This window comes from Paenibacillus sp. SRL342 (assembly GCF_984798905.1).
Genome location: NZ_OZ481790.1, coordinates 1,326,444 through 1,441,786, shown reverse-complemented (window position 1 = coordinate 1,441,786; position 115,343 = coordinate 1,326,444). Strand labels below are relative to the sequence as shown.

Genomic DNA, 115,343 nt, shown 5'->3' with positions numbered 1-115,343 from the left:
CGCGGTTTGTTTGTCCACTTCTTTACCTGCAAGCAAAGTGGAGACATCCAATTGTTCCGGTTCATTGATATTCGCGGAGACTACAACAGCCAGATCATTACCACGTACGCCGCCGTGTTGGGCTGTCACAGTTAGCTTGTCCAAGGTTGCCTTGGCTCTGGTCCCTGCATTGGTTCGATACAGAAGCAAGGTCTGCGCCCGTTTCAATGCCTCGCGGATCAGCAACAATTGCGGCGCTGTCCAGTCATAGCCCAACTTGGCTTGTACATCTTCACCTGCTTGTACCGTCAGGATTGTGCCAGCTTGTCCCCATGACAATGGAAGTGCCAAAGCCACCGTTCCCCGTTCCCCTACCGTACCCGGCAATGAGCCCTCCGATGCAAAATTCATATATACGCCGGGGCGTACCTTGTTTTGTGTCGTCCATGTTCCTCCAGCCATTATTGTGCCTCCCCATTCATAAATTGTTGGATGTGTTGCTGTGCTTCTTGTAAGGTGTATGTTTCTTGTTCCAGCAGAACTGCTGCCAAAATATCTTTCTCCATCCGGCTAAGTTGTCGGGATTCAGCGAACTGTGCTTTGCTGTATTTCTGGTTGTTTTTCTGTTGAGCTTCCGGTTTTTTAGGGTCCGGTTCTTTTTTCGTAAACATTGCCAATGCGCCTCCTATTCCTTTCATACTGATCCCCTCATTTGTTTAGTTATTCTCTCGTAGCTTTAAGTGCGGTAGGTCGCTGTTCCAGTTTTTGCATGGTAGCGGCGGACTCCGACACTTTAGTGGTTCGCATGGTATAGTACACCAGCATTCGCGGAGTATCGTTCTCCGTCTCCCAACGTAGCTCTGTTGCGCGATAAGGTGTGCCCTCCACGTCGATGGTTTCCAATGCTTCAAACAGCTGGTCCGGTAGGGTAGCCGGGATATTGTCTGCTTCTAGCCAGCAAATTTCAAAGACGTGAGATTGCACAAAGCGATCGCTGCGTTCCCGGGTGAGTTGAGCGGAAAGCAGGCGGTAGGATATGCCAGGGGTGGAACCAGTGCCCGTCTGGGGAAGGATCGGGATGTTCGGGAAGTGCTGAGTTAGTGTTGTAGAGATAGAGTCGGTTAAGTGGTTTATGCTCATGGTTCACCTCCTTGGGGGTTGAATATTTTTACAAAAGGTATCGTTTCTATATGACACCGGACTGGCATCCGATTTTTCGTGTCCTATATATGAAGCCGCTGAGCTACCTGCTGCCAAAATACATTTACCTACTTGTCTCCAAATCAACTCCCCCTGAATTCAATATGAAAGCCCCTGACGGCTCTAGAGCATAAAAATAGCGCACCACTTAGGTACGCTCATTAAATCCCTTCAGTTTGTTCTAAAATGTAATCCTCGACTGCTTGCCGATAATCAGCATTGGTGATGTCATCCAACAAGTACAGCTGACCCGTTTTTGGATAAAGTCCTTTGTCCAAGATTTTTTCCGTTGCATTCCTTACAGCCACTTGGTTAACCATTACAAAATCGCTCCTGTATTTTCATTAGCCATGAGCAAAATTTGGTCTTCCAATTCTTTTATGTTCTCTTCCACTGTCAGTTCGGTATGAATCCTTTCCAGCACTGGCAGTTTTGTTTAAGGATCAATTTTCACAATTCTAAAAATGTTAAGGCGTCTCATCATATTCCAGATCAATGTGTTCCAATTTCGTAATCTCGTTTCGTGTCGAACCGTCACCTTGCCAAATTGAAGCTACAATTTCACCGTATTGATCATATATATAATTCTCATTCCTGTTTGCATTGTATTTTCACTTCCTTTCCTGAATATATTTATTCGGGTTTTAACAGACAACAGTATAAGCTTTCCCGGCTCACAACGTCACACCCTTTCCCCCTGCTATCTCTCTACCGTTCCACTCGCTTGTGCTTTCCTTTTAAGATCAAGAAAGCGTGACTTTCCCTACGGGCGCTAAAGAAGAATAAAGAGTAACACGGCTTACATTAAACGAGTTTCCGCCTGTATGATACACCCACACTTCTATGGAATCCCCGGCGTTTACCGTCACCTCAAAGGTTTGACCTCCTGAACCTATCGGAACATCAAAACTAACCCCTTGATAAACCCCATTTACAAAAATAGCGATCTTACAACCAGTTATCGAAGTGCTTGCGCTTGTATTGGTTGTTATCCTGTACTTCCCCTTGTATCCTACTTGAATAGCTTTAATCTTTGTATAACTGTTTGAAGGCGAATTCCTCGCAGTGCCGTCTTCAGCTACGATGTTCAACGTCCCATTTAACGTTGATTCGAGTTCAAGCGAAGGACCACCCAACCCGTGATTGCTCAGTGAGAAATTATCAAGTGTCGGCATTATGTCACCACCTGAGTAACGGCGTGGACAACAACCACACTTGAGCTATCAGCAAAACCTTCTACCCATTCACCAGAAGTGAGTATGATGTCAGCAAACGGTATTAAAACAGTATCGTACCCGGATATCTTATAGTTTCCTATTAGGTTGTTGGCATCCCCAGAAGCGCCAAACCGGACAGTTACAGTTCTTGTTCCCCCGTCATAATTGGTAATCACAAAGGATTTTACCAGCCTTTTAGCGGAGGCGGACGTAGTTATTGATGTAATGCCTGTATTCAATGTTACGCGACTGGGACTTAACCCCAAAGTTGCAGGGGACCCGTCTCGTTCAATAGCGGATATCCTAGCATTTACGAATCCACTATTTACACCGCTCCATATTTCGAACGTTTCCGATGGGTTAATAACGAGGTCGGTTACCGGTACAACTAAAGTTTCATACGGTTTTAAAGGTCTCCCGCCAACCAAATATCGATTGCCACTTAGTCGTATAGAAACATAATTGGTCACGCTACTAAAATTACAAATCACTATTGATTTAAGGATACATGTCGTATTCGCTTTTCCGGTGTAAGCAACTGTCGGCGTAGTCGGGAGTGTGCCGCCAAATAATTTAACTGCTGTATCTGCCATCTATAGCGCCCCCCATGGAGTTTTTTGTTTGCTTGACTCGTACAGTGCCAAATCATCACCCTCGGCGCTGTAAGGCACATCGGCTGAACCTTCCGAAAGTTTGATTCTAGTGATTCCTTTAGCTGAGTTTGTCACAGCTCCGCCCATGCCGCTAACGGTCAGCCGTATTTTAACGCTGAACAGCCCGGCTGGAATTGTAACCACCGATGACTTGCGGTGCCAATCCGTGTTTCGCTCTGGTATAAGTGTCCGTATTACATCATCTGTTCTTGGGTCCATCACATCTAAACGCAAGGAATCTGTTGTCATGCCTAACGTGTAAAAAACACCCTGAAACCTGTGTGCGCCTGGATTGACGCTTATACTTTCCGAATGCAAAAGGGCTGTTGATCCTTGTTGTACGGTTGATGACATCACAAAATATTTTAATGTTTTAGCACCTTTGCTAGTCGTCCAAGTGAGCTGACTCCCGGTGTTCTCCCAAAAATCTAAACCGAATAATGCGGCGGAATTCTTCACGAGGTTGGGCGAATAACTTTCAATTATAGGTTTAACAGCGACGTTAACAGCCGCCTGAGCATTCTCGTCAGCCTGGGGCAGTATCACTTCAAGTTCGTCTCTAGTAGGTACTTTATTCCATGGACCCCAACCAAAATAGTAGTTTCTTTGAAAAACCTCTAAGTTGCCAGGCTGGAAGGTGGTCAGGGTTTGCAACACTCCCGCATGAGGCTCTACAGTCAAGTGAAACGCCTCTCCTGTTGGGGAATTAAGCAAGGTTTCTACAGTAGCATTAGCAGGACAATAATATTCCCCTTCTGTAATATAGCTATTAAGATCAGATTCCGCAGGTATAAGGATGGATTCACGTGTCGCAACACCTGCATCAATCTTTTCAAAAATCCCGTTAATACTCTCCCGGGTTACATTCTCGTTCCCTAATGGAAGAGGCAATTTCAGTCGATCTGTTTCTTTTGGCATTACGCCCACACCTCCAGTTCATTCCACGTCAAGGACGCGGCATCGAGTTCGTCCCATGTCATCTGTTTGTCGTCCAGATCATCCCAGACCAGATAGCGATATTTATATTTCACGGCCATGTGGGCCGGTTTCAATTCTTCAATTGCTCGCTTCAGATCATTAATATTGGGCGGGGTGCCCCTCGTATCCACAAAGCTCACCGTAAAACTCCACACTTCCGGCTGAAATGTTACATCCACTTTTCCCCCGGCATATGCCTCAGCCACATTCACAACTTGTCTCCCCGAAAACTTTCCGGCACCACGCAGCTTCGACTCCACTACCGCACGCCTCTGTTCCACAGGTTTGAGACGATCCGTCTCAATGCCAAGCTCTTCTTCCCAGAAGTCCAGCCCCCACGTCGCCGTGCGGACAAAAAACTGCTCCAGCGTCTCATCCAGCGCCTGGTACAGCAGATCCATTTCACTGCCTTTGGCCTGCATATCGGCCTGCATGACACGCGAAGTCTCGTAATACCTTGGCAAATATGAGAACAGCTCCCGCCCTTTCTCACTCGTCAGTCCAACATCTACAATAGAAGGAGCACTCATGCCCTGTCCCCTCCCTTCCTTGCACACCATCATGAAACGTCTCGCTCACCAGCTCTAACTCAGATCGGCGTACTTCTCCCAACCTCCCTAGGCCTCCCCACTCCCAAACTACTTTCTCATCCACCATCTGCCCAACACTACTCATGCACATCCACCGTCCCCAGCACGGCCACCTGGCTCGCGGTCATCTCGATATTCTGGTCACTTACACCGTTCACGGTCAGCTCCGAATAGTCGATAATCGGCGGAATGTCCAGCAGAATCGCGGCAATGCGGGTGTAACGAACGAGTGGATCAGCAAAAGCCAACTGTTTCAGATACGCGGTCACCCCGCGTTCGATCAATGCTCGTACATCGGCCAACGTTGCATCACTAGCAAGAGTCAGCTTCACCTGAATATTCATCGGCACTTCCACGGCTGGCATCACGGACACCACTGGCCCCGCCGGTGCAACGCCTTCACCCTGTCCATCCTGCGTTGGATCTACGTACTTCTGTACGGCCGCCACCAAATCGTTACCCGCAGCACGTTTGTCCGTATCCAGCAGATACAATCCCACCGTGCCTGGCCCCTGCCATAACGGAATAACCCGCGTTGCACCAACCCCTGGCACTTCACTGGCCCATTGCACATATTGCGATTTGTTGCCGCTCGTCCCTTGGTTGCGGACTTTGGCATAAAAGCGTTCCAGCAGCGCCGTATCGGTCTCAATATCTGCACCGCCTTTGATCACATCAACGTTCGTGACAGAAGTCACGCCACTTACAGGTGTAGAAAGCACAGTTACCGTGCCAGCAGGCACATTGCTTTCTTTTCCGGCAACAAGCGCTCGCACGCCTACCACCCCGGAACCCTCTGCATCCAGTTCCAAACGTCCCACTGTCTCATATTCGAGCGAAGCTTCAGCAGATACTTCATCCGCGAGCGTAGCCACGACCGTGCCCACAGGCACCACTTTCCCCGGCGTACCCATGAACCTCACTGCACCTTGTGCCGCCACAGCAGCCCGCCGCGTGATGCCGTGCTCTCCTGCCCGCAGATCCAGCTCTTCCGAACGAAAATTCGGATCACTGCTCGCCGCAGTACTAGCAAACCCTCGCCGAAGTAATTCCTGCGCCCACAACGCCGCCTCAGACAGCATAAACGCAACCGGAGCCTCCGCATCCCACAGGAACGAACCCTCCGACTTATCCAGATCCGCGGGCAGACGATCCAGCATGCGCTGCATAATCTGTTCCTCCGTCTGGTCCTCCAAATAACGCGGAATCTCAGCCATCCCGTCAGATCACCTCACTTTCCAGAATAAACATCTCTTCCTGCACACTCGCCACCCGGCACGAGAACATGCATTGCTCCCGATTCCAATCAAACGTAAACTGGTCTACCGAATCCGTGCGTGGATCAGCCAGCAACGTCTCCGTCACCATCCGAGTAATCTCACTTTCCATCACACCCCGGCTGTCACCCTGACCCACCAGATCCTCCAGCTCCGAACCGTAGTTTCGGGAATAGATCACATGTCTGTATCTTGGCGTTTTCACGGCCTTAATGCACCACTGTACCCAGGCTTCATGCCCACCAGCCGCAGCGACTTTACCACTTGGGGTCAGTACAAAATCCCCTGCATCGTAATCAAATCGCCAGCTCCGTCCAAAGCGTACCTCTTCCGAAACCGCCCCCGACAGATCCTCCTCATCCCCCCATACCACTCCCGTTTCCGGGAACAGACTAGGCATTCGCACTCACCACCTTACACAGCACCACAATGTCATTGCCGCCATTCACGCGCATCGCCAGCACACGATCTCCCGCTTTTAATCCTTTACCAAGAGACCACACCGCCTCTTCCACTTCCTCTTCTTGCAAAAGAAACCGTCCCGTGCCCGTTGTTCCGCCGTTTGCCACGTCAGGTATACCGGAAATCGCGCCAGCAGCCTCGCGCTCCGGCAGTCCAAGCGTGCCCGGCAACTCGGCCACGAGATAATCCTGCACTTCGTGCTTGAAATCATCCAGCTTCACGCCGGATGAGGTCATCGTACCCAGTACCGCGCCCAGCCCGCTCACTGCCTGACGGGAATGTGTACTCATCGCACCCCGCATGACGTCGGCAAAATGCCCATATGGATCATCTTTATTCAAGGTAATACCTCCTTTTCACCAGCTCAGCCGTCCCCAGCTCTAACGTCATCGTTCCAGGCCCGGCAGATAGATCACGGCTGACCGACATGACGATTAGCTTCAGTCCTTTCAACAACACTGCGTCCCCGGCGCGAATTGTATTGATATCCGGTGCCGATATCGTAAAGGTCTCCTGAATACCCGTCAGATGACTTTTCGCCAGTTTTTTCGCCGCGGTTGTCGATTTCACCTGATCGTCCTCGACCAGCTTTTGCAATGTGCCCAGTTCTTCCACATTATCCTGCTCAATCGCGAGCACTTTGGAAGGAACTTCTTTGCCACTCGTAGACTCCGACGCTGCCATGACTTTAACTTTGGTGACCGCTCCTTCGAGCGTACGCATCTGGGTCAGATCAATCAGTCGATCCAGCTCATACACCTTCGCATTACTTCCGACCTTGAAGAGCTGCAACCCACCGGGCGTCATCCGTGGATGGTACATGTCCCCGCCGGACTTCGCCGTTTCTTTCAGATCAGCAAACATCATCGAAAAGATCGTCTGTGACCGATACACGGCTTTTCCCAGCTTTGTCTTGGTTTCCGGCAGCGTAGCATATGGAATCTTCCACTCTTTGGCGTAGGTTTTGAGTCGTTGCGTAGCGGTCTGATCTTTCGGCAGCAGGAACTCGTCCTCCGATTTTTCCAGATAAATCATCCGGTCGTACACCGTGAGGGACAGCCGCTTGGTGCCGCTGTTCGAGCTTTCCACCTCCCAAATGACCGCAGGATGCAGCAAATGAACCATGGATTTTTCGCCAAAAGGAACCCCGTTAATCCGCACCGCCATGCCGGGTGAGATCGAAGGCAGACCCGAAGACGCAGACACCGCCAAACGGATGTTGGCCTGATAGGCAATCTGGTCGAGCGAGTCCTTCAGCGTAATTGTCTCCACCAGCTTGGTGATGTCATATTTATTGTCGACAATGACCTTGTAGGTCATGGCATCACCAGCTTTTGCCCGGGCTTGATCCGGTTTGGATCACTGCCGATGATCTTTGCGTTAAGCTTGTAGATCTCGTTCCATTTGGAACTGCTGCCCAGCTCCAGCTTTGCTATTTTGGACAGGGAGTCACCAGATTTGACAGTGTAGGTCTTGCTCGTTTTTTTCAAATCGGTACGAGAACCTGACTTGCTCCCGGATGCCGCAGAGCCCACCTTTTCCACCTTGGAATCCCGCCATGTGCGTAGGGTCAGGTCGAAATAAATATCCCCTGTCTCCCCCCCACGAAAGCTCGAATTAAGCGAAACAATAAAAACAGGCACGTTCACGCCCGTCTCTGAAATGATGAAATGCAGCGGCTTTTTGGAGATGAGAAAAGTGTTCAACACATTCATCGCCACGCGTGGATCAGGCAAATTTTCTTTGTACATGCAGTAGAAGGCATCATACTCTTTGGGAAAAAAAGAAGAGAAGGTGATCTCCTTCACCTTCTCCCCCTGAGCAAAATCAAACTCGCCATGCTCCAGCATATTAATCGTTTCATAGCCTTTGGACCTGGAAATACTCACCTCTTCCGGGTTCACCGGGAATTGAAATGAAGTGCCGCCATCCTTCAGCGTAAATGCCATTTTGTTAGGACCTACTTCATCTTTAAGTACAAACATACACGGCCTCCTTTCTGCTTAGGCCATAATCGTTTTTCGGTTTTCCATCGCACGGCGGAACTCGCCCGTAATCCGTTGTCCGACCTGCTTGGTAACAGCATCGTAATCAATCGCATTTTCGCGCACAGTCACCTGCACCGCACCTGGTGGAATATTTATTGCAATCTGATTGGTAGTTTCTGTTTTGAAATCCTTCAAGTATCCGGACAGACTGCTCATCTGGTCTTCGGATATTTGTACCGTCATTGTGGAAGATTTCCCATTCGTCTGCGCACCGTTACCAAGCGCCATTGCTTGGTTCCGCATCATGCTTGTTCCCATGAATCCAGCAGATGTAGGCTGACCGACCTTGCTGTTCATATATGCGGCTGGGCCTGTCATGGTCAGTGCAGGTGGCATATAGGCAGGTGCCATCTGCGGGCCGGTTGCAACTGGAGACGGTGCAGCCACCGTTGCTGCCGAGATCGTCTTCTCTTCTTTTTTGGAACCAAATCCAAAGAAGCTGGATATACCATCGGTGATATTTTTTGTTTTCTCAGAGACGTAATCGGCTGCACCCGACAATGCATCACCTACACCTTCGGTAGCACTAGACATAAAGTTTCCAATATCCTTCGCTTTGTCTCCAATCCAACCGCCTGCTTCACTTCCGGCCCAACCACCTACTGCACCACCTACCCATGTCCCGATGCCAGGCAAAAGAACGCTACCGATGGCGCTACCAATCGCAGTACCTGCTGTGCCGCCAATCATGGAACCCACAGCTCGGCCACGCTCTTCCGGGGGCGCTGTCGCTACATTCGCAACATCAGCAAGCATGCTGATGGGTCCGAGCAACCTTTTTGCTCCTTTGGCAAAGCCACTACTTAAATTATCCATCAATCCATTACCAGCCAGCATGTCGGTTAAAGATCCCAATCCACCATCCGCAAATCCTAATCTACCGCTTCCTCGTATTCTTCTACCGCCTCCCCTATTACGGTTGCGATCGGCCGGAGGAGTTGGAGTATCAGGTACAGGATTGGGTACTGGTGATGGGCCCCGGTTCGAACGGTTACTTGACCTTCTACCACTTCGATAATTTCGTCTGCCACGATCTGAGCCACCGCCATCTGCATTCGGTGAACGCACTCTACGGTTCTTGCCCATCTTCCCACCTGTGCAACAGCAGCACTTGGATGCTGGACTTCTGGTTGGATCTGATGCAGGATTATCTTCTTTTTTCTTTTTGAAACGATCAATAATATCTCCAATATTGTTGAACGCATCCATAATGCTATTAGCTACTTCTAGTGCCTTTTCCCACCACTTTTTAGGTTCTTCTTCCTTCGTATTGTTAGTAATGTTTTTGTTGTTCTGAATCATGACAGCCATAGTTGGGCCAGTTTGCCCTCCTTTACCCATCGCCACTTCAATCTTCTGCCGAACTTCAAGGGATACTGTTCCCGAAGCCGTAACCATCTGGTCCCTGAATTTATTCAGTTTAACCCATGCGCGATCCAGTGCCGGACTCAGCTTATCAATCAACCCAATCGTCGGTGTAATTCGCAGCCTGCTGATTCGCACAGCCATACTATAAATATGCTCCAGCCTGCGTCCGGTCGTTCTCAGTTCATTGTTCACCTTAATCAGACTCTGATAACGAACTCTGCCCAGACGTTCGGTTGAGCGTTGGATCTGATCCAGATAACGAAGGGTTGTCCGCATTTCCGCATTGGACTTGGATAAACCTACAATCATTTCTGCCATTTTTTCACCTCCTGCCCTATATTGTTATCGATTTATTTGCGAAGTTATCGCTGACATTTCCTCTTCCGAGAACGCAATTAACAGCGAGCGCTCCCCACGTGGCAAAGACCAGAACTCTCCGGGCCGGAGATGATGACGCACCCACATGTGATACAGGAACGTGGTCATCCCGCCGGAGTGAATCAGTTTTTTAGGTCTTCAATCTCCACACCGAAGCCGGACAGCTCCAGCACTTTATCGCCTACGGCATCCAATTCACCAGCCAGCAGCATGCGGCGAACCGCCTGTTCTCCACCAGACAGCTTCATACGGCCAGTAATGCGGGTGTCTCCCCAGCCAGACAGTTCCAGGCTGCGGACTTTCAATTTCACCGTTGCTTCGGAAATGAGCAGCGCGTTAAACGTTTCGGTGTCCACCTTTTCCTCGGTACGGCCTTTGGTCGTTTTTCGAATGGTACAGCGTTCGCGAATGTGATCCACTTTGGAAGACGTCAGTCCACGCAAGGTCAACAACAGATCCAGACGCTGAATGCGCACATTCTCCTCTGGCAAACGTTCTGCTGCTTCAAACAACTGATCCAAAATCTGTTCTTCGGACATATTTTCATTCATACTCATCGGGTGTTATCTCCTTCTTATTTCATAAATGGATTTATCTATGCCAGCTTCCAAGCCTGTAGAGACAACAAAGAGACCGAGATCATCTCGGCCTGCATTGGTGTCCATATTAATATGAAGTAACTATGCAACCAAGCTTAAGCAACTAACTCAATCACTTGCCTATTTCAAAGTTTAGTTCGCCACAATCGGATTCAGCAATTCAAATCCTTCAAACGTAAAGCCTGTTTCTTCCGGTACTTCTTCGCCAGCTGTCCAGTTGGCAAGCTGAATTTTGTCCACCATGCAACCTCTCAGCAATACACTCTCATGTCCATACGATTCAGGGTCGTTCAGCTTGGAAATAATCTCGAATTTGGTGAAGCCGCGCTGGATCATATCCGAAGTGACTTTGTAGCCCGTCATCGTGCCTGTTCCTTTTTTCGTGCCGTTTTTGTGCACCTTCCAGTCGTTACCGACCAGATTCAACTCACGCTTTTCAATCTCTACACTCGCTTCCAACTTGTTAATGTTTGTCTGCCACACACCATCGATATGTAGCTGACCATGGGTACCCAGAATTACTCTTGACGCATCCAACATATATTTTCCTCCTTGGGTTGGTTGAACTAATAAATATTACACGGTATAACTCCGCAGTCAGAACAATCTTCCGATCGCTGTTATCCCCAGATTTTTTTGATTCCTTTTCAAAAAGGGAAAATCCGGTGATAAAGGCGAGCGCTTCGCTTCTTCAGATTTTTTCTGCCCTCTCCGTTATCGTGTAAACCATCAGTTCAACATATAGTAATTATTCTAGAAACCTTATTGCACGTAAAATGTACCAAACAACTGCTCCATCACATCGGTCAGCTTCACATTCCATTGCAGGAATACCTGATCTGCTTCCGGTTTGAGAACTGGTGCCGCGCCATAATACGCCGGGTCAAGAATGACATCATAACCGTCAGCTTCAATCACATTGCTCTGCGCGAGCAACGCCAAATAGGCCTTCATGGCACTAATCAGTGCCTGACGACCCTCTTCGGTATTGTTTACTTTACCGATATACGTATCTTCCGCGGAGCGCTGCAAATCCGTGTTGATCGCATCCAACACACGAATGGAACGGATTTTTTTCCACGCATTATTCTGTCCAGCGGCCGGAGTTACTAGGGTGTTTACACCGCGAAGTGCTTTCACCTGACGTCCATCATGGAAGAAAATAAATACGCCATTCTGTACCGCCTGCTCCTGTTCTGCACGCGTCCAGCGACGTGTCACATCATCGAACGGAGTAGCTGCATAGGTTGTAGATTGGTTCAGACGTTGTCCGGCGATCAGTCCTGCAACATAGGCGGACGTTTCTGCGGAGCTGTAGAATGCATCTCCAAGGCGTACGCCTGTACCGACATTAATCACACCTTCATGATTGAGCATAAGCGAACGTGCTGCTGCTTTTTGTGCTGCTGTAGCAGAAGTGTCATCCGCTGCGGAACCGCCAAATACAGCTACCACCGGTTTACCTTCACTACGCACACGTTTCACCCATGCCGCAAAACTCGCAAGCAGAGGTGCATCTGCCGCCTGATCCAAAGCCAAGACGTCGAATTGCTCCCCTTCCAGCGCACCCTGTACTGCAATATACTCCGCATTGGTCAGGTCATCGTTGCCACTTACGCCGCCTTTGAATGCCGCACCCGCAACGGTAGCAACCACACCAGTACCATCGCCAATCGACTGAGCCGTTACCCAGACATTTTGTTCATCCGCGTTAATCTCTTTTGCCAGAGAAGCTGCTGTAATATCCGCTGTCAGGAGCGCATACAACATCCGGTTACCTTCAAAAAGGCGCACTTCATGCTTCGTATTATCAATCACACCTGGCTGGATGGTGACGTAGAATCCATTTGCACGATCCCCCGGATACTTCGCGTCCAGTTGCAGCACATTGGCATCACTGCTGTCCTTCAAAGTAAGCGTTGCTACTTTGGCCGCAGCACTTGCTACCCGATAAGCGAGCAACTTCTTCGGCCCACCCAACAGGGCGAGTTTCAAGGAAGTATACGCCGTACCGTTGTCCAGCACATTCGCCGCATAGATACGTTCAATCGCCGCTTCGCTCCCTACTTCAACAAAAGTCCCTACCGGACCCCAGTTGGCCTTGATTGGCACAACGACCGTCCCCCGCGTACCCGCTTGAATGGCCGAGGATGCTGCCGCCTGAAAATTCATATATAAGCCCGGAAGGACCGGACGATTTGTTTGCTCCCAAGTTCCACCTGCCATTATCCCTTCACCTTCGCTTTCATAAATTGGTTAATTCGTTCCTGCATTTCTTCAATGGAAAACGTCTCTTGCGCCGCTTCGTACAGCGCACCGTACAGCACCTCTGCCTTAACGGCAAAGAGGGCTTCTGCATGATTCATCAGTTCTGCCCGTGTATACCGTGGGGCTGTCTGTTTACTTTTTTTCACTGAGCTTGCCATTGCCATCTCACCTCATTTGTTGGACTACTAATTTCGTGAAACGATGATCTTTAAGCTTGATCTATGAATTTTTGATCCTATGAACCTATGAATTTGAAGCTATAATGTTGAAGCTACATCCACCATCTCAAAGCTATAATCTGGAACCACTCTTAAAAGTGCATGTTCAAAAAGATCGGTTTTCAGTACCGAGAAGATGGGATGAAGTTAGAAATGGAGTAGCAGAGCATAGGGAAAACTACGTGAGCAACTACAATGTTTCCAAAGGAAACATACTTCGTAAGCTTATGCTTATTCGGCTGAATTCCATATTCGATGCTGATGATGCCGTTAGGCATCCTTTGTAATCAAAAGCGGGCTTTTTGAACAACCTCTAATAGAAGGTTCCTCTCGACTAACATTTACTCCATGCCTTTGCTATGGTGAATCTCTCGAATCAAAGGTACATTCGTACCCGGACGACGAATCCGCTGTTGCAACGTCAGGCGAATCTGTCCGTTCAGATACACATCCGTCTGTAAGTCTGCCGTGACTTCATCCACTGTGATATATCGCGTGTTACCTTCGTGCTCTTCGCCACCCGCTTCAGTGATGGCAAGACGAGATTGCACTGCAAGTTGCTCTACCAACCGAGTAACGGTCTGCCGTGTTAGCACCGGATGATCGGTGAGCACATGCCCAATCCACTGTTGTCGAACCTCCAATGCCGAAGTCCCCGCCACAGACGTGCTGCATCCAGCCAATCGCCATAACACAGACGGCATCTCATATCCTCCGGGCCATGCATCACCATATACCGACCAATTCGAGCCAAGCTCTTTCTGTGTCCAGTCTTGAAGCGCAGCTAGCCACACGTCTCCTGTTAAAGCGAGAGCAGCTCCCGAGCCTTCGGGAACATACACTCCGAACCGCAGACTGCGCGTAAGCATGCCAGACCCTGCATCCACCCGATCACTATCTGAAGAACCCAAATAGATGCAAGTGAAGGCCTCACCTGCTTCATCCACCAGCCTTACCTGGTGCAACCCTTCGATTAGAAGGGCTGACCAAGCTTCCACCTGTTCAGCGCCACCATCTTCTGGACGAGCGTATGGGGAGATTTTGATGATCCTTCGGTATCCCGCCCAGGCAGACTTCGGCACTTCTTCGGCAAACGCAACCACTGCACAAGGCCCGGCCAAAACTTCGCCTGACGCAGGTGCATCCAGCACACGACCGTCCCAATCTGGGACAAGTACCGCGAGCTTCTGTTTCAGCGTTTTTTTAATGAGCGTACTCATTTTACTGATACTCACGGCAGTGCTAATTTCATTTCTCATAGACACATTCATTTCGCCCCCTTTGGCTGCAAGTTTGAGATCTGCCCACACCGTGCAGCGACAATGCAGCAGCTGCAGTAGACTCCCCCTTTTAACTCAGAGTCTGTATTCCGACCGAACCAGTACCGGGACTACATTCACCGCATCAAAAAGACCGGCCACCTGGCCGGTCTGTACATTAGCGTATGTGCTTTCGGTGCGTCCCTTGTTATTGATCCGATAATACAATCTTACACCCTTTCAACCCTAGCGCGGATGGTATTCCGTACGACTTCGGTGCGATTAAGGGCGTCGTTCGGGTGGAAAAAAGACGATTCTGGAATCATCGTTTTAAAGGATACCTAAGTAAGCATTAAGATCAAGATCAATGAATTGATAAATATATCCAAATATATTAATATTTTATTATCAAATTCATTGTCGCTTACGTAAAAGAAGGAGAAATACCTATGAGTAAAACATTCAAGGCCACTTCAGTTGTCATCTTAGCAGTTATACTCGGGATATCCTGCTGGGCATACTTCGGATTGATTGGTAATCCACTCAAGAAAAATGAAGCTGAACAACAGGTAACCACTTACCTGATTGAACAGAAAGGTTACTCACCCGAACAGCTTATCAAAGTACAAGGTACTTACTCCTCAAAAAGTTCTGAAGCACCTTATGGTGCCTCCGTAACATTCGCGGATGAACTCAAAGCGAAGTATCAATATATCATTTTTAACAATGGCGAGATTAAGCAGTACAGTCATACCAGTGATGATCCCAAACATGAGGAGCCCATGGTGAGATAACAGTTTAGTTCAGCGTAACCTGCGGGTTCAACGTAATCTCAAATGCACGCCCCCAGATGAAATCAGGATTCGCATATTCCAGCAGCGCACTGCCATACGTCGCATAAGACAATTCGCCATCACAGATCTGCTTGATCGCCACATTGCCTGTCTGGAAGGCTGTCTTATTCGCAAGTGCCGTTGTGTAAGTTTGCATCAAGTCACGAAGCAATGTTTGCAAACGGGCATAGTCTTCCTCTGAGTTGAACAGCAACATATTTTGATCCGAAAGGGTAGCCACGTTGGTATACAGCGCATGAGCTCGGGAATACGTGCGAATCTCTGCAATCGCTACCGCTTTGTAGTAATAATCCTTCAGGAAACGCTTAAACAACAACGAGCCATGCGCGTTCATCGCATCACGCAACTTATGCTCATGCTTCTCTGTTGTGATCAACGCGTACCTGGACTGCCCCATACCTACAGCAATACCGATCTTGTTACCCGGCGTATTCCAGGCACTGTAACCCAGAACCCGTCCGGTATATGGACTGTTTAGCAACGCTTCAGCAACATCAACATTCGCTGGTCCTTTACCCACAAAATCAATCAACACCGAAGGCAGACCTTGCTCCCCATTCAGCGTCAATTGCTCCAACGCAGCCTGCACCTGATCCAGAGCCGTAATGGCAATAATTTCGATGTCGATGTTGTCTCCGGAATTGCCCGTGTGACCCTTGGTCATACGATCCAGTTCGGAGGTCATGTCAAACGGGACAACTTGATCGGCTGCTACAGCCACTAGCTGTTCATTTTCCAAGCCAGCACTCACATCCGTCACCACCTCCGGTTCAGGATATGCCGAATCCGCTACAAGCACACCACCTACAATATCCACATGACGAACCACATTCTCGTGTACATTCATGTATTCATATGTGTTAATAATGGTATTGCCGTGAGGACCAAAATATTTCACTCCGTAACGTGTCTTCGCACCGCCTCGGAACAACTGGTTCGCCATGCGAGCAACCAAAGCGTGCCCCAAACCATCTGCATCCGGCAAGATGATAGCACGATCCGGATTTTGCCCATTGGTTCCACCCAGCCATTCATTGATCCGCGCTTCTACATATTTGATTTCATTGATCTGAACACCCTGCGTGTTGGCATCGTCGACTCCAACCGCGAGGAAATCGATATAACCTGTGCGAGCCAGCTGATCTAAAATGTACAGATTTGTTTTGAATTTATGCTGTCTTGTATTGTAATACTGTTCTTTATCAAAATAGGTCGTTGTCCCATATTCCACTCCATCCGGGGACAGGTTATAACCTTCGATAATATCCTCAAACTCAGTGTATGTCTGACGTGGCTGCTGCATCAATGCACGGGACTCATTATATGCATCAAGCGCCAAGCCATCTGCAAACGAAGTTGTAGCCAAACGCATGATGGTGTCCATTACAAATACGGGTTTGCGTGGATATTTCTGCTTGATCACGCGGATCACATCCAGCAAACGCGTCGTCTCATCATCGTATTCTGGATAGGCGCCTCCTCCATCTTCACGGAGCTGACGACTACCAATCAGGCCGCCATAAGCGAGCATATCGGATGAAATAATGAATCCGTCGACTTTGGCAGCATGTTTCAGAATAAAGTCGTGAATCTTGGACGGTTTGCCATAAACCGGCGTGGAGGTGCCGAGCAGCGTTGTGCCATCTACGGTTTTCTCCGAGTCCAGACGATTTTTAATATCACTCAGGTTCGGTGTAACGATATGGATACCGGCTGCTTTCCCTTGCACAATCACATCATCCAGATTCGCTGGACGATCATCCAGTGGAACATACAATACTGTTTTCATATCACGTAGCCTCCTGTTATCTATATAAGTTGAACTACAGAATATTTACACTTGCCACTTCGATGACAGAACAACCTTCCGATCGCTGTTATCCCCGGATTTTCTTGATCCACTTATATAAAGGTAGAAATCCGTGGATAAAGGCGCAGTGTATACTTACGAAGTAGCTTTCTTGCAGAAAGCTATTAGCTCCGCTTCTTCAGGTTATTTCTGTCCTCTTCGTTCTCGTGTAAATCGTTAGTTCAACTTATATATCTAGTCTTTAATACCCGATCAGGGCAAGGATGCAATCACCGAATTAAAAAACCAGCCCCATGGCTGGCTGTACTTTAGCGTATGAGCTGTCGGTGTGTCTTCCTTGCTGCTGATCCGATAATACCATTTTACCGCCTTTTCACACTCGCGCTGATGGTAAACGGGATGAATTACGCATGAATGTAGTCGTGTCCGGGGCGGACAATTGTCGATTTCTCGAGAGAAACTCCTATTGATAGTCCAACCAAACCCATCCTGATGATGTTTATATGACATAAGCAGCTTTCAAATCCTACGAACAATAAAGGATGAATATGACCATGAAAAAGAGGTATTTCTTCTATCTTTGGATTGCTGTCACCAGTTATATGGCGGGCCCCGCTATGTATGCGTTGGCGATGTACGTCTTATATCAGGAAACAGATGTTGTAACAACATCTCTCATTGGATGGACCGCGGCAACATTCTTATCCGTTGGTATCCTGTTCATCCTGATCACAGTCATCATGCTACGAGTGTTCAACATCTATTATTTCTGGGTGCAAACCCTGCTCTTCGAGTTGTTTTTCCTTATCCTCGTCTATATGACCACTGTTCTTCTTGGGGCTGGCAACAGGGGACTGCCCAAGCTATCCTTTCTATTTACACCCGAAGGCATCTCCTTATGGATGTTCTGGGGGAGTATTGCACTTATGAGTTCCTGGGGAATATGGGCAGCGCGTCAGCCCGTACGAAAATCACCATACATGCTGGTGTCCAGAGTCATGCTGATCCTTTTTATCCTTGAAATTTGGCCCCGTTAATAAGGTGCAGGCTGCCCACGATTCGGTAGACTAGAATAATGCCTAGAAGGGGTGTCCGTCATTACGGACACCCCTTCTTAAATGTATGTTTTTACTCACGCGATGATATAACGAAAGTTCTCCCATGTTTCCGGTACGGGCTCCCCGTTCTTGGCATGATGATAGAAGCTGAACGGGAATTTGAATACATGACCTCCGTTCCAGTCGCGGGAACGTCTGTCGGTGAGCCAATATTCCAGCTCATGAGGGAGCGCCACTGATCGTTCCGCCCGTTCTAGTGGCAGCAGATCTACGGGTGATTGCAATGTCGGCATCTCCTGTTCAATATCCACATCTCGGCTTAAGCGTAGCGCCTTCACCATAGTAAGGAAAGGCGGAATGCCTTTGTGGAATAATGCCGGATAACCCAATTCATATAATATGTTAAGCGCATGTCCGTAGGTGAGCATATGACCGATTAGATCATGATGCGCTTCCGCGTGATAGATGGTCTGGAACGCCCCAAGTTCATCCAGAATCAAACGTGACAACTGAATTGGATCATCAATCTCGGGGAAACCATCGCTTTTTTCCGGCTTCAGACTGCGAATTTCTTTCATCGTTGTGTTCATCCAGGATCTTCCCGGGATGGTCCGATCGAATGAATCGATCAGTTCAACCAGCCGACCAATATCCTCTGCAGTACCCCATCCATCCAGTTCACGAATGGCTTTCAGACTGATTGCCCCGTAGATGGCCTGGTGCCCAACCCAGTGCAGCTCTCCAATCGTTCGATCCAATGCGTCCGTAATACGCGCTTCGGCATCTTCCCTGGGCATCATCTCACCAATCGGAGAGGTCTGGCCAGGGCTGATTCCATGCTGGCGAAGCATGGCTTTTGCTTCGGCCGTAACACTGCCGGCGGCAAGGGCAGTGAGACGATTTTCCCGTAACCAAAAATATGCCGCAATCGCACCCGCCCCATAATGGGCGTGCCACAGATCTCCTGTACGTTCCCGACTGGAAACGATAATCGCTAGTCCATCTTCCAACAAACGTCGATCCAAGCTTGCCACCACCCTTCATCAAATGTAAGCCCATCAGAGAAACTACCCTGGAATAAATAAAGCGTTTACTTCTATAACATGATGGAAATGCTCCACATATGCCCGTTTTGCCCCGGAATGCAAAGTTTAGCCAATTTGAAGCTTGCCCACGCCACGAATGGATACTTCCAGCGGATAGATCTCTGCTTTTTGCTTGGAGAAAAACCACGTCCGATCCTTCTTCACCACAATAAATAAACCATGTACATCTCCTACAGGAGCAAAGGTATCACTAACCTCACCCCATCGCGTGATTCCAATCTGCTGAAGCTCATTCACCGCAGCCAGAACATCATCCGTCACCAGGCCAACCTCACACACCTGTAATATATTTTTAGTAGAGAAGTCATGGTCACTCTCGTTCTGAATACGATGATGAGCAATCAACTCGATAATATTGCCTGCCGGATCTTCAAAATAGAGAGAATGAGAGTCCCAATTAGCAGAGTATGTCTCATCCCGATGTTCTTCCCTACTTAAAACAACACGTGATGCGGCCCACTGCTTCGCTTCCTTGAACCGATTTGTTGGAATCAACCATGCCACATGATAAAAGGGCTCATGATCTGTTTCACACGGTTTGAAAATCATCTTTGTCCCTCCAACCTCCAGGTTGAAGGCCTGATCTGTCGCATTGGACACCTCCATTCCCAACGTATCACGATAAAAATGCTTGAGGTCCTCCAGCCGCGTTGTATATAACTGTAATTCTTCAATCATCATATGTTCTTCTCCTGCATCTCCTCCCACTGACTCCATGGCACCATGCCAAGCTCAGGCTTCGTTTCATCCGGGAGCATGGAGATGAATTCAAGCGAATGACCATCTGGATCGTTAAAATATACAGATACTGCGGGCATCCAGCCGAAGACGTACAGTTCACCGATATTATCATCCAGGAAGTTCTGTGTCTTGATCCCTTTGTTCTCCAAGTGAGCAACCGCATGTTTCATATCCTCCAGAGATACATGAAAAGCAAAGTGCTGACGTTGCACCTCGGAAGGTTCCTTTTGCCATAATCCCAGCATGGCATTGCCTTTTCCACCTATCCAGTAGAAGGAGTTTCCACGTTCTTTCTGCCCGTAGGCATGAGGTAAACCCAGGACCGTTTCATAGAAATGATGGGATCTCTCCAGATCCGTCACGTTTAGATGTGTTTCAAATATGCCTGTAATCATCATGCTCAACCTCTTTTCCTTTTCCGATTTTTCATCTTCCATGGTTCTCAACTCATGGTAGAATTCCGCGCATTCGTTAACGTCTGGGCCAGATTTAAAAACGATCCAATAACCCGCTGCACCCGGTCCTCTATATCCTGACTGCCTTCGTACTCCTCGTATCCGTCAAATGTCGCTTCGAATCGTCTGCGCTGCGCACCACCAATCGAAATCCACTCTTGGGCATTGATGCCATGCAGATTGCGAACAATCGCTTGCAGTTGTAAAAGCGAACTTACCCCCACCGCTCCGCCAGAGGAGCTGATGGACAGGACGGGCTTGCCGCTGAAATGAGCCTGACTCAGGTGATCCAGTGCATTTTTGAGCACACCGCTAATACTGCCGTGATACTCTGGTGTAGACAGGATGATTGCATCAGCCGCGAGCATACGTGTATTCAGGTCTGCCAGATGTTCATGATCCGCTTGTTTTTCATCTGGCGCGTAGAATGGAAGTGGCGTCTGATACAGATCAAACAGGCTGGCCTGATGTCCCTGACCTCGAATAATCTCCACAGCATACTCTCCCAGACGTGTACTGGTTGCATTGTTCCGATTGCTGCCTGCCAAGATAACAATATTCATTCATGTCACTCTCCTTGGTTTTTTAATAATTCAAACGCTCATGTTTCAACCGATCTGTTATTTCTACTCTTATCTTACCTTTCTTTGGCATCCAAATCGTCAGTAGATAGACTTAACTTGAAATACCAAAAAACTCAACCTTTAGGTTGAGTTTATACGACTTAAGTATGAACATATGTCGGAATTGGTCAGACGACCCAGCCATTTCTTACGGCATGAAGAGCTGCTTGTGTCCGATCCGCCAGTCCGAGTTTGTCGAGCAGATGACTGACATGTGTTTTGACCGTTTTTTCGGTGATGACCAATTGAACTGCAATTTCCTTGTTGCTCAATCCTTGAGCGATCAGCCCCAATACTTCTTGTTCACGGCGAGTGAGCATATCCGGACCACTAAGGGATGTTTCATTTGATTTCCCAACCTGCTTCAGCTCTTGGAGTTGACTGTCTGCTGACTGATCTGTCTGTATATCCTGTGGTTGCTGTTCATTTATAGACCAATCGGATGAAGCCATCACATGCATCAATTGACCTGCTGCGGCGGGATGCAATTCTACCTGACCTGCATGCACATTGCGAATGGCCACAGCCAGATCCTCCGGTTCAATATCCTTGAGTAGATACCCCTTCACCCCTGCACGTACAGCAGGAACCACATGATCCTGATCCGAAAACGATGTGAGCACAATGATTCGCGTTGCTGGCATTAATGCACGCAACCGTCTGGCTGTTTCAATTCCGTCCATGACCGGCATATGCAGATCCATTAATACCACGTCAGGTTTCAACACTCCCGCCTGCTCCAGTGCTTCCTGCCCGTTCGATGCTTCACCGACAACCTTCATGTCTTGCTGTGTGGTCAAAAAAACGTGCAGCCCTCGTCTCACCATCGCATGGTCATCTGCGAGCAAAATGGTAATTGGCATCTCTTCTTCCCCCAGACTTTATACAGATTCGAACGGAAGTGGAATGACTGCCGTTACTGTTGTTCCCTTACTGGAAGAGCTAACTATCTCTAAGTTGCCCCCGAGCGATTGAGCCCGTTCCTTCATAATGGACAGGCCAAGGGAGCTTCCAGACGAGGCTTTTGGCCTGTTCGTACCGCCTATTCCATGATCCGTTACGGTGAGCATCACTTCATGATCATTTAATTTGAGGATGACCTCAGCAGTTGAAACACCCGCATGTTTGCGGACGTTATTCAATGCCTCCTGTCCGATTCGCCACAATGCTTCTTCTATATTACGCGGTAAAGACCGCATTCCCGTCCGATTCATCACCACTTGAAGACCCTGGCTGGTGCCGTATTCCTGTAGCGCATGGAGCAGCCCTGCTTCCAGTCCCACGGGACGGAGCTGCATAATCAATGCGCGCATTTCCTTGAGAGCCTCCCGAGACAAAGCTCGAACATCCTTCATCGCTTCCGCTGCCGGGTGCAGCTGCTCGGAGCCGGATAACATACTTTCCGCGCCTTTAGCCGTTAATGATAGTGAGAATAAAATCTGATTAACCGAATCATGCAGATCGCGAGCCAACCGGTTTCTCTCTTCCATTCGTGCAAGTTCGCGGCGATTCTCCGCCAGCTTCAGACTCTCCCATGAGGCCGTAATATGTTCGGCCAATGCCTCCAACACCTCACGGTCCGCCTGCGCAGGACCTGCTGTTCCTATTCCGATCACCAGAACTCCCGTTTCCCCTGGCGTATGGTATGGAAGGGGAGCAGCAATTCCGAAGGTAAGGGAATTCATAACCTGGTCAGGCTCGCACAAAGTAAATATCTCAGCAATCTCTAATGCAGACAGAGATGTAGCACGATGACTATTGATCACTCGGTTCATGTGGTTTTCTGCTTCCAAAGATAGAGTCGCTCTAGGTAACGTCTGAACGATGCCACCTGTATAAGCTGCCTGCACCGTATATACGCCATTTCTCTGCTGAATAATGGTAGCGAAAGGCCAATCATAATGCTGCCCAAGCAACTGTACAACTTTTATAGAAAAAACACCCGAATTGTTGCATTCGTTCACTGCAAGACCCAAAGCCGTGCTGAACTCCCCCAGCTTGGCATACAGATCAGCTCGTCGCTGCTCCGCACGATACAATCTCATCCGCTCTATCGCACTACCAATCTGGTACGCCACACCCTGTAACAGTGCCAGTTCACTGTCGCTGAAATGTTCCTTAGCTGGCGCAGCCACGTTGAGCAAGCCAAGCATCTTCTCACCTGACCTTAACGGAACGGTTGCATGGTGGGTAATATTATGGGTATCTCCCCATTGGAATTCCACCGCATCCTCCAGCCGTTTACAGTTAATGATGTTGACCGCATGATTGAGCTGACCATCCTTAAAGCGGTTCACACACCAGCAGGTCCCCGTTCGCATGGGCTCCTTATCTTTACGCAGTAATGCCGGGGGCAGATTGTAATCCGAAACACAGGTATATTCTCCACGTTCATTAATCAGAAACATCCAGCCTGCCGTTAATCCGGTCAACTCCAGTAATTTGCCGACCACGGTATCCAGCATTAAGTTCAGATCATTGGACGTATTGAGCGTTTCCGCGATTGTCTTCAATGTGACCATTTCCTGCATTCCGACTTCTTCCGACATGGCAGACTTCTCTCCTTTGGGTAGGGCGAGTCTGGAAACTCCGAAGGAGGCAGATTTTGCTGAATTTTCGTTCCAAGCAAGGAAATTTTTCGCAGGCGTGCCGGGGCACGTCAAGGGAAAGTGACGCAGCAGGGGACGAAAAGGCGGTAAAAGATGCACTTCAGCGAGTTTTCAGACACGACCTAATGCCAACTGTGGTTTGTTCAACTATTGTACCCAATCCACCTTGGATATTAAAGGATCAACTTCTTCAATCGCTCACTCAGCCCAGCTTCTGACGCTCTTTGCGAGACACAGACAAAGGTTCCATATTAATCAGACCTCGATCTGACAGAGCCAGCGCCATTTTGTAGAAAGCACGTGTACGAATCTTCGTATACGTATCCTTGCTGACAGGTGGATCAAACACATGGTTATACACCTTATAGTCAAACACATCATCGTCTTTCAAATATCGTTCACAGACGAGTACACGTTCCTTTTCACTCAGCCGGGACACTACAAAATCAATCGTATCGCAGTATGCCTGACGCGCGCGCTGCACGTCCACATTGTAGATCGCCGTTCTCGCCGTGGAATCCCCCGTCACATTGGTTGCACCGTGGAAACGCTCGGCATAACTTGCCGTCACCATAACCTCTCGTTCTTCAAATGCAATGGTTTTATAAATTCGGTATTTTTCCAGCGCAGCTTCAACAGCTGTTTGCGTTTTGCGTCGGTCCAATTCGGGCAGCATCAATTCCATAATCATTTTCCTCCTTCAGTATTCGCTATAGAATGAAAGTCTAGTAGCTTCGCATATTCACTCTGATGATAGAACAAGCTTCCGATGCAGCTTTCTTTCAGAAAACTTTCAACTCCGCTTCTTCAGGTTATTTCTGTCCTCTACGTTTCCGTTCAACTTATATACTCAAACATTCAAGCATCTCATCTGTAGCACTTTTATTTCTCAGTTCATATCAATCACTCTATCGTTCACATGATATTGCTTTGCCATCGTTTTTTTGAACGATAGCAAAAGACTCTTATTCATAGAGTTGTCCAGTTCTCCAAAAAAGTAACGACAATTCTTCAATTTTCCCTGTTGCCTTTTGGAATCAATCCAAATCCCTATATTTCGCAGAATTCCATTGTTCGGAAGGTACTCCACCAAACTCTAACCTGTATCAAGTTTACATTTTGTTCGTATAGTGTTCGCATTTCTATTTGAGGATACCACTTTCTGGAGATCAGAGTAAACCTCCATTTTGGTTCGTTTTGACGATAAAATAAAACCTTCGCTCTCATTTCCTATGCCTTTTGGCATAATTGTTTCATATCTCTTTACCTAATGGTATATATACGTTATAGTACTGTTTAATTAATGAACTTCCGTATAAGTCATTTGATTTTTAATATTAAGAAGTTCCCCTTCTCCTTAATGCCGCTAAGGTACATATCAAGCGCATACGTAGTGAAGGAGACGGAATCGATTCTGAAGAAGCGAAGCGTTCGCCTTTATCAACGGATTTCACCCTTTAGGAAAGGGAAACAGGAAATCCGGGGATAACAGCGATCAAAAGAACGATCCGAATCCGGAACGGCGCACCCGCAGAGGGTTTAGGAGTTGTCGCATTCAAGTTTCTTCTTAATATTAATTCAAGTACTTGTACGAATCGAAGGAGTTGGCATAATTGTGGAGCACGCTTTTGGTCCTTATATGAAACAACTGCGCGAGCAGCAGGGATACAGCATCAATCAGCTCGCCGAAGCAGCCGGAATAAGCAACTCACAGATTTCACGTATTGAGAATGGGGTCCGGGGTGTGCCGAAACCAGCGACCATTCGCAAGATTTCAGACGCACTCTCGGTGCCCTATACAGAGATGATGAAGCAGGCCGGTTATATTGAACCAGGGAGTGCTGCTGAACTTCAGGACGTACCGGAATGGGCTACATACAAAGACCGTCGTGATTTCAAAAAGATGCTGGAAGACGATGATGATCTGATGTTTGACGGCATTCCACTCGATGAAGAGGACAAGAAACGAATCAAGGATGTGCTGACAGGTCTGTTCTGGGAAGCCAAACAGATGAACAAACGCAAAAAGACAGACGAATCGGACAATCGCCCATGAGGCATGACCCACTGAATTTAATGAAGCAGCAGGTGAGATCATATGGATGACATCGTAACAAAGCTGATTCGCAAACACCGGACCAACTGCCCGTTCAGCATTGCCCGCGCGGTTGGAATACAGATTCGTTTCACCAATTTGGGGAAGTCCACCAAGGGACTGTACTTTCGCAAGCTCCGGCGCAGGTTTATCGTCATACACAATGATTTGCCGCCGGAATGGCAGCGGTTCGTGTGCGCACATGAGCTTGGTCATGATCGGCTTCATAAAGGAATCAATCGATTCTTTCTGGAAGAACATTCCTATTTTGCTCCAGGCAAGCTGGAGAGACAGGCCAATCGTTTTGCCATTCAATTGCTAACCTCCGGAGTGATGCCTGAACCGGATGAATCTTTGGAGAAATTTTGTTTACGTACCGGACTGCCGCGTGAAGCGCAGCATTTTTTTTACACTCTTTAAGAACATATGTTCCTTCCGAAGATTATATTATCCAACAGCAGATTTCACATGTCACTTTCAGGTTAGCTATTTTTACGTAATTCGCGAGATTTCCTAATAATAGTCTGTTAAAATACTACGTGAGCTGTGTAAACGCTCAAGTAGATTATTAATTGGGGAGGTTTCGGATTCATATGAAAATCTGGAAGAATTACGTTTCACTTCTGCTAACGGTCTGTTTGCTGTTTAGCAGTGTAGGTATTGCCGCGGCTGCAACGGATACTACTCCGGGCACAGGCAAACACATTACCATTCTACATACAAATGATACGCATGCTCGTGCAGTTGAATCTTCACCTGCTATGGGTTTTGCCAAAGTAGCTGGAATCGCTGACAAATATCGCAGCGAAAACCCAAACACGCTCCTGCTTGATGCTGGAGATGCTGTACATGGTACAACTTTTGCCACTCTCGTGAATGGTGAGAGCATCGTGAAAGTCATGAATGAAATGGGCTACCAGGCCATCGTACCGGGTAACCACGAATTCAACTATGGTTCGGATCGCTTGATCGAACTGGCAGACATGATGAATTTCCCAATGATTAGTGCCAACGTGAAGAAAAAGGACGGAACTCGTCTCTTCGATCCTTACCTGATTGAAGAAATTGATGGTGTAAAGGTTGGAATCATTGCCCTGTCCACACCTGAAACGATGTACAAAACGAATCCGAAAAACGTAGCAGGTCTAGATATTACAGACCCATCTGCAGAGGCTAAAGTTCTAGTGAACGAGATCCGCAGCAAAGTAGATGTTGTTGTGGTATTGGGACACCTTGGACAAGATGCGTCCAGCACAGATACTAGTTTAAAAGTCGTTAAAGAAGTTCCTGGCATCGATGTATTCATTGATGGTCACAGCCACACCATACTGCAGGACGGTCTTGTGTCCGATAACGGAACGTTGATCGCAAGTGCAGGAGAATACACTAACTACGTAGGTGTCATCGACCTGTGGGTAGATGGTGGTAAAGTAACGAAGAAACAAGCAACATTAATTGATGAAACTGCAGCAAAAGACATCAAACCAAATGAGAAAGTCGCAGCTCTCGTGAACTCCATTCAAAAAGAACAAGAGCCTATTTTGAAAGAAGAAGTAGCCAACACAGCCATTCTACTGGATGGTAAGCGTGAACAGGTACGTGCAGGTGAAACCAACCTGGGTGACCTGCTTGCAGATGCCATTCGTGATGTCAGCAACGCTGATATTGCACTGACTAACGGTGGTGGTATCCGTGCTTCCATTGAAAAGGGTATCGTAACCAAAGGTGATGTTATCACAGTGCTTCCTTTTGGTAATCAAGTGGTAACCCTTGAAGTGAAAGGGTCTGATATTCTGGCAGCCCTTGAAGTTGGTGTAGCTTCCTACCCGGAACCAAGCGGTGGATTCCCGCAAGTATCTGGAATCAAGTTCAAAATCGACACTTCCGCTGCAGAAGGTAGCCGTGTACATTCCGTAACCGTTGGCGATAAAGCCCTTGATCCGAAAGCAACATATACACTGGCAACCAATGATTTCACAGCTGTTGGTGGTGACGAATACACCATGTTTGCCAAATATCCAACTACGGGTATGTATGGCGCATTGGATGAAGCATTGATCAACTACATGCAAAAGCTTGGCGCTGTAGACATCAAAACAGATGGTCGATTCAGTGAAGCGAAAAAAACTGCAGTAGAGCCGGAAACTCCGGTAACAGAAACACCAGCTCCAACCAAGCCAAAACCAGAAACACCAAAACCGGAAAAACCGTCTAAACCAACACCAAGTAAACCAGCTCCAGCCAAACTGCATGTTGTGAAATCCGGAGATTCCCTGTACTCTATCTCCAAACAATACGGCACAACTTGGCAGGCATTGCAGAAGCTGAATAATATCAAAAATCCACACTGGATTTATCCAGGTCAACAATTGAAATTGCCTGCAGCTTCTTAAGCTCAGCAAAGCAAAGTGCATATAGGCATGATCGCTTATATGGCGCAACAACATAACGAATCTATCTTGTCATACCAAAAGGGTGTCCCCCAAACCAGATTACTGGTTAAGGGGACACCCTTTCGTATGTCAGTTCTTAAACATCCATCCACATCAGAGACTTCAACATTTCCTGTGGACATATCCTGCTGATCCTGACAATCATCTGAGGCAAAAATAAATCCCAGCGCAGCCTTTACGGACCAACTTTATCATGTAACTTCGACACCGAACTATATAAAAACTCTCCGGAATGACCGTGTTCATGCGGTTATTGTACATTTAATTTCGACATGTCTGTCTTCTCAACATTGCATACTTGCACATAGATCCGCCTGAGTAGGATCATCTTCAAATCCTAAATCATAAAACCATTTGCATACTAAATACATAGATCCAAATATAGTTATTTCGTATGATATCACTCATAAAATCCTGCCAAATTGCATGCCTATAGCCCTCTTTTTCATGCTCAGATTGGAATTTCAGCAATCAAAATCATCTACCGCATCATATTCGGTACTATTATATGAACTCATATAATTAGAAGATCCCCTGAATTTAGGAAGTGAGCTGTTCCTTCACATAACGTACAGCTTCCTGAGCCATTAACCCGATTCGTTTCGATTCACCTGATGCTGCAAGTGCGTGTGATCCCAGTTCGACCTGTCCTTCTGCTGCTCCTCTGCCAATGACGATCTGCACAGGCAATCCGATCAGCTCCGCATCCTTGAATTTCACACCCGGACGTTCATCCCGATCATCAACCAATACAGTGAATCCGCCATTGATCAATTGTTGTTCCAGTTCGAGAGTGAGCTGACGCTGCTGCTCATCCTTCCAACTTACTGTAATCAGATGCACATTATAAGGCGCAACAGCAACAGGCCATTTTATGCCATCATCTCCTGCATACTGTTCGGCTATCGCAGCCATCAGGCGGGATACGCCAATGCCGTAACATCCCATGACTGGCGCACACTGGCGACCATTACGATCCAGGAATGAAGCACCCATGGCATCACTATATTTCGTTCCCAATTTGAAAATATGTCCAACCTCAATACCTTTGGTAAACACAAGTGGTGATCCACATGTTGGACAAGTATCCCCTTCCGCAGCAAAGCGAATTCGTTCTACTCGCTCCAATGCAAAATCAATACCTGGGCGTACGCCGGAAACGTGTACATCCAGTTCATTGGCTCCTGTAATTGCACTCTTCATCACTGACACGTCAGCGTCTACCACCATCGGCAGATTTAGTCCAATCGGACCCAGGAATCCTACCTTCAGATTTGGATGTGCCGCAATGGCTGCATCGTCTGCAAGGATCAGTTCCTCTGCCCCCAACGCCTGTTTCAATGCGATGTCATTCAGTTCATGATCTCCACGCACAAGCGCAGCGACGAGCTGACCATCCGCTACATAAAGCAGCGTTTTGATCATATGTTCAGCACCTTTGCCCACAAAAGTGCTTAACTCAGCGATCGTACGAACGCCAGGTGTCGAGATGTGTACTACGTTTTCCGCTTCCGAATGTTCATCCGCTTGAAGCGCGGAGTCTGCACTCGCAGAGTCGGCTGGAACTTCCAAGCTTCCTTCTGTTTTCTCCATATCTCCAGAAGTCTGATAATCCGCTTTCTCCAGATTTGCAGCATATCCACAATGTTTGCAGGTTACAATCGTGTCCTCACCCACGTCAGCAAGAGCCATGAACTCGTGCGTTTCACCTTGACCGCCAATCGTTCCCGCGTCCGCCTCAACACGGATATAGTCCAGACCACAACGCTCCAGAATGCGACTATACGCCGTGTTCATCGCCTGATAAGTACGATCAAGCTCTTCCCAGTCCGAAGCAAAAGAGTACGCATCCTTCATGATGAACTCACGTCCACGTAGCAATCCAAATCGAGGACGACGTTCATCCCTGAACTTGGTTCCGATCTGGTACAGGGTGAATGGCAACTTCCGATACGAGTTCACTTCATCCCGTGCTAAAGCGGTTACGACTTCCTCATGTGTTGGTCCAAGAGCAAATTCCCGTGCATGACGATCCTTCAGACGCATCAATTCAGGACCATACTGTGTGTACCTTCCGGATTCTTCCCACAACTCCGCAGGCTGCATAATCGGCAGCAATACTTCCTGACACCCCGCACGATCCATCTCTTCTCGAACAATACGTTCAACGTTCAACAATATCCGCCGTCCGAGGGGCAGATAACTGTAAATTCCCGACGCCAATTGACGAATCATACCGGAACGCAGTAACCAGCGATGTCCCGCCGCATCTGCCTCCGCTGGCGCTTCACGTAAGGTTGGAACAAGCATTTCACTTTGACGCATCTGAACACTCTCCTAATTTTCCTTTTTTGTTATCAAAATACGGCGCATAAACAGCAAAAAGACACATCCGTCAAGGGACGAATGTGTCGTGGTACCACCCTTGTTTAACTGCAAATTAATCCGTTCGCAACCTATGCGATCTGTGACCTGCAGTCCTACGGGGCGTAACGGGCCCTGCCGGCGGAGGTTGCAACCCTGGATGGGCATTCTCTTCCGCAGCTCGCGAGGTAGGAATTATGAAGCAGCTACAGGAACCTTGCACCACACTGTTCCCTCTCTGTTGAAGCTGGCTTGCACAATCATGTCCTCGTTATAACGCTGTTCTCATTTTTGACCACATTAGTTCATTTACAAGTAATTGTCAACCAATTAGTCGAATACAACTCCTGAATAATACTCCACTACATCACGAATGAGCATAAACGCATCCCCATTGGTAAGTTTGTTCTTGTCAGCAATGCCAGCAAGCGTGTCGTCACTTATAAAGTTTTGCGTTTGCAATTGAGCAAGTGCCTGTTCAAGTGAAGTTTCCGTTTCTGAAGATCCCATTGCCAGACATAACATATACGCAGCCTGATCCAACGTTAAAGGTAGGGTTAAGGCATTCTCCATATTTGCTAGAGCTTGGTCGGCACTGCCTGTGTAGGCTTCTGGAAACATCGCTTGCATTCTTTTCAATTTACTTAAAAATCGTTCTGGATTCATTCCTTTATCCAGTTCCCAACCATCGTTATTATAATTGCCTGAAGTCATATACATACTCGCTGCAGCCAATAATCCCCTGTAATCCTTATGCTCCATATAATCAGGCTGCTCGAAACGATGTACTTTCAGATCCATCCCCTGATTCTCCAGCATCTTACGTAGTTCAGATGCTCGCTCTTCAGAAGTTGAGAGTTCGCGGAAGGACTCCTTATGCATATATGCCAGCTTGACCGCCGCTCCTGCTGCTTCTCCCTCTGCCATTCCCAGTGGGACAACTCTTGCACTACCGTGTGGGATGGTATCATAACTTGCTGCACGTCCAACGACGAGCAAACCGTCAACCTTTAGCGGTACAAGCGAGCGAAAGGGTACACCATATTGAATCGGACTCAACATAATCGTGCCGGGATTTCCAACACTCGTGCTCTGAATATCAATATCGTATGAACCGTATCCAATGGCATCCCAATGATCACGATTTTCCATGACATCAGCTAATGTTAATCGGTACTCGCCATAGATATGACGTGACTCCCTCACGTAAAGCTCGTCTGCTGTTCCAGCATATTGTAACCCTGCAAATTCATCATAATTTTTCTTCAGAAAATCAACAATTAGTGGGGCTTCTTTACGCCCGATTTCCAGACCTTTTTTCACAGATATCGGATCTAACGGATCTACCCCAAAGATCTGCATTGTATTAATCAAGATTGTATCATCATTTTGTCTTCCGATATTCAGACTGCGAATCTTAATATGTTGTGGATTGGAGGATTCATATTTTCTAGCATCACCGTACCCCCAAGCACTCATCTTATCAACCCCGGTTCCCTCTCTTTCCCTGAATTTTTGCCATACCTCATCAGTAACACCGCTTAACTTGAATACAAGCGTAGAGACCATTTTGGATTTACCATCTCCAATATCTTGTCTGCCTATGGAATATGGAACCCCTGCAGCGGCTGCAATATCCGCATCTTGCGTTGCATCAATGATGGAGCGGGTTGAGATCTGAACAGTTGTTCCATCTTCTTTAGTTATACTCATACCCGTTATTGTTGTGTGATCTCCCGTAGATTGTTCAGTAAGGGGAACTAATTCCTTAGCATTCATCAACAGGTCAATATTAGGTTCGGAACGAACCATCCGATAGAACATGTTAGCCGCTGTATTGGTATCAAATGAACTACCCTCGATCTGGTCAAACCATTCCTGGAAAATGCCTTTGTTCAAAAAGTCAGGCTGCCGCAAACTACTCAATAACTGCGGTTGTTCAGGGGAATAATTTAGATCCAGCGTATTAAGGCCTCCCTCGGTCAACAATCCTCCCAACATGTTGCGATCTCTTGCTTCCACCAGCAATACACGCATCCCATTACGAGCAGCTGATAAGGCAGCAGTAATACCTTCCGGATCCGTTCCAGCTACAATCACGTTATAGGAATCTTTCAGGTTTAGTGTAGATTGCACGTCCTCCAAAGGCTGCCATACATAATTATTATTAAATTTATAATTTTTGTTCCAGATATAGAATGCACCATATGCAGCGCCAATTAACACAATAAACACACTAGCTGTAATTGCTGTTATTTTCAATTTTCTACTAATCAAAGAAACAAACCTCCATATGTACTTTAAATTCAATAATACTAACTCGTGAACTAGTTTTCCTATGTTATACCAACAACCGACTAACCTTTTCTCCTTTCCTGCATGAGCATGCTATACATAATAAAAAACTCCCCAACACTTTAACGGTGTTAGGAAGTTTTGATAATAAGACGGAAAATTCTACTATTATGTTACCATAAATACAAACAAAATATAGGAAAGTCCCTAACTTTCCTCATTATAATGACCACTTTTTGACTCTTCGTTCATCCTGACTATAATGAATTCTCTAGCGATGGCTGACATGGCAGCACGTTCCCTGTAATATAGAGAAATAGAAATCTATCACAGGTATTAATCGATAAAGGAGCTTGTCCTATGCCATATATCATATATGATCTTGAATTCACGGTAAGCCGCAATACTCGCTATTCTTCTGAAATTATTGATATCGGTGCTGTCAAAGTTACGGAAAGTGCCGATGGATTGGTCGTAACGGATACGTTCCATACGTATGTTCGTCCTTCCAACAAGTCCGTGCTGTCCACTGACACGATTCAATTTACAGGTATCACGCAGAAAGATATTGATGCAGCCCCTCTTTTCCCGGCAGCACTGAACCAATTCATTGCCTGGATGGGAAGTGACCCCTATTACATGTGTTCCTGGGGACCCGATGACCGCAGCAAACTGATCTCTCATTGTCGTACCCATGAACTTGATGTGGCCTGGATCACCAATCATAACGATCTCCAGCAACAGTGGTCCCGCACCGTCCGCAAAGAAGGCAAATTCCGTCAACTCGGACTCGCTCAGGCTCTTGAAATCTGCGGAATCGAATTTGATGGTACCCAGCACCGTGCCTTGGATGATGCCATCAATACAGCAAAGGTATTTATGCATCAATTTGACCGATTCACGCTCGAAAACAACTGTGCAGCCGATGATGAGGGCATTACATCCAAGGTTGTCTATTCCAGCTCCACAGAAGATGAAGAGAAAGAATCACCTTTTGGCAATCTGGCAAGCCTTTTCAAAACCAAAGAGTAACTGTCCAAAGCACAGTACTTAATCGTGTTTTGCCTTAGGATGGATGGCATTCTAATCTCAACTTTTATTGTACATTTGTTGCCAATCATTCAGACGTTCTTTCATCTTGATGCGGCAGATCTCCGGTTCGAGGATTTCCGCATCAGGTCCATATTTAGATATCCATACGAGAAATTCGTCAACATCACTTAATATGGCTTCAAATAACAGGCTACCTTCCGGTTCAATGGTTAGGATCGGTCGCATAAAAAATTGCTCCTGCATCACACGCTCCACAGCATGGGGTGCAAATCGAATTTTGAACGCTGTCCACTCCGTACTTCCCTCGTATGCCCAAGGAATGCGGAAATGCGATTGTATGAAATGATCCTCTTTGCGAAACGTGCGTGGCAATATTCGTATCCTCTGCAGCCGACTTACCTGAAAGATTCGAAGTTTCTCCGACAGGTGACAATATGCTAACAGTTCAAATCTGTACTCGCGAGGGATAAGACAGTAAGGATCTATGCGTACGATCCCTTTTTTACCTTGAGACAGATATTCCCCTTCAATGGTGTTCTGTGAAATGCCAGCCTGAAGCAGGGGAATTAGAGATTGATTCTGTGGATCATTTCTCTCATTTTGCCATGCAGGCAACCCCAGTTTAAACAAACTACTAATATGCTCCGACCATTCCACTCGTTCTGTTTTGTTTTTCTGACTCGCAGCAACCACTTTCTCATAAGCGCTCTCAAAAGCAGGTTTCAGCAAAGGACGAATATTCTCCATAACTTCAGCAAGATGCATGAAAGCTTGGGCTTCTTCATCAGACCAATTTAGCGGATACATGGCAAATTGGCTGATAAACATGTACCCTTGCCCGTGTCCCATATTGGCGATCGGGATATGCATTGCACTGAGGGCCTCCATGTCGCGGTATATCGTCCTTTCCGTCGTCTCGCATCGCTCGGCAAGCTCACGTGCCAGAATACCTGGCTTGGCCTGTACCAGCGTTATAATGCGCATTAATCGGATTAGTCGGTCTGTCATTTTGCCGGACCCTCCACGATGTTGTTTCAATAAATTTGATACAACTCCATCCATTGTTTAATATGATATTGATACATACATTCGACCTTCTCCTAAACTTCACCTTCAAATATGTAGACTCACTCTAACCGTTACCATTTGAAATCAACCCTATTCCCCTAATATCTTTTTTTCACGATCATGATATCCGGTTGTAAACGTGATCTCGTAGTGATAACGTAGCTTTTCGACGATCTCGGCTTCCGCGTAATAGTCCAGATCCTGTTTCCGTGCAGCTTCAATTAACAATGCATCTGCATGACGACGCAACATATTGTTTCCCTCTTGAACCCGTCCTCTTTCGTAAGCGCGCAGGGCTTGTTTGATCAAGGGCACCGTTTCACTTAATTTGATCGTTTTCTCCACCTTGGGATCTTCGGGCTGTCGCAACATGCCCAGATGACTGGTGTACTGAATATACAACTGTTCTCTTCGTAACAATACACGTTGACTTTGTTTCAACTTCCTTGTGCTCCAATAGGCTGAACATACGGCAGCTTTTCCTGATGCACGGGGTCCCATGACGAATTCAAGCAAAATTTGCTTGCTTTCCCCCTTGTACATATCGCCAAGCCTCAGTACCCAGCCAATATCCGTTTCTTTGGAGCGACATCCATAGATACCTTTTAGCTGTACTCCATATTCCGGTTTGAGCAAAAGTTCCAAATCTCTTGATACAATTTTGGGTGCTATTTTCCTAAGTCTTTTGGCAGGGGCACCGTTACGCCACTCTACCATCATATATACGGGGTCGGCTCCCCCTGTCGGTATGGCCTCTTTATTCCACGAATAAGATACTTCAAAGACTGAGTTCACTGGTAGTCTCTCCCCCGATTTATATGTATTATCTTCTAAGTTATCAGGGTGAATGGACACTATATTGTCACGGAACACATGTTCTCATTAAATTTTTCCAATATATTAGTTTTATATCCCTAAATCCGTCTCAATACGACAATAAACGACGAAAAAGCCTGGCGCTATGCCAAGCTTTTCAATCACTTATCTATGACAAGTCCCAAATTAAACAGTAGGATGATCGATTCCCATTTTGTGTAAATACCGTGTGTTATCTGCTTCGGTTACCGGAGCATAGGTGACACTGTCAATGACCAGCTTACGGCCTACTGGCTCTCCATTAACAGTGATCATAATTGTTTTGGTTGATGTGTTCTGATCTGTTGTGTACATATCTTTCTACTCCTTCATGTTCACGATCTTATATTCAATCGGATATATTGGCATCATTCATTAAATTGCGCATTTGTGAATAGCATGCACCCGGAACTGAAGTAAAAGATCTGTAAAACGGTCCGGTGTGCTTGCCTATCGTTCTATTACCCCACAGAACTGTAAGTTAAACAGCCGTGTTCCTAAATCATTTTAAATATTTCGGGTAATAAAACGATATCATCTTGAACCCATCGTCCCGGTTTTGACGTATAATGTAAGAGCCGTATTTCAACAATAGACGACGAATTCGGCAATTGATCTATCTAACCGAAGAAAGAGGTGTTAACGATGCCAAAATCCATTCAGGGTTATTTCATTCGGGTGTTATTCACCACATGCATTCTATTTACCGTTTCGATCGCTTCGACAGTAAGTGCAGCCAGCGCCAATATTTTTACGGATATATACAGCGGATGGGAGCGAGTCTCCGAACTGCCCGGAGAAGTGAACGCTCTGCAGGAAAGTTATAAGCAAACAATGGAGCAATTAAATCAAACATCTGCTCAGTTGGGACAAGCCCAGGCCAATGTCGAAGCATTTAAGACCCAGAACGAACAACTGCTGGCTCAGAACCAGAAACTCACTGAAATGGTAAGTAAATTACAGGACGACCAGAATGCCAAAGCAGCTACCACCAAACGAATTCAGACGACGATCATCACTGTCGTTTCTCTCATATTGGGTTACTTTGTTCTGATTCGTGTGATGCGCTGGGGAATGCGTCGCCGTTCAGGCCGAGTATAAAAGAACAGGAGCAACTGCATGAACATACACCTGAACAATGCTGAAGCAGGCGGAGCAGGACAAGTCGTCACATTTTCACTGATTAAAGATGACCGCCTTCATATTTTGCATCCGCAGCAGATTGTGGCCTTTCGCGGTCCAAGTGGGAATCGCAATGATAAATTCATGAATATCACGGGCATATATCGCAAAAAAAAGCTGATTAAATCCGAAATCACCGGACCTTGCCAATTTGTGGCTGCCCTGCCTCCCGGATTCACCATGAAGGAAGTGGAGCTCACGGAGGACAGTGATCTGCTCTATGACTTCCGCCACCTGTTCTTCTACTCTGATGGTGTAACCATGCATACCAAAATTCAGAAAATCAAAAATATGCTGATCACCCGTGATGCAGTGAAAATGAAATTTTCCGGCAAAGGCAAAATCGGATTGCTCACTCAAGGTCAGGTCTGCCAACAGGAACTTCACCCAACAGCGCCGCTCTATGTGGATGCTGGCAGCATTATTGCTTATCCCGAAAATGCACATCTGGAACTCACCGTATATGGTAACAACCTTGCCAGTCAGCATATGAATTATCATTGGAAGATGACAGGACATGGATCTGTGCTCTTTCAGGCTGGACGTGAGAATCACCGCTTGGAACAGGATCTTAACGATGAGGGACTGTTCAAACGAATTCTGAAAGAAGTGATCCCTTTCGGTAATGTACTGATCAAGTAAGCTGTTATAGGATGGAACCGACCGATGAGCTGCCACTATGCTCCAGTGGGGTGGTCACCACACTGTTTCATGTTATAATGGTTCAGACAATTGAAGAAGAAAATCCATGCCTGTGGCATGGGAGAGGTTCGCGAACTCCCTCTACAAGACTTGACCATGCGATGGTCAGTATAAGTCTTGCGTACACGTTGCGGTCACCATGCAATCATGTACGTAAAAAACTAAGGACACTTACTCTTGCCTGCTTTTTTGAAGCGGTTATCGAGAAGGTGTGTTTTTTGATGGATGCCAGTTCATGAACTTCTCTGTTCTTCCGACACTCTATGCCTATGTGCATGGTTTGATCTCAAGAAGATAGAGAGGTTTTTTTATGTTGAACGAAGAAAAAGCAGTCGTTGTATTCAGCGGAGGTCAGGATAGTACCACGTGTCTGTTCTGGGCCAAACAACAGTTTGCCGAAGTCGAGGTTGTTACGTTTGATTACGGTCAACGCCACAAGCTGGAGATTGAATGTGCAGCCGAGATCGCTCGTGATCTGGGCGTACAGCAAACGGTACTTGATATGAGGCTGTTAAATCAGCTTGCACCCAACGCGCTTACTCGCACGGATGTGGAGATTACCCATGAAGAAGGCGAACTGCCGAGTACATTTGTAGATGGACGGAATCTGTTATTCCTCAGTTTTGCGGCCATTATGGCCAAGCAAAAAGGAGCTCGTCACCTGGTTACAGGTGTATGCGAGACGGATTTCAGCGGATACCCGGATTGCCGGGATTCATTTGTAAAGTCGATGAATGTGACGCTTAACCTGTCGATGGACTATCCATTTGTCATTCACACCCCGCTCATGTGGCTGGACAAAGCCCAAACGTGGAAGATGGCCGATGATCTCGGCGCCTTTGATTATGTACGCGAGCGTACCCTCACCTGTTATAACGGCGTGATCGGCGATGGCTGCGGAGAATGCCCTGCCTGCAAACTGCGCAAAGCTGGACTGGATCGCTATGTACAGCAACGTACTACTGCTGAATCGGCGGGAGTGGATGTACGATGAGAGAGCCGGGAACATTCCGTATTGTAGAGCATCTGCAACGCATCGGAGAAGATATTCTGCCCACCCAGCTGCGCTATCACCGCAAACGTGTGCTTGTAAGCAAAGAATTCACCTTTGACGCAGCACATCATCTGCATTGTTATGAAGGCAAGTGCAAGAACCTGCACGGTCATACGTATAAAGTTATTTTTGGTATCAGCGGTTATCCGGGTGAAACCGGGCTGACGGTTGATTTTGGACATATCAAAGATATATGGAAAACTCAGATTGAGGGATATCTGGATCATCAGTACCTCAACGAGACACTTCCTTTAATGAATACCACGGCTGAAAATATGGTCGTTTGGCTGTTCGAACAAATGGAACATGCGCTCCAGACGGAACCATACGCCGGGCTGACCGATGGTGGGCGGACGGAGTTTGTCCGACTTTTCGAGACACCCACCAGTTACGCGGAAGCGAGACGGGAGTGGATGATCCATGAGTAGTGTGACACACCAGAAGCATACGGTGAATGAGACGGGATCTCGCAAAGAGGCTCGTATTCCCGTGATGGAGATTTTTGGACCGACGGTTCAAGGCGAAGGCATGGTCATCGGGCAAAAAACGATGTTTGTTCGCACCGCGGGCTGCGATTATCGCTGCTCCTGGTGCGACTCAGCCTTTACCTGGGACGGCAGTGGCAAGGACCAGATTCGAATGATTACGCCAGAGGACGTATGGGAAGAATTGCGCCGCGTTGGCGGCACCCGTTTCTCCCATGTCACCATCTCCGGCGGTAATCCCGCCCTGCTCGCTTCGCTGGGCGGATTGGTTGCCCTGCTGCGGGAGAACGGCATCCGCACCGCGGTGGAGACACAGGGCTCTCGCTGGCAGCCTTGGCTGGCGGACATTGACGAAGTCACCGTCTCGCCCAAGCCACCCAGCTCCGGCATGGACACCGATTGGGCCGTGCTGGATGATCTGATCGGACGGCTGGCAGCTGGTCCGGTAGAACGAAGTCACAGTCTGAAGATCGTGATCTTCGATGAGACAGACTTGGACTATGCCCGCCGTGTACATGCACGGTATCCGGGCACGGATTTATTTTTACAAACCGGGAACCCGGATGTGACTTCCGCTGAAACGCCAGATCTGGCGTCCTCACTGCTTGCTCGTTATGAGTGGCTGATCGACCAAGTCAGCGCCTCCGATGACCTGAATGATGTTCGTGTGCTTCCACAGCTTCATACGCTGGTATGGGGCAACAAACGCGGCGTGTGATGGGCAGTATGGGTGGAATGGGCGGCATGATGTAAGGATGAGGACGAAATGTCCTCAGACAAAAAAGAGAATTCAACAGGCAAAAATGCCTATTCATATATACCGCGAGGCTTCGGGCTTTGACGGAAACAAGGAGCGTTTAATAACCGATGAGACAACCTGATGAGATGCAAGATGTGACGTTGCTGGGTAACCAGAACGTAAAATATACGTTTGAATATGATCCGGGCATCCTGGAGAGCTTTGATAACAAACATCCGTACCGCGATTATTTTGTAAAATTCAACTGCCCGGAGTTCACCAGCCTGTGCCCGATTACGGGTCAGCCGGATTTTGCAACGATCTATATCAGCTACATTCCCGATGTGAAAATGGTCGAGAGTAAATCACTCAAGCTGTACCTGTTCAGCTTCCGCAACCATGGTGATTTCCACGAAGATTGTGTGAATATCATCATGAACGATCTGATCAAGCTGATGGACCCGCGTTACATCGAAGTATGGGGCAAATTCACACCGCGCGGCGGTATTTCCATTGACCCGTATACGAACTACGGTAAGCCGGGAACAAAATACGAGCAGATGGCCGACCACCGCATGATGAATCATGATATGTATCCGGAGACGATTGATAATCGTTAAATCTTTAGGTTCATCCATACTGTATACAATAGAGTCATAGAATGCCAAAAGCCGAACTTCTTAAGTTATATAAGCTGAATTAATCATTTACACGATAACGGAGAGGACAGAAAAAACCTGAAAAAGCGAAGCGTTCGCCTTTATCCCCGGATTTTTCCCTTTAGGAAAGGGAATGGAAAAAATCTGGGGATAACAGCGATTGGAAGGTTGTTCTGTCATCGTAGTGCCAGTGTAAATAATCTTTAGTTCAACTTATATAACAGAGTTCGGCTTTTTAGTATAAACCTTTAGAAACTCAGTCTCTCAATACAATGGGATCGCAGTGCATTCAAGTAGATTGATCTTCCTTTAGTTCTTTGACTTTTTTGACGTAATGTCTCAACACAGCACACCAATCGATTGAAAAATGATAAATATGACGATAGCAGCAGATAGAGATTTCGGTGCAACATAGACAGCCTGAAACGTTATTACAGCCATATACAAAATAGTCATCACCAACTCACGTTTGGCGGATTCATAAGGTGACAAGGATTTCATATCCATCCCTCCTCTATCCTTCTTACACATAAATATGGGTCTTCTTACAGTAGATGCTAAAGTAATACGTTTCTTTTGTAAATGTAATGGCTATAAAAAACATCTATTGAATTCGCCAACGTTTTCTCTTGTTCCCCTTGTCGGTCCAATCAATCTATCCTATTATGTAACAATATGCTTACACGCATAGAATACAACATCAGGCGCTGATCCCTCGTGACCGCGACCAAAGGAGAATTGTACATGTCTACACAAACCTCATTAACCAAGGACGCCACAGCGCGTTCGAAAAACCCACCCGGATTGGATGCTCAAAGCACCGTATACCGGATACTCATTGCGATCAGTCTGGTTCATCTGTTCAATGATTCGATCCAGTCGGTTATTCCCGCCATTTTCCCGATTCTGAAAGACTCTATGCATCTCACGTATACTCAGATCGGATGGATTTCCTTTGCTATCAACTTTACCGCTTCCATTATGCAGCCTGTCGTAGGCTGGTTTGCTGATAAAAAACCGACACCATCTATCCTGCCCATTGGCATGGGTTTCACATTTACCGGCATGTTGCTGTTGGCCTTCGCTGACAGTTATATGGCTGTCCTGATTTCCGTTATCTTTGTCGGTCTGGGTTCCGCTGCTTTCCATCCGGAAGGTTCGCGTGTATCACACATGGCTGCCGGTCAACGCCGTGGACTGGCACAGTCCATCTTCCAGGTTGGTGGTAACGCTGGGCAATCCCTTGCCCCATTGCTTACACGTTGGATCTTTATCCCGTTTGGACTGTTCGGTGCCATTGGATTTACAGGCATTGCTGCGATGGGAATTGCAGTTCAGATCTACATCGCCCGTTGGTATGGACGTATGCTGCAATCGGGAGGATATCTGCGTAGACAGGCTGCTGCACGTCGTGCACCCAATCCTGCTTTGCGCAAAAAGATTACTGCCGCCATTACGATATTAATCTTGCTTGTCTTTGTTCGTTCCTGGTATATCGCTTCCATCGGCAGCTTCTATGCGTTTAATCTGAAAGATACCTTTGGATTGTCCACAGAGGACGCGCAGATCTATATCTTCTTGTTCCTGGCTGCCGGAGCACTGGGTACGTTTTTCGGAGGCCCACTGGCGGATCGATTCGGCAAACGTAACCTGATCTTCCTGTCCATGGCCGGAGCTGCTCCACTGGCTCTGTTGCTGCCCTATGCGAATCTGTTCTGGACAGGCGTACTACTAACCATTATTGGTTTTATCATGTTATCCAGCTTCTCGGTTACGGTTGTATATGCACAAATGCTGATTCCGGGCAAAATCGGAACGGTTTCCGGTCTAATTACTGGTCTGGCATTTGGTATGGGAGGCCTGGGCGCACTCGTGCTGGGTAACTGGATTGATGTCTTCGGTGTATCACCGGTAATGCAGATGTGCAGCTTCCTGCCCCTGCTCGGGATATTCACGTTCCTGCTTCCATCCGATAAATTACTGAATATCTGGGCGAAAGAAAATGGTAGTGAAGAGTAACCTACATTTGTAGTCTAAATAAAATGTTTGAACCATAACAAAAGGGTTCTCGCCAACTCTGTATTCACAGACTGGCAGGAACCCTTTTGTTATATTTGTTTTCTCATATTTAGCTTCAGCCGCATTACTCCACGTCACACAAGACAACACTGCTACCATGAGCTGTAATCAGTTCCTTCACATCTTCAAAATCAAGGAATACCGTCGCTGTATTTTCCATGGGATGAATTCCGATTTTCTGACCGACTAAATCCTTGTCAAAGACTACGGTTACGTTTTTCTGAATATTATTGAGAACCCCCATCGGATTGACATGCCCTTTTTCCAATCCGAGGAATTCCAACAAATCCTTCTCGCTGGCAAAACTTAATTTGCGGCTAGGTATCTTTTCGCTTAAACTTCTCAAATCAACTGACTTCGTTCCGGCAATCGTCACCAGATAATAGTTGCGCTTCTTGTCATCACGCAGAAACAGATTTTTAACGATACGTTCTGTATGTGGAATCTGATAAGAGAATATTTCCTCCATCGTGTATACTGCGGGATGTTCAATACTTTCGTAAACGATATTATTGCGATCCAAAAGATCATAGAAACCCTGTTTGTTTAACATAACAAATTCATCTCTTTCAATATAAATATTCTTCTCTAATATTACTTCTTCTGTAATATTACTTCAAACGCTGAAGGATCAGCCGTTTTTTGTACAACATTTTGCCTGCTTCGGCTACATCTCGAATTGTATTTTTGTTGCTCACTGAACCAAACACCATACCGGCAATCGGCACGAGTTGGAACAGCTTCTTCCAACCAAAGGATTCACTGTAGGAGTTAAACACTTCCCGCCACCCCTGCATCTGCGATACCACTTCAATGGGCTTGTCCGGATCATCGTAAGCTGCGAGTTCTTCAATAATCGCTTTCTTGCCTACAATATCAGCGGAAGAGAATTGCAGACATTTGACAATAAAGATGCGCTCCAGCGGTTCATCTGGATCATACCCGTAACATAGTGCCATCTCCTGAAGTACCTTCAGAGAAAGCCCCATCACCATCGGAATATCTGCTGCAATGGTTACAATGCCACCAAAACCTGTAGCTGCTCCCTGAGCCGCGGCAAACTTCGTTCGACTCTCGGTGATGTTATCGGCCACCTGGTCCAGTACCTGAAGTGGCAGATTCTCTACACTATGAATCTTCGCTGTCCCCTCCGCTTCAGCATCCTGCTCCAGACGGTAGGTCGTATCCATCATGGAATAACCGGACCTCTCGGCTTCCTCTTGCAGCAGCTTGGCTACTTTTTTCTTCTGTACGAGGAACTTGCCTCCATTCTGCACATACTGACCCACGTCGTTCAGGGAATCTCCGATTTTTTGTTTCAGCGCTTTAGGCATCACTTTATCCAACATCGCAAAGGGCAAACGCCCGAGTTTCTCCCAAATAAACAAGTCTTTCTGTTGTTTCTCCCATTTCAAAATCTGTTCAAGTTCCTTGTCCAATGTCTCGCGTGAATCCATATGTGATCCTCCTAATAGGTTCTGCATCGTAATCTGTATCTTTCTCATACGCAGAAATCATCGTTGTGGTTGCTTTGTTTTTATGTCCAGACACATATGTTCAGACCGCTCTATCTTATCGTTCACATACGGAAGAGCCCTTAATCAGCATCACTCGCTAACTAAGGACTCTCGTATGAAAGGTTTCACTACCTCTTATTTTGCTTCTACTACTGCTTTTCCATCTGGAACCGGAACACCGAAATCAGGTGTGCCATCTTCACGCCAATGAATCACTTGAGCACGGGCGTGACGGTTTGGATCATACAAGGGATCACCCTCGATGTCTTTGTAATTACGCGCATGATAAATCAGAATATCGGTCTTGCCATCCGGCGACACGGTAAAGCTATTATGGCCCGGACCGTATTGGCCGTTCGCTTCACAAGTCTGGAACACCGGCTCGGGTGATTTCACCCAGCTGGCCGGATCAAGCAAGTCGGCATTTTCATCTGCGGTGAGCAGACCCATACAATAATTGTAATCGGTCGCGCTTGCCGAGTAGCCGATAAACAACCGTCCATTCCGATGCATCACGGCTGCTCCTTCATTGACTTTAAAGCCGATGATCTCCCAATCGTACTCTGGCGTAGAGATCATGACCTGTTCGCCGCGTAGCGTCCACGGGTTTTCCATTTCGGCAATGTACAGGTTCGAGTTGCCCACAATATCAGGATCTTTCTGTGCCCAGACCAGATAGCGGATACCCTTATGTTCAAAGGTTGTTGCATCCAGCGCAAATGATTCCCACCGTGTGTGTATCTGTCCCTTTTCTACCCACTCTCCTTCGAGTGGATTCGCGGAATCGTTCTCCAGAACATACATACGGTGATCGAACAGACCTTCGTTGGTCTCACTGGTGTGAGCCGCAGCATAGTGTATGTACCATTTGCCATCGATAAAATGAATCTCCGGTGCCCAGATGTTGGCACTCATTGGCCCCGTATCACGCTTGGTCCAAGCCGTTACCGGCTCAGCATTTCTTAACTCTTCCAACGTCTCTGCTCGCCGGATCTCAATCCGGTCAAAGGCTGGTACGGAAGCGGAGAAATAATAGTAACCGTCTGTATGACGGTACACCCACGGATCAGCGCGCTGCTCCAGGATGGGATTAGTAAAGGTAATGGAATCAGTCATGGGAATGCTCCCCTTTCAAATGTTGTTTGGCTCGAAGTTGGGGGATGTAACCCAATTGCGAAAAAAACGAAAACCCTTTTGGGTGGTGCACAGCGGACGTTCGGGGGTGGCAGGGCCTTGGTGCTCTCTTGTCCTCCGATTTCTTTTTCCCACCGCTCCTGGCGGTTGAAATCGGAGGACAAACTCGCTCCTGCGGCTCCTTCCTCCCCCTCACTGCTTGTGCACCCTCAGAGCGGCAGCTCGCTCTTAACGTGCTCGCTGGGTTACAACTCAACCTCGAACCATTGTTTGGCTCGGTCTTATGGGGTTGACCACTTCGCAGGGTCAACTCTCCCCGTATTTAGAGCATGATTGGCCTCAGACATAGGCCAGCATAGATGAGAATCTTGAGTGTCTATCTGTGTTAGCGCACCTTAATAGGCAGCTTGCATGCACAGCGGACGTTCGGGGGCGGTAGGGCCTTGGCGCTCTCTTGTCCTCCGATTTCTCTTTCCACCGCTCCTGGCGGCTGAAATCGGATGCCAAACTCGCTCCTGCGGCTCCTTCCACCCCCTCACTGCTTGTGCACCATCGGCGTAGCAGCTAGCCCCTTACTCCTCAGCTGCGCTGATCTGCTTGCCCCAGACCGCGATGCCGTGGTCATTGAGGCCTGTCACCACCAGTGCGGGCTGGCTTCGCTCCCAGTCCCAGGACGGGAGCAGCTTCAGCTCTTCTGTGGAGGCTCCGCCCCATGGGCTTTTTTTCCACTTCAACGTCAGTGTTTGTTTGCCATCAAATGTCCAGGTTCCTGAACCTTTTTCGCTTTGGATTTTTCCTTTGTCCGTTAGGGTATAAGGCACGGACTGTATCTGCCCGTCCACGGACGGATCAAGCGCCATGCCTTCCCACTCACCGGCAATCATGGATTTCGGAATATCCTGTGCAGTCTCACCTGCGTAACGTTCAGGTGAAACCACAGGCCAGCCATCCTTCGTCCATAACATTTTGCGTACATGCAAATATGGCCAGTTTTTATCCGTCTCGCCCCGTGCATGATGCACGATGTAATAATCGTCTCCGTCCTTCAGAACGGAGTTATGTCCAGGCGCAACCCAGCCCTCACCTTCCGTGAAGCGATAACCGCCGAGAATTTTGGTGCCGATCTCATATTGCGGCAGATACTCTGTATCCAGCATGTTATTGCCGTTTATGTCCGTGTACGGTCCTGTGATTGAATCAGCACGCGCAACCCGCACGTTATAATCTTCGAACAAGGAATCATAGGAGACGAACAGATAATACTTTTTGAACTCCGGGTTATACACAATGTATGGACCTTCGACTGCACCTTCTTCGGTAGCACGATCCCGAGCGGCAATGCGGGTACCATAACCCTCGTCCTTGAATTTCCCGGTGTCGGGATCAAGTGGCGCAATGTAGATGCCGTCAAAAAATGAACCATATACCATCCACGAATTGCCCTCAGCATCTACGATGGGATTAGCATCAATGGCATTTAATTTGTCCTGTTCATTCGCAGAGGTTTTCACAACCAGTCCTTCATCTGTCCATGGACCTTCTGGAGATGTGGATGTCTGAAGACCAATAGCCGACTGGGTACTGCCAAAAGAAGAAGCCGAATAATACATTCGATAGGTATCACCAGCCTGAATCACATCCGGTGCCCACAGATTGACCGCACCTGTCCAGTCCAGCGCTTCTTGCGGAATGCCCGGCAGAGCCTGACCTACCCAGTTCCAGTGGATCAGATCATCTGATTTGCGTACCATGACACCGGGTTTCGCTTCTCCTGCTACACGAACGTCTGTGGAATAGACGTAGTATCCCTGGTCTGTTTTGATAATGGCCGGATCATGCGCATTGTTCACCGTCCAGCGTGATTCATCGTCCAAAATGGAAGTGTCATACAACTCAGTATCTTGAGGAGCTTCAGGAAAGACGGGACGGGACACCGTTTCTCCTTCTCCGGAACAACCCGTAGCTCCAACAACCAACAATAACAACATGGAAGCAACCACTCCTTTGCCTGAATTCGACCACTGTCGGAATTTCTTCCGCTGGTTCATCCCTTCACTCCCGAAATGGCAACCGACTCAATAATCTGTTTCTGGAAGATCAGGAAGATGATTAATACAGGTAACAGAGCCACAATCGACGCCGCCATAATAAGCGGGTAATCGGTTTGAATTGCATACGTGGCATTAAAGTTTGCTATAACGAGCTGTAACGTCTGCTTCTCCGGTGAATTCAGATAAATAATCGGTGCCAGATAATCGTTCCAGATGCCCATGAACCAGAGAATCAACTGTGCAGCAATAGCCGGTTTGATGAGCGGAAACGTAATACTGGAGTACAACCGGAAGTAAGAACTTCCATCGATTTTAGCTGCTTCAATAATCGCATCAGGCACACTAAGCAGGTATTGGCGCAGGAAGAAGATCATAATTACGTTACCGAACAGGCCAGGAACAATCAGTGGTAACAGCGTATCCACCCAGCCCAGCTTTGCAAACATGATGAATTGCGGGATCATGACTGTCGGATAAGGAATCATCATGGATGCCAGCAACGCGAGAAACAGTTTGTTTTTGTGCGGGAATCTTAATTTGGCAAAAGCAAATGCTGCGATACTGGACGTAAACGTACCCACCACCGTTACACTAACCGCAACGATGAGGCTGTTTTTGATCCCGCTGAGCAGCGGGCCTGCTTCCCAGATTTCTTTATACTTACCAAATTGGAATACTTCAGGTATCCATACAGGCGGAAGCGCGAACACGTCCTGCTTCTCCTTCAATGACGTGGACAACATCCAGATCAGTGGTGCAATCATTGCAATTGCCCCAATCGCAAGTACGATAAAAATGATCGAGTTTGTTAATTTCCTCTTTTGACTGTAAGACATCTCCGGTTCACTCCTTTCCTTGACAATCAATCCCCATCATAGGCTGATTTTTCGTTCATTTTGAATTGCACCAAGGTAATGACAAAAATGAAAATACCAAGAATCATGGCCATCGCTGAGGCATAACCCATCTGCAAGTTACTGAAGGCCTTCTGCCAGATGTAGAAAACGATTGATGCCGAAGAATATTCAGGACCACCCGTAGGTGTCATAATGTTCATCTCGGTGAAGATTTGGGAACCGCCAATGATATTTGTAACAATGAGGAAAAAGGTAACCGGCTTCACCATAGGCCAGGTGATATTGCGGAAGATCTGGAACCCATTGGCTCCATCCAGCTCAGCCGCTTCGTAGTATGTACGTGATACACTTTGCAGTGCTGCCAGGTACAACAACATCGTGTATCCCAAGCCTTTCCACACCGTCATAATAATCAGAGCCGGTTTGACCGTGTCTTTGTTTGCGAGCCAGTTAGGCCCTTTAATCCCAAACAGATCAAGGAACTGGTTCACCAGACCGTAATCCCCGTTGTACGCCCAGTTCCACATAATGGACACCGCAGCGAGGGAAGAAATAACCGGGATGTAATAGATTACTCGGAATGTTGTGGTGCCTGGAATTTTACGATTCAGACCCATCGCCAGCAATAATGCGAGCAACAATCCAATTGGAATACCAAGCATCAGGAAAAATGTATTAAACATTGCTTTGTAGAAGAGGTCATCCGTGAGCAGATCCTTGAAGTTGGCCAAACCGATAAAGTTCATCTGTCCCAATCCGTCCCAATCCGTAAAGGAACCATAAAGGGAGTAGAGGAACGGGAACATGACAAAGATCAGCAATCCAAGAATCGGAGGTAAAATAAACAGATATCCGTACAGCATCTCTTTGCGATACAAACTCGATTTCGTTATCACGGCGTTCACCCCTGTTTCTAGTATCAGCATGTGGCATTCTTCGATTGAACCTTGCCGATCAACGAATGCCACATGCCCGTATGGAATCCAATAATACCCAATACGAATGATGCCAGCAGCATGATTGCAGGCTGCCGGCATCACCCTTTCCTATCTACTATTTCTGAGATTTCTTTTCTTGTTCAACCGCTTTGTCGAGCAGTTTTTGCATTTTCGGTTGTTGCTGCTTCACATAGTCTGCGGCTGTAATCTTGCCATCCAATACCGGCTGGATGTCCGTGAAGAACAGGTCATACCATTCCGCATTGTACGTGTAGTTACCTGGCAGAGCCCGGCCGTAATCCTCAACGATATCAATGAATTCCTGTTTGTTGGCTGGTTTCGTGGATGTATCTTTAGCCCACTCGTCTGCCATATCAAGCAAATTCGGAATTTGTACTTTGGCATCTACCAGTTGCTGCATGCCTTCCTTCGAAGCCGTAAGGTAGTTCACCAATGCTGCTGCCTCTTCCGGATGTTTCGTTTTCGCGGATACTCCAATTCCCAGAGATCCGATCCACGTTGCCGATTTACCAGTCGATCCCGCAGGGAATGGCAGCAAATCGTAATCGAAAGGTAATTTCTCAAATGTACTCATATCCCATGGGCCTACAGGGAAGAAAGCCATTTCACCTTTCATCCAGCGTTGATACGTATCCAATGTTTGCGCTTCCTCAATGGAAGGTGTAATTTTGTATACATTCTGCATATCCGCGAAGAACTGCAGCGCTTCCGCGAATTTTGGATCATCAATCGTTACCTTTGTTTTGGTCTCATCCAACCAATCCCCACCGTTGCTCCATACAAAGGATTGCAGGGCCCACTGTACGTTGAATCCAGTACCGTATACATCCGGTTTACCATCTCCATTGGTATCCTTGGTCGCTTGCTGGTTCACCTTGATGAACTCTTCCCATGTGTATGGTTTATCCTTGTCAGGGAGTGGGATGCCCTCTTTTTCAAACAACGTTTTGTTGTAGCCCAGTGCAAATGGCCCCAGATCCTTCGGCATACCGTAGATATCGCCCTGTCCTGCCATTTTGCCGTCATAACGATACAGATCCACGCCGTATTTCCAGATATTATCAAGATCAACATCCGGATTGTTTTCAATATACGAAGTGAGGTTCATCAGCACATTGCTGTTCACATACGCTTTTACGTCGCCCGGATTGATATAAAATACGTCAGGCAAGCTGTTGCCTGTAATTGCCGCTCTGAGCTTGGTTGCATATTGATCCGCAGCCGTTACGATAATTTTGACTTTCACACCCGGATGATCCTCTTCGAATTTCTTAACCACCGCTTGGTATGCTTTCTGCTCGTCTGTACCACCGCGGAACATAAATGTTAACTCCTTGTCCCCACTTGCACCGCTGCTTCCTCCACATCCCGCAAGTACCAGCGCACTTACCAGCATAAGAAGCATAAATGTGACCCAACTCTTTTTCTTTACCATCTGAACCCCTCCTGATCTGGACTTGTAACCGTATTCAATTGGATGAAATAAGATTTCTGTTGTTAAATTTATCAAATCCAGATCACTTTAGTCAACACTTTTATAAAACATTTTATATTTGTTTAAAATAAATCAGTATTTCGGCCAGCCATTCGAGTCCCAAAGCAAGTCATTAATCAGCAATTTCGGATTGCCATTATCCTCTGCATCATAGGCATGTCTTGCGATGACATTACCGTTGTAAACGTCCTGACCACCTGGACCTTTCCATTTCACATTGCCTGTATCCAATATCGTCCCGCCGCCATTCAGCATATTGACTCCGTTTTTGTCCACATAAGGGCCTGTTATACTGGTCGAACGTCCATAGACCATTTTGTAGGTACTGTTCACCCCTTGGCAGCAAGAATCAATGGAAGCAAACAGGTAATAGTAGCCACCACGATATACAATACTTGGTCCCTCAATAGCACCTCCGTTATTCGGGCGCGCAGCAATGGAAGTTATACTTCCCGTTGGTTTCATCGTATTTTTATCCAGCTTGACAATCTTCAGACCGCTCCAGAAAGAACCAAAGGTCAGCCATGGATTACCTGAAGCATCAATGACCAGATTCGGATCAATGGCATTATAATTATTGGCGGTCGTGGTTTGAAGCACCAATCCTTCGTCCTTCCATTGCCCTGCTCCAATACTGTTCGCAGAAGCAAGACCAATCGCAGACCGATTGGAGCCAAAGGTGGAGATCGAATAATAGAGCCATACTTTTCCGTTATACTGCTCTACATCCGGTGCCCATACATCCAATCCACTTTGTCCCGGAACGGCAGAAGCCCACCAGGATGGCTTACTTAAGAAGATTTGCGGAACACGATACCAGGACGATCCATTATCGGATTTCAATACTTGAATGCCCGGACCCGTTGAAAAGGTGTACCATGAACTGCCCTCTTTGATAATCGACGGATCATGAACAGCGGTATCTCCGGTCAGATTCCAGAACGCCGCCAAAGCTTTTGACTGACCTGCCAGCAGTAATACCACCACAAGTAATGCCGGTAACGTCAACCGTTTCCACTTAAACCTCTTCACATTGCTTAACTTTTCCAAACCAAACTCCACCTTTCCTGATCAAATGGTTAATTAGGTTCATGAAGTAATGAATCAATTTAGGTATAATAGGATTATAAAAGCGGTTACATGACATTTCAATGGTATATTTCAAATATATGTGAACTGATTAACACTTATTTTAACCGGAATAGTGAACAAAATATAGATTATATTTTCGTATTTGCGCTATACACAAGGGTTTTGGCTTCTATTTCTCCACCCTTCCCTTCCATGAGGGAATGATTTATAATTATCTGAAATAAAACATATAAATGTGCAAATGTCTGTGTCGAAGACTTTGTTCAGAACGGGGAAAGGAAATCCACCTATGATTTATATTAAAGATCTGATGTCGGGTGTGAATATCTTCAAAGCGCTCAGTTCGGAAATCCGGATTCAGATCATCGAGCTGCTGGCCAAGAACCAAAGCCTTAATCTCAATGATCTCGCAACCAAGCTGGGATTGAGCAATGGCGCCATTACGATGCATATCAAGAAACTTGAAGAGAGCGGATTGATCGAGATCAACACCGCTGTTGGCAAACATGGAATTCAGAAGATATGTTATCTCAATGAGGAAAAACTGATGGTTGATCTGCGTTCACAGGAGATTAACAATCGTTATGAGGTGGAAATTCAGGTCGGTCATTACAGCGATTATCAGGCTGCACCTACATGTGGTCTCGCTACCCGGGACAGCATTGTTGGAGAGTTCGATGATCCGCGGTACTTTGCTGATCCACTGCGAATTGATGCGGAGATGATCTGGCTGGCTGAAGGTTATCTCGAGTATCGGATTCCCAACTATCTCAAACCTAATCAGTCCTTTAGCGAAATTCAGTTGTCGATGGAACTGGGATCGGAGGCCCCTGGCTTTTGTGACAATTACCCTTCGGATATTTACTTCTATGTCAATGGGATTGAGATTGGCTGCTGGACAAGTCCGGGGGATTTTGGCAATACACGTGGTACCTTCAACCCGGAATGGTGGCCTCCCCACTTGAACCAGTACGGCATGCTGAAGCTGATCCGAATCACGCAGGAAGGCAGCTACATTGATGGGTGTCGTATCTCGGATGTAACGCTGGACCAGATTGGGCTGGATTACAAAAGCGATATTCACTTCCGCATTGCGGTTACCGATGGACCTCTCAACAAACGCGGTTTAACGATCTTTGGCAAAAACTTTGGTAACTATGGACAGAATCTGCTCGCCCGCGTTCTCTATAACGTGCAAGAGGAATAGAGCCTACTCTGACTAAATGCCCATAATAAAAGCTAAGCTCAACAGAACTGCCAAGATACCTAAGATATCTGTTTTTCTACACAACAATAATGTGCCTTGTAAAGAGTGCGATCCAGCACTCTTTTTTGTTGCTTCATCCCAACCAATCCCTTGTTCATTCAGGCTGGAACAAAACATAGTAGATTATAATGACCCTCTGTAGTCATCCATCTTGTTCACTGTGTCGTGATATAATAATGGCCTGTAATGACAAAATGGAATAACGGGCGGGGATACCTTTTGAAATTGGAGCGATTAATCTCAATCATATACAAACTGCTGAACCACGAAGTATTGTCTGCTTCCACCTTGGCTGAAGAGTTTCAGGTGTCCCCAAGAACGATCTATCGGGATATTGATGTAATCTGTGCCGCCGGCTTCCCGGTCGTCTCCCATCAGGGACTCAAAGGCGGCTACGGCATGATGGACGGATACAAGATGGATAAAAGCTTACTCGGTTCTTATGATGTGGATTCCCTGATCACGGTCCTGAGCAGTCTATCCACAGTATTCGAAGATGCACGTGCACAAGGCACGATTGAACGTCTGCAAACGATTGGACCGGGGCATCAAACCTCAAGTCTATCGGTGGATCTGGAGACTCGCCGAACAGAACCTGATGCCCTTCCTCATCTGCGTAAAGGTATTACGGATCATCAGGTTGTCCGTTTTGACTACATCAATACTAAGAATGAACATACACCCCGCCATCTGGAACCGGTAAGACTCCATTTTAAATATCGTAATTGGTATGTATATGGATTTTGCCAGACACGGCAGGATTATCGCGAGTTCCGACTGTCCCGGATGATGAACGTGCAACTGACATCGGAACACTTTCAACCCCACCTTGAGCTTCCCCAAGAGACGGTTGTGTCAGATCCGTCATGGCAAGATCAGGTAAGTGATGTAGTGTTTCGGGTGAACCGGGAAGCGCTCGCGGAAGCCATGGATCATTTTCAACAGGCAGATAAGCAATTTCACGAGGATGGAAGTATGACGATGCGTATCTCGGTTCATCAGCCGTTACAAGCCAAGTGGTTATGGTCGTTTCTACTTAGTTTGGGTAGTGGCGCTGAGGTGCTTGAACCGATTGAATTACGAGGCATTCTGAAAGAACAACTTCGAAACGCACTTAAGCTCTATGAAGAAGTATGACACGCTGTTGTCATACTTCTTTTTTTATAATCATCTCAGTAAGTTCATCCAATCCATCGCCAAATTAAAGGAGACGATCATCAATGAATTATCCGGAACAAATGTATAACTACCACGCATGGGCCAACCAAACCATCCTGGGCAGAATCAAGGAACTCCCCTCTTCTGTCCTGAGTCAGGAAGTGAACAGTTCGTTTCCAACCATCGCTCATGCACTCAGCCATATCTATGCGGTGGATAAGATGTGGTACCTGGTGTTAACCGGCACAGGTATGCCCGAGGCACTGCAAGCATGCATACCTCTCAATAGTGAAATTCACGGTTCTGTGGATGAGTACATCCAATGTTTTACCGACCTGTCGGCACAATACAGTGAGTGGTTACGAGGCCAAGCTGATCTGGAGCAAACCATTCTACTCGAGAATCCATTTGCAGGAGTTCGCGAAACCAGCTTATCGGACATGGTCATCCATGTGGTTAACCACGGAACCTATCATCGAGGTAATGTTTCTACCATGCTGCGTCAATTGGGGCATGCCTCCATCATGAATGACTATTCACTCTTTTGGTATCAGGAACCGGCTCAAGTATAGTTGACAATCGAATGGAAAATGTACATTGTATCCCCGTAACGTCGAGGGATGAATTGAGAAATTGGTTGCGGACGCATGGAAAAGTCGAGAATTCTTGCTGGGTAATGATAAGCATAAAACCCGTGCCAAATACCCTGCTGTATTTGGACGTGGTTGAGGAGTCGCTATGCTTCGGCTGGATCGATGGTGTCAAAAAGAAAATATCCGAGACCCAATTGGCACAGAGATTATCTCCTCGAAGCAAACGAAGCTCTTGGACTGAATTGAACAAGGAACGTGTCCGTCGTCTTGAAAAGTTGGGCTTAATGCATGACGAAGGTAGAAAGGTTCTTCCTGTGATGGACCCGACTGCTTTCATCATCGATGCCGTCATCGAACAAAGGCTGAAAGAGGACCAACAGGTGTATGCGAACTTCTTGGCCTTCCCTGCCCTGTATCAAAACGTTCGGATTGATACGATCCAAAGTGTCAAGAAACAGCCAGCATTATTACAGAGCAGATTGGATAAGTTCATAACCAGCACAAAGGAGAATAAAATGTACGGTCTGTGGCATGACAATGGACGGCTTTTGGACTATTGAATTTACCCGAGACAGCATACAGGACCTCCATATGAGGAGGCCCTGTTTGGTGTTTTATATTCAGTCATGTATTAATGAGTCTGTCTGTATGTTTTGGGAGACTTGCCAAAGGCTTTCTTAAACTGGCGGGTAAAATAATTACTGTCGTTAAACCCGCATTCATACGAAATTTCCGTAATGGACAGGTTCCCGTTTTTCAACAAATGACATGCCTTCTCCAGACGCAACTTTTGCAGATAAGAGATCGGGGTCATCTGATAATAGGATCGAAAAATCCGATTCAGATGCCTTATTGAGATATTCGACTTCCCCGCAATATCCTCCAGCGACAGTGGCTCAAGATAATGATCTTCAATAAATGAAATGGCATTTGCCAGATGCATCAGATTATTACCTTCGATTCCTTTCTCCTGTGTATCATATTGCCTCGACAAATAAACAACCATCTCCGTAAGACGTGAGATCAACATCGTCTGATACCCTTGCTGTTTACTCTGATACTCCTCAATCATGAACGATATCAGCGATTCTACATACTCCAGACTGGAAATGGATAACGCCAATTTACTCGGAAAGGAGTGAATATTACGATAAATCGGTTCCAAAACAAACAGCGCCTGGAAGCCGTTAGATTTTCTCAGATCGGGCCCAGCCGAAGCAAGCATCTCGGGACTGAACATAACATTACAGATCCTAAAATCATGAGGGTCTTTGTACGCATGATGGGTGTCGCCATTGATCACAAACGCGTTTCCTTTTTTGATAAAAAATTCTTCGGTGTTCACCACATGAGTTGCATGACCATTCAGTACAATCACAAGTTCCGTAAAATCCATATGATTATGAAGTTCCATGTCCTCAACATGTCCACCGTACTGAATAAAAAACGGAAATTGTTGATGATCTGAAGTAAACCATCTCAAATATGCATTACTCAAAAGCATTCCCCTCCACGAACATTGTTGGGTTGAATGTCTATATCATGCTATTCCAGGACCGAAAAATCAAGGTTCCATATACTTATAAGCGTTATAATTCGCCTTGTAGCAGGGATTTTCAATGTGTCCAGATTCATACTAAACTCTCACAATGAATAGGAGCATAACATGATAAAATATACCAATCCGGTGATTCCTGGGTTTTATCCAGATCCGAGTATCTGCCGTGTAGATGAAGACTATTATCTGGTAACCAGTACCTTTGAATATTTCCCTGGTGTGCCCATCTTCCACAGCAAAGACCTTGTGAACTGGCGACAGATCGGCCATGTCCTTACTACCCCAGAACAACTTCCTTTAGCAAATGCAGGCAGCTCTGGCGGCATTTATGCCCCAACACTCAGGTATCATGATGGTTGGTTCTATATGACAACAACCAATGTCAGTGGCGGCGGAAATTTTTATGTACGCAGCATCCAACCTGAAGGGCCATGGTCTGCTCCCATCTTCGTTGATCAAGATGGTATAGATCCCTCTTTTCTATTTGACGAAGATGGTCGTGTGTATTTCCAAACAGCCTGTAATGGAAATGAAGGCGAGGGCATCTATCAGTGTGAGATAGACATCAAGACAGGAGCCAAACTAACCAATAGCCGATTGATCTGGAACGGAACCGGAGGAGCAGCCCCCGAAGCCCCCCACCTGTACAAAATAAACGACTTCTACTATTTGATGATCGCCGAAGGTGGAACCGAGTATGGTCATATGGAGACCATTGCTCGGAGTACAGATCCATACGGACCATTTGATCCGTGTCCTCATAATCCGATTCTATCCAATCGAAGCATGAAATCCAGTATCCATGCAACCGGTCATGCAGACCTTGTCCAGATCCAGGATGGAAGCTGGTGGGCCGTATGTCTGGGCCTTCGTCCAGCAGGTTACCCCATGCGGCACCATCTGGGACGCGAAACCTTCCTGGCACCTGTCACTTGGACAGATGACGGTTGGCCAATGATCGGTGTGGACGGACATATTGAGCCGGAGATGTCCAAACCTTCGTTGCCTGAGCACCCTTGGACACCTCAGGCTATCCGGGATCATTTTGACGAACCAACATTGGACATGAACTGGATCTTCTTGCGAAACCCGGCTCCGGATAGTTGGACGCTCACAGAAAATCCCGGGCAACTCATCCTGCGGGGTAACCCGGTTTCACTTGATGATGGACAAAATCCAGCCTTTGTTGGACGTCGATTGAGCCATTTCTTATGCAATATGGCTACCGAGCTGCGTTATGAGCCAAATGCGAGCGGTGAAGAAGCCGGATTAACCTTATTTATGAATGATAAATATCATTACGATTTGGCTGTAACACAGATCGATGGGCAGAAGAAAATCGTATTGCGACGAACCGTCGGCTCTCTGCGAACCGAACAGGTGCTTGACTGTGACACGGGGCGGGTTGTATTACAAATCAAGGCTGACCGGAATAACTTCACGTTCCTCTACCAGCAAGGTTCGTCCGATGCCATCGAAGTGGGTTCAGGGGAAACACATCTGTTATCTACCGAAGTGGCAAGTGGTTTCACAGGTGTGATGATCGCCATGTACGCTTATGCTCCATCGGGGGAGTGTACGCCTGCAAGTTTCGATTTGTTTGACTATGAACCTCTGGAAGAATAATCGTTTTAACTCCTATACTCAATAATTAGAAAATATAATATATGATCAGCTCAAATATATCCCCTTAAAGTAGATACTCTTTGAAAAACCTTGTGTGGTAGCATAAGGAAATGAGTGAACTTTGAGGGGATTTTGCTATCTTTATATCTTTCTCGATAATTGCTCTGAAATTTATTAAAGTTCTCCATTGCTTTATTAGAGAAGTTCTCCTAGTATTTTTAGTAAGAACACCCCCAGCAGCTCTCATCTGGCAATACCTTCACTGCCCATATGAGAGCGCTATCGCTGCAGCACGAAAGAAAACGGGAGGTTGCAGATATGAAATGGAATCACTTCAAGTCCAAGCTTCTGCTTAAGTACACACTATCCTATATCTCCATTTTCCTTATCCCTCTTGTTATTTTAACCATCATTATTTATCACAACGCTGTGAACACGCTCCGTTCAGAGATTGAACAGACCAATGTCAATCAGCTCACTCAAGCCAAAACCGTCATCGATGATCGCATGAAGGAATTACAGGACATCGCTTTTCGCATCGCGTACGATGAGCAGTTAACGCGGTATTGGACCCACCATCCGTACTATAGCCGGGAATCAATCGGTGCATTGGTCAAATACAAAGCCACCAGTTCCATTATCGATGAGTTATTCCTGTTCTTCCGCGGAGATGATAACATCTATTCTTCTCAAGGTTCTGAGAATCTGGATGTATTCACTGGCCGCTACAAATTTACTACGTGGAACAAAACAGACATGATCCGGGATTTGAATAACGTGCAGTCCCCCACGATACGTCCAGCGGAGCAGGTCGTCCAAGGAACCAGAATACCCAATTCCATGCTGGCCTATCTTGTACCGATTGCACCTAACAATACACCCGCCCATGGAACCGTCATGTACCTGATTCACGAGTCCAATCTGACAGGCTTAATTGATTCCATCCTCAGTGACTATCACGGGATGACGTATATTTTCGATAATTACGGGCAAGTACTGGCGGCCAATTACAAGGGAGAAATCATATCCGAGCAAGAAGTTAACGCTCTGTTTACTCTTGAACCCGGGACGCATAGCATCTCCTTAAATCAAGAACCACATTCGGTTGTATCTGTTAAATCGGATGCGGGTTGGACTTATGTGACCGCTATGCCCAGCAACCAATTTTTCAGCCGAATCGTTCATATTCGCACCTTTGTTGTTCTCGTTTTCTCCTTCATGGTGGTGATGGGCACGTTCCTCGCCATTATGTTGGCCCGGAGACAGTATCATCCGATTTCAGACTTAATGGAGTTCATTCGGTTGAAGAATGATCCTGATCCATCTTCCACCACCAACGAGCTGGAATGGATCAAGAAAACACTGCATGATTATAGTCAGCGTGTAGATCTTCAGGAGCCCTATGCCCGCAATCACATTTTGCTCATGTTGCTGAAGCATGGTCACACCGGAGATTTCCCCTCTGAGTTTACGGATAAGCTTGGCATACGCTTTAACCGATCCCATTATTTTGTCATGATCATGGGCTGGGAAATGCATGCTTTTCCTAACGGTGATAACCCCGAGCAACCTACTGTCATGCAGCTGATGAACGATGTGGAGCTGCCGGAGTTGTCCGCTTATGCTTACGGCGTGGAGCAGCCACAGGCAAACCAATTGGCCCTTATCATAGGATTTGATGCCGAAATAGAGCATGAAGGTAGCCTAAATGCCCGTATGGAGCCTATTGTTGAAAAACTGCAATGGATGGTGACAGATCACACCAGGGTCGCGCCCGCAATCGGGATAGGCAATCAGTACACTTATCCGAAACAGCTGAATCAGTCCTACATCGAAGCCTCGACCGCTCTGGAAGCATCGATGCTGCATGGACAGGGAAGCAGTACATACTTTAACGACCTTTCCGGTTCCGGTGTACAGGATTCTTCCTTCTGGGTCCCCAAGGATGTATTGTTGAAGCTGGTTCAGAGCTTGAAACAAGGCAGCTATGATGTGGCGGTTCAGATGGTGTCAACTGCATTGAATACCCTGAAATCCGAAATACCATCTGTACCGCTGCTGCGTTGCATCTGCTTTGATATTCTGAATACAATGCTCAAAACCGCTTCGGAGCTTGGAATCCATCATGTGGTTGATCAACTTCCAAGGATCACTTCCTACGACTCGTTGGAGGACTTGGAGAAAAAACTGACAGGCCTTGCCGCCGAAATCTGCGCCCATGTCGAGGCGAAGAGTGAGACGGAAGAAAGCTCTCTTATGGATGAAATCGTTGCTTATATCGATGCCAATTTCTCTGATTATGATCTCAGTCTGGGTACGATTTCATCAAAGTTCACGATCTCTTCATCCTATTTCAGTCGTTCTTTCAAAGAAAAGATCGGCATGAACTTTACCCAATATATCTGGCAGAAACGGATGGATGAGGTCATTCGACTACTGCTGCATACTACCGATCCGTTAAAAGATATCATCACGCGTGTCGGTTACCTGGATACACCAAACTTCATCCGCAAATTCAAAAAAGAGACGGGTTATACCCCAGGGCAATACCGTAAAATGCACCGTCCCAACGGCTCCGCCGATTCCCCTGATGATGACGACGAGGAATGTATTGGATAAAGGGAGACATCGTCTAACATGTGCCTGATTCATTAGACCGAACTAACGCAAACAAGGGGCCGTCCTATACGTCATGCTCATAACGTATAGGACGGCCCCTTCGTATGTTTTTAGTCCGTAGACATAATCTGATTCGTCGCGGCCGGCGGCCTTATCCGATTTTCCCAACCGGAAGATCCTTCAGCCCTTGATGCACTGCACCCAGCAAACGGTGAGTAGGATCACAACCGTACTCCCAGAACATGATTCCGGCCAGACCTTGTTCCTTTACGTAATCACATTTGCAATGGATCGATTCTTCATCATCATAAGATATGAGGCTGGACCCATTAAACAGAAACGGTGCACAGGCTTCCTCATCCCAATAACGGATGTATCCATTCTTGTTGATGTACTTCGCTTCCAGCTCTGCAAATGACGGACCGTAGCCGCCTGTGCTACCAGCCATTTGATGGAGCCCGTGGTTTTGGTCAGGAACCTCATTCCAGATCCGGGAATAGAACGCAGCTCCGATCACAATTTTCTCCTTCGGGACACCAGCGCGAACAAACAGGTTCACGGAAGCATCCGTACTAATTCGAAACAGATCTCCTGTTGGCGTGTACAGATTCGTATGGTGTCCGGTCAGAACCTGAAAACCGCCACGCATATCATAGGTCATCAACTGAACATAGTCCAGGTACTGCTGCACCTCGGCCATCTCTGTACCATCAACGTAGTATTGATCAGCCCCTGCCGCAATGGTGAGCAGATAATGACGGCTATCCTCGGCTCCCTTGGCATCCAGTGACTCCCGAATTGTCTTGAGTAGCAAGGTGAAATTCCGTTTATCATCAGGACTGGATGCGATACCAGCTTCACCATAACAAGGATACTCCCAGTCCAGATCAATCCCGTCAAAAGGGTATTCCTCCAACACCCGGACTGCCGATGCGGCCATGGTGTCCCTCCCCACTTGAGTTGAGGCGGCCTCTGAGAAACCGCCAGCACTCCATCCGCCAACAGACAACAGCACTGTAAGATTCGGATGCTCCCGCTTGATGTTCCGGATCACATGGCCGTTTTTTAAATGCTCGGTGGTGATTGCATCATTTTTGACATGTCCGAAGGCTACGTTCAGATGTGTTAACTTCGACAGATCCTCATGTGCCATATCGGGGAGAACTGAATCAACAGCATAACCCGCAGCAATATATTTGGTCACTCTCTTCACTCCAATCCGTTCGATGATTGAGATATCGCAGCAGCTATCTGCAAGGCTTCCTTTCCCGTACCGATCTTGTAACCGGAAGCCGTATAACGGATTTGATGCTGAGTATCCAGTACAAATAGATGTGGATAACCCGCTTCGTGAGCTGCAGGCTTCGAATTGAAGCCGGACAAGGAAGCATAACTGGAATCTCGTACAAAAACCGTACGTACAGGCAGCTTTGGATAACCAGCAGGGTCAAAGGCAGCGTTCCATTCTGCATCTCCGATTATGAGTACGATTGGTATACCCAGCTTATCCAGCGGCTCTGCCAGCTCGCACAGTTCACGAATCAGATGTTTGGTCGGTTCCCGCTCCGGTTCAATCCAGGCAGCAATGGCACCCTCCGATCCCAGAAGTTCCTCCAGTTCTACCTCTGAGCCATCCAGACGGGTCAGAATACTTTCTGGTACCAGTTTACCCAGTACAGGAATATCAACCTCATTCTCGCGATAAGATAATACAACCTCAGTGGTATCTCCGGCGCTCACGGTAAAGTAAATAAAGCGTACTTTAGCCGTTCCATCTTTCAGCCTAACGCCTGTCGTTAAGCGATAAGCGCCTGCCTCAACCTCATATGGCTCACTATAGACATCCGTACTGCCATAAGGATAAATCAATGTCGTGTAGATGCCATCTTTCAGACGGGCAAACGAGAAGTTTTCGAAATAAGATGCTGCAGGTGTGTCCTGTGGAGCTTTTATATCCCAATGAAGTTGGAGCATTCCCCAGCTTCTGCTCTCCTGAGTTAGAGGTGAGGTGAGACTAAATACTGCATCCTCCCAGCCTCTGTCACTTAGATACTGTGGTTTCTGTGCGCTCGGATGTAATCGGGCCGGAATACCCAAACTGCGACATACAGCCACAAACAAAATATCCAGCGACTGAGAGTCTCCCTTCATTAGACTATACGTCCCTATTGGATTCCCTTTGCCTTTTAGATTGGGAAGATCTTCATAGTATTCATACTGCTGTTCCAGTATTTGGGCAATTAGCGAGGGATTCTCCCTGAAAGTTGCCGCTTCATCTGCCGAAAAGGCATTCTGGAATACACCCCGATAAGGGACCAGCATCTCATAGGAGATCCGCGGACACAGGATGTATCTCACGAACGTATCTTCCGCCCATGACCCTTGCTGCGAGAGCGCACCGATCAGATGATCGTCCAGCGTCTGACGAAAGGTATCCATTAAATCTTTTTCATTCATCGACTCCAACAACCGGAGCGGCCACTCACCATATGCATTGGAACGTTCCTCCAGAAAAGCTGCGATTTCGCGACTGTTCCCTCGTGCCTTCCGTAGAATGTCCCATACCCGTTCCGAAGGCAGTCCAGCCGAACGAGCCAAAGCAAACGCCTCTTCCTCACTCAGGAATGTACCCTCATATCCACTCCGAATCTTCGTGCCTTCCTCCAGGCGGCGGTTGTGATCCCGGATCTTCTCTTCCGGTAATGCAGTCACTACTTCTCCCTCCCCTTCCGGAGGGGGAACCATATCAAAATCCACGATCCCTGATGGCTGCTCTGACGAGTTCAACACTAGCTCAACATGATCGCTGTCCTGAGCCTTGTATAGGATTTCACTCCACTTGCCGCCGCTGACCGCACGAATCAAAAGTTCGCCATAGCCTGTCTTAAAAGCAGCTTCCCCTTGTGCGTCCGTCCTGATTTCGGCAATCGGATAGAATTCAGCGGTATTGTACAGCTCAAAACGGACACTCGCGCCGAGTACAGGCTCTCCCTGTTCATTTTTCACCTTCACATAAATGTTGCGTGTGGGCGCATAGTTCTCAAGCAAATTAATTTCCGTAAATCCCTTCTCGGAGAGCGTTATATCCTCCGGTCCGGGATAGTCGGCATAGATCCTCGTATTAATCAGCATGGCCCTGCGGGCTGGCGGACTGAACCACCCTTGGTTCAGACGGGCTTCAGGCTCGCATGCCCCGATGTAATACCATTGACCATCTGCCCAGGCTTCTACCCAAGCATGGTTACTGTCACAGTGAGCCCAGCGCGGTGTGTAGACCTGACGGGCGGGTATGCCAATGCTGCGAAGAGCGGCCACCGCCAGCGTGGATTCTTCGCCGCATCGACCACGAGCATTCCGGATCATCGTCAGCGGTGATATCGTACGCAGATCGCTGCCAATATAGGTCGCTTTCTCATGACACCAGTAATTGGTCTCTAGAATGGCATCCGCCATGGATAACTTCGCTGTCCGCTCGGCTAATTCGTCATATATCAAACCGCGGAAATCTTCAATATTCTCCGTATTTATGCGATAAGGCAGTACAAAATGAAGGAACAAATGATCAGGAACGCGTTCTCCCCAAGGCACACGTTTGCGGGTGTCCAAAGCCTGGCGCACATGGCTCAAGAACAAGGCCCCGTTATAATCAGCCATGTCGTTTACCGGCATATAGGCATAGACATACTTCAGTGCCCATGTCTCTTCTTGCGTTAGCTCCTGCTGAAAAACATGAAACAATTCCGATTTGCGGGCCTCTGCAAAACGTACCTTCTCCTGGAACTTCTGCTCAATCCTCTCCAATGACTGTGCATCAAGGGAAAACACCAAGGTTTGGCTGGTCATTGCGTTCTCACTCCTTCCACAGCTTTCCGTCTTCCCGAATACAGATCAAGGCCGTGCCATCCGCGGAAGGCGCAGTAATCTGGAACAGGCTGCGAGTCGTTTCAATAACAGGCTCACAGCTCCACGATTCCTCACCCATAAGCAGCTTCACATCCTGTGTAAATTCACCATGGGTTTCATAATAATTGCGTTCACGGTAATAGAGCTTACGAAGCTCCCATTTGATTCGTTCGTCTTCCGTCAACTCAAACGAATGATCCGTTCCGTCATCCGAGAATACAACATAACCCCACAACTCCGGGTAATGCATATTGATGATGCCCATAGGTGACCACACCCAGTTGTCCTCCGGATAAGGTTTACCCGTATCTGGATTCAACACCTTGCGGTACTCACCGTCCTGTACCTCGGTTTGCCACTCCACACGCGAGAAGTTGACACGCCAGAACTCACCCGGCGCAGGTGGACGGTTTCCTTCGGCACATTCCTTTAGACTGGCCCAGGGAATCGCAACTTCCACGCTCCATTTCCGGTTCTCTGCATCAGGTCTGTTCAGTTCCCCATCGATATATACGGCCGTCTTGAGACCGCTGATATCCCAACCGTTAACCGGAGGCCCACCATCCCGATAAGGCTTCACTAATAACAGGTCCCATACCGTATTGAGCGCATTGATCTCGAACTCATAATATTGATGGGAATCCCCGTCGGGATCGATAAAAATTTCGAAGTCATTGTCATAAAAAATAACGGAATCACGTTCAGTCAGGGTAGCCCAGATCTGATCTTCAATCAGCTCGGCAGCAAAATAGAAATAGTCGTCATCCCACAGCATTTTTACCCGTGTCTGTTTCTCTGGCTTCGGACGAAGATCCCCTTCGATATCAACGAAATCATCCGTCCAATGAGCCGCATTCCAAAATGCCTTATCCACACGACCGTCTAACACCAACGGTTCCTGCGCACGCTTGCATATATAATGTTTGGGAGCATACTCAATCCTGGGTTCTGGCACTCCACTTCTGTTCATGTCACTCTCTCCAATTCGTAAGGGAGGGCATGCATCTACCAGCACATGCCCTCCCCGTAATGGTTAGTTATGGGTGACAACGGCTCCAGAGCCGCCGTACATTTCCAGCTCCTCATCAAATTCGAGCTTAAGAACGGTCACCTGTTCATGCGTGTCCTCCGGGGTCATCTTGATCCACGTTGTCCCCGGGATATTGAACCAAGGCACGCCCCCATGAATCTCATGATTCAGCTCTTTGCCCGAATGCAGCACGGTAATTTTCTTGATCGGATTGCAGAGACCCTTGATGCACACATTCTCTTTTGGATCGTCATACACAAACAGGTACAGCGTCTTTCGATCCTCGGATACGGTGCTTCCCCCCAGATAATAGCGGGGCATAATGCCTTCGCCCGTACCAAAGACGGCCTCTTCATGGGTTCGGATACATGCTCCCAGCCCAAGCAGAATGTCCTCCTGCCTCTGATCGATGGTGCCATCTTCACGCGGACCGATATCCAGCAACATATTACCGCCCATCGAAATGCAGTCACAGAACATTCGAATGATCTGATTTAACGATTTGTATTTATGATCGGTTGGCACATAACCCCATGATGTGTTGATCGTGGTGCAGAATTCCCAGGGTCCCTCCGGTCTTGTGATCGGAATGCCTTGCTCAGGCGTTTTGTAATCCCCATAACCCTGCAGACGGGAGTTAATGATAATATCCGGATTGAAAGATTGCAGGTAATGCTTGAACTCCGGCAGATTCCACTGCTGGGCGCTCCGTTCCCAGTCCCCATCAAACCACAGCAGATCCACCTTTCCGTAATTTGTTAAAATCTCTCCCAGTTGGTGGTTATTGAATTGCAGGAACTTCTGCCACTTTACCTGATCCTGAACGCCGTCCACAGGACTTGAATGCCGGTTGACTCTGCTGAGATCCTCGGGTACTTTTCCACCTTCATACACGCTAGGATAATCCGGGTGTGACCAATCAATCAGCGAGTAATACATCCCCAGATGAATGCCCTTTTCCCGAATCGCTTCCGCATATTCCTTCACAATGTCACGATTCGCTGGTGTCTGTTTGACAACATTGAGATCGCTATATTGCGTATCCCATAGAGCAACGCCATCATGATGCTTCGTTGTTAATACGGCATAACGGGCACCAGACTTCTCAATCAAGTCCGCCCACTTCTCCGCATTAAATTCCGATGCCGTAAAACCATCCAACTGTTTCATATATTCTTCATAGGATATCCTGCCATTATAGAAGGACCAGGATTCCGCAACCCCGTCCACCGCATAGATGCCATAGTGGATGAATATCCCCAGTTTGGCTTCTTCAAACCATTTCTGCATAGCTGTCCACACCTCTTTCGAGAGTCCTTATCTGTGAAAAATCTTTAGGTCATTCTCCAGTATTCCAGCGGTCATATGCCCCCTGATACAGTTCGATGATACGGTCACTGCCCATTTTCTTCATCTGTGCAATGTACTTATCCCAGTTCTCAAGTGGTTCCTGGCCGGTCACAAACTTCGCTTCCATCTGTTTGACGTACGTATCCAGGTCAGACAATAGAGCGGTTGCTTCGCTTTGCTCTTCATTCGTCAGATAAACGTTAGGAAATGGTGCTTTTCCGATAGGGACCAACTTCTCTTGATTTTGCTGGTCAATCCACTCATCAAATTCGGTGCGAAGACCCTTCGCTACATCCGGATCATTAATACCCGGTGTCAAGATACCAAAGTTCGGCGTGATTTTACCCCGGTATTCCTCACGATCACCGCCGCCAGGAACGGGGAGCCACTCTTTCACGTGATTTTCCTTGTCTTTGAATTTCCACAGCACACCTTCCGGACCTTGATTGAACAGGGTCGCACCTTCATAGCTGTATAAATAATCAATCCATCGCATCGTCGCCTCGGGTGACGGGTTGCTGCTTGTAATAGCAAAGGTACCGCGAGCCGACATGCCCGGATGCTTGCCGTACACCGGAGAGTCTGCAATCTCGCTTTTTACTGGCGTCATCAGCGGATGATCCGTGCTAGGTTCACCACCAAGCGTGAAGTATGGATGGTAATCGTTGAACAGTGCAAGTTTGTTGCTCTCACCTTTAGCTTTTTTCTGATCACCTGTTTGAGAGAAGGTCTCATGATCCAGCAAGTCTTCCTTCCACAAGCGGTTCATGAATGTCAGATAACCTTTGTAACCTTCTTCTTGATAAGGATAGTGAACTTTTCCGTCCTTATCGGAATAGATGCCTTCGTTGTACATTCCCCAGAAGCCGAAGAAAAACATGCGAAGATCATCCAGTTTTACAGAAGTAAGCGGTATTTCATCTTGCTGGCCATTGCCATTAGGGTCTTCTTCTTTTACACGCTTAAGATACGTATACAATTCTTCAGTAGTTTTGGGCTCTTCTACGTTAAGTGCCTTCAAGAATTCCCCGTTGTACCACATTGGGCCTCTATACCACACGGCCGCTTTATCAATGAATGGGAGTGCATACATATGCCCGTCAGGCGTTGTAAATGATTTACGAACATCCGGGTTCTCATCGAGAATCTTTTTGATATTTGGGGCGTAACCTTCGTCAATGTATTTTTCCAACGGAATCAGAATGCCCTGGCTACCATAAGTCACCTGCTCAGCTGGCTTGAGGTCCGCAGCATAGAACATATCTGGCAAGTCCCCGCTCGCGAAAACCAGATTTTTCTTCGTTTCAAAGCTGTCGATTGGTGAGAGCTGGTACTCCAGCTTGATGCCCGACAGTTTCTCCATTTCTTGCAGCACAGGCATCGTGCTCCAGTCAGCCACACCCGCATCCTGAGACATAACCTTTAACGTTAGCGTTTCGTCTACAATCGGGAAGCCTTCTTTTTTGACCCCTTCAACATTAGAGGTTGTGCTTCCGTCTTCATTGGTTGAACCACAAGCTGCAAGCAATGTTGCTAATAAGGTGAGACAGAGTGTAATGGATGAAGCCTTGCGAAGCTTTTTCATGACAACAACTCCCCTTGTTTAATGTGGTATATGGATTAAGATCATCCCTTAACGGAACCGATCATAACACCCTGCACAAAGTAACGCTGTAGGAACGGATAGACTGCAATAACCGGAAGGGTGGCAACAATAATGACGGCATATTTAACCAGCGCAGCGATCTCCGCTTTGGTATTCATCGCCGTTGCTGAAGACGTATCGATAGCGCCTCCCCCTTGAGCCGCCATTTCCTGAAGCACCAGAATCTGGCGCAGAAAGAGCTGCAGCGGGTACTTGGAGGAATCATTCAGATAGATCATGGCACTGAAGTAGCTGTTCCAGTGTCCAACTCCGTAGAAGAGTGCCATCACTGCAATGATTGGCATAGAAAGCGGAAGCACGATTTTGATGAACAACCGCGTGTTGGTACACCCATCAATATGCGCCGCTTCCTGCAGCTCCTTGGGAATGGTCGATTGGAAGAACGTCCGGCAAACGATAATATTCCAGATGGATGCAGCTCCTGGCAGTATAAGTGCCCACATGCTGTTCACCATACCAAGATCCTTAACCAGCAGGTAACTTGGGACAAGCCCTCCGCCGAAGAACATCGTTACCATAAACATCGCCATGAAGAATCCGCGTCCCACAAAGTCCGAGCGGCTGAGCGCATAGGCTGCGGGTAGTGTAACAATCAGGTTAACGATGGTGCCTACAACGGTATAGATAATCGTATTTTTGTACCCAATCCAGATGTTGGTGTTCTCAAATACCCGGGCGTAACCTTCAAACGTAATCCCTTTTGGAAGTAGCCACATCTCACCGGAGGCTACATATTTGGGATCACTGATTGAAGCACTGATGATGTATAACAGCGGATACAGCACAATGACGAGCGCTACCGTCAGATAGATGTAATTGCACAATAAGAACAATTTATCACTTCTGCTTTCTTTCACAGCGGATGACATGTGTATTCCCTCCTTTTACCACAGGCTGTTTTCACTGGTGCGGCGTGCAATCTGATTCACGGTAATAAGCAGAATCGCATTCACTACGGAGTTGAACAATCCCACCGCCGTAGAGAAACTGTACTGCGCATCGACCAGACCGGACCGATAGACAAATGTTGAGATGACATCGGACGAGCCCATGTTCAGCGGATTTTGCAGCAGCAGGATTTTCTCGAATCCGACGCCCAGAATACTGCCCATATTCAGAATTAACAAGATGGTGATCGTAGGGATGATCGCTGGAATGTTAATATGCAAAATCCGTTTAAACCGGCTCGCACCATCTACCACAGCCGCTTCATGCAGTTGCGGGTCCACACCCGATAGAGCGGCAAGGTATATAATGGTGCCCCAGCCTGCACTTTGCCAGACTCCCGACAGAACATACACTGTCTTGAACCACGCAGGGTCCGTCAGGAATTGAGGTGACTGAAATCCAAGGGCCTGTACCAAATTGACAATCATGCCTGACGATGGTGATAAAAAGGTAATGATCATCCCCGACATGACAACGACCGAAATAAAATGCGGTGCATACGTGACGGTCTGTACGGTACGTTTGAAAAAGGAGTCCTTTACTTCATTGAACGCTAACGCAAGAATGATTGGCAGCGGAAAACCTATGGCCAACTCATACAAGCTGATGCTAAGAGTATTCCATAGTAAATCCCAGAAATAATACGAATTGAAGAAACGGATGAAATGATCGAATCCGACCCATGGGCTTCCTGTGACACCAAGCGTTGGAATAAAGTTTTTGAATGCAATTTGTATGCCGTACATCGGACCATAATGGAATATCAGAAAGTATAGAAAGGCTGGCGCGATAAACAGATACAACTCCCAGTTCCGAATCGTCCTTCTCCATAATTTATTTTTCTTGCTGTTCGGAATCGTGTTTACCGCTAAGTTTTGCGTCGAGGGAGACTCCCCATTTAGCTGCATCAGTTGTTTCCTCCTTTTATAATGAAAATCCGGCCGTTTGTGAGGAAGAGCCCAGCACACCTGTTTAAATATAAGGAAGGATTTCCGAACCGTTTCCATGACGAGCAACTCTGTTCCCCTTCCTATTTGGTAACGCTTACATACTGAGTTTATGGATCATTCTCTAATTCGTAAATATGCCATTTCTATCTTCACTCTTAAAATCACGGAATATACTGTTATAACGGGGGTTTACACTTTTGTTATCAGCTTGTCATTGTCATTTTTGGGAAGTAAAACATGTAGAATTTGACCCTTATCCCTCCTTTAGATGTCATTTGGAGTTGTGTCCTACGAACTTGGAAAGATGTTGGATCTAAACGGAGGTTAGAAAACAGGCCTCAAAGTCAAAACCCACATACTTACCTGACCAGGGTGTTCATGTCTAAACGCATCATACTGCAGGGAAAGCCACTTAAATGTTAAATCGAAGTGTAATATTATCTTCCATATACCTATCGCATATTACATGCCTGTAATTGGCTTGCCCTTATTCTATAATTCTCCTCCCTCTTTCGTATATATGTTGTTTTTATCTTTGCCTATAGGATACATAAATGCCTGTAAACACTGGGAATATCGAGTCGTATATGTAGATTTTGCACAAGGCTTGTAAACTGGGTCCGGTGAGTTATTTGGAAAAAGACCATAATGTAAGCCGCTACGATAACACAATTTAGCTATATAACCTTAACAAATACCCATTATATATTTCATAGATTATATATTTATGTTAATAAACATAACATAAATGATTTATAAAACTTCATAAAGTGTAATTTAAATTATCATACAAAGGAAAAGTTGTCATGTAACCCGACTGAGATGAATTCACTTCAACTCAAATGAAAAACCCACCTTCCATACATATATGGAAGGTGGGTTTGAGGATACATATCCGTTTAATCAGCGTTTAGTTTGTATGGTTTGCAGTGAATTTACTTACCAGAAGGTTGAGCTTCTGCCGTATATCCCGTTGGGATATCCGTTTCTGCGGTCACATTTGTGATAACCATCGGATACATCATGTCTGGATCAGGTTGAATAATGGAGTAGAGCACGATAGCGCGTCCATCCTTCTCCAATTTCACATCATCAATCTTCAATCCATAACCAGGGTGTGGCATTTCAGCACTGAGTTTAACTTTGGTTGTTTTGTCATCAACCTTCGTCGTTGTTACTTCAGGTACAATCGCTTGTTGGCCTTCACCTGGATTAGTTGGAGCTGGCTCTGCCGAGCCGCCATTGCCGTGTTTATCCACAAATTCAAGTGCATTGAAGATCATGCTTGCAGCCTCCATACGGGTAAGCGACTGATCTGGACGGAAGTTACCGTCCTTATCCAGTTCAATGATGTTCATGTTCAGCAGGTTCTGGACTGCAGATATGGCGTCCTTACCGATTTTATTTTCGTCCTTAACAAGATTATACTTCATGATGACCGGATAATTCCCGGTTGTGTTAATCCCTTCATGTAGCAAAATGACAAACAGTTCACGCGTCATCTTGCCCTGCGGGTTCACTTCAACCGGAATGGACAGTCCATTCTGAGTAGCGGCTTGAACAGCGTCAGCATACCAAGTGTCCGGACTGATTTTATTCTGAGCGGATGCTTCCGCAAATTCATTTTTCAGACCAAATGCATTTACAATCAGTTGAACACCCTGTGGCTCGGACAATGCAAGATCTGGACGGAACAGATCCGCTGTTACTCCGTTAACAATGCCTTTTGATTTCAATGAATCTACAACCGACTTCTGCCCTTCATCCTTCACATCTGTGAAAGCAAATACCGATGCACCTCCTGCTGTCAAAGAAACGCAGAGCGCAAGTGTTGCAGCCAATCCTTTTTTATGTTTCATTTCCTGGCACCTCCATATGTTTAGTAAAGCCTATTTGTTACCTCTTCATTCCTACAGACGGGGTATCCCTAGAAAATGTTTCAGTAATTTCGACATCTGGTGAATACAACACGAGAACACGGCATACAACTCTTCTCCGCTGTCACTAATCGGGGCCACCTACTATTGCTAACTTGCTTCGTTGACATCCCATCGGATTAGCGCAAAAATAAGAATAGAGAAATCCATCGGATGACGGATAAACAACGAACTGGATCGCATACAGTAAGAGGGCACGACGCGCTAATAACAGGTGTCGGCCCTTTTCTTGACTCCACCTGCCTGAACTGACTTCACCTATAACAAAAGGAGAACAACGCTTATGTCCAAGAAAGGATTACTTCGCGGTTATGTTGTGTCGAACTGGCCTGTTTATCTGGTTGCTGTTCTTCTGATCATCGCCTCCAATGTCGGGCAAGCATCCCTGCCCCGCATACTCGGCAGCTTCACGGATCAGTTGATGCAGAACTCTCTTCAGATGCAGACGGTCGTAAGGTACAGCCTGTCCCTTCTGGCTATTGCCATCGGGTATAATCTGCTGTTCGGTACCGGGCAATTCATGATTATGAAGCTGGGTCGACGCTTCGAATTCATGACACGTGAGCGTATATTCAGTAAGTTTTCCGAACTTAGTGAGCACTATTTCTCCAAACAGGGAAACGGAAAGCTGCTCAGTTATGTCATGAATGACGTGACTTCCGTCCGTGAAGCGATATCCAATGGCGTAACACTTATGACCAATGCTACTTTCCTGCTGTTATCCTGCATAGTCATGATGCTGCTTAGCGGGATTCCACTGACGCTCATTCTGATCAGTGTTGTGCCCTTGTTGGCGATTCCATTTCTGGTCGTGTTTTTCGGTCCGCGAATTCGCAAGCGCTCTCGTGACGTACAAGAGGCCCTTGCGACCATGACGGAGTCCGCAGAAGAACAACTGGGTGGTATTCGCGTAACCAAGACATTTGCCATCGAAGACAGTGCCCGTGAACGTTTTGGAACCACCGTCGATGCGATCAAAAGCAAACAGCTGCGGCTTGTCCGCCTGTCTTCCCTGTTTCAGGCTTTGCTCCCGCTGCTGGGAGCGATCTCATTGGTTGTTTCCCTTCTTGTCGGAGGTATTATGACCATGCAGAATTCTATTACACTCGGGAGTTTTGTCGCCTTAACCTTATATCTGCGCATTATTATGGGACCGCTTCAACAGATCGGCAATGTTATTAATACCGTTCAGCGCTCAGGCGCATCACTGGAGCGGGTAAATGACCTGCTCAGCGAAGTAGCGGATGTACGTGAACTCCCTGAAGCCACAGCGCTCCAAACCGTACAAGATATCACCATGGAGAATCTAACCTTCTCCTATCCAGGCAGTTCATCTCCTGCTCTCAAAAACATTCAACTCCATATCCGTGCCGGGCGAACGGTCGGTATTGTAGGCAAGACCGGCTCAGGTAAAAGTACCCTCGTTAAGCTATTGCTGCGTACATATGAACCACCTGAAGGAACAATTCGCATCAATGGTACCGATATTCGGCAGCTGTCGCTGGAAAGTCTAAGAACGCGCATCGCCTATGTCCCTCAGGATGGATTCCTGTTTAGTACCACCATCCGGGATAACATCGCATTCAGCGACCGGGAAGTATCGCTGGATACGGTGGAACATAGTGCACGGCAAGCCATGATCTATGACAATATTGTCCGTTTTCCTGATCGCTTCGATACACTGCTTGGCGAACGTGGACTCACCTTGTCTGGTGGACAACGTCAGCGAACCAGCCTTGCAAGAGGACTGATCAAACAAGCACAGTTACTTATTCTGGATGACAGTATGAGCGCGGTTGATGCCGTCACGGAGAGTGGTATTCTGCGCAGTTTGCGCGAGATCGGCAAGGGCAAGACTACATTAATCATCTCTCACCGCATCAGCGCAGTCCGTCATGCGGACGATATTATCGTTCTGGATGAAGGGCGAGTTGCTGAACAGGGAACACATGCTCAGCTGATGGCTGCCAAGGGATTATATGCGGCCACCTACCGTTTGCAGGAGGAGGGATTACATCATGTCTAAAGCTAACGCTGAACTTCACCCAGATGCAGAGGCCGATCAGAGTAAACGAACTTCGTTTAAGGCCATGATGGCATACGCCAAACCGCATAAATGGGCTTTTGCCGGTATCTTCTTCTGTTCACTGCTTGGCATATCGGCAGATTTGTTACAACCCTATCTGGTGAAGATCGCCATCGATGATCATCTGGCCGTGGGCCAGACCAGTGTGGGCTTTCTCGTTCAGCTCGCAGCCATCTTTCTTGGGCTGGCTGTCATCAGTTTTATTTTTACCTATATCCAGAATAATCTGTTGCAGCACGTAGGACAGAACATTGTATCCCGGATCAGAAAGGACCTGTTCAAGCATATCTCCAAAATGTCCATGTCCTTCTTTGACCGTTTTCATATCGGCAGTCTGGTTACAAACGTATCCAGTGATACGGAGACCATCAGCAGCTTTTTCACTCAAGTACTGCTCAGTCTGATTCGGGATGGTATGATGCTGGTGCTCATTATCGTCTTTATGTTCCAACTTGATCCTGTGCTGGCGACATACTCCCTGATCGTTCTGCCTGTCATTGCGGTGGTGGCTGTATTATTCCGTAGTCGACTGCGGAAAGCTTATCAAAATGCGCGTACCCGGCTTTCCCGTTTGATCGCATTTACAGCAGAGAACCTGTCCGGCATGTTCCTGATTCAGGCTTTTCACCAGGAAGAAGAACAGAAGAAACGTTTCTCGGAACAGAACGCACTTCATCTGAAAGCCAACATTGCGCAAGCCCGCTCCAATGTCATCTTCAACCGAACGTTTGATATCCTTGGCAATGCGGCACTGGTCATGATGGTCTGGCTTGGAGGTCGCGCCGTACTGGGTGAGTCCCTGCAAGTCGGGGTATTGTATGCATTTATCAGCTATATCCGTCAGTTCTTTCAACCGATTAACCAGATTACGATGCAATGGAATACATTCCAGTCCACGACCGTTTCGATGGATCGCATCTGGAACATTCTGAATACACGGCCTGAAGTTGCTGATCCCAAACCCGGGATGGCCTCCTCGCTTGAACCACAAAATGTGATGGGCCAGATTGATTTTAATGATGTGTCGTTTGGTTATCTGGCTGACCGGCCCTTGATTCAGCAGATGAACCTGCACCTCTATCCGGGTGAAATGGTAGGTATTGTGGGCACAACAGGCGCTGGCAAAAGCACCCTGATCTCCCTGCTCAATCGCTTCTATGATGTAGACAAGGGCAGTATCGAGATTGATGGTACCGATATCCGGCATCTGCCGCAGGCTAAGCTTCATCGGATCGTCGGTCTGATTCAACAGGAACCCTTCCTGTTCTCCGGTTCCATTATTGATAATGTGAGGATGTTTCGTGAGGATATTACGCGAGAGCAGGCAATTGAGGCCTGCCGATTTGTCGGAGCACATGCGATGATTTCACGTTTGCCTCAAGGATATGATACGCATCTATCCGAACGCGGAAGCGGACTGTCCGCCGGGGAGCGGCAGTTGATCTCATTTGCCCGGATTGTGGTATTTCAGCCCCGAGTGCTCATCCTGGATGAGGCAACCGCCAATCTGGACTCACACACCGAACAGCTTGTGCAGCAGGCGCTGGAATCGGTATCCCAGGGACGCACCACCATTGTCATTGCTCATCGTCTGTCCACTGTGATGCATGCTGATCGAATTCTGGTGATGGAGAATGGTGAGATTGTGGAGGAAGGACCGCACCAGGAACTAATCGCAGCCAAAGGTGTATATGCAGACTTGTACACCCATGCGCGTGATGCAGGTAAAAATTCAGCTATATCAGGGTAATGAACCTGAGTTATAGTAGATAGAGAACGTTGAACATGCCGCTCTGCTTATGCAGGCGGCACGTTTGGCATATCGATCAGCATAGTTAATTAGGAGGAACATCTATGCAACAACCCGAAACACCCAAGCGTGACCATCAGCAGATTCGTTACCAACGCAGCACAGCTCTATGGAAAGGAAGTTTATGCTTCCTGTTCCTTCTCTTGTGCGTGAGCTTATTATGGATCATCGTGGACGGACAAGCCGAAAGACTGGAGACGATATACTATTCCATTGCAGCCGTGCTGGGTATGTGGTTGATCGGTCCATTGTTCTTCATGTTCCTGTCTCGACTAACCAGAACTCCCACTGTTTTGTTGTCTTGGGATGATGATGCGTTGAGCACGGGCAAACGGAAGATTCCTTGGAGCCAGATTCGCAAAGTTGAACTCGCCTCACCCGCCCGTAGTAAGTGGCTACTATCCACCTCACCCATGTTCGTCCTGTACCTGAAGGACGGCACGCGATCTCACGTTCAGACCGATCACCTGCTCAGCAAAAAAGAGCTGAATCAGGCAGTGACTTTGCTTCAGCAGGCTTTACAGGAACAGCAGCAGGATCGTTGAGCATCGGGATGGATGAGGACAAGCTTCCCACACATCACTGTGATTTCTCTACACCTATGGACAGGCTAACTTTGTAATTGCCGTAAGGAAGTAATGCTTCCAGCAGTTGACCAAGCTGCTCTGTGGTGCCGGTCTGCGCTCTCATCAGATAACAGCCTTCCCCGCTCACACGGTGGACTTCAACGATGTCCTCACGTTCGGCAATAAATGCACGAAAGGCGGTATGTCTGTCGCCGGAGTTCAGAAAAACCGTGACAAAAGCCTGTAGGCCGAGGCCTATACGTTCGGGGTTCCATTTTACCGTGTACCCTTCGATTACACCCAGATCTTGCAACTTACGCACCCTTGCACCAACAGCCTGCCCTGTAAGATGCACCTCTTCACCAATTTCTTTATGAGAACGCTTGGCATCCCGGATCAGGATCTGCAGAATGCGTATATCTGTGTGATCTATCGTTTCATTCATTAGCTTCAGCAATCCTTTCACCGTGAAATTAGTGTGGCCTAATTCCATTCATCATGTTATGTACGCCGTTAAACGGGTTGTATACCATAAGGGTAATACTATTAAACAACCTGAAGGAGTGCAAATATAATGAAAATTCAATTGATTCGCCATGCTACACTCTGGCTGAAATTCGGAGGGCTGAATATCCTCGTTGATCCGATGTTGATGGACGCTGAAGTCATGCCTGCATTTCCAAACACACCGAATGAGCTGCGTAACCCGAGAGTCGGTCTGCCTGAAATCGAAACGGATTATCTGAATCCGGATCTGTTGATTGTCACACACACCCATCTGGACCACTGGGATGAAGCAGCAGCGAAGCAATTTCGCAAGGACATCCCGCTGATCTGCCAACCTGGGGACGAGAACGTATTTCTGGAGGCTGGATTCACGGATGTAACCGCTATAGATGAAAAACATGAGCATCATTCTGTCCGATTCGCACGTACTTCCGGGCGTCATGGTACGGGTGAAATCGGCGAACGTATGGGCAAGGTGTCCGGTTTTGTACTCGAAGCAAATGGAGAACCTGTCACGTACATTGCCGGGGATACCATCTGGTGTGAAGAACCCGCCGAGGCTATTCGCCAATATAGCCCTGAAGTCATTGTCCTAAACGCCGGAGGAGCTCGCTTCGTAGAGGGTGATCCCATTACAATGGACGGGCCAGACGTTGCAGCCGTGAAGCGCCATGCACCATCTGCTCATGTCATCGCTGTGCACATGGATGCAATTAACCATTGTGTGGTGTCTCGCACGGACCTTGCGACTTATCTGGCATCCGAGCAGTTGGATGGTCAGGTGCTCATTCCACGTGACGGCGAAAGTTTTGAGTTTAAAGCGTAAGTGAGACCGTAGCACGTGACGAAAAAAGCTGGATGCGATGAACTCGCACCCAGCTTTTTTGATTGAAGGAACACGCTGAACCGCTGGCTTCCTTCTCGAGCATCATGTCTGCCATTGCGCTCTCACGTGTCCCGTGCCTTTATGCTATCCCTTACTGGACTTTCAAACGGATTACGTTCCATGATGCTTTTGCCAAGCTCGCCGTAATCAGGGTCTCGGATACAACTGCACCCCCGCGATTATGAGGAGCAACGCGGTTTGGTTGTGCTGCCGTATTAGATGCTTTGAGATCATCACTTTCCAGCACGATATGCTCGATCACGGTACACTTCCCGAAGCTGCGCAGGTCCACCTCGAGCGGAAGGGATTCTTCCAGATGGCGGTTGACTGCAAATACAGTCACTTCACCCTGCTCTTCGTTATGCACTGCAATAGCTTCCAGATAAGGTACATCTGTGATTTGTTTTGTATCGTATTTTGGAGACTGGATCAATGGCACCAATGCTGTTCCACGTCCGAAGAGGGACGTATGCATGAATGGATAGAAGATTGTCTGTCTCCATGAACCACCACCCGTATCTGTCATGATCGGCGCAATCACGTTAACGAGTTGTGCCAGACAGGCCATTTTAACCCGATCCGCATGTTTGAGCATACTGATCAACATACAACCAACAAGCAGTGCATCCTCATGATTGTAGATATCCTCAAGCTGTGGCGGAGCAATCTGCCATGGGTCCATCTTCGAATCATTTTCATTGGAGTGATACCATACATTCCACTCGTCAAAGGACAGATACATCGTCTTTTTGCTGCGCTTCTTCGCTTTGATATAATCACAAGTTGCCTTCACGGTATCGATAAAACGATCCATTTCAAGCGAGCGTGCCAGGAACGTTGGCGTATCTTGCTCTTGATTGCCGTAGTATTGATGCAATGACAGATACTCCACGTGATCATACGTATGATCCAGCACCGTTGCTTCCCATTCCGGGAAGGATGGCATATTCAGGTTTGAACTTCCACAGGCTACCAGTTCAATCGTCGGATCTGTCCACTTCATGACTTTTGCCGCTTCCACAGCTAACCGTCCATACTCTTCTGCCGTTTTGTGACCAATCTGCCAAGGGCCATCCATCTCGTTGCCCAGACACCATGTTTTGATCGCATGAGGCTCTTTATAACCATGCTTGATGCGAAGATCACTATAATACGAACCTTCCGGATGGTTGCTGTATTCCACAATATTACGAGCTGCATCCGTACCCCGTGTTCCCAGATTGACCGCCATCATCACTTCGGAATTGGCCTGTTTCGCCCAATCCACGAATTCGTTGAAGCCAAATTCATTGGTTTCAATCGTTCTCCAAGCCAGTTCAAGTCTGCGTTTGCGCTCAGACACAGGTCCTACTGTATCTTCCCAATTGTAACCGGATACAAAGTTACCCCCAGGATAACGTACAATCGGTACATTCAACTCCTTGACCATCTCCAGCACATCCGTGCGAAAACCCTGTTCGTTCGCAGATGGGTGTCCCGGCTCATATATTCCACCATACACGGCACGTCCCAGATGCTCAATAAATGATCCGTACAAGCGCTTATCAATTACGCCAATTGTAAAATCCTTGTCTACCGTCATTTTTGCTTTTTCCATAATGAATTTCAACTCCCTAAGATTAATATAAAAATTAATTGATATTCTATGGATCAACGTTCATATTTATATTAAAATCGATTATAGCCTTAATTTCAACCTGAATTTTGCAAAATGTTATTCTTTCCACTGAATTTATGTTTAACTTAATTCTATACAGATATATTGGAGGAACAATTGTGATCAGAGCAAATACCGATGCCGAATGGCTACCCCTATATGAAGCACTTGCCAGTGAAGTCCGTTTACAGATCATCCGCCTTGTTGCAGAGACACCCATGAATGTGAAGGACCTCGCTGCTTCACTGGGTTTGAGTAGTGCCATCGTGACCATGCATGTCCGCAAACTTCAGGATGTGGGCATTATTCAGTCCAAAATGATACGTAAAGACGGCGGCACACATAAAATGAACAGCCTTGCTGTAGACTGGATTGGCATCTCCATGCCGCAGGAAAGTGGCACAGCCCGCAAGCTGCACGAAGTTTCTGTACCTGTGGGACACTACACACACTTTGATGTCTATCCGACATGTGGTCTGGCTACGTCCAATCATGTTATCGGACAGTATGATGATCCTCGTTATTTTCTCGACCCTGAGCGGATGCATGCTCATATTCTGTGGTTTGGCCGTGGATTTGTGGAGTACAAAATCCCAAACTATATCTTATCCGGACAGCAGATCAATGCCATTGAATTATCTCTGGAGATTGGATCAGAAGCCCCTTCGGTGAATCCGAATTGGCCCTCGGATATTACATTTATGCTTAATGGCATTCGATTGGGGGAATGGACAAGCCCTGGAGATTCAGGCAACGGACGCGGCATGTTCACCCCGGAATGGTGGAGTGACAGTATCAATCAATATGGCATGCTCAAGGTGCTGCGAATTACGAATGAAGGTACGTTTATCGATGGACAACATCTATCCGACATTACACTCGCAGATATCCCGGTCGAACGCAACCAATGGACTCTTCGTCTTTCGGTGGAGGAAGATGCTCAGCATGTAGGCGGGCTTACCTTATATGGCGAGGGATTTGGCAACTACAATCAGGATATCCTGTTCCGACTGTACTATCACGATTGAGTTCTTCAAAATAATAAACAACACCAAAACACCTCCCAGTCGCCTGTCAAAGGCAGAATGGGAGGTGTTTTGTATGCATATGAACATGCGTGGATTATTTAAGAAGGTTCTTGTTCTAACCTACAGCGCACTGCCACCAAACAGGAAGCGATACTCCCAGTGTTTGCCGGAGATATCACTAGTGGTTACACCACCGCCAGCGTTGGAATACGTATGTAATACCTTGCCATTGCCCAGATAAATCCCTGTGTGCGTAATGGTTGCGCTAGATTTATTCACGCCCGAATACGATGATGCAGAGCTGCCTTTATACGACATGAAATACATCAGATCGCCGCGTTTCAGGTTTTTCCAGTTCGTCTGAACTGTACCCTTGGCTTTTACATAGTCTCCCTGTTTGCGGGAATCCGCTGGAAGTTTGATACCAAGTGCATCGACGAATGCCTGGCGTACAAAGCTGGAACAGTCAAAAGTAGCTGTGCTGTTACGACTGGCTCCGAACTCATACGGTGTTCCCAAATATTTCATTCCCGCCGCAATCACTTTTTCCACAGATGCATTACCGGTCACCGATGTACCACTATTCGAACCTGATCCGCTTGTGCTGCCACTAATCGCTTGTGTGTATTTGGATGAAGAAGATATGTAGCCTGTCCGGTTAGCAGAATCCTTAATCTTATACCAATCCGAACCGGATTGCTGAAGCACCGTTACCGTTTCCCCTTTAGCGACCATGCGAACAATCTTCGCAGAAGAAGAAGGTGTTGTGCGTAGGTTTACGCCCCAGATTACTTTTACTTGTGAATTGTTAACAGCAGCTGCCGATACCTGTGCCGTTAGTGCTCCTGTCGTCAGACTTCCCATCAGCATCGTTGCTGTGACACTTGCCGTAACAATCGTTTTTTTCCAGTTCATGATGTCGAGTTCCCCCTGATGTTACAGAATTTTAACCTGGCTTGGTTCTCCCGGGCTTGCCCCATTGTAAACGGGCTATCCATAACGTTCATCAGTCGAAAGTCCTGTATTGATAGAGGCGAACTTGAGCACTAAGTATCAGGGTGTGTCCATGGATTGCTGGAAAAATTCACTGCTGATTCCTTCTTTTTGAAAGGTTAAATTATTGTAACTATTTGATATGCTTGATTTTTCCTCGATACAAGAGCTAGGCCGTTTCTCATTCAGTGCATATGCCATATGACCTAGATTTTAATGTTTAAAACCGCAAATATGGTAAACATTACTATGATTCATTTGCCGATTACCGTTCCCCGAATTCACATTTTTGCCTCCAACCTCAATACGGATCGATTTATCAGCAGTGTCCGTTTGATTATTTTGTATTTCATTTTTGCTTTTCCATAAAAAAAGAAAAGCCAGGGATTTCTCCCCGGCTTAACCTGTATGATGAGTAACATCACTCTACAATTGGTTGATCAACTCATTTAAGGTTCAATTCCCCATACCTTGGCGCCATCCTGATACGCTGTCACTTTAGTCCAGGCACTGAAGGCCGTATTGGTGGAATCAAAGGAATAATCGTTCGTTTGGTCAAAAGTAGTCCAGTTGTTTTTGGAGAAACGTCCCTGGATGACTCCGGTCTCGGCACCCGCAGCCAAGCTGCCAGCATCCGGTTTGAATCCAATCTCCAGATAGGTGTCTGCCGTGCCCTTGGCCGGATCTACCGAAACAAAATGTCCTTCCACATTACCGCTGCCAATCTGTGCATAATCACACCAGAAACTCAGATCAGCTGCACTATCCTTGGTGAAATAATACCGGACCTTCACTTTGCTCAAGTCCACAGCAGTTGTACCTGTATTCTTCACATTAAACTGTGGAGTAATCGCATTGACCGAAGTTCCTGAACTACCATTACGGTATTGTACTTCAAGCGTTCCCGTTGTAACTGGAGGTGCCAATGGGGTCAACACCAATACATTTGAATTCGTCTGACCACTCGTATTAATGGCTACGACTCTATAATTATACGCCGTACCATTCACCGCTGTAGCGTCGGTATACGTCAGTGCGGTCAAACCTGTTGCCAGATCAGCATATGCCCCGGTGCCTACCGAACGCTGTACCTTATAACTCGCTGCTCCAGTTGATGCGGTCCATGTCAGTACCGCCTGGGCATTGCCAGCCGTTCCAGTAAGGTTGAATACGCCGGGCACAACGGTACCTGCGAGTGGTGTTGCAGATGCCTGTGTCGACGGTGCAGACTCACCTACGGCATTCACCGCAGTGATGACATAATAATACGTTGTGCCGTTGGTCAAGCCTGTGTCCGTGAATGTTGATCCTGTGACTCCTGTCGCTACAGTCGTATAAGGGCCACCGTTCACTTCTGCACGTTTCACCGTATATGACGTTGCACCAGCGGCTGCGTTCCAGTTCAATACAACTTGCTCGCTGCCACCAGCAGCCGTTACGCCGGCAGGAGCAGCCGGGACTTCAACTTCCGGCGTATCGGTATCACCGAGCAGACGATCATACTCTCCATACGCTGTAGCCATATCCACCTGTGACCAGAACCGGTGATACGTAAAGGTAGGTGCACCGTTTTCCCACTGTTTCGTGGTTGTGTTATACGACGTTTTGTACAGGTTATCCAGGTAAGCCCATGCCGGATCTTGCTTGATGGCCGGACGCAGATCGGAGTATCCAATGTATACGCCATTGCCACCTTTCGCCGGATCGGAAGGTACACCTGCTGTACCTGGAATCGTATTGCCTTGACCAAAGGTTCCAGACCAGTTTGCCGGGATATAGATCTCTTTCGCGAAGAAGCGGAAGTAGTCTTTACGTTCTTCTTCCGTAACAATCCCCACACCATCATTGTAATCCCAAGCTGTATCCAGCAAAGCCTCAGCCAAATCCTTGGCTTCTTGGCCTTCCGCGCTAAGTGTACCATTCTCTGCCTGTGTTCCCGCTGCGAAGAAGGTCAGAGCTTTAACGTAACTTCCCAGAACTCCTGTATCCTGCACTGGATCTTTGGTCGTTACACGGAAGTTCGGATTTTCCGTAAACGAACTGAATCCATTCCATTTGTCCGGTTGACCCTGCCATTCCTGACCACCCGGAATCCAGAACTCTCCCGGAGCAGGCGTTGTTGCTACCTGAACATTAGTTCCACCCAAAATGCGCTGTCCAGCCGCATTCAGATAATAGCCCTGCGCATCCGTCACCGGACGCTCACCTACAAATACATAATCCTTACTCCAGTCGATCCACTTCGTGATTACCTTCTTGGCCATCTGGAAGTTCTCAGAGGTCAAGTCCCCGCTCTCCGCAAGAATATAGTACATCTCGGCTACACGCTCCAGCGGCCATGCCTGGAATCCAAACCAGGTGTTGGAATCCGGATCACGATATACAGGTGCCTCCTGATAAGCCATGTCATAGAATGTACTTACGCCTGCCGGATAGGCTTTGTATGAACCATCCAGACTGTTGGTTGCTCCCCCGCCGATAGCTCCTTCATGGGATTGTAGCCAAGTGTAGAATTCCAACTGACGTTTCAGCGTAGCATTCCAATCTGCCTTCGCTGTTGCTGATTCCGGAATCAAGCCGCCAGCCGGATCAGACAAAGCATACGCTGCAACCGGGTTTTGATAAGCCTGATGGGTATGGCTCGCTCCAATGCGCCAAGCCCAATCCCCACCTTGACCCAAGCCACCTCCCCAAGACGTATACCAAGCCATGAGATACATGTTGGAATCCTTGCCTGTACCCGGAGTTGGTGTACCGCTCTTTGCACTCCCAATTTTCTGGAAGTATTTATCATACATACCATAGCGCAGATAGTCCCCCATCTTCTTCGCTTTATCCAGATATTCCGGATTGTTGTATCCCATCTCCTTCGCCCAATACAGCACCTGTACTGCACGTGCATCCGCATCCGTTGCGTTTGTATAACGCCATTGCGCTGACGGTACCTGAGTTTCCTTTGTGAACAAGCTCATGAAACCTTCGTTTGCCTTACCAAAAGATTTATCATCCTGGGATGGATGCGGAATGGCTTCCCACACAGACTCCTGCTCCCCACGCTGGAACGTGTTCACATAGGTAGCCGTATGTGATGGATTCAACAGGTTTCCATATCCATACCAGTCATCCACATCGACCAGCCAGTGCATGAGATAAGTCTGATTGTCACCATAGGTCGCCTTAAGTTCGGCATCAATCGGGTCTTTACCCGCTGCATATTGACCATTAAGTGGCGATGGATATTGATCAGGAAAAGGTTTTTCCGCTGCATACGTAGCAGGGCTGTTCGGATTGTACGAGCTCATCGTAGGCTGTTCTTCCTTGCCGTCACCTTCGTTGACCGGGATAATGTATTTCTCCATACTGTCCCAAGCTGCTTCCAGTTGGGACCAGTCTCCCGTGTAGTGACCATACATGGTTTCCAACCACAGCCAGTAACTGTATGCCTCTGACGTCGTCATATGACCATAATCCGGCGCCTCACTCAGCAGGGTCTCAATGGCATGATACGGTAGACCCTCTGGCGAAAAATATCCGTTCGCCGGATCTTTCAACTGATCATACAATTGCAAAAACCGGGCTTCATTAATGCCGTCTGCCTGAATCTCGATGGCCTGATCTGCGGCATGTGCCGTCTGCGGCCCTGCCCAGAGTCCGGTGTATCCGGTCAACATGACGGTTCCCGCCAGCATGGCTGTTAAACTTTTTTTCGCAGCTGATTTCAACATTAATATATACCTCCCTGGAATAGTGGAAATTGAATATAAACGCTGTTGGTCTGTCCATGCTGCTCTTCTGCTTCTGACATTCAGCCAGTTACGGTTCCAAGCCCCATACTTTGGTGTTTCCCTGATACGCGGTTACCTTGTTCCATGCGGCAAAATCCGTCTTGGAAGCATCATAAGAATAATCATTACTTAGATCGAAATTGCTCCAGTTATTTTTGGAAAAGCGTGCTTGAATCACGCCGGTCTCTGCTCCAGCGGACAAACTGCCTGCTCCCGACTTGAAGCTAATCTCCAGATACGTATCTGCGGTACCCTTCGCCGGATTCACTGCGACAAATGTACCTTCAACATTGGCCGTGCCCATCTCGGCATAATCACACCAGAAGGTCATTTGATCCGCACCATCCTTGGTGAAATAATATCGGATCTTCACGGTACTGAGATCAATCGCCTGTGTTCCGGTATTCTTCACGTTGAACTGCGGAGTCACCGCATTACTTGAATTCCCGGACCCTCCGCTGCGGTACTGCACTTCGAGTGTACCGGTCGTCACCGGAGGTGCAGAAGGTGTCAGTGCCAAGACATTGGACAGTGTCTGTCCGTTCGCATTCACAGCTGCAATCCGGTAATTGTACGTGGTGCCATTCAGCGCTGTTGTATCGGTGTACGTCAACACGGACAAACCGGTTGCCACATCTGCATATGTTCCGCCTACCACCGAACGTTGTACCTTATAGCTAGTAGCGCCCGAGGCTGCTGTCCAAGTCAGGACCGACTGCGCATTACCAGCTGTCCCACTTAAAGTCAGCGCTCCCGGTACTGCTTGCGGGGTAGCCGACACCTGTACAGAACCCGATGATTCCCCTGCTGAATTCACAGCAGTCACTACATAATAATAAGCTGTCCCGTTGGTCAGTCCCGTGTTTGTGTAGGTCAATCCATTAACACCCGTCGCAACAGTTGTATATGGTCCTCCACTCACCTCGGAACGCTTCACCGTATACGATTCGGCCCCGGATACAGCAGCCCAAGTCAGGTTAACCTGACTGCTTCCCGCTACAGCCTGCACGCCAGCAGGTGCGCCTGGAACCGTGACTGGTGTAACACCAGGCTCCTGTCCATACACCTTCACCCCTGCATCATAGACTGGAAGGTATATACTCTTCACAGGAGTTCCTGTGGTCAGTGTCTGGAACGAATGGTCATTGCTGGCATTCCATGCACCCTGTGGGCCTGTAATGCGGAACTGTACTTCTTTACGATAATTTCCTTCCCCGCCTGGATAGATCTTGGTATTACCGAAGTTTGCCGTAATGGCATAGATATGCTGGGCTGCATTCACCACAACTGGTTGGGATACCGTCGCCCCCTCCGTATAGGAGGCTGTCACTTGCACGTCCGATACCGTACGTCCGGCAGCATACACTTCACTCAAATCCAGGAAATACTTAAAGGACAGTTGATCTCCCATTCGGGCAGGCCAAGCGGAACGATTATTAAGCTGTGCTCTGATTTCCGTATAATTGGCACCTGATGATTTGATCGCAGCCTCCACATAGAACTCATCTCCCTTCACCTCAGGTGCAGGAAAGTTCGCAAGGGGCTGATGATTCTGACCAAATAGCAAATTCATCTTTGCCAGTGCGCCGGTAAAACCAGCATTGTAATCGGTTGCGACCTCATTACTCACATAATCCCCGATATCATCGGTATATCCATCCGATGCATCCGGTCCACCGACCATGGCACCATACAGAATGTGGCGATGGTTAGCCGGGATATCTTCATTATTCAGCCATGAACCGTGAGCGGTCCGATGATGCGGATGTTGAGGTGCATTTTGCCCATATCCGACCACATAACTGCTCTGACGCGGATTATCGCCCAGAATATAATTCATCTGTGAGACAGCAAAATCCTGATATCTTGACTTTTTCACTGGATCACTGACCCAGTCGGAGTATATAAAAGAAATAAAGGATGCATTCGCTGCATATCGGAGCGAGCCCCACTGATCCAGCCATGCCAGACCTCCTGGCGTATACTTGACTCGTGTCCCGTTGACTCCAACCGTCCAATAATCCAGATTACGCTCGGTGGACTGAATAAATCTCGTTGCCTCCGGCATGTTCAAACTGGACGTAATTCGGGCAAGCAGGATCTGGGCACCATAATGTTTACTATCCCAGCCCTGTGTCCAGGTATACGGCCAATTGGCTGAGCCGCCGCTAGAAGACCACCGGTCCGTAGCTGCAATGGCTTTGGACAAGTAAGCGCTATCATTAGTAGCTAAGTAAAGCCATGCTCCGCCCCATGCCAGCTCGTCTTCGTATCCTGTCCACGAGTTATAAAACGCTGCGGCATCCGTGATACAATCGGTGTATTCCCCCCGATATGTGTCTGCGAAGTTGTACAGCTCTTTCGCATGTTGGAGCAGTCTGGCCGAATATGCCGGATCATCATCTGCAAATACAATCGAAGACGCTGCCAGTGCTGCAGCCGTTTCTGCCGCCAGATCACTGCCTGGGCATGTAGCATCGATCTTGAACGAAGGACGGTTCATCTGCATGACTTCTGCCGGTCCCCACCAGGCATGGTCGGTATTCCCGGCTCCGACTTGTCCCCATAATTCATTAGGTTTCGTATGCACTTTCATAAAATAGTCGGTCGCCCATCGGATGTTATCCTTGATCTCCTCCAGTTGTCCAGCCTGTTCATAACCGTCGCCGTATTCCACGACAGACCAGGCGAGCATCGTTGCGGAAGCAGCCATCGGAAAGCCAAACTTCACGTGATCTCCGGCATCATACCATCCCCCGGTCAGATCAACGCCTACATCAGCCCCATCCTGCATGCCCGAATTACCACGCCATTCGACCCGATTACTGGCTGGCAACGGACCCGAACGCTGTGCCTCATAGAAGTAAATGGCCTTTTGCAGTGCTTCAGCATAGTTCTGATCTCCAGCGGCCGCATCCGCCTTACGAATTCCTGTGCCCATCGATAAACTCCCTGCCAGTAGTCCTGCCGATAACGCGATCATAGCGACTCGTCTCCACCAGCTCCCCTTCATGTTCAACTATTCATCTCCTCTTCATCAATATTCCGTATGCATTACTCTGGACTGCAAGTTTATATCGCTCCTCCCCATGGTGTATTTCAGTGTAAGTTCCACCATTAATTACCATTATAGCCGTTTGTTTCACTTGCTATATAAGCGTTGGTGACTTCTGAAATAACATTGTTGTGACCTGCTCTGCGTCATGCGACAAAAAAAGCTGTTCCTCTGACGCATATGTGCGTTAGAGAAACAGCTTCTCGCCGTTGTTATCATCAACAGTACAAATCGAATGGCATTCTGACCATCAATATGCTCCTGTATACCTTAAGTATCGGAATATCTCATTAGTTACACTTTGAACTTGTTAATTTGCTCCTGCAGTTCTTCCGCCATTTTGGATAATGAACCTGCGGATGAAGCGATCTCTTCCATGGAAGCCAACTGCTGCTGAGTTGCGGCAGATACATTATGAACGCCGCCCGCTGCCTCTCCGGCAATGTTGGAGATCTGGCGTACATAGCCTACAACCTCAGTTGTACTCGCCGACATTTCTTCTGAACCTGCAGATACTTCCTGGATTTCACCCGCTACTTTGTTGACCGCATCCGAGATCTGTTCGAACGCTTGTCCTGCTGCAGTAACCATCTCGATTCCTGACTCTGTCTCACTGCTGTTCACTTTAACTGCCTGAACAGCATGATCCGTATCTTTCTGAATCAATTGAACGAGATCCGTAATTCTTTGCGCAGATGTGGAAGATTCCTCAGCGAGCTTCCGCACTTCTCCCGCAACTACGGCGAAACCACGTCCATGCTCTCCTGCTCGTGCGGCTTCAATGGCTGCATTCAGTGCAAGCAGATTGGTCTGCCGGGCAATGTTGTTGATTACCTCGGTAATGGTGCCAATCTCTGCTGAACGTTCCCCCAGCCCTGTAACCAATTCAGTCAGCGAAGCAATGGAATTTCGAACAGAACCCATCTGTTCAACCGCTTGCTGAATAATCATATTTCCTTCGGAAGACTGATTCGCCGCATCCACAGCAGATACGGATACACTCTGAGCAAGCTCGGCAATCTGCTCCGATCCAAGAGCCATCTCACTCATCGCCTGTGAAGAACGCTTCACAATATCAACTTGATCAGATGTACCTACAGCCAATTCCTCGACTGTTTGGGAGATCTGTTCCGAGGCTTGAGTATTTTGCTCTGCACTTGCAAGAAGCTCCTCCGATGAAGCGGCTACCTGTTCGGAAGTCATCGATACCGATTCAATCATGGAGCGCAAATTACCACTCATGGAATTGAAGGAAGCTGCCAGTGTTCCCAATTCGTCTTTGTTCTTAAGCACAATCGTCTCACCCGTCAGATCGCCATTGGCAATGGCCATGGCCGCTTCATTCATCTTTTTGATTGGACGTGAAATGATGCTTGCAATGAAGAAGGCAATAAATACAGCTACCAGGAATGCAAAAATCGTCACTGCCAAAATTACATTAAATGTATTTTCGGCCATCTCAACAGATTCATTCGTTGCCGCGTCCGATCCTTCATTACCCAGGGTAATTAACTTGGCGATCGAATCGTTTGCCGTGTACCACATTGGATAAGCCTCCGTGTGTAAACGACTGGACTCATCATAATTGTTGTTCAAACCAAATTCGATAAATGCTGGCATTTTCGCCACATAAGCATCATAATTCGTACTAAAATCATTGTAGAGCTTCATCGCTTCATCATTGCTCTCAATGAACGTTAGCAACTGTTTACGTTCATCTTCAATCTTCGTAAGCAGCAGCTGTAACGCTTCATTTAACTTGGCTGTTTCATCTTTGTTCTGTTCAACGATGATGGCCAGTGCCAAGCGCTCTACATCAGAAATATCACCATTCATCTGACCCAGCAGACTTACACTCGGCATCCAGGTCTGATCCACAGCGCCCGCTTTATTGGCCATATCTTGGGTCTGTACTAACGCATAGCCACTTACAATAATCAACAAAGCTACGACTATGAGAAAACCAGTCAGTAACTTGCCTCGAATCGTTAACTTCAATTTCCCCAACCTGTTTCCCCGCGTGTCTTCCATGTGTCCCACTCCTCAAATAATACATATTTATAGTATATCGTCACCTATCGTCATGAATTGTAGATGTTAGAATTCAATTTCTAGAAATTTCATGTAACTTCGTATATAACGCAAAAGAAGCCTCCCATCTTTGGCAGAACCAGAGATAAGAGACTTCTTTCATTAAACGAAACTATCACTACTTCACTAGACATCACATTCAGATGCTATCGGAAAACACGTCGGTGTATGTTAATGAAGAAGTCTGGAATCGACTTGGTATAATTGCGTGTTGTAATCAGAACCACACTAAGCAGACTTCCGAGGATGAATCCTCCCAGAATATCTCCTGGATAATGCACACCAACATATACCCGCGACACCCCTGTCAACACAGCGAGTAACAACATCCATAACCCGAAGCGACGTCCAATAAAGAATGAAGCAGCCGCTAGAGCAAATACAAAGGAAGCATGTTTACTTGGAAAAGAAGGATCAGGTACATGGGCAACCAGCTGATGCACAGTCCCTTCTACAAAAGGTCTTGGATGACCGACCGCTGGTGATATCCCCCATTTGGCCAGAACTAGCGCTACAATGGATGCCACACAGGCATAGAAAACAATTCGCTGTTTCGATGGTTCGCCGAGAAACCATACGATAACAAGCAGTGCGATCATGACCCAAACCGCATACTCGGATGATGTGATCATAAACCAGTCCAGAAACGGTATTTGGTCTGCATACTGATTAATCCAATTAAATAGTGATTGATTCATAACTAGCTTTTAATACCCCCATTACACAAAACAAGATTAGTTTTTACATAATAAATATACACTAACTATTTGTCAAACATTCCTCACATTGACCGATGTTACGAAATCAAAGAGGACTTTTTGCTTTCTTTTTGTTAAACTAGTTTGGGTTACATATCAGTTCAATCATAGAAAGGTGAAGATTATGCTTAAAAAATGGTTATGGGGTACAGCCCTGACCCTGGCACTTGCGATTACAGGTGTCGTTGTATATTACGGATATTCGATTGTTCATTTTGCCAATAGCATCTCCACGGCTTCCGGGACTTCATCCAACTCGTCCTCTTCCGGCACAGACAGCGATTCAGACACACCAACGACAACGATTCCCAGATGGGAGGGCCAGGAACGGGTGAACATTCTGCTCCTTGGTGGAGACTCAAGAGGCGACGATGCAGGACGCTCGGACTCGGTCATGGTCGCTTCCATTGATCCGGTCACCAAGAAAGCCCATCTATTCTCCGTACTGCGAGATACCTATGTCGCAATTCCCGGGCATGGCAAAAGCAGACTTAATGCAGCCTTTTCCTACGGGGGTGCGGAGTTGACCAAACAAACCGTAAGTGATCTGCTCGGTATTCCCATCCAGCATTATGTCTACACAGACTTTACAGGTTTCATGGCACTTGTTGATGCGGTAGGCGGTATTGAGATCGATGTGGAGAAAGACATGTATTACACCAGTAAAGCAGATAAACATATGTACGACATTGACTTGAAAAAAGGATTGCAGCATATGGACGGCAAGACCGCCCTGCAATATGTTCGGTTCCGGCATGATGCCACCTCGGATTTTACGCGCACCGAACGGCAGCGGATCTTCATGACCGAGCTGGCCAAGAAAATGCAGAGCACCACGTCACTTTTCAAAATCCCGGATATCCTGGAAGCGATCGCTCCCTATATTAAGACGGACCTTAGTCCAACCCAGATGTTAAAACTCGCATCACTTGGCTTCGATATCCATGTGAACGATATCGATCAGCAGCAGATTCCTCCAAATAAGCTGCTCACCAATGAACTTGTGGGCTCAGCACAGGTGCTGGGTGTCGATGTAACGAAACTCCAGTCCTACATTCAGAAACTGTTTGAAGAAGATGCCGCGTCCTCGGAGACTCCATCATCAGAGGACCTGAACTAAAAACAATCAAAAAACTGGAGCATTGATTGAACAAGATCTGCCTGAGTGATATATCGACAGAAAAGACGGCCACAGCCGTCTTTTTTAGTACCTATTTTCTCCATTTAATGCAGTCTTAATGTTTAACAGCTACCCTTATATGATGAACTCCGGTTCCTGGAGGGAGGATTACAATGTGAAAAAACCGCGAATAGCGGAATGGACCGAACTGCGGGGCATTGCCTTTCTGGCAATCGTCATGCAGCATAGTATCGCGGAGTATATCTATCGTGCTGATATTGAACAACCGGATTCCATTATGCTAACTATGATTTATCATCTGACCCGATTTGGTACGCCAACGTTTGTATTTTTATCGGGTGTAATGTTGTTTTATCATCACCGTAACACCAAACCGGAATATCCTCGCTTCATTCGAAAGCGATTTGGCGATATCTATATGCCGTTTGTCGTATGGACACTGATCTACTGGCTTGCTGTCCGTATCTTCACTCCCGCGTTCTGGCGTGGAGGCATACCCGATTTGCGCAGTCTTGTTCGTGAACTATTTATACCACAGACGGGATATCATCTCTGGTTTGTCATTATGGTGTTTCAGTTCTATATTCTGTTCCCCCTGTTCTGGACAGGAGCAAAAGCCATTCAGAGACGTATCCAGAACGCCTCACGTTTCACGCCCATGCAAGTCATTATGGGGCTAATTCTCTTTGCAGCAGCACTATATGCCCTGCTTATGCAATGGTCCTACTATAATATGGGGGGCTGGACAGAATCCATGTCTGAGCCTTGGTCAACGTTGCTGCAATATCGCTCCTATTCATGGGTGATGTACTGGTTCTACTTTTTACTGGGTGCCGTGTGTGCCTGGTCAGTGGATAGCTGGAGGAGTTGGACCACCAAGGTGCTGCCATGGACGATCTGTCTGTTCATAGGGATGTATATATGGCTTGGATACGATGTGCTGCGTGGGTCCGGGGATGTTGTTAATCTGAATATCTCGACCTATCTGAAACCAACCACATTCCTGATCATTATGGCTCAGATGTTTATGATGTATGGTTTCCTTGTAGTGATGCAGGGCAAAGATACACGGTTTCAGCGCCTCTTAGCCTGGATTGGCCGCTATTCATTTGGTGGATATCTGGTTCATGCACTGGTGATCTACGCGATCGCTTATGTAACCAGACCGCTACAACTCAGTGGATGGCATCTGCCTGTAACGTTGCTATCATTCCTTGTAACCGTTGGTATTGCTCTTGCAATCAGTTGGGCGCTATCCAAGCTTCCTGGCTCACGTTTCACCGTAGGGTTAATGCGTAAACCACGTTCTATACCTAATTCATCAGCTGCTGTGGACAAAAGAAATTCACCTGAGCGAACTCCGTCACCCGGCCCAACTCGCAGTCCGGGAACGAGTGAGCCGTTTTAAAAATAAAGAAGAGCGTCCCCTCAAGGAGACGCTCTTCTTTATTTCACTTCGCTCGAAGTTGATCGTCCAGGAACAGGTTCCTGGGGACCCGGGGCTGGATGCACGTTGCCCTTCTGATTCACAAATTTCTTCAGATCACCCGTTAATTGTTCCTTCAGCTTGTCCACCAGCTGCGTTTCACTAATGCCTTTTGCCTGAGCAATCTCAGCCAGGGACTTCCCTCCCTGAAGCTGCTCGTGCAGTTGCGCAGGAGTGACTCCAATAAACCGGGCAATTTCGCCCTTATCTACCATGGAACGTTTGCCATGGTGGGCAAATTCACGCCGCAAATCACCCAGCGGGGTATTGATGACCTTTTTCAACTTGGTATCCATGTCCGCCTTCGTGGCTGCAGCTTGTTCCTTGGTGAGACAACCTTCTTCTACGGCTTGATCCAGACGCTGTGCCAGTGTAGGCTTCAACTTCTGCAATAACTGCTCCTCACTAAGTCCCTTACGCTCTTTCGCAATCTGGGACAACGTCTTGCCAAGTTCCATCTGTTCTTTCAGATCCCGAAGTCCAATCCCAAGCAAGTCTGCTGTCTCACCAATCATAAACAGACCATGTCCTGCCTGCATGCATGGCTTCGCTGGTTTGCCGGAGGAAGAAGCTTTTGACGCATCTTCATGTTCCTCAGCCCGAACCGTTGAATCAGCGAATGCTACATGCCCTGTTGCTGCTGTTATGACTACGGCTGCCAATCCGGCTGCCATCCATGTTTTCCATTTCAAATTCATTTTTCTGCCGCCTTTCCGATGTCGAAATCCTGTGCCTTCCTAGTTTGAACCTAAAATCCACTTTTTTATGCCATAAAATACAAAAAGTCATCATTTTTCTCACAATTGATCACAAAAAATCCTATTTTTTTCAGTTTATTTCCGCTATACTATATGTAACTTCATGATCTAGTCGAACAGTCCTTAGTCATCTTATCGCAGGAAGGACGAGATGTAATAATGCGGAAAGATTGGTTAGATCCGTTTAGATCTGATCTGGAGGTCGTGTTTGCTTCAGCGGAACAACGCGTACGGGAATATCCCGAACCCTTGTCAGGACATGCATTAGAGCAGCTACGTTCGGTTAATCCGCTGTTACAAGATTCGGGACACAGCTACATCGGGTACATCATTCCACTTTGGATGCGACACTCAGATAAACTACCCCCAGAGAAAGCACACCAATTAAGTACAGCCTGTCTCATTCACATGTTATATTTTCTGAATCAGGACGACGTGATGGATGAACAACCGGAGAATGCCACATTGAAGTTATCCCTGGGTAATCTATATTACATGGATGCACTTCAATCTTACTCGGTATTATTTAATCCTTCCTCCACGTTCTGGGTCTATTTCAGACAATATGTAGTGGATTGGGCCTTGAGTGTTACGGGTGAGCATTCCATTGATTATTTCCAGCAGAATCCCTTGTTGATTGCGCAAAAGGCTGCCCCTCTCCTCATTGGAGCTACTGGTGCACTCCTTCTTCAGAATCAGTCCGACCGGATCATCCCGGTGTGTTCTGCCATCAACATCACACTCATGACTCTCCAGATGACCGATGACTTCACAGACACGCAACAAGATGCTGTGCATGGAAACTACAACAGCTACCTCTCCCACATATCCGCAGCACTAAATCACAACTATCCAGTTCATCCTCTAAGCGAACGTATACATGACAATGTATACAATACACAACTCATGAACTCTTACGTAGACATTGCTTATCACTATAATCGTATACTAACATCGTCTAACTTAGGAATATCGCATCTTGAGGCGTTTAATTCTTATTTATGCAGCACTTTAGTACAAACTGTTCAGGACATTACACAACGGAAGAAACAGCTTCTCCAAGGCGGGTTTCATCACTGGATTAGCGAGCAACAGTTGGGATTATAAACATAAGGACTAAGCTGATTCAGTTTAATTTTAAATATGAAGGGAATGTTGACGATGATGGTATCAGAGAAAACGTTGCATGAGGATATTATTGAAAAGGCTTGGACTGACGAGCACTTCAGACAACAATTGCACTCCAATCCGAAGCAGGCGCTTCGTGAAGCGTTTGGCATCGTAATTCCGGAGCACATTCAGGTACGTACTGTTGAGGAGCAGCAGAATGACTATGTGCTTGTCATACCTCCCAATCCTTCCAAAGTAAATTATGATGTGAATTGCGGACCGTGGAGAAGTTAAACCGGGTGAGTTATTGGTAATGTAAGAAATCAGGGGTAGGAACAAAAAAGCCGCTGTATCCTTCTGTGAGTTCGTCAATCGACGAACTCGGCAAAAGATACAACCGCTTCTGTTCCTACCCCTTTGGTGCTTGTAAAGCTGATCTGTCCTTGCATCGCTTCAACAATTCGGAATGTCACCATCATGCCCAGGCCTGTGCCTTTGATTTTATTGGAGAAATAAGGCTCGCCCAATCGGGAGAGTGCTTCCTCGTCCATTCCTTCTCCGTTATCCCTGACATGCACCTTAATCATTCCATCCTGCTTGTACGCCCAGATATCAATCTGGCCTTGTCCCTGCAGAGCTTCAATACTGTTCTTGATAATATTGATAAAAGCCTGCTTGAACTTCGAGGAATTGCCCCGAATATATAGATCTGGCGGAATGTCAGTGGTGATTCTACCACCTTCCAGATTAGCCATCGGTACAAGAATGCCTTCAATATGATTGAACTCATCCGAGATATTGAGCGAGATAATATGGTCAAACTCAGGTTTGGCAAAGGTAAGAAAATCCGTTATGATGCCCGAAGCCCGATCAAGTTCTTCCAGTGCAATTCGCACATACCCCTTGTTTTTGTTGTCTTCCTGTTCCGTCATAAGTTGCAGGAAGCCTCTTGTCACCTGAAGCGGATTACGTACTTCATGGGCAACGGAAGCAGCCAGTTCGCTAATAATCTCCATCTTTTCGGATCGCTGCAACTCATTGTTAAACAGCTCCAGTTCCTTGGAATACTCTAGAACTTTAGTATGTTTTTCGGCAAAACGACTTCCGAGAATGGCAATCAACGAGATCACAAATGCAACCATGGACCATTTCCACCATAACAGATGATACGTCCCACTCCGCTGATAATACCACAACAGTTCAGCCACACTGATCAAGGCAAATGTACCGAATCCCGTCGCAAGCAGCATAGCTTCCCGATTTCGTTGCAGCGCTTTGGCGATGGTACCAACCAACAGGATTGTTAGCAGAATGACCAGCACAATACCAACCACACGCTGTACGAGTAGATTGTATAGGATCTCCCATTGCCCACCTGAAGTAACATAGATAAATAAAGAGAACACAGCGATAACTGAATATATGAATAGTATTTTTCGCAGTTTGGTGAAGATTCCATGCAGTCCTGGCCCGATAATCTGTTCAAAAAAATAACATAGCGCTGGCATACCCAGCAGCATCGCCAGATCAAATACTACGGAATACAGGTCACCATATACCTGATAGAACGTATACAAAAATTGCGAGTACGTGATGATCATCGTGCCGATGGAACCCATCACGATGCATAGCGAGATCCATAATCCCTTATGGAATTTGCCAAGGAAGAACGTACAACTCAGCATCGTAATCGCTGTGAAGACAAAGGTCGCGCCCAAAATTACATCAATAAGTCCGTTATGAATATATTTCTCCTGTAAAGCGGCATAAGGTCCAACCTGAACAGTACCTTGTATCCCCAGACGGCCTTTTTCATTTTGCGACCATACATAGAGCGTGTCACCTGAATTTTCGCTGGATAAGGGCAGCAGCACAGCATTATTATCATAATTGTAATGGTAGTTCTCGTAGACCTTGCGGTCTTCCAGATAAACTACAATATGATTGCCTTTAATGTTCTCAAATCGAATGGCTGAACTTTCCTCACTCAACTCAGGAATGGTCAGGCGAGTCCATAAAGAATTCGAGCGATCCGTATTGCTATACTCTAACTTATCGCTGCCCTGCTTTTCCCATATCTCGTCTGCTCCCTTAACCTCACTGATGAACCCTTGATCGTCGACGTTCCCCCATTTTACTTCCCATCCTGTAATGGATACAGGTTGCTGAACCACTCCTGTAGTTGCAAAGACTATCCCATGTGGCATGCCTAGAATAATCAATACACTCATCCATAAGATGACGATAGCTTTGGGCACATTTTTCATTCACAGCACCTCAAAGTTCTAATTTTCCCTATCTTAGATTCTCTCATTTATCATTCGCCACCGTTTGTCACGTCACCTTCTTGAGATAAAATGAAATTTCACATTTAAGTCGATTTATAGTCTTATTTCCATTTTATTGTTAAAGTTATTCGATTATTCACGCAAGTCTTCGAACTGGTTCACGATCATTTCTCGTTCTTTCTGTTCAACTTGACTCCGAAATTCAAGCCACTGCTCTGTCTCCTCATCATCATAGATGGTCCATATGTCGGAAAAAAGGAAATCCCGTAACTGTACAACTTGCCCGGACCATATACCGCCTACCCAAAACAAACCATCCGGACGACGGATGACGGTACGGGAGAACCCGGGTGTGGACGCCTTTTGCCCGATACGAATGCGTGTGATCATATTGCCCAGTGTGAACCAGTCCACATGAAATTCCTCCCTTACATATTCAAGCTTCATCATAACATAGGCAAAACAGGAAAAGCTGTAAAAACGATGGCTGCGATTCAATCCTTTGCTCCGGGTGTAATGGTTTCTCAAAGCAAACAAACACGCTAAGGAGATGATTACAATGAATGAGCCACATCGTACGGTTGAGGTGGAACATAAGGATGTTCAGCATAAGTCGGATTCAAGTATGGTCGCTTCCACATTTATTAAATATGCCGCATATGTCATTATCTTTTTCGGATTCTTATACTTCTTGGTTAAATATGTATTCCCCAAATTCTAAGGCATTCATATCGTAGTGAACACCCGGAGATAATAACCTGTGCAAGATTACAATACTAGCGCTTTGGGTAACTACGGGGTAAGAAGCTTTGGACAACCGACAATGAAAGGAAGTGTTACTCATGTCTGACAAACCAATTAGTAACGAAGAGAGCGACCGCTATTATGACCGTTATCAGAGGTCCCGCGATATTCCCCCAGAGACGGAAGTCCCGGAAGGCGATATGGATAGCTTTGATGAAGTTTCCGGCAGACGGATTGTAACGGAAGATTCGGATCTGGCACCCGTAGCTGTAGCCGCTGTGGACGAGCCGGAATTGGATTCACGTTTGGCTGAGACACCGCTGGAATCTGTACCGGATGCAGATCTTCTGCAACCGAACAGTCCGGTTGATCCTGCTGCACCCGATCCGGATGCATTGCATGGTACCGATCTGCTTAATGGTGCTGGTGCGGACGCCAAACCCGAGAACGACATTCCACCACGCCATTAACAGCTGTTATGACATCCTGAATGAGGAGGTGCATACACGATGAAGGAAGATCGCCAAAAGCAGGTGCATGAACCGGATAATCTCGTGACCGAACGGGATATTGACCCGGACTTCGGACTGTTCACTGAGGACTCCTTCCCCGAAGCACTTGAGGATGAGGATCAACGTGATGCGGTCGAGCATGCTATTCCCAAAGAGAAGGCTTCTCGTAAGCCCTCTTCGGATGACTAACTTATATAGATCCGTAGTAGACTTAAAAAAGATGACGTCTGTAATTTCACAGCGTCATCTTTTTTGTTACCTTTCAGTCCACTTTCTGTACGCAATTCAGCGTCACCGCTTTGCAGCAACCTTACTTGTTCCAGGCAGCTTGTGATCAAATCCAGACCACTTCGCTACAATTGCAGTGATTAACAATGCAATTCCGTTAATGATAAAAATCCAGCGAATCGGCAGCCAGCCACCGAGAACACCACCAATGATCGGCCCCGCCATCGTCCCAATTTGGGCAGCGGACTGATTCAAGCTAAATGCTCTTCCCCTGAAACCCGATGCGGTAGCCTGCACAATCATGGCGTTAATCGCTGGATATACAGCTGCAAAGAATAAACCGTACACAAACCGCAATATACCGAATCCGATATACCCTGTTGTGAAGAACTGCAGAAGGTTACCTATAGCTCCGCCAACCAGTCCAATGATCAGCACTTTACCGTATCCAATCCTTGAACCAATCTTGCCCCAGCGCGGTGCCATGATGACTGTTGCTACACCTACCGCGGAGAAAATAATACCCGAGCTAAGTGAGGCACGATCAGGTTGCACACCCATCTCCATCACATAGACCGTCAATAATGGCTCCAGAATCATGACAGAGAATGTACATATGCCCATCATGCCAAGCACTGTCATAAACAGCCGATTCGCTCTCGCTTCACGAATATCATCCATGACATGGGAACGCGCCTTGTTCCGGTTGAAGTTCTCCTCTTTTACCCAGAAGGTTGCGATGATCGCAGAGACCAGCACTACAATGGCCGAAAACAAAAATGCATTCCGGTTACCATAATAATGGCTGACCACGCCACCGATTAACGGTCCGATAATACCACCTGTTGCTCCCGCTGTAGACATAATGCCCAGTGCATACCCTGTCTTCTCTTCCGGTGTATTCGTGCCAACCAGGGCAATCGCTGCTGGAACAAACCCTGCAAGCAGACCCTGGAACAATCGAACAACAATCAGTGAATAGGGGTCCTGCACGAAGTAATTAATTAAATACAAGACGGCAAGACTATATCCCGACCGGATGAGCATGGGCTTACGCCCGTATTTGTCAGCCAGTGATCCCCAGAAAGGAGACACGAGCGCACTCGCCAGAAACGTAATACCGAAGGCCAATCCTGACCATAACTCCAGGTGATCACGAACCCCCAAGTCAGCACTTAGAAACAGGGGCAGGAATGGAATCGAGATCGAATACGCGGTGCTGCAAAAAAATACACCAATCCACAATATGACCAGATTGCGCTTCCACGAGAAGTTCATATACCCACACGCCCTTTCCGTTACTGACGCCGGGACTGCCGTGTATTGGAGCGGACGGAACAGACCCGTACGTCCCCGATGCGGAAGCATTTTCCTTATTTTACACCCATCATTCCATGAAGGCCATCCCTTGTTCACCACAAACACATGTATTACATTGCCATCCTGTCCACAAAAACGGTATGATAGTTGGGTAAATATCCAAATAGGGATTTGGAGAAAATATATGATGCAGAGATGCAAGGAGGAACGTTTTCATGTCTTTAACATGGAAAAAAAATACAGTAGTTTCGCTGGTACTCGCGATGCTGCTTATCGTCATTAGTGGTTGTGGACGCCCTTCGAGTGGCGCTACAGAAACACCAGCTCCAGTTGAACCAACGGGTCCCAATCCAGTAGCTACTATTGAAATGGCAGATGGCCAGAAGATCGTCATTGAGCTATATCCCGAAATTGCACCCAATACGGTGAACAATTTTATTTCACTAGCGAATCAGGGTTTCTATGATGGCACAATCTTTCACCGTGTTATTCCAGGTTTCATGATTCAGGGCGGAGATCCAGAAGGTAATGGTCGAGGTGGCCCAGGGTATGCCATTAAGGGTGAATTTACATCCAACGGTCACAAAAACCACCTGAATCATACCCGCGGAGTCATTTCCATGGCACGCGGAGATAATTTGGATTCGGCTGGTTCTCAGTTCTTCATCATGTTAGCTGACGCGGATCATTTGGATAATGCCTATGCTTCCTTCGGTAAAGTAACCGAAGGTATGGAAGTTGTTGATAGTATTGCTGCTCAGGAAATAGGTCAAGGTGACAAACCGGTTACCGATCAAGTTATGAAAAAAGTTACGGTAGACACCCACGGTCTGGAGTATCCAGAACCGGTAAAAATGCCTTAATTAATATCCATGCCAAACGGATGATAATCCTTGGGTATGACTTGTAATGAGCTCTAAACAAACAAAAGCTCTGTCCTGTGCGAATGTCGCAAGGCAGAGCTTTATTTATTGATTTTAATGATAACGGTTACATATATGACTTTATAAAAAATGACCTCTTCCGGCATCATCCTCAATACATCCATCCCATCAAACGTAACCAGCCGATAATCGCAATCCATAACGGGCAGCTAAAGGCAACGCCCCATGCAAGCCCTTTCAGTAAACCACGGTTTACTTCCACGAACAACGACTCCTTTCTCCAGGGAATAGTCGCAGTATCGGTAATAGTATATGATTTTATACCCGTTTTCATTCGTCACGCAACACTCGTTTTCCTGCTTTTGTTCCGCAGATTCATGGAATGCTTTACGGGAACCTGATATACTATGACTACTGTACGATAAATGGAACCTGATTCATGTTTGGAAAGGAGATTTTCCTATGGCAAAATCCAAAAAACGCACTCCTGCTCCCAAAGCAGCAGTAGCACAGGATAAACCCACAACACTGAAGGATCTGCTTAGCAGTGATGTGCTGGAGAAGCTGAAAGCTCAGGCGGATGAAGCCAAGGCTGCCGAAGCGGCTCTTAAAGAACAGGAACGTCAGCAAGCAGAAGAAGCTCGCCAAGCGGAGCAGAAGCGCCGGGATAACGACTTCGAATATTTGCTTAATAACAGTGCAATGGACTGGAAGAAACATAAGTAAGTATCGGACATGACTTGAATGAGTTTCCCACCATTCACATGCCAAAATAAGTTAACAGCAGACAGATGATGAAGTTGATCTGTTCCAGAACAGGGCCGCGTTGCGGTCCTGTTCTTTTTGATATATACACATATGATTCATCAGTCTTGAGCCGGGTATGTAAAAGTAGAGCGTACAACGACAATCTATACCATACGGAGGGATCAGAGATGACTGAACAGCGTTTGGAAGGAAAAGTCGCAATTGTAACCGGAGGTGGATCGGGTATTGGCCAGGCGACCGCTATTCGTTTCGCCGAGCATGGAGCCAAAGTGTACATGCTGGATCGCACACCCGAAAATGCGGAGGAAACCAAGCAGACGATTGAAAAAGCTGGCGGAGAAGCGTATGTGATCGAATGTGATATCTCCAAACCGGATAATGTGCAGAAGGCGATCAATCAGGCTGCGGCTGAAGCGGGTAAACTGGATATCATATTTGCAAATGCTGGCATCAACGGAACGATGGCCCCGATCGAAACCATGGACATCGAGGACTGGGACCAGACGATGGAGATCAATATGCGCGGAACCTTCGCAACCGTCAAATATGCCATCCCCCATCTGAAAGAACATGGCGGCAGCATCATTATTACCAGTTCCATCAACGGTAACCGGGTCTTCTCAGGGATCGGTTTCTCTGCATACGCTTCCAGCAAAGCAGGACAAACTGCGTTTACGAAGATGGCCGCACTGGAGCTGGCTCGTTATAAGATCCGTGTTAACGCTGTCTGCCCAGGAGCCATCGATACCAACATTGATGATAACACCTACCCGTCGGATGATCTGAAAGAAGTGCAGATTCCTGTTGAATTCCCCGAAGGACATGAACATCCGCTCAAGGGCGAACCTGGAACGTCGAAGCAAGTGGCGAACCTCGTTCTGTTCCTCGCTTCCGATGAAGCCTCTCATGTTACAGGTACACGAATCTATGTGGATGGTGCGGAATCTCTGCTCCGTGGATAAATATAAATATAAGTTGGCCTTTTTCAGGGACAACGCCCAAACATCCCGCAAGCGATCTGATTCGTTCCATTCAGATTACTGCGGGATGTTTTATTTATATAGAGTTTATAATGCGGCGCAGGCGCAACTACAAGGATTATCCCTATACCGCGGAGCTTTTACCTTTTTTCACACGATGCTTCAACCGATCTGGAATGGCAAAGAGCAAAATGTACATCAGCGAGAACAAAACTAGCGCAAGTATCTCTTCCCCAAGGATGTACATGGGATACGGACCTAACATATCAAGCACCGAGGGTGTACTCGGCTTGTGTCTCAAAAACATATAATTCGCGTCAAGCATAATATCTACAACGTATACGATTAATGCTGCCACATTCACAAATATCATCGAACCTGCTACAGATCTCCAGCTAGGTCGCAGCTGTTCCACCCAGGTCATGTATAGTAAGGCCATAATGATACAGGCATGAGCAACGAAAAATTGAATGAATCGAAAATGAGCATAACCATAACCCAGATTAGGCGTCAGGATCGCCATAAGGGCTCCAGCAATACCTGCAAACAGCAGTGCAGAATGTAACAGTCGACTGCGTGTCAGTAGTAACAACGCCGATAATAGCAGAGACAGACTGCATAGTTCGAGCGGCAGTGAGGTCTGCAGGCTCCAAATCCCTCCATACACATACCAGAGTTGCAGCACGATTTCGCAGGCAAACATGACACAGGCCAGAGCGATTCGCAGTATGCGGCGTGCCCTCTCTGACCATGATCGAAGATGGTGTCGAAGCAAAAACATTAGTACAATACATGCTGTAATTACGCTAATTGAAACGATATGTGAACGGGAGAACAGGATAAACGGCTCTGCGTCATAAGGGTCCAGCCATGGTGGATACGCCACGCATCTCTTCTCTCCTTTTCGATTATCTCACCAACATTATCTCTCTTTAATGTTAACTTTTTCATTTTGCCATTGAATGAAAATGCTGTCCAGTTGGAATTCTAAATAAGCATTGTAATTTAAATATCTTTATGTTAAGATAAATTCAGAACCAAAACAAACGAAAAGTTAGTAACTTTCTTAATAAAGAATAAATTTAAATAAACTCAAAAAATGTTCAACTGAACTTTTACACTATCCCATTTCATCTAGGAGGAATTTATTATGCAAATCAAAGGACTTCACCACGTATCAGCTCTAACAGCACATGCCGATCAGAACTATCGTTTCTACACCAACATCATGGGTTTGCGCCTCATTAAAAAAACGGTCAATCAGGACGATGTGTCCGTCTACCATCTCTTCTATGGCGATGAGAAAGGCAATCCGGGTACCGAACTTACCTTCTTCGAGATTCCGATGGCCGGACAGACTCGTGAAGGTGTGAACAGCATATCTGGCACGTCACTGCGCGTTCCAAGTGATGCGGCACTTACTTACTGGCAGCAGCGTTTTGACGAATTCGAAGTCCCACATGGAGAGATTGTTGAACGGGGTGGTCGTGCCACACTCTCGTTCACAGACTTTGAAGGACAACGTCTGATTCTGGTCTCGGATGAAAATAATACAGGTGTCGCTGGTGGTAAACCCTGGGATCAGAGCCCTGTGCCTGCCGAGTATGGCGTTGTAGGCCTTGGCCCTATCCATCTTACGGTAAAAGATGCTTCCCTTACCGCTCCGGTTCTTACCGAACTGCTCGGTTTCAGAGCTAAAGGAAGTTACCCTGCCTTTACTCCAGGTCAACCTGATGTACTCGTTTTTGAATCCGGTGAAGGTGGCAGCGGCTCCGAGGTGCATGTTGAGGAACGGAATGACCTTGCCCAAGAGCGTCCTGGACGTGGCAGCGTACACCATGTTGCGTTCCGTGTGGATAATGAGGAAGAACTGAAACAATGGGTGGAACGGGTTCGTAACTTCCAATTCCCTAACTCCGGGTTTGTAGATCGCTTCTACTTCCGCTCCCTGTATTTCCGTGAAGCAAACGGTATTCTGTTCGAACTTGCAACCGATGGTCCGGGATTTGATACAGACGAAGAATTGGAGCATCTGGGTGAATCGCTTGCTTTGCCTCCATTCCTTGAAGGTCGCCGCGCCGAGATTGAAGCCAATCTCAAACCGCTGGATACCGTCATTCGTTAAACATTAAAAACGATTATCACCATGTGTGTTATGGACTTGATCCAGCAACACCATTGTTGATAATCGTTTTTTATTACGTCTATTTTATTTAACCAAATACGATGTTGTAAGAGGTACAAATAGCGATGAACCTGGATCTTCTGAAACAATCTCAACAAACACAGCTTCAGTGCCCGATACATCCACGTCAAGGCTAACCAATCCGCTTCCCGGCGATATACTCAACTTTTTGAGAACCGTATTGTCCTGGTTGATTACCTGTATCTCCTGATTCCCTTGAAGAGCGGCCAGTTCCAGATGCAGGGAAGAATACTTTTTGCCCGTCATGATCTGGAAGTCGTCTCCTTGCTTCACGGAATCTGTATGCAGATATACATCTTTATAATCCTTGCTTTTGTAAGTAGTCTCCGCAGGATCTTTGGTATGCCATGCGGTAGATCCCAACACCGTCGTCCCCAGTGTACTTAGTGTTACTTTATCGTTGGTTACTGGCCCGGTTTCATTTTTCCCACCAATCAGGACGGATGAAGTTGCACTGTCATAAGTGATCTCTGTCCCAAGCAAGGATCCCACAGCACGTACAGGCAAATAAGTCGTTCCGTTGTAGGTGATAGGCAACACTGTTTTACCATTTGCATCTTTGGCTGTCACCGTGGCACCATTCATTTTTAGCGTAATCTTGCTGTTCAGATAGGCTTTAATCTGTTCCAGTCCTGTTGCTGCGAGTGCACCTGTTCCGATTCCAAGCGTTAATGTGCCTACCATCAAACCCAGTACAACCTTTTTCTTCATCAAAATCCCTCCTGAATGTTAAAATGATTTGTCCTTTATACATTTAAACGACTAAAGTGATAAAGTCAATTGTTTCCTGCATTTTTAGTGCACAGTGCCTATTTCCGGGCAGCACAAAACGAGGCTGTATGTCCCGATTTTTTTTCAGCCTCGCCCTGTTTCCCACTGTCCGTATACGGAGTAAGGAAGATATTCTTGTCAGATGTTCACTTAACTCCACACTCGAGAACTTTCAATTCCCGTTGTATTACGATATCAACATGACGCCATTAATCAAAAGTTTCATAATATTCTTCTTCATACACTTCCATACTGTACTTCAAATCTACGGCCTTCCACTCACCATCTTGATACTCATAAGTAAATGTCAGATCACCGGCATATAAAGCCGCACCGTAAGATCCTGCTGCTGATACGACAAGCTGGCCATCTTCTATACTGTAATAGGTTACTCCACCGAATCCCAACTCTTCGTTATATACGCCGCCACTCGTATCTTCCTCGATCCGTAAAGGTTCTGCTTGAACGCCATCAACGGTGACATCAACATCCACACGGTCTGATCTAACCGTAACTTTCGACTTCACATGTTGTTTCGCAATCTCATCCAGAGATTGCATCTTCATCTCTTCCAGCGTTACCGGATTAATGATACGTGCTTGTCCCAAATAAATACCTGTTCCATGACCTTCCGTGTACAGAACAATAATCTCTTTCTGGCCGTCTCCATTCAGATCCAGCTCGTGCACTTCGGGTTTGTAAGACCCACCTTCTCCCTGCCAATCCCTAAATTCTCGCGTTTTGCCGTCCACTTCCAAAATCATTCCGTTATATATATAACCTGAACCCTCAACTTTCATAGGGTATAATCTGACTTTCTTATTCTCTGGAGCTACCGAAACGTATTCCTCTTTCACGGGAATGGATTCCTGTGTTGTCTTCGCTGTGTCATGCATTTTATCTATATTGGAAGCCTCGACCACTGCGGTCTGGCTGGATTGATCATCTATGTTAAGCTGTTTTTGCGATTCATTCATGGTTCTGGCAGCCGAAGTTGTACTAATCGTAGCTACCGCCAAAATAATCATCAGCAGGATACCTGTCCAAGTTTTCAATATACTGGGCTCCTTTATCTGTTGTGATAATCCTATTATATCTTCATTTATCGCCTGCAAGTTGCGAATTTGTTAATCTTTCATAAAATAATCTTTACAAATTTTCATTTTCACGAAAGAACGTTCGGTTTTAACCAGAATAAGCAAATTTCCATGCCAAAACTGTTCTCCAAAAACAAAAAAAATCCCGAACACAGCTTAAGGCTGCATCCGGAATGCTTTGGTTTTGTCCAATAACCGATCGGTTAATTGTCTCAGTTCTTCAGCCGAGGATGAAATCTCCTCCATGATGGCTGTCTCTTCGTGTGCGGCATCCATAATTCGTCTCGCCTCATCCGAGAACGATCCAGCTTTCCCCTGGATCTTCTTCACATGACCGTGCGTTTGCTCCACGCGACCGGTCTGTTCTGCGATCTTGGAACCGATATCATGAGCACCCTTCATAAATACTTCCACTGTGCCTGTCAGCTCATGCAACGTCTGATCCACAGAGATGGTCCGCTCCGATTCATTGACCACGAGACCATGCTGCTCATGAGACAGTTGGGCTGTCTCCCTGATCCGTTGCTGCACACGACTAATCAACTCATTAATACGATGTACCGATTCCTTACTTTCGTCTGCCAGCTTGCGGATCTGCTGCGCCACGACTGCAAATCCAGAACCCTCTTCTCCAGCTCGTGCAGCCTCAATTGAAGCATTCAGGGCAAGTAACCCTGTTTCCTCAGCAATGTTTTTGACAGAATGGGTAATTACCTCGATATCGGAGGCTTCCTTCTCCAGCAACAGCATAATGTCGCGGGAACGATTGTGCGACTCGGCCAGCTCGTCCATCCCTTTCATCAACGATGAAAAAGTCTGTTTGGTATGATCCACCGATCGTTCCATCTGACCGGACATCTCTGTCATGTCCATGGACTGGCTATGCATACGCTGGAAATCGTTCAGCATCTCATCCGCAGTGATCAGAGATTGATGGGAAGTGACCTTCTGCTCCTCTACGCCTACCGCAATATGATCCACCGCATCCGACATCATCTCGATCTGTTCCGCGGCCTGTGTAATCGCTTCACTCAGAGACTGTGCGTTCTGTGAAGTCGTTCTTGTGCTGTCTGCAATATCATTTACAATGCTTCGAAGGTTAGAAACCATTGCGCGAAAAGCATCATATAATACGGTAAGTTCATCCTGCGTGCGTCGCTGCGGAATTTCGGTTGTCAGGTCACCCGCTGAAACCTGCTGTGCAGCCCGGGACAGGTGAACGATTGGACGAGTCAGCCAGCGTGAGGCAAACCATCCCAGAATCCCGTTCCAGCATACTCCCATGATCAGGATAATCGATATGTACACCCAATTCGGAATATCTAACGTAATCCAGTCTTTGACAAAAAATATAAAAAAGCCGCTAGTTCCGTAGGTAATAATCGAAATCAGTACCAGACCGGCGACAGTCTTTGCTCCTAAAGTCCATTTCATGTGCACACCCCGTAGTCCTTTTTTCCTATTTTACCAATCAAGTACCAAATATCATGTGATATACATCACTGAAAACGTTCTATTCCTCCCATACTTGCCGTTCATGCATGACTTCTCTACCATAAAGCGCATAATGTATAAGACAAGCTTGGCCACCCCTCCCTTTCTTAAAAATTGAATAATATCCCAATTCAATATCCCTAATTTTATTTATTATCGGCACAAGAGGACAAATGATTTAGATTGGCATCCATTTTGCTTAAATGATATACTGAGTGCGCTTCAGCAACGCTGAAGCCGAACTATTTTTATTGATGCCACTGGAGGCGAACGAGATGTCTACTATGTCCACACGGACGGAGAAAGATTTTATCGGTGAAAAAGAAATCCCGGCTTATGCTTATTACGGAATTCAGACGGTACGGGCCGTGGAAAACTTCCCGATTACCGGCGTTCCGGTACACCGGGAGCTGATCACGGCTCTGGCTGCGGTGAAGAAGGCAGCAGCGATTACCAACATGGAGTTAAAAATGCTGCCGAGCAAGATTGGCGATGTGATCGTCATGGCGGCTGAAGAAATGATGAAAGGCCATCATTTGGATCATTTTATTGTAGACTCCATTCAGGGTGGTGCAGGCACCTCCATGAATATGAATATGAACGAAATTTTGGCCAACCGCGGGCTGGAACTGTTAACGAAAAGCAAGGGAGACTACTTCCATTGCAATCCAAATAATCATGTGAACATGTCCCAGTCTACTAATGACGTGGTTCCTACAGCACTGCGCATTGCGGCGTACCAACTGTCGGAGACGTTACTCGCTACCATGAAAAGACTACAGGATGCATTCCGTAAAAAAGAACTGGAATTCAACGATGTGGTCAAGGTTGGCCGTACCCATCTTCAGGATGCCGTACCTATTCGCCTTGGACAAGAATTCGGAGCTTATGCCCGTGTAATCGGACGGGATATTGAGCGTCTTGAATTCGCCAATCGCCGCTTGCTTACCATTAACATGGGTGCAACTGCCGTAGGTACAGGACTTAATGCCAAACCCGAATACATCGTCAAGGTTACAGAGCACCTGTCTGATGTTACCGGACTTCCACTACAAACAGCTGAGGATCTCGTGGATGCAACGCAGAACACAGATGCCTATCTGGAACTTTCAGCAGCGCTGAAGGTATGTGCGGTTAGCCTTTCCAAAATCTGTAATGATATTCGCATGATGGCTTCAGGTCCGCGTGCAGGATTCAATGAATTGCGCCTGCCACCACGTCAGCCAGGTTCGTCCATTATGCCGGGCAAAGTTAACCCCGTTATGGCGGAAGTCATTAACCAGGTATCCTTCCAGGTGATGGGGAACGACCATACAATCTGTATGGCGTGTGAAGCCGGCCAATTCGAGCTGAATGTCATGGGACCAGTTATTGCATTTAACTTGCTGCAATCGCTGAAAATTATGAATAACGGCATCGATGTTTTCACGCGTTATGCAGTTGAAGAGATGGAAGCTAACCGTGAGCGCTGTGAATTAATCATGAACCAAAGTTTCAGTGTGGTTACGGCGTTGAACCCGCATTTAGGTTATAATGTGGCAGCTTCCATCGTGAAGGAAGCGCTCAAGACTGGGCTTTCCTTGCAAGAGATTATTCTGGAACGCGGATTGCTGACACCGGAAGAACTGGAAGAGATTCTTCATCCGGAACAGATGACTACACCAGGGATTGCCGGAGAACACTTCCTGCGTAATATGGAACGATTGTAGGTATCAGGAAATTGGTACAGCAACCCAAACACGAATGATTAACAAGAACCCCCGCAGACCGTTCATCCGGTTTGCGGGGGTTCTTGTGTATTCAGAGATGATAAGACGCCAGCTATTCGATTAAGTCCACCGTTTACGCTCAAGGGAAGGCAGAATCTGAAGTTCCTCCCTGTACTTGGTAACCGTTCTGCGGGAGATTAGAATCCCTTCCTCGGCGAGCAGTGTAGCCAAACGACTATCCGAGTATGGACGCTGAGCCTGTTCCGTGCGAATGATTTCTTTTAATCTGCGTTTTACCACTGATGCTGATGTTTTATCCCCTGACGTTGTACTGATTCCCGAGGCAAAAAAAGCCCTGAGTTCATATACCCCATGTGGGGTCTCAATGTATTTACCGTTCACCGCACGACTTACCGTTGATTCATGCATGCCAATCTTCTCTGCAATAACAGCCAGATTAAGTGGTTTTAGTGCGGATGGGCCTTTGACCAAAAAATGCCTCTGCTCTTCCATCACTGCCGCCAGCACACGCACTAAAGTCCTGCGCCGCAAGCGTACACTCCGAATGATAGCCCTCGCCTCTGCCACGCGGGTAGACCAGATTGCGTCCGGAGCCTCTTCCCTGATCCAGCGGAAGCACGCATCATTCATCGATACACGAGGGTTACCTGCTGCATGCAGGTTAAAATGGGCTTCACCGTAACGCAACCCGACAATGGCATCCGGAATAATGTAATGTGGCCGTTCTGTACATCCGATAGATCGACAGGGCTTGGGATCGAGACGTGTAATATAGTCATAGGCAGTCTGAGCTTCCTGCGAAGTCATGCCTAATCGACTCCCTGTTCTACCTGGGTGAAAAGGAACCAGTGCTTCCAATCCGGCTTCCACCATACGTTCAGCGTACTGAACAGCCAATGGATCGCGTCTGATCTGAAGCAATAGACATTCTTGCAGATTCCGCGCCCCCACACCAGCAGGGTCCAGCGACTGGAGAAGCTCCAGTCCCGCTGCAATCTTGCTCATCGGAAGCTCAAGTGTTGCTTGCACCTCTGCCAGTTCAACCGTTAGATAACCATCGTCATTAACACACCCTGCCAAATATACGGCCATATTTTCCAATTCGTCTGGAATTGTCATCACTCGAATTTGCGCAATCAGCAATTGTTCCAGAGTAGGTTCGGCACCTTTGGCCTGAAGCAACGGATCATAGGAATCATACCTGCGCTGATCCATTCGCCGCGGAATCCGGGCGAGAGGCGCAGCTTGTTCTTCCAGCTCAAGTACTGGATTTTCCTCCGCCGCATCCAGCAAGTAACGGGTCAGATCCTGGCCAGACATGGTTAGCAAATGAAAGGATTGTTTCATCTCCGGCGTGATGGACAGCCGAATACGTTGTTCCTGTACCAACTGAACACCTAACATCCGTTACCCTCCTTATACGTTGCAGGGATAATAGCATACTATTCAAATGAATGTAAGAAGTTTTTAGTCGGATCATGGGTTTCTGACTAGTATTTCTCCGACACCAGCTTCGCCTGTGTAAACAACAGCAGATAGTCTCTTCCACCTGCCTTGGAATCCGTGCCTGACATGTTAAATCCGCCAAATGGATGTGTGCCTACCAGTGCTCCGGTACATTTCCGGTTGAAATACAGATTACCCGCAAAGTATTCGCGTCTTGCCTGTTCCAGATGTTCACGATTACGTGAGATCACCGCGCCGGTCAGACCATAGTCTGTATTATTGGCGATATCCAATGCATCCTGGAATGATTCTGCTTTGATGAACGCAAGCACAGGTCCAAAAATCTCATCCTGAGCAATTCGGGCTTTCGGGTCAACATCGGCAATTATAGTTGGTTCAATGAAATAACCTTCAACGTTCCCTGTACCGCCACCGTGCACAAGACGCCCCTCACCCTTGCCGATTTCAATATATTCCGTGATCTTTGCATATGCCTTGTCATCGATAACGGGCCCAACCTGACTGCCAACTTCAAGTGGACTGCCCATCGTCAGTTTCTGTGTCCGTTCAATCACTTTTTGCAATACTTCATCATATACATCCTTATGAATAATGGCGCGGGAACACGCCGAACATTTCTGTCCTGAGAAACCAAATGCCGAAGCGGTAATGGACTCTGCCGCGAGTTCCAGATCACTGTCACTATCTACTACGATGGAATCCTTGCCGCCCATTTCTGCAATAACCCGTTTGATCCACTTCTGACCTGGAGCTGTACGTGCTGCACGTTCATTAATTCGCAGTCCTACATCTCTGGAACCGGTGAAACTGATAAACCGGGTGAGCGCATGATCCACGAGATAATCGCCCACTTCGCTGCCTGGTCCTGGTAAAAAGTTCACGACGCCATCCGGCAGGCCAACTTCTGCGAGCAGTTCCATAAACTTCGCGGCAATCACCGGAGTTGTGCTGGCCGGCTTTAATACCACCGTATTACCGGATACCAGTGCAGCAGAGGTCATGCCTGCCATAATTGCCAGTGGGAAGTTCCAAGGCGGAATAACAACACCCACACCCAGCGGTATATAACTCAGTTCATTATCTTCTCCTGCAATCCGCACGAGGGGCTGCGGTTCACTCAGTCGCTGCATATCCCGTGCATAGAATTCCATAAAATCAATGGCTTCCGCTGTATCCGCATCTGCTTCAGGCCAAGTCTTGCCAGCTTCATAGACCATCCATGCAGAGAATTCATGCTTGCGACGACGCATAATGGCAGCTGCTTTGTATAGATAACGAGCCCGTTCATTCGGGTCAGTATGTTTCCATGTGTGGAATGTCTCCGCCGCTGTCTGAATGGCCTTTTCGGCCAATTCCTGATCTGCCTGATGGATCGTTCCGACCACTTGATTCTTGGCTGCGGGGTTCACGGAAGTTAACGTGCGGCTGCTTGTTATTTTTTGCCCACCAATAATGATCGGGTATTCCTGCCCAAGTTCAGCTTCTACCTGACGAAGTGCGTCTTCAAATGCTTCCTGGTTCGCCTGGACCGCAAAAGGTGTGAATGGTTCGTTAACAAAAGGGATATTCATCAAATGATTCCTCCTTCAGGATGTGGGATTCGCTGGCTGCTCGCCTGAATTATTTTGCATGTTACTCATCACCAAATATATGTAGCAAAATCCGTGCCAACTCCGGTTGGGATTGAAATATTTTTCTCGTTAAATTTAACTAAAGAAAATTCACAAGGGTCACTCCGATGACAGAATAACCTTCCGATCGCTGTTATCCCCAGATTTTTCGATTCCTTTTTATAAAGTTAAAATTTCCATGAAAAATAGTAGACCATCGCCAAATCTGGCACGTTTCTTGCTTGAATTAAGGATGTACAATGCTGAAGGAGGAAACGAAAATGAGTGTGGGAACGGAAATATATCGCAAAACCTTATTAACCGTGGCAGGCAACAAAGCTGTAGAGAACCTGTCCATTAAATATGGTAAGAAGCTGGCAGGCAAGTTTATTGCAGGAAACACCTTGGAAGAAGCTCTCGCAGAGATCCGCATACTCAATAACAAAGGCATTATGGCTACGCTCGATCATCTGGGTGAAGGCATCACCCGCCTGAGCGAAGCGGCATTGTACAGGGATGAGTATGTACGCCTGGTAGAAGGCATTGCACGTGAAGGCGTAGACTCCAACGTCTCGCTAAAACCAACCCAGATGGGCCTCGCACTTGACCCGGAAGAGGGTTATCGAAATATCCGTGCCGTTGCCGCACAAGCCAAATTACATGATCTATTTGTCCGAATTGATATGGAGGATAGTCCATTTACTCAAGCAACGCTGGATATTGTGCGAAGACTGCACTCGGAAGGACTGCATAATACAGGCACAGTATTGCAGGCCTACCTGCATCGCACGGAAGAAGATACACGTGATATGATTCGGGAAGGCATTCGGCTTCGGCTGGTTAAAGGTGCTTACAAAGAACCCGGATCAGTCGCCTATCAGAGTACTTCTGAAGTCATTCATCAATTCAAAACAATGATTCGTAATCACCTCGATCAGGGTGTGTACACTGCGGTTGCCTCGCATGATGATCACATCATTAACT

104 protein-coding genes (2 of these 104 cut by a window edge) are annotated in these 115,343 nt (G+C 47.1%); 37 read left to right on the top strand and 67 right to left on the bottom strand.

The genetic code is table 11. The annotated features are described in order from the left end of the window. The 19 genes from AC4E8D_RS06415 to AC4E8D_RS06325 form a co-directional block, all read right to left on the bottom strand. Window positions 1-441, bottom strand: the 5' end (the start) of a protein-coding gene (locus AC4E8D_RS06415; protein WP_221819092.1) for a phage tail sheath family protein. The gene continues 876 nt to the left of window position 1, outside the view; 441 of the gene's 1,317 nt are visible here — the first part of the coding sequence; its start codon is at window positions 439-441; the stop codon falls past the left edge of the window. Continuing rightward, entirely contained in the window at window positions 441-650 is a 210-nt protein-coding gene (locus tag AC4E8D_RS06410) for a YqzN/YkzM domain-containing protein (RefSeq protein WP_221819091.1), read from the bottom strand. The genes AC4E8D_RS06415 and AC4E8D_RS06410 overlap by 1 nt, the downstream gene beginning before the upstream one ends. Window positions 651-699: 49 nt before the next feature. Next, complete coding sequence (locus AC4E8D_RS06405) at window positions 700-1,119, bottom strand: phage tail terminator family protein (protein ID WP_339307230.1); 420 nt, start codon at window positions 1,117-1,119, stop codon at window positions 700-702. A gap of 221 nt (window positions 1,120-1,340) precedes the next feature. After that, window positions 1,341-1,499: a hypothetical protein gene (locus tag AC4E8D_RS06400; protein ID WP_221819089.1), complete on the bottom strand. Its 159-nt coding sequence runs from the start codon at window positions 1,497-1,499 to the stop codon at window positions 1,341-1,343. Window positions 1,500-1,922: 423 nt separating this feature from the next. Continuing rightward, window positions 1,923-2,354 (bottom strand): hypothetical protein, encoded by a 432-nt coding sequence (locus tag AC4E8D_RS06395; RefSeq protein ID WP_221819088.1) that lies wholly within the window; start codon window positions 2,352-2,354, stop codon window positions 1,923-1,925. Then, on the bottom strand, window positions 2,354-2,989 hold the full coding sequence (locus tag AC4E8D_RS06390; protein ID WP_221819087.1) for a hypothetical protein: 636 nt from the start codon (window positions 2,987-2,989) through the stop codon (window positions 2,354-2,356). Before AC4E8D_RS06390 ends, AC4E8D_RS06395 begins: the two co-directional genes overlap by 1 nt. Next, on the bottom strand, window positions 2,990-3,967 hold the full coding sequence (locus tag AC4E8D_RS06385; protein WP_221819086.1) for a pyocin knob domain-containing protein: 978 nt from the start codon (window positions 3,965-3,967) through the stop codon (window positions 2,990-2,992). Beyond that, on the bottom strand, window positions 3,967-4,557 hold the full coding sequence (locus AC4E8D_RS06380) for a YmfQ family protein (protein WP_221819085.1): 591 nt from the start codon (window positions 4,555-4,557) through the stop codon (window positions 3,967-3,969). Before AC4E8D_RS06380 ends, AC4E8D_RS06385 begins: the two co-directional genes overlap by 1 nt. Window positions 4,558-4,694: 137 nt before the next feature. Further along, window positions 4,695-5,834: a baseplate J/gp47 family protein gene (locus AC4E8D_RS06375; RefSeq protein ID WP_221819084.1), complete on the bottom strand. Its 1,140-nt coding sequence runs from the start codon at window positions 5,832-5,834 to the stop codon at window positions 4,695-4,697. 4 nt (window positions 5,835-5,838) lie between these two features. Next, the gene (locus AC4E8D_RS06370) at window positions 5,839-6,294 is read right to left on the bottom strand and encodes a DUF2634 domain-containing protein (RefSeq protein ID WP_047841940.1); all 456 of its coding nucleotides are present in this window, start codon (window positions 6,292-6,294) and stop codon (window positions 5,839-5,841) included. After that, window positions 6,287-6,697, bottom strand: a complete 411-nt coding sequence (locus AC4E8D_RS06365) for a hypothetical protein (RefSeq protein WP_221819082.1) — start codon at window positions 6,695-6,697, stop codon at window positions 6,287-6,289. Before AC4E8D_RS06365 ends, AC4E8D_RS06370 begins: the two co-directional genes overlap by 8 nt. Continuing rightward, window positions 6,690-7,676, bottom strand: a complete 987-nt coding sequence (locus AC4E8D_RS06360) for an XkdQ/YqbQ family protein (protein WP_221819081.1) — start codon at window positions 7,674-7,676, stop codon at window positions 6,690-6,692. Before AC4E8D_RS06360 ends, AC4E8D_RS06365 begins: the two co-directional genes overlap by 8 nt. After that, window positions 7,673-8,305 (bottom strand): LysM peptidoglycan-binding domain-containing protein, encoded by a 633-nt coding sequence (locus AC4E8D_RS06355; RefSeq protein WP_221819328.1) that lies wholly within the window; start codon window positions 8,303-8,305, stop codon window positions 7,673-7,675. The genes AC4E8D_RS06360 and AC4E8D_RS06355 overlap by 4 nt, the downstream gene beginning before the upstream one ends. A 54-nt stretch (window positions 8,306-8,359) precedes the next feature. Further along, window positions 8,360-10,090: a hypothetical protein gene (locus AC4E8D_RS06350; protein WP_221819080.1), complete on the bottom strand. Its 1,731-nt coding sequence runs from the start codon at window positions 10,088-10,090 to the stop codon at window positions 8,360-8,362. Between the two features lie 182 nt (window positions 10,091-10,272). Then, the gene (locus AC4E8D_RS06345; RefSeq protein WP_017690174.1) at window positions 10,273-10,707 is read right to left on the bottom strand and encodes a phage tail assembly chaperone; all 435 of its coding nucleotides are present in this window, start codon (window positions 10,705-10,707) and stop codon (window positions 10,273-10,275) included. 174 nt (window positions 10,708-10,881) lie between these two features. After that, on the bottom strand, window positions 10,882-11,289 hold the full coding sequence (locus AC4E8D_RS06340) for a phage tail tube protein (RefSeq protein WP_221819079.1): 408 nt from the start codon (window positions 11,287-11,289) through the stop codon (window positions 10,882-10,884). Window positions 11,290-11,511: 222 nt separating this feature from the next. Continuing rightward, window positions 11,512-12,975, bottom strand: coding sequence for a phage tail sheath subtilisin-like domain-containing protein (locus AC4E8D_RS06335; protein ID WP_221819078.1), 1,464 nt, complete (start codon window positions 12,973-12,975; stop codon window positions 11,512-11,514). Then, a complete protein-coding gene (locus AC4E8D_RS06330; protein ID WP_221819077.1) occupies window positions 12,975-13,175 on the bottom strand; it encodes a YqzN/YkzM domain-containing protein in 201 nt (66 codons plus the stop codon). Before AC4E8D_RS06330 ends, AC4E8D_RS06335 begins: the two co-directional genes overlap by 1 nt. 401 nt (window positions 13,176-13,576) lie before the next feature. Continuing rightward, complete coding sequence (locus AC4E8D_RS06325; protein ID WP_221819076.1) at window positions 13,577-14,500, bottom strand: hypothetical protein; 924 nt, start codon at window positions 14,498-14,500, stop codon at window positions 13,577-13,579. Window positions 14,501-14,943: 443 nt separating this feature from the next. Here AC4E8D_RS06325 and AC4E8D_RS06320 point away from each other — a divergent pair, with 443 nt between their 5' ends. Next, entirely contained in the window at window positions 14,944-15,288 is a 345-nt protein-coding gene (locus AC4E8D_RS06320) for a YfjL-like protein (protein WP_221819075.1), read from the top strand. Between the two features lie 4 nt (window positions 15,289-15,292). Here the strand turns inward: AC4E8D_RS06320 and AC4E8D_RS06315 are convergent, their stop codons facing one another. After that, on the bottom strand, window positions 15,293-17,137 hold the full coding sequence (locus tag AC4E8D_RS06315; RefSeq protein WP_221819074.1) for a DUF4127 family protein: 1,845 nt from the start codon (window positions 17,135-17,137) through the stop codon (window positions 15,293-15,295). Between the two features lie 575 nt (window positions 17,138-17,712). Here AC4E8D_RS06315 and AC4E8D_RS06310 point away from each other — a divergent pair. Continuing rightward, window positions 17,713-18,195, top strand: a complete 483-nt coding sequence (locus tag AC4E8D_RS06310) for a hypothetical protein (protein ID WP_221819073.1) — start codon at window positions 17,713-17,715, stop codon at window positions 18,193-18,195. Window positions 18,196-18,290: 95 nt separating this feature from the next. Here AC4E8D_RS06310 and AC4E8D_RS06305 read toward each other — a convergent pair whose 3' ends face one another. The 7 genes from AC4E8D_RS06305 to AC4E8D_RS06275 form a co-directional block, all read right to left on the bottom strand. Then, on the bottom strand, window positions 18,291-19,250 hold the full coding sequence (locus AC4E8D_RS06305) for a hypothetical protein (protein ID WP_221819072.1): 960 nt from the start codon (window positions 19,248-19,250) through the stop codon (window positions 18,291-18,293). A 117-nt stretch (window positions 19,251-19,367) separates the two neighbouring features. After that, a complete protein-coding gene (locus AC4E8D_RS06300) occupies window positions 19,368-20,003 on the bottom strand; it encodes a VOC family protein (RefSeq protein WP_221819071.1) in 636 nt (211 codons plus the stop codon). Next, the gene (locus AC4E8D_RS06295; protein WP_260632576.1) at window positions 20,000-20,500 is read right to left on the bottom strand and encodes a VOC family protein; all 501 of its coding nucleotides are present in this window, start codon (window positions 20,498-20,500) and stop codon (window positions 20,000-20,002) included. The genes AC4E8D_RS06300 and AC4E8D_RS06295 overlap by 4 nt, the downstream gene beginning before the upstream one ends. Window positions 20,501-20,505: 5 nt before the next feature. Further along, entirely contained in the window at window positions 20,506-21,081 is a 576-nt protein-coding gene (locus tag AC4E8D_RS06290) for an NADPH-dependent FMN reductase (RefSeq protein WP_036611439.1), read from the bottom strand. A gap of 188 nt (window positions 21,082-21,269) precedes the next feature. Continuing rightward, a complete protein-coding gene (locus AC4E8D_RS06285; RefSeq protein ID WP_221819070.1) occupies window positions 21,270-22,004 on the bottom strand; it encodes a response regulator in 735 nt (244 codons plus the stop codon). 18 nt (window positions 22,005-22,022) lie between these two features. Beyond that, window positions 22,023-23,690, bottom strand: coding sequence for a GAF domain-containing sensor histidine kinase (locus AC4E8D_RS06280; RefSeq protein ID WP_339307218.1), 1,668 nt, complete (start codon window positions 23,688-23,690; stop codon window positions 22,023-22,025). A gap of 262 nt (window positions 23,691-23,952) precedes the next feature. Next, window positions 23,953-24,435, bottom strand: coding sequence for an ArpU family phage packaging/lysis transcriptional regulator (locus AC4E8D_RS06275; RefSeq protein WP_017690187.1), 483 nt, complete (start codon window positions 24,433-24,435; stop codon window positions 23,953-23,955). 927 nt (window positions 24,436-25,362) lie between these two features. Here AC4E8D_RS06275 and AC4E8D_RS06270 point away from each other — a divergent pair. From AC4E8D_RS06270 to AC4E8D_RS06260, 3 genes are all read left to right on the top strand, one after another. After that, complete coding sequence (locus AC4E8D_RS06270) at window positions 25,363-25,806, top strand: helix-turn-helix domain-containing protein (protein ID WP_082219000.1); 444 nt, start codon at window positions 25,363-25,365, stop codon at window positions 25,804-25,806. A gap of 42 nt (window positions 25,807-25,848) precedes the next feature. After that, window positions 25,849-26,265, top strand: a complete 417-nt coding sequence (locus AC4E8D_RS06265) for an ImmA/IrrE family metallo-endopeptidase (RefSeq protein WP_017690190.1) — start codon at window positions 25,849-25,851, stop codon at window positions 26,263-26,265. A 173-nt stretch (window positions 26,266-26,438) separates the two neighbouring features. Continuing rightward, window positions 26,439-28,238 carry a 5'-nucleotidase C-terminal domain-containing protein gene (locus AC4E8D_RS06260; protein ID WP_221819069.1) on the top strand — a complete coding sequence of 600 codons (1,800 nt, stop codon included), beginning with the start codon at window positions 26,439-26,441 and terminating at the stop codon, window positions 28,236-28,238. Between the two features lie 600 nt (window positions 28,239-28,838). Here the strand turns inward: AC4E8D_RS06260 and AC4E8D_RS06255 are convergent. Together AC4E8D_RS06255 and AC4E8D_RS06250 are read right to left on the bottom strand one after the other, a co-directional pair. Further along, window positions 28,839-30,623, bottom strand: coding sequence for a proline--tRNA ligase (locus tag AC4E8D_RS06255; RefSeq protein WP_339182597.1), 1,785 nt, complete (start codon window positions 30,621-30,623; stop codon window positions 28,839-28,841). A 369-nt stretch (window positions 30,624-30,992) separates the two neighbouring features. After that, window positions 30,993-32,939 carry an FAD-dependent oxidoreductase gene (locus AC4E8D_RS06250; protein WP_260632574.1) on the bottom strand — a complete coding sequence of 649 codons (1,947 nt, stop codon included), beginning with the start codon at window positions 32,937-32,939 and terminating at the stop codon, window positions 30,993-30,995. Window positions 32,940-33,317: 378 nt separating this feature from the next. Here AC4E8D_RS06250 and AC4E8D_RS06245 point away from each other — a divergent pair, with 378 nt between their 5' ends. After that, entirely contained in the window at window positions 33,318-33,989 is a 672-nt protein-coding gene (locus AC4E8D_RS06245) for a 3'-5' exonuclease (RefSeq protein WP_221819067.1), read from the top strand. Window positions 33,990-34,046: 57 nt separating this feature from the next. Here AC4E8D_RS06245 and AC4E8D_RS06240 read toward each other — a convergent pair whose 3' ends face one another. From AC4E8D_RS06240 to AC4E8D_RS06230, 3 genes are all read right to left on the bottom strand, one after another. Beyond that, a complete protein-coding gene (locus tag AC4E8D_RS06240) occupies window positions 34,047-35,018 on the bottom strand; it encodes a helix-turn-helix transcriptional regulator (protein ID WP_490205982.1) in 972 nt (323 codons plus the stop codon). 150 nt (window positions 35,019-35,168) lie between these two features. After that, the gene (locus tag AC4E8D_RS06235) at window positions 35,169-35,873 is read right to left on the bottom strand and encodes a hypothetical protein (protein WP_221819066.1); all 705 of its coding nucleotides are present in this window, start codon (window positions 35,871-35,873) and stop codon (window positions 35,169-35,171) included. Window positions 35,874-36,080: 207 nt separating this feature from the next. Continuing rightward, complete coding sequence (locus AC4E8D_RS06230) at window positions 36,081-36,248, bottom strand: hypothetical protein (RefSeq protein ID WP_221819065.1); 168 nt, start codon at window positions 36,246-36,248, stop codon at window positions 36,081-36,083. Between the two features lie 330 nt (window positions 36,249-36,578). Between AC4E8D_RS06230 and AC4E8D_RS06225 the strand changes: the two genes are divergently transcribed. The 6 genes from AC4E8D_RS06225 to queF all read left to right on the top strand — a co-directional run bounded on the left by AC4E8D_RS06225 (window position 36,579) and on the right by queF (window position 40,715). After that, complete coding sequence (locus AC4E8D_RS06225; protein WP_036611459.1) at window positions 36,579-37,034, top strand: hypothetical protein; 456 nt, start codon at window positions 36,579-36,581, stop codon at window positions 37,032-37,034. Window positions 37,035-37,052: 18 nt separating this feature from the next. After that, window positions 37,053-37,757 (top strand): AIM24 family protein, encoded by a 705-nt coding sequence (locus AC4E8D_RS06220; RefSeq protein ID WP_076209556.1) that lies wholly within the window; start codon window positions 37,053-37,055, stop codon window positions 37,755-37,757. Between the two features lie 373 nt (window positions 37,758-38,130). Continuing rightward, on the top strand, window positions 38,131-38,811 hold the full coding sequence (queC, locus tag AC4E8D_RS06215; protein ID WP_221819320.1) for a 7-cyano-7-deazaguanine synthase QueC: 681 nt from the start codon (window positions 38,131-38,133) through the stop codon (window positions 38,809-38,811). Next, entirely contained in the window at window positions 38,808-39,299 is a 492-nt protein-coding gene (gene queD / locus AC4E8D_RS06210) for a 6-carboxytetrahydropterin synthase QueD (RefSeq protein WP_100530025.1), read from the top strand. Before queC ends, queD begins: the two co-directional genes overlap by 4 nt. Further along, window positions 39,292-40,074 (top strand): 7-carboxy-7-deazaguanine synthase QueE, encoded by a 783-nt coding sequence (queE, locus tag AC4E8D_RS06205; RefSeq protein WP_221819063.1) that lies wholly within the window; start codon window positions 39,292-39,294, stop codon window positions 40,072-40,074. Before queD ends, queE begins: the two co-directional genes overlap by 8 nt. Before the next feature lie 149 nt (window positions 40,075-40,223). Further along, on the top strand, window positions 40,224-40,715 hold the full coding sequence (queF, locus tag AC4E8D_RS06200; protein ID WP_076319044.1) for a preQ(1) synthase: 492 nt from the start codon (window positions 40,224-40,226) through the stop codon (window positions 40,713-40,715). Between the two features lie 378 nt (window positions 40,716-41,093). On the opposite strand, the gene AC4E8D_RS06195 is transcribed toward queF, so the two are convergent. After that, on the bottom strand, window positions 41,094-41,255 hold the full coding sequence (locus AC4E8D_RS06195; protein WP_490205981.1) for a hypothetical protein: 162 nt from the start codon (window positions 41,253-41,255) through the stop codon (window positions 41,094-41,096). A 243-nt stretch (window positions 41,256-41,498) separates the two neighbouring features. Here AC4E8D_RS06195 and AC4E8D_RS06190 point away from each other — a divergent pair, with 243 nt between their 5' ends. Next, window positions 41,499-42,773, top strand: a complete 1,275-nt coding sequence (locus AC4E8D_RS06190; protein ID WP_176872761.1) for an MFS transporter — start codon at window positions 41,499-41,501, stop codon at window positions 42,771-42,773. A gap of 124 nt (window positions 42,774-42,897) precedes the next feature. Here AC4E8D_RS06190 and AC4E8D_RS06185 read toward each other — a convergent pair whose 3' ends face one another. The 8 genes from AC4E8D_RS06185 to abnA all read right to left on the bottom strand — a co-directional run bounded on the left by AC4E8D_RS06185 (window position 42,898) and on the right by abnA (window position 51,854). Further along, a complete protein-coding gene (locus AC4E8D_RS06185; protein WP_490205980.1) occupies window positions 42,898-43,386 on the bottom strand; it encodes a prolyl-tRNA synthetase associated domain-containing protein in 489 nt (162 codons plus the stop codon). A gap of 58 nt (window positions 43,387-43,444) precedes the next feature. Next, window positions 43,445-44,290, bottom strand: coding sequence for an EcsC family protein (locus tag AC4E8D_RS06180; RefSeq protein WP_490205979.1), 846 nt, complete (start codon window positions 44,288-44,290; stop codon window positions 43,445-43,447). 195 nt (window positions 44,291-44,485) lie between these two features. Further along, window positions 44,486-45,466, bottom strand: a complete 981-nt coding sequence (locus tag AC4E8D_RS06175; RefSeq protein WP_490205978.1) for a glycoside hydrolase family 43 protein — start codon at window positions 45,464-45,466, stop codon at window positions 44,486-44,488. A gap of 590 nt (window positions 45,467-46,056) precedes the next feature. Then, window positions 46,057-47,472, bottom strand: a complete 1,416-nt coding sequence (locus tag AC4E8D_RS06170; RefSeq protein ID WP_490206473.1) for an arabinan endo-1,5-alpha-L-arabinosidase — start codon at window positions 47,470-47,472, stop codon at window positions 46,057-46,059. A 56-nt stretch (window positions 47,473-47,528) separates the two neighbouring features. Further along, window positions 47,529-48,371: a carbohydrate ABC transporter permease gene (locus AC4E8D_RS06165; protein ID WP_036611483.1), complete on the bottom strand. Its 843-nt coding sequence runs from the start codon at window positions 48,369-48,371 to the stop codon at window positions 47,529-47,531. A gap of 26 nt (window positions 48,372-48,397) precedes the next feature. Next, window positions 48,398-49,288, bottom strand: a complete 891-nt coding sequence (locus tag AC4E8D_RS06160; protein WP_036611613.1) for a carbohydrate ABC transporter permease — start codon at window positions 49,286-49,288, stop codon at window positions 48,398-48,400. 157 nt (window positions 49,289-49,445) lie between these two features. Then, window positions 49,446-50,786 (bottom strand): ABC transporter substrate-binding protein, encoded by a 1,341-nt coding sequence (locus tag AC4E8D_RS06155; protein WP_340909624.1) that lies wholly within the window; start codon window positions 50,784-50,786, stop codon window positions 49,446-49,448. A 132-nt stretch (window positions 50,787-50,918) separates the two neighbouring features. Continuing rightward, window positions 50,919-51,854 (bottom strand): arabinan endo-1,5-alpha-L-arabinosidase AbnA, encoded by a 936-nt coding sequence (abnA, locus tag AC4E8D_RS06150; RefSeq protein WP_449005350.1) that lies wholly within the window; start codon window positions 51,852-51,854, stop codon window positions 50,919-50,921. 373 nt (window positions 51,855-52,227) lie between these two features. Between abnA and AC4E8D_RS06145 the strand changes: the two genes are divergently transcribed. From AC4E8D_RS06145 to AC4E8D_RS06130, 4 genes are all read left to right on the top strand, one after another. Beyond that, a complete protein-coding gene (locus tag AC4E8D_RS06145; RefSeq protein ID WP_017690213.1) occupies window positions 52,228-53,145 on the top strand; it encodes an ArsR/SmtB family transcription factor in 918 nt (305 codons plus the stop codon). Between the two features lie 279 nt (window positions 53,146-53,424). Then, window positions 53,425-54,342 carry a helix-turn-helix transcriptional regulator gene (locus AC4E8D_RS06140; RefSeq protein ID WP_490205977.1) on the top strand — a complete coding sequence of 306 codons (918 nt, stop codon included), beginning with the start codon at window positions 53,425-53,427 and terminating at the stop codon, window positions 54,340-54,342. A gap of 83 nt (window positions 54,343-54,425) precedes the next feature. Continuing rightward, complete coding sequence (locus tag AC4E8D_RS06135) at window positions 54,426-54,935, top strand: DinB family protein (RefSeq protein ID WP_237176649.1); 510 nt, start codon at window positions 54,426-54,428, stop codon at window positions 54,933-54,935. Between the two features lie 11 nt (window positions 54,936-54,946). Further along, window positions 54,947-55,516 (top strand): YdeI/OmpD-associated family protein, encoded by a 570-nt coding sequence (locus AC4E8D_RS06130; RefSeq protein WP_490205976.1) that lies wholly within the window; start codon window positions 54,947-54,949, stop codon window positions 55,514-55,516. 71 nt (window positions 55,517-55,587) lie between these two features. On the opposite strand, the gene AC4E8D_RS06125 is transcribed toward AC4E8D_RS06130, so the two are convergent. After that, a complete protein-coding gene (locus AC4E8D_RS06125; RefSeq protein WP_221819052.1) occupies window positions 55,588-56,454 on the bottom strand; it encodes a helix-turn-helix domain-containing protein in 867 nt (288 codons plus the stop codon). Window positions 56,455-56,625: 171 nt separating this feature from the next. Between AC4E8D_RS06125 and AC4E8D_RS06120 the strand changes: the two genes are divergently transcribed. Further along, the gene (locus AC4E8D_RS06120) at window positions 56,626-58,140 is read left to right on the top strand and encodes a glycoside hydrolase family 43 protein (protein ID WP_221819317.1); all 1,515 of its coding nucleotides are present in this window, start codon (window positions 56,626-56,628) and stop codon (window positions 58,138-58,140) included. Window positions 58,141-58,458: 318 nt separating this feature from the next. Then, window positions 58,459-60,759, top strand: a complete 2,301-nt coding sequence (locus tag AC4E8D_RS06115; protein WP_221819051.1) for a helix-turn-helix domain-containing protein — start codon at window positions 58,459-58,461, stop codon at window positions 60,757-60,759. A 151-nt stretch (window positions 60,760-60,910) separates the two neighbouring features. On the opposite strand, the gene AC4E8D_RS06110 is transcribed toward AC4E8D_RS06115, so the two are convergent. From AC4E8D_RS06110 to AC4E8D_RS06075, 8 genes are all read right to left on the bottom strand, one after another. After that, window positions 60,911-61,963, bottom strand: coding sequence for a glycoside hydrolase family 18 protein (locus AC4E8D_RS06110; protein ID WP_221819050.1), 1,053 nt, complete (start codon window positions 61,961-61,963; stop codon window positions 60,911-60,913). A gap of 5 nt (window positions 61,964-61,968) precedes the next feature. Next, window positions 61,969-64,602 carry a transglutaminase family protein gene (locus tag AC4E8D_RS06105; RefSeq protein WP_221819049.1) on the bottom strand — a complete coding sequence of 878 codons (2,634 nt, stop codon included), beginning with the start codon at window positions 64,600-64,602 and terminating at the stop codon, window positions 61,969-61,971. A 7-nt stretch (window positions 64,603-64,609) separates the two neighbouring features. Continuing rightward, window positions 64,610-65,632 carry a carbohydrate-binding family 9-like protein gene (locus AC4E8D_RS06100; protein ID WP_221819048.1) on the bottom strand — a complete coding sequence of 341 codons (1,023 nt, stop codon included), beginning with the start codon at window positions 65,630-65,632 and terminating at the stop codon, window positions 64,610-64,612. 63 nt (window positions 65,633-65,695) lie between these two features. Then, entirely contained in the window at window positions 65,696-66,982 is a 1,287-nt protein-coding gene (locus AC4E8D_RS06095; RefSeq protein WP_221819047.1) for an alpha-L-fucosidase, read from the bottom strand. A gap of 49 nt (window positions 66,983-67,031) precedes the next feature. Next, window positions 67,032-68,627, bottom strand: a complete 1,596-nt coding sequence (locus AC4E8D_RS06090) for an extracellular solute-binding protein (RefSeq protein ID WP_221819046.1) — start codon at window positions 68,625-68,627, stop codon at window positions 67,032-67,034. Window positions 68,628-68,668: 41 nt separating this feature from the next. Beyond that, window positions 68,669-69,577 (bottom strand): carbohydrate ABC transporter permease, encoded by a 909-nt coding sequence (locus AC4E8D_RS06085; RefSeq protein ID WP_036668765.1) that lies wholly within the window; start codon window positions 69,575-69,577, stop codon window positions 68,669-68,671. Window positions 69,578-69,592: 15 nt separating this feature from the next. Further along, the gene (locus AC4E8D_RS06080) at window positions 69,593-70,564 is read right to left on the bottom strand and encodes an ABC transporter permease (RefSeq protein WP_221819045.1); all 972 of its coding nucleotides are present in this window, start codon (window positions 70,562-70,564) and stop codon (window positions 69,593-69,595) included. A 977-nt stretch (window positions 70,565-71,541) separates the two neighbouring features. After that, window positions 71,542-72,465, bottom strand: a complete 924-nt coding sequence (locus AC4E8D_RS06075; protein ID WP_221819044.1) for an S-layer homology domain-containing protein — start codon at window positions 72,463-72,465, stop codon at window positions 71,542-71,544. Between the two features lie 361 nt (window positions 72,466-72,826). On the opposite strand from AC4E8D_RS06075, the gene AC4E8D_RS06070 reads away from it, so the two are divergent. The 3 genes from AC4E8D_RS06070 (at window position 72,827) to AC4E8D_RS06060 (ending at window position 76,984) form a co-directional block, all read left to right on the top strand. Then, window positions 72,827-74,569, top strand: a complete 1,743-nt coding sequence (locus AC4E8D_RS06070; protein WP_221819043.1) for an ABC transporter ATP-binding protein — start codon at window positions 72,827-72,829, stop codon at window positions 74,567-74,569. Next, window positions 74,562-76,379 carry an ABC transporter ATP-binding protein gene (locus AC4E8D_RS06065; protein WP_221819042.1) on the top strand — a complete coding sequence of 606 codons (1,818 nt, stop codon included), beginning with the start codon at window positions 74,562-74,564 and terminating at the stop codon, window positions 76,377-76,379. Before AC4E8D_RS06070 ends, AC4E8D_RS06065 begins: the two co-directional genes overlap by 8 nt. Window positions 76,380-76,483: 104 nt before the next feature. Continuing rightward, on the top strand, window positions 76,484-76,984 hold the full coding sequence (locus AC4E8D_RS06060) for a DUF5381 family protein (RefSeq protein ID WP_221819041.1): 501 nt from the start codon (window positions 76,484-76,486) through the stop codon (window positions 76,982-76,984). 34 nt (window positions 76,985-77,018) lie between these two features. On the opposite strand, the gene AC4E8D_RS06055 is transcribed toward AC4E8D_RS06060, so the two are convergent. After that, on the bottom strand, window positions 77,019-77,450 hold the full coding sequence (locus AC4E8D_RS06055; protein ID WP_221819040.1) for an Lrp/AsnC family transcriptional regulator: 432 nt from the start codon (window positions 77,448-77,450) through the stop codon (window positions 77,019-77,021). Window positions 77,451-77,579: 129 nt separating this feature from the next. On the opposite strand from AC4E8D_RS06055, the gene AC4E8D_RS06050 reads away from it, so the two are divergent. Continuing rightward, entirely contained in the window at window positions 77,580-78,338 is a 759-nt protein-coding gene (locus AC4E8D_RS06050) for an MBL fold metallo-hydrolase (RefSeq protein ID WP_221819039.1), read from the top strand. A gap of 151 nt (window positions 78,339-78,489) precedes the next feature. Here the strand turns inward: AC4E8D_RS06050 and arfA are convergent, their stop codons facing one another. Then, on the bottom strand, window positions 78,490-79,995 hold the full coding sequence (arfA, locus tag AC4E8D_RS06045) for an arabinosylfuranosidase ArfA (protein WP_221819038.1): 1,506 nt from the start codon (window positions 79,993-79,995) through the stop codon (window positions 78,490-78,492). A gap of 182 nt (window positions 79,996-80,177) precedes the next feature. Here arfA and AC4E8D_RS06040 point away from each other — a divergent pair, with 182 nt between their 5' ends. Further along, a complete protein-coding gene (locus AC4E8D_RS06040) occupies window positions 80,178-81,083 on the top strand; it encodes an ArsR/SmtB family transcription factor (protein WP_397376240.1) in 906 nt (301 codons plus the stop codon). 120 nt (window positions 81,084-81,203) lie between these two features. On the opposite strand, the gene AC4E8D_RS06035 is transcribed toward AC4E8D_RS06040, so the two are convergent. The 5 genes from AC4E8D_RS06035 to AC4E8D_RS06015 all read right to left on the bottom strand — a co-directional run bounded on the left by AC4E8D_RS06035 (window position 81,204) and on the right by AC4E8D_RS06015 (window position 91,705). Next, window positions 81,204-81,998: a C40 family peptidase gene (locus tag AC4E8D_RS06035; protein WP_221819036.1), complete on the bottom strand. Its 795-nt coding sequence runs from the start codon at window positions 81,996-81,998 to the stop codon at window positions 81,204-81,206. A 527-nt stretch (window positions 81,999-82,525) separates the two neighbouring features. After that, window positions 82,526-85,801 carry a glycoside hydrolase family 48 protein gene (locus tag AC4E8D_RS06030; RefSeq protein ID WP_339307200.1) on the bottom strand — a complete coding sequence of 1,092 codons (3,276 nt, stop codon included), beginning with the start codon at window positions 85,799-85,801 and terminating at the stop codon, window positions 82,526-82,528. 88 nt (window positions 85,802-85,889) lie between these two features. Then, complete coding sequence (locus tag AC4E8D_RS06025) at window positions 85,890-88,874, bottom strand: glycoside hydrolase family 9 protein (protein ID WP_490206472.1); 2,985 nt, start codon at window positions 88,872-88,874, stop codon at window positions 85,890-85,892. 336 nt (window positions 88,875-89,210) lie between these two features. Continuing rightward, window positions 89,211-90,947: a methyl-accepting chemotaxis protein gene (locus AC4E8D_RS06020; RefSeq protein WP_490205975.1), complete on the bottom strand. Its 1,737-nt coding sequence runs from the start codon at window positions 90,945-90,947 to the stop codon at window positions 89,211-89,213. Window positions 90,948-91,153: 206 nt separating this feature from the next. Beyond that, entirely contained in the window at window positions 91,154-91,705 is a 552-nt protein-coding gene (locus AC4E8D_RS06015; RefSeq protein WP_405131568.1) for an undecaprenyl-diphosphatase, read from the bottom strand. Between the two features lie 184 nt (window positions 91,706-91,889). Between AC4E8D_RS06015 and AC4E8D_RS06010 the strand changes: the two genes are divergently transcribed. Both AC4E8D_RS06010 and AC4E8D_RS06005 read left to right on the top strand, forming a co-directional pair. Continuing rightward, window positions 91,890-92,885 carry an LCP family protein gene (locus AC4E8D_RS06010; RefSeq protein WP_405131567.1) on the top strand — a complete coding sequence of 332 codons (996 nt, stop codon included), beginning with the start codon at window positions 91,890-91,892 and terminating at the stop codon, window positions 92,883-92,885. A gap of 175 nt (window positions 92,886-93,060) precedes the next feature. Beyond that, window positions 93,061-94,314, top strand: a complete 1,254-nt coding sequence (locus AC4E8D_RS06005) for an acyltransferase (RefSeq protein WP_490205974.1) — start codon at window positions 93,061-93,063, stop codon at window positions 94,312-94,314. 38 nt (window positions 94,315-94,352) lie between these two features. Here AC4E8D_RS06005 and AC4E8D_RS06000 read toward each other — a convergent pair whose 3' ends face one another. Continuing rightward, window positions 94,353-95,090, bottom strand: coding sequence for a hypothetical protein (locus AC4E8D_RS06000; RefSeq protein WP_221819031.1), 738 nt, complete (start codon window positions 95,088-95,090; stop codon window positions 94,353-94,355). Window positions 95,091-95,309: 219 nt separating this feature from the next. Between AC4E8D_RS06000 and AC4E8D_RS05995 the strand changes: the two genes are divergently transcribed. Then, window positions 95,310-96,257: a hypothetical protein gene (locus AC4E8D_RS05995; RefSeq protein WP_221819030.1), complete on the top strand. Its 948-nt coding sequence runs from the start codon at window positions 95,310-95,312 to the stop codon at window positions 96,255-96,257. A gap of 54 nt (window positions 96,258-96,311) precedes the next feature. Next, the gene (locus tag AC4E8D_RS05990; RefSeq protein ID WP_091015589.1) at window positions 96,312-96,554 is read left to right on the top strand and encodes an NHLP leader peptide family RiPP precursor; all 243 of its coding nucleotides are present in this window, start codon (window positions 96,312-96,314) and stop codon (window positions 96,552-96,554) included. Window positions 96,555-96,628: 74 nt separating this feature from the next. On the opposite strand, the gene AC4E8D_RS05985 is transcribed toward AC4E8D_RS05990, so the two are convergent. Both AC4E8D_RS05985 and AC4E8D_RS05980 read right to left on the bottom strand, forming a co-directional pair. Then, window positions 96,629-98,527, bottom strand: a complete 1,899-nt coding sequence (locus tag AC4E8D_RS05985; protein ID WP_490205973.1) for an ATP-binding protein — start codon at window positions 98,525-98,527, stop codon at window positions 96,629-96,631. Between the two features lie 153 nt (window positions 98,528-98,680). Continuing rightward, complete coding sequence (locus AC4E8D_RS05980) at window positions 98,681-98,962, bottom strand: hypothetical protein (RefSeq protein WP_405131562.1); 282 nt, start codon at window positions 98,960-98,962, stop codon at window positions 98,681-98,683. 145 nt (window positions 98,963-99,107) lie between these two features. Here AC4E8D_RS05980 and AC4E8D_RS05975 point away from each other — a divergent pair, with 145 nt between their 5' ends. From AC4E8D_RS05975 to AC4E8D_RS05965, 3 genes are all read left to right on the top strand, one after another. Beyond that, window positions 99,108-99,269, top strand: coding sequence for a hypothetical protein (locus AC4E8D_RS05975; protein ID WP_221819028.1), 162 nt, complete (start codon window positions 99,108-99,110; stop codon window positions 99,267-99,269). A gap of 121 nt (window positions 99,270-99,390) precedes the next feature. Continuing rightward, window positions 99,391-99,762 (top strand): hypothetical protein, encoded by a 372-nt coding sequence (locus tag AC4E8D_RS05970; protein ID WP_221819355.1) that lies wholly within the window; start codon window positions 99,391-99,393, stop codon window positions 99,760-99,762. A 39-nt stretch (window positions 99,763-99,801) separates the two neighbouring features. Further along, window positions 99,802-99,993, top strand: coding sequence for a hypothetical protein (locus AC4E8D_RS05965; RefSeq protein WP_221819027.1), 192 nt, complete (start codon window positions 99,802-99,804; stop codon window positions 99,991-99,993). A gap of 102 nt (window positions 99,994-100,095) precedes the next feature. Here the strand turns inward: AC4E8D_RS05965 and AC4E8D_RS05960 are convergent, their stop codons facing one another. Continuing rightward, entirely contained in the window at window positions 100,096-101,310 is a 1,215-nt protein-coding gene (locus tag AC4E8D_RS05960) for an MFS transporter (RefSeq protein ID WP_490206471.1), read from the bottom strand. A 257-nt stretch (window positions 101,311-101,567) separates the two neighbouring features. Here AC4E8D_RS05960 and AC4E8D_RS05955 point away from each other — a divergent pair, with 257 nt between their 5' ends. The 3 genes from AC4E8D_RS05955 (at window position 101,568) to AC4E8D_RS05945 (ending at window position 103,966) form a co-directional block, all read left to right on the top strand. Continuing rightward, window positions 101,568-102,215, top strand: a complete 648-nt coding sequence (locus AC4E8D_RS05955) for a peptidylprolyl isomerase (protein WP_221819025.1) — start codon at window positions 101,568-101,570, stop codon at window positions 102,213-102,215. A gap of 483 nt (window positions 102,216-102,698) precedes the next feature. Continuing rightward, entirely contained in the window at window positions 102,699-102,962 is a 264-nt protein-coding gene (locus AC4E8D_RS05950; protein WP_036612099.1) for a YqkE family protein, read from the top strand. A gap of 209 nt (window positions 102,963-103,171) precedes the next feature. Beyond that, window positions 103,172-103,966, top strand: coding sequence for an SDR family oxidoreductase (locus AC4E8D_RS05945; protein ID WP_076214533.1), 795 nt, complete (start codon window positions 103,172-103,174; stop codon window positions 103,964-103,966). A gap of 142 nt (window positions 103,967-104,108) precedes the next feature. Here the strand turns inward: AC4E8D_RS05945 and AC4E8D_RS05940 are convergent, their stop codons facing one another. Beyond that, the gene (locus tag AC4E8D_RS05940; RefSeq protein WP_490205972.1) at window positions 104,109-104,870 is read right to left on the bottom strand and encodes a YwaF family protein; all 762 of its coding nucleotides are present in this window, start codon (window positions 104,868-104,870) and stop codon (window positions 104,109-104,111) included. Between the two features lie 264 nt (window positions 104,871-105,134). Between AC4E8D_RS05940 and AC4E8D_RS05935 the strand changes: the two genes are divergently transcribed. Beyond that, on the top strand, window positions 105,135-106,109 hold the full coding sequence (locus tag AC4E8D_RS05935) for a ring-cleaving dioxygenase (protein ID WP_221819023.1): 975 nt from the start codon (window positions 105,135-105,137) through the stop codon (window positions 106,107-106,109). Between the two features lie 84 nt (window positions 106,110-106,193). On the opposite strand, the gene AC4E8D_RS05930 is transcribed toward AC4E8D_RS05935, so the two are convergent. From AC4E8D_RS05930 to AC4E8D_RS05920, 3 genes are all read right to left on the bottom strand, one after another. Further along, window positions 106,194-106,901 carry a stalk domain-containing protein gene (locus tag AC4E8D_RS05930; RefSeq protein ID WP_490205971.1) on the bottom strand — a complete coding sequence of 236 codons (708 nt, stop codon included), beginning with the start codon at window positions 106,899-106,901 and terminating at the stop codon, window positions 106,194-106,196. A 269-nt stretch (window positions 106,902-107,170) separates the two neighbouring features. Next, window positions 107,171-108,016 (bottom strand): hypothetical protein, encoded by an 846-nt coding sequence (locus AC4E8D_RS05925; RefSeq protein WP_490205970.1) that lies wholly within the window; start codon window positions 108,014-108,016, stop codon window positions 107,171-107,173. A 198-nt stretch (window positions 108,017-108,214) separates the two neighbouring features. Beyond that, window positions 108,215-109,492 carry a methyl-accepting chemotaxis protein gene (locus AC4E8D_RS05920; RefSeq protein WP_221819020.1) on the bottom strand — a complete coding sequence of 426 codons (1,278 nt, stop codon included), beginning with the start codon at window positions 109,490-109,492 and terminating at the stop codon, window positions 108,215-108,217. 335 nt (window positions 109,493-109,827) lie between these two features. Between AC4E8D_RS05920 and AC4E8D_RS05915 the strand changes: the two genes are divergently transcribed. Then, complete coding sequence (locus tag AC4E8D_RS05915; RefSeq protein WP_221819019.1) at window positions 109,828-111,261, top strand: aspartate ammonia-lyase; 1,434 nt, start codon at window positions 109,828-109,830, stop codon at window positions 111,259-111,261. Window positions 111,262-111,381: 120 nt separating this feature from the next. On the opposite strand, the gene rpoN is transcribed toward AC4E8D_RS05915, so the two are convergent. Further along, the gene (rpoN, locus tag AC4E8D_RS05910) at window positions 111,382-112,686 is read right to left on the bottom strand and encodes an RNA polymerase factor sigma-54 (protein ID WP_490205969.1); all 1,305 of its coding nucleotides are present in this window, start codon (window positions 112,684-112,686) and stop codon (window positions 111,382-111,384) included. Window positions 112,687-112,772: 86 nt separating this feature from the next. Next, a complete protein-coding gene (gene pruA, locus AC4E8D_RS05905) occupies window positions 112,773-114,320 on the bottom strand; it encodes an L-glutamate gamma-semialdehyde dehydrogenase (RefSeq protein ID WP_076251309.1) in 1,548 nt (515 codons plus the stop codon). 320 nt (window positions 114,321-114,640) lie between these two features. Here pruA and AC4E8D_RS05900 point away from each other — a divergent pair, with 320 nt between their 5' ends. Next, window positions 114,641-115,343, top strand: the 5' portion of a protein-coding gene (locus AC4E8D_RS05900; RefSeq protein WP_221819017.1) for a proline dehydrogenase family protein. The gene runs 221 nt beyond the window's last position; the window shows 703 of its 924 coding nt (coding positions 1-703); it begins with the start codon at window positions 114,641-114,643; its stop codon lies beyond the right edge, outside the window.

Bases quoted from the DNA above. Each gene is read 5' to 3' on its own strand.
- AC4E8D_RS06410 (WP_221819091.1), bottom strand. From the start codon at position 650: ATGTTTACGAAAAAAGAACCGGACCCTAAAAAACCGGAAGCTCAACAG.
- AC4E8D_RS06405 (WP_339307230.1), bottom strand. From the start codon at position 1,119: ATGAGCATAAACCACTTAACCGACTCTATCTCTACAACACTAACTCAG.
- AC4E8D_RS06400 (WP_221819089.1), bottom strand. From the start codon at position 1,499: ATGGTTAACCAAGTGGCTGTAAGGAATGCAACGGAAAAAATCTTGGAC.
- AC4E8D_RS06395 (WP_221819088.1), bottom strand. From the start codon at position 2,354: ATGCCGACACTTGATAATTTCTCACTGAGCAATCACGGGTTGGGTGGT.
- AC4E8D_RS06390 (WP_221819087.1), bottom strand. From the start codon at position 2,989: ATGGCAGATACAGCAGTTAAATTATTTGGCGGCACACTCCCGACTACG.
- AC4E8D_RS06385 (WP_221819086.1), bottom strand. From the start codon at position 3,967: ATGCCAAAAGAAACAGATCGACTGAAATTGCCTCTTCCATTAGGGAAC.
- AC4E8D_RS06380 (WP_221819085.1), bottom strand. From the start codon at position 4,557: ATGAGTGCTCCTTCTATTGTAGATGTTGGACTGACGAGTGAGAAAGGG.
- AC4E8D_RS06375 (WP_221819084.1), bottom strand. From the start codon at position 5,834: ATGGCTGAGATTCCGCGTTATTTGGAGGACCAGACGGAGGAACAGATT.
- AC4E8D_RS06370 (WP_047841940.1), bottom strand. From the start codon at position 6,294: ATGCCTAGTCTGTTCCCGGAAACGGGAGTGGTATGGGGGGATGAGGAG.
- AC4E8D_RS06360 (WP_221819081.1), bottom strand. From the start codon at position 7,676: ATGACCTACAAGGTCATTGTCGACAATAAATATGACATCACCAAGCTG.
- AC4E8D_RS06355 (WP_221819328.1), bottom strand. From the start codon at position 8,305: ATGGCATTTACGCTGAAGGATGGCGGCACTTCATTTCAATTCCCGGTG.
- AC4E8D_RS06350 (WP_221819080.1), bottom strand. From the start codon at position 10,090: ATGGCAGAAATGATTGTAGGTTTATCCAAGTCCAATGCGGAAATGCGG.
- AC4E8D_RS06345 (WP_017690174.1), bottom strand. From the start codon at position 10,707: ATGAGTATGAATGAAAATATGTCCGAAGAACAGATTTTGGATCAGTTG.
- AC4E8D_RS06340 (WP_221819079.1), bottom strand. From the start codon at position 11,289: ATGTTGGATGCGTCAAGAGTAATTCTGGGTACCCATGGTCAGCTACAT.
- AC4E8D_RS06335 (WP_221819078.1), bottom strand. From the start codon at position 12,975: ATGGCAGGTGGAACTTGGGAGCAAACAAATCGTCCGGTCCTTCCGGGC.
- AC4E8D_RS06330 (WP_221819077.1), bottom strand. From the start codon at position 13,175: ATGGCAAGCTCAGTGAAAAAAAGTAAACAGACAGCCCCACGGTATACA.
- AC4E8D_RS06320 (WP_221819075.1), top strand. From the start codon at position 14,944: ATGAGTAAAACATTCAAGGCCACTTCAGTTGTCATCTTAGCAGTTATA.
- AC4E8D_RS06315 (WP_221819074.1), bottom strand. From the start codon at position 17,137: ATGAAAACAGTATTGTATGTTCCACTGGATGATCGTCCAGCGAATCTG.
- AC4E8D_RS06310 (WP_221819073.1), top strand. From the start codon at position 17,713: ATGAAAAAGAGGTATTTCTTCTATCTTTGGATTGCTGTCACCAGTTAT.
- AC4E8D_RS06300 (WP_221819071.1), bottom strand. From the start codon at position 20,003: ATGATGATTGAAGAATTACAGTTATATACAACGCGGCTGGAGGACCTC.
- AC4E8D_RS06295 (WP_260632576.1), bottom strand. From the start codon at position 20,500: ATGGAAGATGAAAAATCGGAAAAGGAAAAGAGGTTGAGCATGATGATT.
- AC4E8D_RS06290 (WP_036611439.1), bottom strand. From the start codon at position 21,081: ATGAATATTGTTATCTTGGCAGGCAGCAATCGGAACAATGCAACCAGT.
- AC4E8D_RS06285 (WP_221819070.1), bottom strand. From the start codon at position 22,004: ATGCCAATTACCATTTTGCTCGCAGATGACCATGCGATGGTGAGACGA.
- AC4E8D_RS06280 (WP_339307218.1), bottom strand. From the start codon at position 23,690: ATGTCGGAAGAAGTCGGAATGCAGGAAATGGTCACATTGAAGACAATC.
- AC4E8D_RS06275 (WP_017690187.1), bottom strand. From the start codon at position 24,435: ATGGAATTGATGCTGCCCGAATTGGACCGACGCAAAACGCAAACAGCT.
- AC4E8D_RS06265 (WP_017690190.1), top strand. From the start codon at position 25,849: ATGGATGACATCGTAACAAAGCTGATTCGCAAACACCGGACCAACTGC.
- AC4E8D_RS06260 (WP_221819069.1), top strand. From the start codon at position 26,439: ATGAAAATCTGGAAGAATTACGTTTCACTTCTGCTAACGGTCTGTTTG.
- AC4E8D_RS06255 (WP_339182597.1), bottom strand. From the start codon at position 30,623: ATGCGTCAAAGTGAAATGCTTGTTCCAACCTTACGTGAAGCGCCAGCG.
- AC4E8D_RS06245 (WP_221819067.1), top strand. From the start codon at position 33,318: ATGCCATATATCATATATGATCTTGAATTCACGGTAAGCCGCAATACT.
- AC4E8D_RS06240 (WP_490205982.1), bottom strand. From the start codon at position 35,018: ATGACAGACCGACTAATCCGATTAATGCGCATTATAACGCTGGTACAG.
- AC4E8D_RS06230 (WP_221819065.1), bottom strand. From the start codon at position 36,248: ATGTACACAACAGATCAGAACACATCAACCAAAACAATTATGATCACT.
- AC4E8D_RS06225 (WP_036611459.1), top strand. From the start codon at position 36,579: ATGCCAAAATCCATTCAGGGTTATTTCATTCGGGTGTTATTCACCACA.
- AC4E8D_RS06220 (WP_076209556.1), top strand. From the start codon at position 37,053: ATGAACATACACCTGAACAATGCTGAAGCAGGCGGAGCAGGACAAGTC.
- queD (WP_100530025.1), top strand. From the start codon at position 38,808: ATGAGAGAGCCGGGAACATTCCGTATTGTAGAGCATCTGCAACGCATC.
- queE (WP_221819063.1), top strand. From the start codon at position 39,292: ATGAGTAGTGTGACACACCAGAAGCATACGGTGAATGAGACGGGATCT.
- queF (WP_076319044.1), top strand. From the start codon at position 40,224: ATGAGACAACCTGATGAGATGCAAGATGTGACGTTGCTGGGTAACCAG.
- AC4E8D_RS06195 (WP_490205981.1), bottom strand. From the start codon at position 41,255: ATGAAATCCTTGTCACCTTATGAATCCGCCAAACGTGAGTTGGTGATG.
- AC4E8D_RS06190 (WP_176872761.1), top strand. From the start codon at position 41,499: ATGTCTACACAAACCTCATTAACCAAGGACGCCACAGCGCGTTCGAAA.
- AC4E8D_RS06185 (WP_490205980.1), bottom strand. From the start codon at position 43,386: ATGTTAAACAAACAGGGTTTCTATGATCTTTTGGATCGCAATAATATC.
- AC4E8D_RS06180 (WP_490205979.1), bottom strand. From the start codon at position 44,290: ATGGATTCACGCGAGACATTGGACAAGGAACTTGAACAGATTTTGAAA.
- AC4E8D_RS06175 (WP_490205978.1), bottom strand. From the start codon at position 45,466: ATGACTGATTCCATTACCTTTACTAATCCCATCCTGGAGCAGCGCGCT.
- AC4E8D_RS06170 (WP_490206473.1), bottom strand. From the start codon at position 47,472: ATGTTGTTATTGTTGGTTGTTGGAGCTACGGGTTGTTCCGGAGAAGGA.
- AC4E8D_RS06165 (WP_036611483.1), bottom strand. From the start codon at position 48,371: ATGTCTTACAGTCAAAAGAGGAAATTAACAAACTCGATCATTTTTATC.
- AC4E8D_RS06155 (WP_340909624.1), bottom strand. From the start codon at position 50,786: ATGGTAAAGAAAAAGAGTTGGGTCACATTTATGCTTCTTATGCTGGTA.
- AC4E8D_RS06145 (WP_017690213.1), top strand. From the start codon at position 52,228: ATGATTTATATTAAAGATCTGATGTCGGGTGTGAATATCTTCAAAGCG.
- AC4E8D_RS06135 (WP_237176649.1), top strand. From the start codon at position 54,426: ATGAATTATCCGGAACAAATGTATAACTACCACGCATGGGCCAACCAA.
- AC4E8D_RS06130 (WP_490205976.1), top strand. From the start codon at position 54,947: ATGGAAAATGTACATTGTATCCCCGTAACGTCGAGGGATGAATTGAGA.
- AC4E8D_RS06115 (WP_221819051.1), top strand. From the start codon at position 58,459: ATGAAATGGAATCACTTCAAGTCCAAGCTTCTGCTTAAGTACACACTA.
- AC4E8D_RS06105 (WP_221819049.1), bottom strand. From the start codon at position 64,602: ATGACCAGCCAAACCTTGGTGTTTTCCCTTGATGCACAGTCATTGGAG.
- AC4E8D_RS06100 (WP_221819048.1), bottom strand. From the start codon at position 65,632: ATGAACAGAAGTGGAGTGCCAGAACCCAGGATTGAGTATGCTCCCAAA.
- AC4E8D_RS06095 (WP_221819047.1), bottom strand. From the start codon at position 66,982: ATGCAGAAATGGTTTGAAGAAGCCAAACTGGGGATATTCATCCACTAT.
- AC4E8D_RS06090 (WP_221819046.1), bottom strand. From the start codon at position 68,627: ATGAAAAAGCTTCGCAAGGCTTCATCCATTACACTCTGTCTCACCTTA.
- AC4E8D_RS06085 (WP_036668765.1), bottom strand. From the start codon at position 69,577: ATGTCATCCGCTGTGAAAGAAAGCAGAAGTGATAAATTGTTCTTATTG.
- AC4E8D_RS06080 (WP_221819045.1), bottom strand. From the start codon at position 70,564: ATGCAGCTAAATGGGGAGTCTCCCTCGACGCAAAACTTAGCGGTAAAC.
- AC4E8D_RS06075 (WP_221819044.1), bottom strand. From the start codon at position 72,465: ATGAAACATAAAAAAGGATTGGCTGCAACACTTGCGCTCTGCGTTTCT.
- AC4E8D_RS06070 (WP_221819043.1), top strand. From the start codon at position 72,827: ATGTCCAAGAAAGGATTACTTCGCGGTTATGTTGTGTCGAACTGGCCT.
- AC4E8D_RS06065 (WP_221819042.1), top strand. From the start codon at position 74,562: ATGTCTAAAGCTAACGCTGAACTTCACCCAGATGCAGAGGCCGATCAG.
- AC4E8D_RS06060 (WP_221819041.1), top strand. From the start codon at position 76,484: ATGCAACAACCCGAAACACCCAAGCGTGACCATCAGCAGATTCGTTAC.
- AC4E8D_RS06055 (WP_221819040.1), bottom strand. From the start codon at position 77,450: ATGAATGAAACGATAGATCACACAGATATACGCATTCTGCAGATCCTG.
- AC4E8D_RS06050 (WP_221819039.1), top strand. From the start codon at position 77,580: ATGAAAATTCAATTGATTCGCCATGCTACACTCTGGCTGAAATTCGGA.
- arfA (WP_221819038.1), bottom strand. From the start codon at position 79,995: ATGGAAAAAGCAAAAATGACGGTAGACAAGGATTTTACAATTGGCGTA.
- AC4E8D_RS06035 (WP_221819036.1), bottom strand. From the start codon at position 81,998: ATGAACTGGAAAAAAACGATTGTTACGGCAAGTGTCACAGCAACGATG.
- AC4E8D_RS06030 (WP_339307200.1), bottom strand. From the start codon at position 85,801: ATGTTGAAATCAGCTGCGAAAAAAAGTTTAACAGCCATGCTGGCGGGA.
- AC4E8D_RS06025 (WP_490206472.1), bottom strand. From the start codon at position 88,874: ATGAAGGGGAGCTGGTGGAGACGAGTCGCTATGATCGCGTTATCGGCA.
- AC4E8D_RS06020 (WP_490205975.1), bottom strand. From the start codon at position 90,947: ATGGAAGACACGCGGGGAAACAGGTTGGGGAAATTGAAGTTAACGATT.
- AC4E8D_RS06015 (WP_405131568.1), bottom strand. From the start codon at position 91,705: ATGAATCAATCACTATTTAATTGGATTAATCAGTATGCAGACCAAATA.
- AC4E8D_RS06010 (WP_405131567.1), top strand. From the start codon at position 91,890: ATGCTTAAAAAATGGTTATGGGGTACAGCCCTGACCCTGGCACTTGCG.
- AC4E8D_RS06000 (WP_221819031.1), bottom strand. From the start codon at position 95,090: ATGAATTTGAAATGGAAAACATGGATGGCAGCCGGATTGGCAGCCGTA.
- AC4E8D_RS05995 (WP_221819030.1), top strand. From the start codon at position 95,310: ATGCGGAAAGATTGGTTAGATCCGTTTAGATCTGATCTGGAGGTCGTG.
- AC4E8D_RS05990 (WP_091015589.1), top strand. From the start codon at position 96,312: ATGATGGTATCAGAGAAAACGTTGCATGAGGATATTATTGAAAAGGCT.
- AC4E8D_RS05985 (WP_490205973.1), bottom strand. From the start codon at position 98,527: ATGAAAAATGTGCCCAAAGCTATCGTCATCTTATGGATGAGTGTATTG.
- AC4E8D_RS05975 (WP_221819028.1), top strand. From the start codon at position 99,108: ATGAATGAGCCACATCGTACGGTTGAGGTGGAACATAAGGATGTTCAG.
- AC4E8D_RS05970 (WP_221819355.1), top strand. From the start codon at position 99,391: ATGTCTGACAAACCAATTAGTAACGAAGAGAGCGACCGCTATTATGAC.
- AC4E8D_RS05965 (WP_221819027.1), top strand. From the start codon at position 99,802: ATGAAGGAAGATCGCCAAAAGCAGGTGCATGAACCGGATAATCTCGTG.
- AC4E8D_RS05960 (WP_490206471.1), bottom strand. From the start codon at position 101,310: ATGAACTTCTCGTGGAAGCGCAATCTGGTCATATTGTGGATTGGTGTA.
- AC4E8D_RS05955 (WP_221819025.1), top strand. From the start codon at position 101,568: ATGTCTTTAACATGGAAAAAAAATACAGTAGTTTCGCTGGTACTCGCG.
- AC4E8D_RS05950 (WP_036612099.1), top strand. From the start codon at position 102,699: ATGGCAAAATCCAAAAAACGCACTCCTGCTCCCAAAGCAGCAGTAGCA.
- AC4E8D_RS05945 (WP_076214533.1), top strand. From the start codon at position 103,172: ATGACTGAACAGCGTTTGGAAGGAAAAGTCGCAATTGTAACCGGAGGT.
- AC4E8D_RS05935 (WP_221819023.1), top strand. From the start codon at position 105,135: ATGCAAATCAAAGGACTTCACCACGTATCAGCTCTAACAGCACATGCC.
- AC4E8D_RS05930 (WP_490205971.1), bottom strand. From the start codon at position 106,901: ATGAAGAAAAAGGTTGTACTGGGTTTGATGGTAGGCACATTAACGCTT.
- AC4E8D_RS05920 (WP_221819020.1), bottom strand. From the start codon at position 109,492: ATGAAATGGACTTTAGGAGCAAAGACTGTCGCCGGTCTGGTACTGATT.
- AC4E8D_RS05915 (WP_221819019.1), top strand. From the start codon at position 109,828: ATGTCTACTATGTCCACACGGACGGAGAAAGATTTTATCGGTGAAAAA.
- rpoN (WP_490205969.1), bottom strand. From the start codon at position 112,686: ATGTTAGGTGTTCAGTTGGTACAGGAACAACGTATTCGGCTGTCCATC.
- pruA (WP_076251309.1), bottom strand. From the start codon at position 114,320: ATGAATATCCCTTTTGTTAACGAACCATTCACACCTTTTGCGGTCCAG.